Below are 115,343 nucleotides of genomic sequence, written 5' to 3' on the forward strand. Positions count from 1 at the left end.
CTACTATGATGAAATGACAGGCTCGTTACCCGACGCTGCCGCACATAAGACGGCGGCATGATTTCCGGGACGGTTCAGTCATCGACGGCTCCGGAACGGTGCGGGCCTCGAACGGCCAGGGAAGCAAGCTCACCCTGGGCAGCGAGTTCGGTATGCAGATGCGCCTGGGCATCCCGTACCGGATCAGCAATACCGTGGTGGAATTCGAACAAGACCGGCAGATCGCCTGGCGACACTTCAGCGGTCATCGGTGGCGCTACGAGCTGGAACCGGTCGGGTCCGGGACACTGGTCAGCGAAACCTGGGACGCCAGCCGGTTACGGCACAAGTGGGTGCTGCGGCTGATGGGCTTTACCCGGAGCACCGGGCCCAATATGGAACGCACCCTGGAACGGCTGGCCGCGCAGTTCCCCGAGACCACCGAGTAAGGGGCCCTTTGCCCTGAGCAGCTCGTCGATGACGTGGCAAAACACCGTGCAGCGCCACGAGTCACCGTGCCCATCGGCGGTCCGCTGGGGTAACACGGCAATTTGGACCGGATCAACCCGGGCTTCTTCACCATGGTGGCCGCCCTGTTGGCCGTCGCCTCCAAGAAACGCCTGCCGGCTCAACGGCTGGGGCGGCACAAACGCCTACGCCTGGGGCTGCTATTCGGACTGGACCGCGCTCCTCAGCGCCCGCGGGTTCGCCGACGAGCAATCCCGTGGATTGCGAAGGCTCCGGTATTGATCATCGGATTCTTCGGGTGGTGAATGCCGCCTTCAAAGGACAGCTCGTTGAAGGCCTCGCCTGAGGGCTCAACGCCAATGGACTCCAGCACCCGGTCTATTCCGCGATCCATGATCGCGGCGGCATAAGCGAAAGGCCTGGAAATGGACTGGATGGAAAATTCTGTGTCTACGTCCCCGGCCTAGTAGGTGCTTCCCGTGCCGGTGGTGACCGCTAAAGCAAACAGATCAGGATCTGCGTCTGCCAATTCGGGGATGTAGCTTGCAGTTGCCTCTGTGGTGTCTTCGCGAAGAGTGCCAATGACTTCATTGAGATAGTCAGGTATGGGAGTTTTCATGGCTTGGATCCTCATCGGCAGAATTGAACTAGCGGGGATTGGCTCATTTTTGTGCGTTTAGAAACGGGGGTGAACTATTCCTGCGTTTCCAACCTAGCGCCTTGTCTCGGGGATACAGCGGCACGGGTAACAGGTTCACGACTCGAACGCGACGGATGCTGAAGTCATGCCGCCAGCTGTTTACGAGACAAAGGATGACGATATCTAAGATGGGCCGGCTGGGAGTATTTGGCCTAGTGCTTGGCCTGTGAGGATTCTCCTGCGCTTTTGTTCCGATGGTTACCCGGTAGTGTGTGCACACATTCGTGCGCACATAGCCAGGTCGCATTTCTAATGCGACCTTCCCGAACCGCTCGGGGAATTTTGTCCGTGGAGGTTGGTAGGCAGACGGTATCGAGGTATGAAAGTCGCGCAATTGAACTGTGTGGCCCTTTGCTTTGAGTATCAACAACTTGGAAACTGGCAGAAAAATAGCGTCTTCGCTCGCAATGAGCGAAGACGCTAGTCCGGAATCCTATCCAAACATAGACATAATCCCGCGTAGGACGACAGCTACGGGGCTGGCAATCACAACCGCAATAAATATGAGAAGTATCGAGCCGTCTAAAATAGCAGCGAATTTGATGGTCTTCGAGTGCTTTTTCTTAAACTTGCCGATCCTTCGGGCGGGGTCGATGATTTCCGGATATAGCATCCTGGAGTATGAATCGAGCAACCAAAGGAACGGCGTTACATTGCGCATTCCTTTGATTGCTTCAAATCCGTTGCCGGGGGATGACTCTGATGGTGGGGGCAACCCTCCGCCATCGTTATCTACCCCATGACGCTTGACCCTTTTTGTTAAGTCCTTGGCGCCCGATGTGTTTTCCCCTGGTGCTACTTCGCTATCCAATAGTCAGTCAACCTTAGCCTTGAGCCTCAAGCCCTAGGGCGTTTAATCTGTGCGTCATCGCTTCAGTCGAAACCCGGAATCGCCTAGCTAGACCGTAGAGATCCATGTGTTCTGATAGCCATTCCACTTCATCCGATGGCATCAAAAGAGAAGCTGCGAAGTGATTAGCGAAGATCTCTCGGCGGTCACTCCCACTCGAAGCAAGCGTGGCACGATTATCAACGAACCCAACTTCTCTTTGTGTTTCATCGCGAACATCAATCATGTGACCGACCTCGTGGGCGCATGTGAAGCGCCTACGGTGGATATGGTGCTTCTCATTGATCGTGATTTGAGGATCGCCCTGCCCCTCTGCAGGTACATAGATGAATCCTGAGAGATCATCTCCTTGTCCTGTGAGGTCGGCTACGTAAACTTCAGCACCGAGTTTTTCAGCGATAATTGTCGCGTCCACAGGGAGGGGAAGTTCTCCAGTATTTTCATCAAACCACAGGGTATTCAAGATCTGGGCGGCCTCTTGAGAAGCACGTTTTTTCAGTTGGCCTATCGTTTCTGGCATTGGGCACACCTCCTGAAAATGAACATCATGCAGTTATCCACAGGCGTTGTGGATAAAGTTGTTGACAACTACATTTTACCTGTGTATAGCGTCAATAAGTAGACATTACCGTAAACTATTACGCTCATGCCACCTAAGGTTACTCAGGGCTAAACGCGGTATTGGTTTCCGTTCAAGAACCTCTCAATGGAAGACTCGCGAACCTTCCACGTACCGCCCCGATTAGGTGAAGGCATCTTCACACCCACCAGATCCCCGCGGCGCAATAGCCGGCGCACCGTCTCTGCCTGACAGCGTAACCGCTCAGCCGTCTCCGGGATCTTCAACAGGTTGTCCTTGCTCATGCCGTCTCCAATGGTTGTACTCTGATGCGCTTCACTGTAGTAAGCGCAAACGACAAGTTAGATTCAGATCACCGCAACTACGGGAGCGTCTGTGGAGGCTTCAAAGGAAGTACGAAATTAGGAGGAAAGATGTTCGATAACCAACCGCCGCTGCGACTTCTTTGTCAGGTGTGTGGCTCAGAGTTCCCGGTGACTTAGATGATGAAAATTTCTGCTCGTCGGGAACATTACATTTGGGAGTCAAACTCGGAACCGGTTTGCCCTAACAGCCATGAACTTATGGTGCGGGGTTATTCACTGTTTGAGAAGTGAACAGGAGCAGATTCAAATAAGCCGTGGCCACCTCAGTTATAGCTGGCGCAGTCTACCTTTTAGCAAGCTAGGGCGAGAGAGTCCGACGGATACCGTGTGCACTTAGGTCTGCCTTATTGACAGCATTTGAACCTCAGGGACGGACTATCGGGAAGGACAGGTCTTCGAAATCGACGTCCATCCTGATTGCCGGCGCTAATCACGTCAAATTTTGTTCGAGAAAACTATCAAATTAAGTACTATTGCGATGAGTGTATTAAAAAAACACTTGTACTAATAGTACGTTTGAACTAATGAGTCATTTGTAGTAACCTCTGCATAGGTAAAGGTTATTTTTTCTGGCAGGATGCAAATGTTAACAATCTCTGAAGCAGCACAAGTACTAGACCTATCTGTTGACACGCTGCGCCGGTGGGACAAAGGAGGGTTGATTCGTTCAACGCGATCTGCCCAGAATCATAGGTTATTCGACCTTGATGAAATTCGCCGTGTACATGCAAAACGGGAAGCCCGTCACACTTCCGAACCCAACTTCAAAGTCTATAAAGATGAGCAGACTGAATTTACGGTGATTGACTTGTTTGCGGGGGGAGGCGGAACAGCGCTCGGGCTTGACAATGCCGGATTTAAACATGTGCTCCTCAATGAGTTTGACGCGAAAGCTTGCGAGACACTGCGCAGCAATCGTAAAGATTGGAATGTCGTTGAGGGGGATGTCGCCGAGATTGGTTTCTCGGAGTACAACGGAAAAGTTGATCTGGTAGAAGGGGGATTCCCATGCCAGGCATTCTCTTACGCTGGTCGAGGTAAAGGATTTGCTGACACCCGCGGCACCTTGTTCTACCAGTGGGCACGCGCCGTTAGGGAAGTCATGCCTAAAATTGCGATCGCAGAAAATGTAAGAGGTCTGGTTGCCCACGATGAGGGCAGAACCCTCGAGGCGATGGTCAAAGAGATCAAGTCGATTAAAGATGATAAGGGACGCACTTATCGACTTGCTATGAAAGTGTTGAAGGCCCAATATTTCGATGTTTCTCAAAAGAGAGAGAGACTGTTTATGGTGCTTGTGCGCAGCGATATTGAAACAGAGATTCTATTCCCGAAGGAGCGAGATTATATCGTCTCCTTGTGGGAATCTATTGGAGATTGCCCACCATCGGACGGGGCGAGATACGCCGATTGGAAATTTGAAATTATGGACAAAGTTCCGGAAGGCGGGTACTGGCGAGATTTGGATCTCGAGACACAGAAACAGTATCTAAAAGGATCGTTCCATCTAACTGGAGGAAAAACAGGGATGGCACGTCGATTATCGTGGGCCGAACCATCGCTGACGCTTACTTGCAATCCCGCCCAGAAGCAGACTGAACGGTGCCATCCGGAGGAAACTCGTCCATTAAACGTACGAGAGTATGCTCGAATTCAAACGTTCCCGGATGACTGGGAATTTTCAGGTGGAATGAGCGCTGCGTACAAGCAGATCGGGAATGCAGTACCTGTAAATCTAGCCTACCACCTGGGTAGAGCCGTCAAAGCGATGCTTGATCCAACGAATTATTTAGATGATTCATTCGAGGTCGCTGAAGAGATCTAGTCTCTCTTCGTGTGCGGCTGTGATTACAGGCGTTTTCTGTCAGTAATCACAGCCACGTCGCTTGAATTTAATAGATCGAGGAACCGTATAAGTTTCTCCAAAGATCATGCTCCCATTTACTTAAGTCGATTTTGGAGGAAAGTACTACGGGAATTGCTTCAAAGACTTTTCTCAATGCGTCCGGATCCTGGGTCGATCGTTCATAAACCGTTTTTGCATCGATTAATCGAATTTTATCCCATTCCCCGTAGCGATTTACCACCCAAGGTATGTCCGTATTTCTCCCGGGGCGGGGGATGATCTGAATCAGATAAGCCACATAACCCTTAAATTCAGGACGCCCCAGGTATGAAATAAAGTTCTCTCGCAGCTTGCTGGTGCTACTAGAGTTCATAGTATTGTGCTTATTTTTGACTTCAGCAATTACTGGGTAGGATCCGATATTTGTTTGGAACGGTGTGCGATGGATTGCATCGTAGTTTCCCCCTGAAGTTCCAGTGCTTTCCCATCCCGGTAGTAAACCAATAAGCTCTTGATGGTAGTAGCCAACATGATTAGATAATGCCTTCTGCAGTTGACGATCTACCTCAGCCCTTACCCATTCAATCATCGAAAGGTTGGATGCTGCCGCCTCTATAACAGCGGCAAAAGGATCTACTACGTTCTTGTTGATATCAATTTGTTCGCGAGCGCTGGTAACTTTGTTGAAGAATTGATTGGTGATCAACTCGAATCGATCTGGGTCGATTCCCGCGGGGAGATCCATGGCTCTTCCTTTCATTCACTAGTACGGCTGTGGATTAATACTATACGTAGACATAGCGAATAAGCTCCAATCTCAATAAAGTAAGCAGCTTGAACGGCCATATGCGCATAGATGTGCCTACTTAAGAATGAGGCCATCCTGAATTCAACCCAACTTCTGCAGGGTTTTCTCGTAGGTACTCAGATAGTTGATTCACAGTAGATTGTAGTGATGAGGCGGAGCGGTATTTTGATGCAATTTTTCTGAACTTATCAAGAATTGCGGCATAAAATTCGTCGTCTCCAGTGATCCTCAGCCATAAATCTTGACCGACTATGACCGGAAAGTCTTTTGCAATCTCGGCGTAAAAATTATTCAAATCCAAGGGATTGCCGTACGCAACACCGACAATGCAATCGGACATTACGTTAATGTTATATTTATTAGTACGCGCTAGATGTTTGATGCTAATAAATTTGTCTTTTATTACAGGGACGTCGTCTTTGTTGAGTGTAGTTGGACCGGCCTTGAGTTGGCACCATTTGTGGCGCCCGTCGACTTGGTCAACAAACTCAATATCGATTCCCGGAACTATTGATGGTGTAGCTTTCAGTACCTCATGGCAAAAAGTCTGGAAGTGTTGCCCAAAGGACGTTGCGATCGAGGTGCCCATGACACGTGGATAAAGCAGAGTTTTTGCTATGGATTGGGGAGTAATCTCCCCGAACGAAAATTCCGCTAGATAGTGCAATGTGAAATGATTAATATTAAATTCAGAAATTTTCACTAATTTATTCGTGTTTATGACATGATTTTTAGCGATATGCTCATCGAACCAAGTGTCGAGTTTTTCTAAGATAATTCTTCGCTCATTTGCGGTATCAATATTTATTATTGAATTCATGTAAGAGTCCTTCGATTTTTTCTGAGTGTAGTGGAATCTGATTTCAGCTTCCAGGCCACTTTTGTCTAGGATAAGTCATGGAGCGTCATTGTTTCTAATGTCTCAAGACCTCGTGATTCTGTCTCTATGATTCCAAAGATGTACACAGGCTGCCATGCGACCTAGGTGTCATCTCTGTTCTACTGCCTATTCAACTTGTAGCGCGGTGACCCCGAAAGCGAAATAAGACCCGAAGTCCTCTGCGATAATGGATGTTTCCTTGACAGCCGATAATCAATGAACTGCGAGCCGTATTCATGGATGCCGGTGAAAACGACCCCCATCGAATTTTCTTATGCTCGCTGACTACCGTGTCATCAATGCAACCCAAGATTCTGCCGTATGTCAGATGCTCGTTGAGTACTTCACGACCGAAGCAGTTTGCCCGTTTTGCAGATTCATCGCTACCCGGTTCCAAGCCGGATCCGTGCACTGAGTCAAAGTCCTCCCAGAAGGCGGAATTTACCTTCAAATGCTGGTGCACCAACGGCCCACGGCCTGTAAGAACCAGCCTGCCTATGCCGTTCCTTCGCGCAAACCACTGAGCAGCTACTCGTCCGGGTTCGGATCACCATGAAACCGCCCCAAATGCTTGTGAACGCAATGATCTGCGAACTGCGGGCAGCCTCCCGGGTCGCGGCTGCGCACGGTGTTTCGAGTGAAACCGTGATGGCGCGACCGGGCACTACTGGTGAGCTCGTAGGCGAGGTTGACCGGATGTTCATCCGCCGGCTACGCGTCGATGATCACCGGTTTCGCAGGGTCCGCTAAGCACGCGGTAGAAGCGGTAAAGTGGCAAGATTATCGAGGTTCGCCGGCGACGCTGTCATGAACTCTTTGGCGGTCGTGGAGGGTCACCGGCTCTGCATATAAGTATCGAAAAATTTTGACCTGCAACTTGGAGAATCTGTCAATCAAACAGGTTGAGCGTCTGAAATAGATCTTAGAGCCAGACTCAGGAGTCGAAGTGATTTACGGGATCAAAGAACTCGTGCGCGAACTCGTGAAGACTACAGATGCTCAAGAGTTCTAAGCCAGATGGGTGGTACTGGAGTAGTCCATGAAAGCAACGAAAATATTGGAGGCTAAGTCCTGTTCCGTAGATAAACTGCGTGCGTTGTTGGAGTTCGTACGGAGTAGGTTAACTAGCGGGAGCAGTGAGACGGCGAATCTGACGGCGAGGAGTTTGAAACGTGTTGGAGAGGGCAATTGGAATCATGGTTATTTCCGTCCCAGGATATGTAACATACGGCAGTGAATATGACCAAGCTGAACATTCTGCATCACACTTATGTTTCAATAATCATTAAGAACGTCTCAGATAAAAAGACTATATGTCTTCTGCGTGACTTTTGAGCGTTTTTGTCGGCCACAATAATCCTCGGTGGTTAAACGACTGGCGGTAAGTCCCAAGAGGGGCTCTCAATCAATGGATGTTTCACTCCGAGAATTATTGGCGGCTACGCCATCCTGGGATAAATCTTTCAAGTGCTCTAAATCGTGCTTCTGATAAGGTTCCCTGAGACCTCTTCTGGTGCTGGATGTGAAGCCATACGCCTAATTTATGTTCTCGGTCGTCTGAGAAGTTCTTGTACCTTGGCATCTCTTTGTGATTGGTGACGTAATCTGCTGTTTCGTTCAGATTATTCATCCAGTTATGCTGGAGGATCTCCTCCCGTGAAGACCCACACCAGTTCGGTATTGATCCGAGAAGATATGTTTTTCCCGGAGACATAGCACCTCGATAATGAGAAGCGCGTTGAATTGATAGCCAAGAATACAAAGAGATTTCGTGTTGGTTGCCGTTGCGTTCAGGAAGTCTCCCGTTACTTACTACGAATTCATTAAGTTCGTTAAGTCGTATTCTCCACTGAGTTGAAGGGCGATCCGGATGCCGTGACGCGAGTTCCTTATAGTGTGTCTCTTTGAAATCTTCTTGATACTTTTCTCGGACACGCAAGTGTCGATGAACCGTCGAGATTTTCTGGTGGCACAGATCGGAAATTTCACGTGCAGTTAGCCCAGCTAAATACATACGATCCCATTCGGGGTGTCTAGAAATTTCCCATGCAACCATATATGTACTTTAGACATGCCTGCGGTTGCGTGTCTACAAGGACTATTGTGTGAATTGTTCGGCGGCCATGCACTACGAATTCCACCAGCGAATGTGGTTTCTGCTCAATGATCAACTCTCGAAAACAATGACCGGGTCGCATCGAAAAAGCCTCAGTTTAGCACTTTCCCTGTGCTAGCCCTTCGTTTTTGTTTTCCGCACCGAGGGCGAATTATAGCGGTTGTTGCAACACCAGTGGTTTAGTGAATATTTTCATGATGCGATAACACATCTTCCGCGTCAGTGGCCAACATCTAACCTATTAAAGTGTGGGACATAGATGGAAAAGTTAATGAATATTGGTGTGGTATTCGTTGCATACATAAGTGCGACTGGGAGTTTCATCTGATCAAGCCGGGAATATCGGCCGCCATGAATCCGCAATTGCTTTGTTCATGCCTGTTGGCCGAACAGCAGCGGCCGATGAGGTGGATTAGGTTGTTGTCTTTCTTGTCATTGACGGAGCGTCATACCCTACGGGAATTACCATCGATATCAACCGCGGCAGCCACATGTATTGATCTCCAGGGGCGCAGCGTCGATTACTAGGGTGATTTGCAATCGATGCTGTGCAATCATTTAAGGAACATATTTGAAACTAGGTAAATGGCTGTTCCTAGTCGTCGTCAGAATTGCCCTGGCGGCACTCCGCAATATTTGGTTTGGAGCCATCTGCGAAGGATCCCGACAGTCCGCACGTTGCATCGTGTTCAATCCACCCAAAGGAATCCATAACTCCCGCGTCACTATATTCCTCGTGAGGATCAGGACTTACGGTACCGCCGAGGAAGCTGCGAACTAATGTTACTGCATCCCCATGAGTTCTTTGACTGCAGTGGTCGGATGGGCATCGTGTTTGGTTCCGCCGGTAATAGCTGCCGCAAGAATTGCACGGCGCACCAGTTCGCCGGTGAATAGCGCTGGATTGGCAACCTGCGAGAGGGTGTACTCAAACCGAGTAAGGTACGTTTCTGTGAAGAACGCAGACTTGGGTCTTGCCTCGATCTACGTCTCTAATGGATCTTGGCAGGTCTGGTACCCGCTGGCAGGATTGGTACCACTCCTTCGCAACGTGACTCATTCTATGTCTGGCGACGAGCTCGTCTGCCTTGTGACAGACCCGTCCGTTGCGTTGGAGGGCACCAGCCTGACCGCTTGCCCTGGCTTGATAAAAGGTTGACCGCACCAATGTGATGCGTGTCTCGTTAGAGATTTGCCGGACAAGACTTCATAACCAGACTGATGCCATCAATAACGGTATTCATCTGGGAAGAAGGACGTACATCATGACGATAGTGGCAGAACAATTCGCATATGTCATCGGTATAGATACGCACGCACAAACGCATACTTACGCCGTCATCGAGACTTCCACGGGTGCGCGAATCGCTTGCGAAGCGTTTCCCGTTAACAAATCGGGCATCAACCGTGCCATCGCATGGATTCAACGCAACTGCTCTGGAAACGTCTTAGCAGCAATCGAAGGAACCAATTCCTACGGTTCCTCGATCCGGCGTGCTTTGAATGAGCAGAGCATCCTCGTCACAGAGGTAAAACCTCCGCGGAGAAAGGCCCGTAACGGGGTCGGTAAGAGTGATCAGATCGATGCCATATCAGCGGCCATGAGTGTACTTGGGCACGAAATCGATACGCTAGTCAGCCCACGTCAGGATGGCACGAGAGCTGCGATTAGCGTCTTGCTCACGGCGCGACGTCGGGTAATTTTGCAGCGCACTTCGAACCGCAATGCACTGAACGCGTTGCTTCGCCAGATCGATTTGGGAATTGATGCGCGTAAAGCACTCAGTGACCGTGTTATTGGGGAAATAAGTGCCTGGCGTATTCGTGATCTTGACACGATTGACCAACGTGTAGCTCGCGCAGAGGCCGTGGAACTGGCTCAAGCGATCCTCAAAGCCAAGCGTCGTACCCAAGGTATTGATCTGGAACTGGCAGTCCTTGACGAGCAATTGGCGCCTGGCATGCAAGCACAACCAGGTATGGGCCCGGTGACCTTGGCCATTATTTTGGCGAGTTATTCACATGCCGGAAGGTTTCGATCTGAGGCGTCTTTCGCTGCGCTAGCCGGTGTTTCGCCGTTGCAAGCTTCCTCAGGCAACACCGTTCGGCATAGGCTCAATCGAGGAGGAGACCGACAACTGAATATGGCGTTGGACGTCATTGCTAAATCACGGATGCGATTTGACGAACGAACGCAGAAGTATGTGGAACGTCGCACGGCTGAGGGACGTACCTACCGGGAGATCAAGCGCTGCGTTAAGCGGTTTCTCGCTCGTTCCATTTTTAGGCAATTAGAGCAGATCATGTGTTGACAGAAACCATAAAAGGGTCTGTCTGTCCATGACCGCCGTAGATGTATATCTCCGACGATGCGAGCTTCCACCACGTTTAGGATATGAGAAGTCGGCGACCCTGCCGGACATGATGCATTTGAACAATACTTGCTTCGGCCAATGCGTTGTCGGTTCTCTGCCTTTTAGTCATGTTCTTGTAGCAGCACATTTTCGACGAGCTGCTGGTGAACAACTAGCCCAACGATTTCATGGCGGCCCACCACGGCCACCGGAACCGGAAATTCCGGCGCCCGGTGGCCGTCACTGGTTTAGAGCACCACAAGATACACCAGGTGTCACGGGCGTAGCGTGCCGGGCTCCACGCCACCCGTGCTTATTAGATCTTTCAACTCACGAAATATTGGGAACAGCAACCTAGGAAGTCAGGTTGCCAACTCGCCTGCGCGCCACCGCTGGAACAGCTGCCCAATCCCGTCCATCAACGTCATCAACAGTTCCGCTTCCGGAGCCTTGCGCGCAATGAGCAACCGGACCTGCCGTCCACCAGACACTGTTTTCCCGGCCAGGGAAAACAACCGATAGCGCCACCGCTTCATATCCCAAAACCCAGCCCCATGCCCATCAGGCAGCACTGCCAGCTGCAGCTATGCAACAAGATTCATGGCAAACATCGCTACGTAAGCCCACGCTTCGTTCGCAGCATAAGACCAGTACGGTAACTTATCGAGTCCCGTCGACTTCAGGGTTTTGATCCGATTCTCGCACCGGCCACGCGCCCGGTGGCGCGCGTCAAGAAACGAGACGTTGAACCGTGGAGCATTCGTCAAAAACGCGGTTACCCTGTTCCCATCGGTATCGAACAGGTTCGCTTTCGCTCCGGAATGCAACGGTTCTGCTCGCAGGTAGATCCTCGTCCCGGCCGGATAGTTCTCAAGTTTCAGGACTTTGGTCGCGTCGACCACCCACGCGTCGCTACGGGGTTCACCCTGCGCGGTCGTCGCTGGCTCCCAGTATTTCTTCTCATCAATCCACCGGACGAAACGTTCTTTGACCACCGGCAGTGAATAGGAGGTGGAGAACTGCAACCCCAGCGAATCCACGTGCTTCAAGAATTCTCTGGATGCTCCGGCACTGTCTGTGCGAATCAGAATCTTCTCACCAATAATGTTCCCTTGCCCGTCGTAGAAGTCATCAGGTAATTGGGCCAGCGCTTGGGTGAGGACTTCAATATGGGACTTGGCGCAGTTCGGACTCTTGTTTCCCGGACGCAGATGCACCGCGAGAATCTCACCGGTGCCGTATTCTTTGCCGTAATCGACCATCGCGATCATCGGTGAGAACCCGTACCCTCCTTTGTAGGTCCCAGCACTTTTCTCCTTCTCGGAGTGCACGTGAACGAGGGTCGCGTCGAGGTCTATGATCAGCGGGTTGGTGCTAGTGGCGCGTAGCGAAGGGTTCCTGGGTCCGGCGGCGGCCCACAGTTTGGCGCGCAGTGAGCGTTGCATGGTGACGAAACCATGTTTGAACACTTCCGGCTGCTCTTTGACCTGGTTGATGAACCTGCTGACCGTCGAGTCAGAAGCGACTTTGCCGAAGAGTTCTGGTGACTGGCGCAGTTGGTCGACATCAGTGACTTGTTCCCCGCCGCCGGCCAACGACAAGGCAAGAGCTCCGAGGATTTTCCCTGGCCGATGCACTGCCATAGTCGGGACGAATTGAGAGAAACGGTCCTCGCAGAGCCGCCGGAAATCCATTGCGTTCAAGAAGCTGCTGAGCACGCCCAATCCGGCGTGGGAGATGAGTGACTGGTCGGTGAGTTCTGTTGGAAGTGCGGGGAATGCGAGGGTAGACTTGTTCATTGAAAGGTGATCCTTTGAACTGTGGTTTATGAAGCTTAGACACTTCCATTTTCCCAGCTCAGGTCACCTTTTCACTTTTTAAGTCCGTTAATTACGTGGGCCGCCATGAAACCACTGGGCTAGCTCGTCTGCTATTGGAGCGATGCCGGGCAGGAATTGACGGTGCCATCCTAGGAAATGGCGATGACGCGCAGGACAGTGAGCCCAGAGACGACAAGGTATTGTGCTGGGCGTGGTTCCTTGTAAGTGGAGGGCAGGTATCAGCTGACTGATTTTAGGAGTGCAAATGGATTTTTTGGGCATGGATGTCGAGCGGGACGATCGCACACGGCCCGCGCGTCTTCTAATCGACAACGACACCGGCATCGACGATGCCCTCGCGTTGGCCTATCTCTGCGCACTGGATCATGTGCAAATCGAAGCTGTCACCAGCACTCCGGGCAACGTAGATGTTGAGCAGGTTGCCGCGAATAACCGATCACTGCTGAACCTCTGCGGAATGTCGGATGTTCCGGTTCTTATTGGAGCCCGGAGCCCACTGAAAATTCCGCTAGTCACCACACCGGAAACTCATGGTCCCCAAGGCGTCGGCTACGCGACTCTTCCAGATCGTGACGATGACGGTCCGAACAGTCTGCACGCCGTTGATTATTGGATCGAAGCCGCCCGGGCTAACCCTGGTGAGCTCACGGCTCTGCTCAGCGCACCACTCACTAACTTTGCGCTGGCGTTACGCCGTGAACCTAAGCTTCCCTGGTTGCTGCGCAAAGTAGTCATCATGGGAGGCGCCTTTTACTACCAAGGCAACACAACCCCGACCGCGGAGTGGAACACTCACGTGGATCCTCACGCGGCCAAGGAAGTATTTGCTGCCTACACAGTGGCAGCGGAACAAGGGCTGCCTTCTGAGAAGCTTCCTATCGTATGCTCGCTGGACACCACCGAGCGCTTCGAAATACAGCCGGAATTCTTGACCCATTTGGCGGAGGAAGCCGGGTGCTCGGAACCTGAACTGATTCTGGCCACCGATCCAGAAGGAACTCTGAGCAGCGCATCCAATCCGCTGGTACGTTATCTGTCAGATGCTCTGCGGTTCTACTTCGAGTTCCACCGGCATTACGACCAGGGCTACATTGCCCACGTCCATGACTACTTTGCCGCAGGCATAGCTGCCGGAACCCTCGACTATCAAAGCCGACCCGCCACCGTGGATGTGGAAACCGAATCGAAGCTCCTCTTCGGAACCACCGTGGCCGATTTCCGAGGACTGTGGGGTAAACCAGCAAATGCGCACGTAGTCACCTGCAACGATCCGGAGGCTGGCTTTGCCGAACTCGTTACGCGTTTGGGGAGCTTGGCACGGAAATTGAACACCGACTCCTGAACTCAGCTCAGGCTGAGCTAGACTGATCTACCGGGCCGAGGTGACATTAGGCCCAGCACTCGCACGCACCCAGTAGTACTTGGGTGCACAGTCATACTCGTACCGAGGAATGCTTTTTTATGTCACCGAATTTGCTTTTGCCCGAGGAAACCAACTCCCAAGTTCTGCGCCGCAGGTTTTTGGCCGGTGCTGGCACCCTGCTCCTGATCGGCACTTACCTAGTCCTAGTCATTACCCAACCCACGGGCATAGCTGAAGGACTGGGACAGGGCGTTGCACTGGCTACCTTTGCCGCATACCTTGCTGCCGCCGTCATGCTTTTGGTTGCGGTGCTTCCGGACTTGCCGGTATCCACTCTCACACTGATCCCGGTAGCGCTGGCCCTGAACATCATTTTGGGGCAATTCGTTGGTTCCGTGATGGTCCCGCTCTACCTCGACTCGATTGGAACGGTGCTCGTAGGGTTCTTGGCGGGCCGCCGGGCCGGTGCAGCCACCGGTGTGCTCAGCACGCTGATCTGGTCACTGTTCGCCCCCACGGTCTTGCCCTTCGCCGCTGGCGCTGCATTGGTCGGCTTCCTCGCTGGAACCGCCGCTCGTTTCGGTGCGCTGCGCCGCCCGTATCTTGCCCCAGCGGCCGGTGTGGTGGCCGGTGTGCTTGTCGGCGTGGTTTCAGCTCCGGTGGCGGCCTTTGTCTTCGGCGGAACTTCGGGCGTTGGCACCGGCGCAGTGGTAGCGGCTTTCCGCTCCATGGGGGATTCGCTGCTCTCCGCGGTCACCAAGCAGGCCCTGATCTCCGACCCGGGAGACAAGGCAATTGTCTTCCTCGTCGCAGCGCTTCTGGTCTTAGCCTTGCCGAAGCGCTTGAGCGGTTCCTTCGAATTCATCCGCCGCTACAAGGTGCTGGGCAAAAGCGGAAACAAGTAGGCCACCTGTGAAGCGCCGCATCGAAGAACTGCATCCTTTTACCGTGCTTTGCGTAGCTGTGCTCACCGTTGCGGTGGCCACAGCTGCCAGCCGCTGGTGGCTGAGCTGTGCGGTAATAGTGCTTTGTCTGGTTATTGGCGCAGTCGCGGGCAAGGCCCGCAAACTCGCGGCGCTCAGCGGTGCAATCATGCTCCCTACTCTCCTGTCCTTGCTGATGATCCATGGACTGGCTTCGCAGGAAACTTCGGCGGTGATCGCGGCCTGGGGGCCAATCATACTGACGCTTGGGGGAGTGGAAATCGCCACGGCCCTGGCCTTGCGCACCGCCGTGCTGGTGGTGGCTGTTTTGCTCTGCGGTTTGCTGATCGATAAGCACCAGCTGGTGGCAGCCATCGATTTGTCTCTGGCTCCTCCTCAGGCGGGATACCTGCTGGCATCCACGCTGTTTCTTCTTCCGCAGATGATGGAAAAGCAGCATGCCATCGGCCAAGCCCAGGCCCTGCGAAAAGCAGGAACCGGCCGTGGCTTGGCCGGGTGGCTGCAACGCTTGAGGCTGCGCGCTGTGCCGCTGGTGCTTTCTTCGGTGCAAGACGCCCATGACCGTTCGGTTCATCTGGCCGCGCGCGGTTTTCCCGCCCGCGGTGAGCACAGCAGATTGCGCCAGATTCAAGACTCAAAGGTCCAGCGGGGCATCCGCTGGGTTGCCCTGCTGTGTTCGGTGCTGGTGCCGGCAGCGATTCTGGTGCCTCTTGGGGGAGCCTCATGATGGACATGGATCACCGTGCACCTGCCGGAACCACCGCGGCGCTGCACCTCAGGCTGGAAAGCTTCCGCTATTCCGAGGCGCACTCCGAGACCTTGCGCGAGATCGAGATGGAATTCTTCCCGGGGTCCCTGACTGTCATTGCAGGGGATTCGGGATCCGGGAAGTCCACGCTGGGCGGGGTACTAGCTGGCATGCTGCCGCGGCAGGGAGCCGATAGGTGCGAGGGAACGGCCATTCTGGCGGGGCAGCTAATCGTTTATTCACCGGAGCATTCGCCGCGAATCGACGTCGCCGGCTGGGCCAGGCACGTGGGACTGCTGCCTCAGGATGCCGGCCTCTACCTTTCGAGGATTCGCCAGACGGTTGCAGAAGAGCTGGTCTTCGCGCGGGAGAACGAAGGAATGCCCCGCGAAGAGATGGGAGAGCTCATCACCGAGCTATCCACGCGGCTGTCCCTGGAACATCTGCTGGAACGCGACCCCGCCAAGCTTTCAGGAGGCCAGGAACGCCTGGTCGCGCTGGCCGCGTTGTCCGCAGCGAAACCGTCCATCATTGTGCTCGATGAACCGCTGGCCGGATTGGATTCCAAGGCAACTGCAACAGTGACCGCGATGATTTCGCGGTTGCGCGCCGAAGGCACCGCGATTGTGGTGCTGAGCCGAACAACTGAATCATGGGAAGCCGAAGCGGATGCCCTGTGGAACTTGGCGGACGGAACTTTGCGGCCTGCATCTGAAGGCGCTGGAACTGCTGCGTTGCCTTCCAAGCCAAGAGGATCATCCATCGCAGCAGCATCCGCAAAGCCCCTGCTGACCTTTGCTGGCGTGCAACTCGGATACAAGGGTGCCAGCGCCCCGGTCATCTCCAACCTTGAGCTTGAAGTCCGTGCAGGAGAATGCGTGGGGCTGGCCGGCGCCAACGGCACGGGCAAGACCACGCTGCTCAAAGCCGCCGCCGGGTTGATCAAGCCAGCTGCCGGAAAAGTGCAGGTGGCAGCTGATGCTGGGATGCTCCTGCAGAACCCTTCGGACCAGCTCTTCGAACGTACGGTAGCCCGGGAAGTCGCTTTCGGCCTTCCCAAGAAGAGCAGCCAACGCGCCCGTGTGCCGTTGGTGCTTGCACAGCTGGGTCTGGAATCCTATGCCGAGACCCACCCTTATGAGCTGCCGACTTCGGCCCGCCGGCTCGTTGCCTTGGCCACCGTGCTGGTGCGCGAACCACAGCTGCTCCTCCTTGATGAACCAACCGAGGCGCTGGATTCGGCTGGACTTCATTGCCTGCACGAGGCAATCGATTCGGTACTCCAGCGCGGGGGAGCGGTGCTGTTCTCATCCCATGATGAGCGGTTCATGGGGCTCACCGCGCACAGGGTGCACCTGCTGTCGTAGCAATTTTTCTGCCGCGGGACAGGCTCCCGCGTTTAGGCCAAGCCTATTCCCGGTGCTTTCCAGAGTGATCAAGTTTCTGCGCCATGCAAGCCGTACGCTGAATTCGCGCCCTTTTGCCCAGATGGATTGGCGGTACTCGGCTATCCGAGCAGTCATTTCTGGACCTCGCGAGCGGAGTCTTCATTCCGGCCGTGCAAGGAATTGATCCCCGAACCAAGGCAAAAACGCAGCCGTGAGTCAGTTCATCGAGAGAACTGATCCGGCTGCTCCGCTGGCTTCTCCCAGGACCAACATTCTCTCTTGGCCTCACCCGAATTCCTGCCTTCAATCCCACGCGTACGCCAAGTGACGTGGAGGAATTCGAAGCAGTTGGCTGTTGCTGCGAAGCTCGCCGGTCCGCTTGCTTGTCACAATTGCCGATCCATGTGAAATAGAACTCCTTTACCGCTTGACGGTGTGGCCTTCGACACCCTAGTCTGTGATCACTAAATAAACACATAGTTCATCTAGTGAACACTTCGAAGGGATTCAACATGACAAAGGAGATGCGCGTTTTCGCGTTCGACTTCAACGGCCCGGCGCATCTTTCCGCTGGCACCTGGCGCCATCCGAAGGATCGAGGCGGTGAATACAAGTCGCTTGGCTACTGGGTTGAGTACGCGAAACTCCTCGAAGCTGCCTGCTTCGACGGGATTTTCTTCGCCGACAACGACGGCTACCACGAGACCTACAAGGGCTCGGTGAACGATTCCCTGAAGGACGCCGCTCAGATTCCGGCCAATGATCCTTCGTACCTGATTCCGGCCATGGCCGCGGTAACCAAGAACCTGAGCTTCGGCGTCACCTCCTCCACCGCCTACGACGCCCCGTACAAGCTGGCCCGCAAGTTCTCCACGCTGGATCACCTGACCGATGGCCGGGTGGGATGGAACGTAGTCACCTCATACACCAACAGCGCAGCGCGGAACATCGCCGGGCTCGAAGCAGCCGAAGCCCACGACGACCGCTACGCCCGCGCCGAGGAATTCATCACCGTGGCCATGAAGCTCTGGGAGGCTTCGTGGGACGAAGACGCAGTGCTGCGCGATGCCTCGACCTCCACCTACGTGGACCCAAGCCGCGTGCACAATATCGAGCACCAGGGCGAGCACTTCAGCGTTCCGGGCATCCACTTGTGCGAACCCTCGCCGCAGCGCACCCCGGTGATTTTCCAGGCTGGCGGATCCCCGCGCGGCGTGGCCTTGGCGGCCAAGACAGCTGAGGCAGTCTTTCTGAACGCCATGACCAAGGAAGCGCTGAAGAAGCAGGTCGACGGGTTGAAGGCCAAGGCGCTGGAATTCGGACGCAATCCGGAGCATATTGCCACCTTGCAGATGATCACAGTCATCAGCGCAGCCACCGATGCGGAAGCGCAGGCCAAATACGAGGAGTACCTCAAGTTGGTGTCCTACGACGGGGCCATGGCCCGCTACAGCAGCTGGGCCGGAGTGGACCTGTCATCCTTCGACCCCGATGTCCCGCTGAAGGATATCGATACGAACGCCGGGCAGACCATGCTGAACTTCTTCCTGAAGATGGATCCGTCCAAGGACTGGACCACTCGGGACATCGCCGAGTACATCGGCATCGGGGCCACATCTCCGGTGATCGTGGGCGGGCCGCAAACCTGCGCCGAGGAATTGATTTCCTGGATGGACCAGACCGGGGCCAGCGGCTTCAACCTGGCCAACGCCATCAAGTTCGAGGACATCAAGAACTTCGCCGAATTTGTCGTTCCCGAGCTGCAGCGCCGAGGAGCCATGCGCACCTCCTTCGCCGGGTCCACCCTGCGCGAGACGCTCTTCGGAAAAGGCAACGCCCGGCTGCCCCTGGACCACCCAGGTGCAGCACTCAACCAGCAGACCACCGCACAAGCCAGCTAGGAGCTCCCCCATGTCCATCATTGTCACCCCCCAGAACACCGGGATTGATCCGGCCGAGTACCGCAAGGTCTTCGGCGCCCTGCCCACCGGCGTCACCGCCATCACCGGCATGACCGCCGCCGGCAAGCCCATGGGCTTTGTCGTCGGAACCTTCATGTCCCTGTCGCTGGAACCGCCACTGGTCACCTTCTGCGTCGACAAAGGCTCAAGCACCTGGCCCACCCTGCGCTCTCTGGGCCGCTTCACCGCGAACATCCTGTCCACCGAGCAGCTTCCGGTCAGCCGCGCGCTCTCCCGCAAGGGCGTGGACAAGTTTGAGGGCATCGACTACGAGATCGGTGCCAACGGCACCCCGCGCATCAACGGTGCCTCGGCATGGATCGACTGCGAAGTGCTCTCGGAAGTTGTCGCCGGGGACCACTACATGATTGTCGGCGGAGTGGAAACCATGGAAGCCACAGAGCGCGAGGCGCTGCTGTTCCGCGGCGGAAAATTTGGAGAATTCAACCTTTGGCCGGCACCGGCCCCAACTGCAAAGGCTTAGCATCATGGCATCAATCCTGGATCGCATCACCTCCGCCTGGACCGAGGCGTGGAGCAACGGCAACACCGCGGCTTTCGCGGATCTGGTATCCGAAGACTATGTGCGCCACTCCAAGACCGGCGAAGAGCGTATCGACGACCTGTTCCGCCAGATCACCGATTCCCACCGGGCCTTCAGCGATTTCAACATGGAAATCCTGCGGGCCATCGAAGACGACAATCTGGCGGCCATCCACTGGCGCAGCACCGGGGTGCACACCGGAGAATTCATGGGAGTCCCGCCGACCGGGCGCACCGTGACCGTCACCGGAGCGACCTTCATCAGCCACTGCGATGGCAAGGTCACCGAGGAATCGGTGGTCTGGGATCCGCGCGAAATGCTTTCGGCCATGAGCATCTGGCACCTGGGTGACCAGCGGATCAAGAAGTAGCAAGCAGCAACGACGGGGCGGCGGACAAGTCGCCGCCCCGTCGTTCCAAGACATTCCGGCGGCCAGTGCCGCCCGAGGTGAGGATGGAGATCCCTTTGCCAATCAACATTACCCAGACTGCCCAACGCCTGATTTCCGCCAGGGAATCACGCCAGCCACTGGAGAGCCTGATCGATGATTCCGCAGGCCCCACGGTGGCCGATGCCTTCCGCGTGCAGCAGGAGATCATCCGGCTGAATGTCGAAGCGGGAGACAGCATCGCCGGCTTCAAGCTGGGCAATATCGCCAAGGCCATGCAGAGCAAGTTCGGGGTGGACGAACCGGACTACGGCTACCTGCTGGCCAGCCAGTTCTACCCGGAGAACCTGCCGATCAGCGCCGCCGACTTCATCGAGCCATTCATCGAACTGGAACCGGGCTTCGTGCTGAAGAAGGACCTGGGCGGCAAGCATGTCACCGCGGCGGACGTCATGGCCGCCACCGACTTCGTGGTGCCCGCACTGGAAATCATCGACTCGCGGATCAAGGACTGGAAGATCGGCCTGTTCGACACCCTGGCCGATAACGGTTCGGTGGGCGGGGTGATTCTCGGCGGGCAGCCGCGCAAGCTGTCCGAGGTCAATCTCGCCAACCAGCCCGGTTGCATTGAATTCGACGGCCAAGAAGTGGCCCGCGGGAACACCAGCGCCATCCACGGCAATCCGGTATCGGCCATCGCTTGGCTATGCCGGCGCATCGCCGAATACGGCATCACCCTGAAGGCCGGCCAATTCATCCTGCCCGGCAGCTGCCTGGCCGCCGAGAAGATGGTCCCCGGCACGGCGATCACCGGCCGCTTCGAAGGCTGGGGAGAAATCTCCTTCGACTACACGCCGGAACCTAGTTCCGCCACGCATTCCTGAACCGCTACACAGAGCAGAAAAGAGCTTAAAAATGGCCCTGAGCATTGCGCCAACTACCGAAAACACCACCACCGAGCAGCTGGAAGCCTATCTTGCCGCCGCGCAGGACAGCTTCGGCGCCTGGGCCGCAACCAGCCCGGCCCAGCGAGCCGACATCCTGGACGCCGTGGGCAACGCGCTGGATGCCGCCGCGGACCAGCTGGTTCCGGTAGCCATGGCCGAGACCAACCTGCCCGAGCCGCGCCTCCGCGGGGAACTGAAGCGAACCACCTTCCAGCTGCGCTTCTTCGGGGACCTGCTGCGCGATGGCGGATACCTCGACGCGCGCATCGACCACGCCGATGCGCAGTGGCCCATGGGAGCTGCCCGCCCGGATTTGCGGCGCACCCGCATTCCGCTTGGTCCGGTCGTGGTCTTCGCGGCCAGCAACTTCCCCTTCGCCTTCTCGGTGGCCGGCGGCGACAGCGCCTCGGCGCTGGCGGCGGGCAACCCGGTAATCGTCAAGGCGCACCATGGGCACCTGGAACTCTCACGGCTCACCGGCCAGGTGGTCAACGAGGCCTTGGCCGAGGCTGGCGCGCCGGAAGGGCTATTCCAGGTCGTCTTCGGAACCGAAGCCGGGCGCACCGTCCTGCTGGATCCGCGGATCAAGGCCGCAGGATTCACCGGTTCCATCCCCGGGGGCCGGGCCCTGATGGATCTGGCTGTTTCCCGCGATGAACCTATTCCCTTCTACGGGGAGCTGGGCAGCAACAACCCGGTGTTCGTCACCGAGCAGGCTGCCAGCGTGCGCGGCGAGCAGGTCATCACCGAGTTCATCGGCTCCTTCACCACCAGCGCCGGGCAGCTGTGCACCAAGCCCGGAACGCTGTTCATCCCGCGCGGCTCGGGCTTGCGCCCGCTGCTGTCCGAGGCCGCGCTCCCGGCCGGGGCCGGGCTGCTGAACCAGCGCATCCACGAAGGCTACGGGCAGGTGCTGGACCAGCTGTCCGCGCACCCCGGTGTCGAGGTGCTCTCGCAGGGCGGCGAACCGCTGAGCGAGCAGCCTTCGCCTACCTTGCTGATCACCGGCATCGACGAGCTGCTGGCAGATCCGCGGGCCTTGCAGGCCGAGTGCTTCGGACCGACCGCACTGGTCGTGGAATACGACTCCGAGCAGCAGCTGGTGGCTGCGGCGCGCACCTTCGAGGGCCAGCTGACCGCAACCATCCACGGCGAAGAAGGCGACCACGTGCAAGAGCTGGTCGCGGTGCTGGCGAACAAGGCCGGACGCGTGCTGTGGAACCAGTGGCCCACCGGGGTTTCGGTGACCTATGCCCAGCAGCACGGCGGCCCCTACCCGGCCACCACCGCGGTGGGGACCACCTCGGTCGGTGCCGCCGCCATCGAGCGGTTCGTGCGCCCGGTGGCCTACCAGAACTTCCCGCAGCATCTGCTCCCGGCACAGCTGCAGGATGCCAACCCGGACAGCGCTCCGCAGCTGGTCAACGGCCAGCCGCGCGGCCGCTGACCGGAACCGCGAAGTACTACCAGGAGGGAAGGGCCCATGCATGCCATTGAAGGAATCGTCGAGCACGGAGACGCCCGCGGGCGTGAACTCGGCTTCCGCACCGCGAATATCCCCATGCTGCAAGATGACCAGCTCGATGGCGTGTGGGGTGCCGAAGTGCAGCTGCCCGATGGGCGCCAGGTGCCTGCCTGCGTGTCCATCGGCCGGCGCGCCACGTTCTACCGCACCGGCGGGCAGGTGCTGCTCGAAGCGCATCTGCTCGACTTCTCCGGGCACCTCTACGGGCAGCACCTGGTGGTGCGCCTGCTGGAATTCCAGCGCCCGCAAATTGAATATGCGGATGCTGGAACCCTGGTGGAGCAGCTGCATCGGGATGTGGCCGAAACGCGACGCGCGGCACAGCTGCGGGAAAGTGTCCTGGCATGAGCGGGATCGCAATGGCACCCCCGGCTGCGCCGCCGTCCTGGGCGGTGCAGCGGGTGGCGACCGTCATCGAACGCCAGGGTATCTCGGTGCCGATCCGCGATGCCAAGCGCATCGCGCAAAAAGCCGGGGTGAGCAAGAGCCTGGCCCGCCGCTGCATCTACTACATGGACAGCGGGAAATAGCTTCCCTGGACCCCTGGCTCCCTGGCTCCCAGGCGCTGGACGCCATGGCGCTGAGGCACCGCCGGCAAATTCCCGGGCGCCTTCTCCACCCAAGCCGCGCGAACCGCCGCGGGCTCCTCCCGCTGCCTCGCGCGGCTTTCTGGCGCTGCCTCGATGCCCGCGTGCCGCTATGGGCCCGGCCATCAGGGCAGTGCTTCTGCGCAACGGCCATGGCGGCAAAAATCATCTCAGTCTCCATGTCAGCTCCGTACGTGCAGTTGGGCGCCCTGAATTCACAGGCCCGGAGCTGGGGCCGATCATGAAATGTTTTGCATAATGTGTTGTGCATCACCGAAGTGTCGTGTTCACTAGATAACTAGCATGATCATCTGGTGAACGTTATGAAGTTCTTGTTTCGCTATTGCAAGTGAAAATTCCACAGCAGTTCATGCGCAGCGAGAGCATCAGATCTCGAAACCAATTCCCGGCAGGAAAGAGGATACGATGAGCGAATCATCGAGAATGCAGCGCCCCGCGTTGCCCAAGGTATCGCGCAGGCTCCGCGCCGATGACTGCATTGTCGTCGACAAGAAGGAATTGCGCCGCGCGCAGATCGGCGCGGGCATTGGCAATTTCATCGAATGGTATGACATCGGGGTCTACGGCTACCTGGCAGTGACCATGACCGCGGTCTTCACCGAAGGCATGGACCAGAGCATGGGCCTGCTGGTGACGCTGTTCGGCTTCGCCGTGTCCTTCATCGTCCGCCCGCTGGGCGGAATGATCCTGGGCCCTCTGGGGGACAAGATCGGCCGGCGCAAGGTCATGTTCTTCACCATTGCCCTGATGGCCGGAGCCACCACGCTGATTGGCTTGCTTCCCACCGCCGGGCAGGTTGGCCTGTGGGTGATCGTCCCGCTGTACTTGCTCAAGATGCTGCAGGGCTTCTCCACCGGTGGCGAATACTCCGGCGCCGCAACCTACGTGGCCGAGTTCTCCCCGGATGACCGCCGCGGATTCATGACCTCCCTGCTGAACTCCGGGTCGATGCTCGGCTTCGCTGCCGGTGCGGCAGCTGTCGCGGCCACCTCCGCGATCACCACCTCGGTGTGGGGCGAGAACGCAATGCTCGCCGGCGGCTGGCGCATCCCGTTCCTGGTGGCACTGCCGCTGGGCATCGTGGCGATTTCGCTGCGCAGCAAGATCCCGGAATCCCCGACCTTCGAAGCGGCCCGCGAGGCTGCCGAGGCCGGAACGGTCCATCCGATGTTCGTCCGCCACAATCTGCCGAACATCTTCCGCCACTACTGGCCCCAGATTCTCATCGGCTGCGCGCTGATCGCCGCGGATGGCACCTCCTCCTACATGCTCACCAGCTACATGCCCACCTACCTCGAAGCGGAAATCGGGTCGCCGGCGGTGCACACCGCAGTGGCCGCGGTAGTTGTGCTGGTCCTTCAGGCAGTGCTGATCCCCGTGATAGCCAACTGGTCGGACAAGATCGGGCGGCGGCCGATCTACATGATCGCGACCATCGGCAACTTGGTCCTGCTGGTGCCGGCCTTCGCGCTGATGCATGTTGGCACGATGTGGTCGCTGTACCTCTCGCTGTTCATGGTGGCCTTGCCCAGCGCGTTCTTCCTGGCCCTGACCGGCTCTGTCATGTCCGAGCTGTTCCCCACCGCTTCGCGCTACGGCGGAATGGGCGTCACGCACAACCTGTCGATTTCCATTTTCGGCGGAACCACGCCGCTGGTCAGCCAGATCCTGGTGAATACCACCGGCAACCACTTCGCACCGGCCTACTACATCATGTTCTTCTCGGTTATTGCGCTCTGTGCCACCTTCAAGCTGCGCGAGACGGCATCGCGTCCGTTGCTAGGTTCGGTGCCCGTGGTGCGCACGCGCGATGAAGCGCTGGCCCTGGCCAAGGGACAGGATGAAAATGAGCTGCTGGATACCTCCACCATGCTTCTCGCACCGGTGCCAGCGCGCGCTCCGGAAACAAGCAGCTAGCTTCGATATGCCTCGCAGCAACCGCCCGGTGGGCGTTCCCGATGGAGGGAACGCGCACCGGGCGGTTTGCATTGCGGGAACTATCCGCTGGAGCCGGTGCGTGCTGACCCGGCTTGCACCACGGGCCAGGCCTTGCGCGCGAGGTAGAAATCAGAGATATCCACTACTTTGCGCACGCTGCGCCCGGTCAGCAATTCGGCTTGCTTGATCCGGTAGGCCAAGGTCTGCCGGTGGATGCCCAAGAAATTTGCGGTGTGCTGCCACTGCAGGTCGCGGTCAAGCAAGGCGAAAAGGGAATCCCGGTACACTGCCACTTGGTCGCTGGCACCTGCTAGCGGGCCGAGCACCATGCTGACGATTCGCTCGGCTTCCGAGGCGGATCGGGCCAGCAGCGACACCTGCAGCCCGGAGAATTCAACAAGTTCGCCCGGCCGGGGTTCGGGCGGAATCGCCCCCTGCGCTTCTTGCGCTGCGCCTTCGAGGTCCGCGAAGCGCTGCTGCGGCGAGCTTATTCCGAAAGTAGCCTGCAGTTCGCTGGCGATCGTCCGCAGCACCGGAAGATCCTTCTCGCGCACTACGGCGATGGCGTTGTTCTTCCACGACGTGGCCAACGGTGCCAACCCGTGCAAGGACAGGGACATCGCCACGGCATCGAGCAGTTTTCCCGGGGCGCAGGCGACGCGGAATCCGGGCTCGCCAGCGATCCATGCACCGCCATCGATATCCTGTTCGCCCAGCTTGCCGGCCAGGCCCAGTCGCAGGGAGGTTTCGGCAGCGGCGACGGCATTGCCGGCATCCTGGAGCAGCGAATTGGCATCGACCGCCAGGATCTGCTTGAGGTGCACCAGCAGCAGGGCATCGAGTTGCGCGTCGGCCGGGACAAGCAATTGGGTGGGGCGGATGGTGGACAGCGAATGGCGGCGATGCGCATTTTTGGGCAGCATGCCGATCACCGGGCATCCGGTCATCGTGTCCTGGACCGCGATGCCCACCGAGCACAGCTTCTCCACCCAGTCGCCGTTGCGCTTGCCTTTCCGGTTCTGCGATCCGGCTTCCTGGTACATCCGGGAGAGCAGCAGGACCGAGCGGTTCAGCTGGTTGGTGGTCACGGCGGCCACTGTCCGGGCGATCACCACGAAGGGCGTTTGCGGGCCGGTGGACAGCACCGGGAAGGCCAGTTCATCGGCCGCCTGCCGCATTTCGGTCGTGAGCTCGGGCGCGAGTCCATCCTGGCCGATGATCAGCCCCGCAATCCCCGCGGCATCCGCCTGGCGGATGAAATCGGCCTGCTCTTGGGCCTCGGCGGGGATATTCAGGCCCAGGGCCATCAGCAGTTCCTCGCTGCCCAGCCAGCGCCACGGCTCGGCGGATTCGCTGGTCTGCGCCCAGCGCACGATGCGGCCAAGCCCGGACTGGCCGGCAATCACCTTGGTGTCCAGGGCCGGATCGGAAATGAGTTTGGCGATGGTGAGCAATTCCGCCATCTTGCCTCCAGCCTTTTGTGCACAGTGATGAAAACACTATGAATATCATACATCTGCATAAGTGATCTGCAAGACATTGCACCATACAGTGGCTATCAGTACACGACTGGCACACCCAAAGGGAGCGGAACACCATGGACAACACCTACGACTCAGACATCATCATCATCGGCGCGGGCCTGGCCGGACTGACCGCCGCCCGCGAACTGGGCGCAGCTGACTACTCGGTCACCGTGCTCGAAGCGCGCGACCGCATGGGCGGCCGCCTCTACACCGAGGACCGCCTGGGCAAGCACCTGGAGCTGGGCGGAAACTGGCTGCACTGGACCCAGCCGCATGTGTGGGCCGAGGTCACTCGCTACGGCCTGCGCGCGGGCCGCGGCCCGAAGTCCGAGGAGACCTTCTGGTACGCCGACGGCAAGGTGCAACGCGGCGACCTGGCTGGATTCATGGATCTGATCGATGACGGCATGAATGCCCTGGTGGGCGACAGCGGGAAAATCCTTCCGCGCCCGGATTTGGTCTCCGGCGACGAGGAGTTCGCGCAGGCCGACCAACTGACCTTGCAGCAAGCCCTTGACCGCCTGGATCTGAGTGATGATGAGCGGCAGGCCAACGAAGCGGCCTGGGTGGGGCATTGCAATGGGCCGCTGGACCAGGTCGGCTTCAGCGCAGCGATCCGCTGGACCGCGGCCACCTCCGGAGAATGGCGCGTCATGCACGAGGCCAGCGCCGTCTACCGCCTGGAAGATGGCAATGACCAGCTGGTCAAGGCCATTGCAGCCGATGTTCCCGGCGAGATCCGACTGAATGCGCCGGTGGCCTCGATTGCCCACGATGAGCAGGGTGCCACCGTGGTGCTGGAAAGTGGCGAGAGCTTGCGCGCCCGCCGGGTCATTGTCACCGTTCCGCTGAACATCCTGCACGAGCTGGACATCCAGCCTGCCCTGTCGCCGGTCAAGCGCGAGGTGAGCCAGGCCGGAACCGCCTCCCAGGGGCTCAAGCTTTGGATTCGGGTGAAGGGTCCGATCAAGCCGTTCTTCGCGTACTCCACGCAGGAGCATCCGCTCTCGGTAGTGCGCACGGAATTCGTAGGCGAGGAAGATGCGGTGCTGGTTTCCTTCGGCGCCGATGCCTCCCGTTTGGATATCACCAGCATCGAGGAAGTCGAGAAGGCGCTGCACGCGTGGCGCGATGACCTGGAAGTCCTTGAAATTGCCGCCCATGACTGGAACGCCGACCCCTACGCCAAGGAAACCTGGCTCATCCACCGGCCGTTGGCCTACACGACGGGCCAAGCCGAACTGCAGCGAGCCGAGGGGACCGTGCACCTGGCCGGCAGCGATCTGGCCAATCTCTGGGCCGGCTTCTTCGATGGCGCCATCGAGAGCGGGTTGCGGGTATCTCGCGAGGTGCGCGCGGCACTCGAGGGCTAATTGTAGTCTTATCTCGAATTATGGTCAGAGTGTTCACTCTGCGGTCAAACGGCTAGTCTGAATAGAAGACTATTCGAAAGGCTGGTTCCCCTCCATGGGAGAAACAACTGGAAAATCCTCTGGCGGCATGGCGGCAAATCGGTCGGTTTCACGGGCTATTGCGGTGCTGCGCGCGCTGGCCGCCAGGGGGGAACCCCTGACGGTCACGGAGATCGCCAAGCAGATCGGCCTTGCCCGAGCCACGGTCTTCCGCCTCTTGCTGACCTTGGAAGAAGAAGGGTTTGTCGACCGCCACGACACGCACTACACGCTCGGGTGGGATCTGGCTCGGATTGCCCAAGATGTTGATCCCACTCCGGGATTGCTATCCCGGGTCAGCGACGTGGTCGTGGAGATCGCAGACGTGCTCAACGAAACGGTGACACTGAGCGTTCGCCACGGAAAATACGATCTGGATCTCGTGCAGCAAGCTTCTCCGCGTGCCATCGGCATGTCGATGACCGAGCTGCAGGGCCAGCGGTGGCCGTTGCACGCTTCGGCGACTGGAAAGCTGCTCCTTTCCGAATTGGACAAGGAATCGATCCGCGTTGCCACCGGCAACAAACTGGAAAAACTGACCAGTCACACGATTACCACATGGAAAGCCCTGGATGCCGAGCTGGAGGAGATCCGCGAGCGCGGCTGGGCTAGCACCATTGACGAATTGGAAATGGGAATCATTTCCGTGGCCGTGCCGATTCGCGGTGCCGGTGAGGATCTCATAGGCATGCTTGCCTACATGGCACCGCGCCATCGAGTGGATACCGAAAAGCTCGAAGTCCAGAAAATCGAAGGACTGCTCGAAGGTGCGAAGGCGGTGCGCCGGCGCATTGTCTCGATGACCGGAGAATAGGTCCGCGCCAGGCCGAGGTGCAGTAGCTTGCACCGAGTGAACGGCTAAGAGGGTAGTGACCGAAAGCATAGGGTGTTGATTGACGCGTCATCGACACTTGGTGCGATTCGGAGTAGCGTCCTAAGTGAAGGGCCAACGGAAATTCCGTGACCATCTTGGAGCAGAAAGTGAGTTCACCATGGCTCAGTATGATGTAGCAGATCGTTCGGCAGTCGTCACCGGGGCAGGCTCCGGAATCGGCCAGGCTATCGCCATTCTTTTGGCTGCAAACGGAACCAAGGTCGTTGTTCAAGATCTAAACGCAGACGCGGCCGAGGCTACCGTGCAGGAAATCATGGCCAGCGGCGGCGAAGCCGTTGTAGTAGCCGGAGATGCCAGCTCCTCGGAAGTTGTCGCGGAAACCATCAAGGCTGCCAACGCGATGGCCCCATTGAAGATCGGTGTCAACAATGCCGGTATCGGCGGCCGCGCCGCCAAGGTTGGCGAGCTGACCGATGAAGACTGGGACAAGGTCGTGTCGGTAAACCTGAATGCGGTTTTCCGTGGCACTCGCGCCCAAGCGGTCGCCATGAGCGAGAACGGCGGCGGTTCTATCGTGAACATGGCTTCGATCCTCGGCTCGGTAGGCTTCGCCGGGAGCTCCGCCTACGTATCCACGAAGCATGCCGTGGTGGGCTTGAGCAAGACCGCTGCGGTTGAGTACGCCGCCGAAGGTGTGCGAGTCAACAGCGTGGCTCCAGGCTTCATCGACACCCCGCTACTGCAGCAGATGCCTAAGGAAGCCTATGATGCTTTGGTTTCCAAGCACCCAATTAATCGCTTGGGCAAGCCCGAGGAAGTCGCCGAGCTCGTTGCCTTCTTGGCCAGTGATGCGGCGTCCTTCGTTACCGGCAGCTACCACCTAGTCGACGGTGGTTACACCGCAGTTTAGTAGAATTCACGAGATCTAGCGGCTTTGCAATCTGAACTGGATCGCTAGGGCAGGATTGGTTAGATCTGCGCTGCAGGCTGGACCGCAAGGGTGTGGCATCTATATTCCATCGGTGTCATACCCTTTTGTCGTTCTCGATTAGTTAGGTTCCCTGACTGGAACTTGCTTTGGGTTAAAGCTTGAGCATCTAGAAGGCGGGCGGTGGGCAATTATTGAAAAATTACTTGGTAATTTTTACTAGTAAAATTCTGCTAAAAAATGACACCTGCGTGAGTGCGTAAGTTCATCTGTTATTTTCAATTGCGATTCACTTGACACGTTCTGCCTTGAAAACTCAAGGTTCTTCAGCGAGCGAGACTGCTTCCGCGGAGTTGGCGCAGAGCAGCGAGAGTGAATGAAGGGCCAACAGCCCGCAAAACGTCAGCTGCAGGCAATGGAGTAATTCTTGCGCTTGGCTTGCAAGCCTCTCCATAGGCATAGTAGGGTCAAAATTACTCGCGTTTGACCAATGGATCATCACTTTCACAAGGGGATACTTATTATGTCGACGCAAACTGTTTCCGCATGGGGTATGCGTAAATGCTTTTGCTCTTAGCTAGCTACTTCAACTAACCATGCCTGAGGCGTCCTTTTTCTGGATCCTTCGCACGAGCGATTGAATGCCAACTATTCATGAGTTTTCGTAAAGTCATCCGCTTCTAAGCGGACCTCAGCTCCTGTCCTGCTGCTCGAACGATCACCGCCCGCTGCGGCGCGCGAACGACTAGCCTTCATGCTTTTCGAACAAAAGCCTGAATTTTCGACACGGCACCCTCTCCCTAGCCCTTTGCGCTATTTTTCAGGCCCGCGACCATCCGTGATTGCTTGATTCTTAAACATATAATCGGTTGAAGATACTTAAAATAGCATGTCAGCACCTAAGAATAAATTAACGTCATTTTAAGAAAATAACCAGAACCGCTTGCTTTTCAGCTCACTGCCAGCTTGGATGTTTCTTGGGGAAACCTTGGGGTTAGCGACCAATATGCCGAAAATATCAAGGAGTCTGTCTCGATGCGACGCACTGAGCGTGGAAAAAATGCACCAGCGATTAATGCTGGATGGTGGAGACGACCACTTGCGTTAGGTACAGTTTCATCCCTAGCGATCACGTCCTTCGGACTGCCAGCAATGGCAGACATCAACACGTCACCAGATGACGCAACCGAATCTGCGGCCAGCATTATCGACCTAAGCCTTCTCGGCCAGGAACTCGCCGGCGGAGGCCAAACGCGGGCGCTATTCCCAAGCGGACCAGCAACCGACGAAGGCGCACTAAATGCCTCGCTGCTTGGCGGCGAGATGCTGGACCTCGGCGGCCTGCAGCTGCCAATCGACCAGATTATTGACTACGGTGAGCTCGGAGCCTTGCTTTCGCGCTCCACCGCAACCGATGCCAAGAACGGCGAAGCAATCACCGGTATTGCCGGTGCTGATGGTTCGGTAACACTGGACGGCCAAGCCGCGGACTTCGGAAACGCAAAGCTTGACCTGCTCTCGCTCTTCCGTGAGACCGGCGTTGACGGACTCACCGACGAGATCCTGAGCAAAGCCGAGCTGACCGCCGGAGTCGGTGGCGCTTGGGTGCAGGCAGTTGACGGAGAATTCCAGGACCCGGACGGAGTCGGCGGAGCCGGCCAGTACCGAGTTGCGGAAGCGAACCTCGAACTCCAGTCCCCGGTGGTGGAAACCGTAGCGGGAACCCTGTACGAGCAGATCGGCCAGATCGATCAGCTCATGGAGGAGACCGTTGGCGGTCTTGGCGATCTGACCAGCATGATCACCAGCATCACCGACGCCTTGCCAGCGGGCGCAACCCTGGACTACACGATCGAATCGAATATGCAGGATGAGATCTTCGACGAGATTCTTGCTCAGCCGATCACCTCGAAGAATGAAATCCTCACCATCGATTTCTCCACCGGCCAGGTGTACATCGACCTTGACAAGGCTTATTCGGGAGAACGTCCAGAAGGCGTGGACCTGCCCGATGGCATCAACAACCAGAACCCGAACACGGAACTGATCAGCAACGAGATCTACCCGATCATCGCCGAATCGGTGCACGATCTGATGGAAGAAGTAGTCGCCATCGCCGTGAGCGCCATTGAGGGCGCACTGGGCAGTGTCACGCTGAACCTCGAAGCCGGAGTTTCGGCGCTGGGCAATACCGCCACCGCCAACTGGAGCGTCAACCTCATGGGCGACGCGCAGCCAGTGGTCTGCGAATCCGAAGGCTTGGGCGGCGCGGCTTTGTGCGCCACGCTGGAGACCGCAATCAACACCGTGGTGGGACCAATCGTCCAGACCGCGCTGGTGCCAATCCGCGATTACATCCTTTCCGACGGTGGCAAGGCCATCTTCGAAACGCTCTTGACCGACCTGAAGACCGGCGCCATCACGCTGCCGATCCGACAGTTGCTTGAGCCGGTCTTCACCCTGCTGTCCCAGGTTATTTCGGTGCAGCTGAACCGCCAGGACGTCACCACTGCTGTGGGCCCAGACGGTGAAGTCACCGAAAGCCTCGAAGTTTCCGCATTGAGCCTGGGACTGCTGCAGGCAGCGGATGCCGGGCGCCTGAACTTCGGTACCGCCGGCGTGCGCATCGATGCGGTCGAGGATGCCATCACTCCGGCCTTGACCGTTGACCCCACCGCAGTTGATCCAGGGCAGTCCACCAACGTCACCGGCACCGGCTTCACCCCTTCGGGCGACGTGCAGATCCAGCTGACCGACGCAGAGGGCAACCCGGTAGGCGAGGCGATCACCGTTCCGGCCGACGAAGCAGGAAACCTGCCGGAGACCGCACTGCCCGTTCCGGCAGATGCAACTCCAGGGGAATACAACGTGGTGGCCACCGACGTCACCACCGGCACCCCGGTGCAGGGCCCGTTGACCGTCAACGACCCGGGACAGACCCCGGAGCCAGGCAACGGCATCATCGGTGACACCGTGTTTGCCGACGCCAATGCCAACGGTATCCAGGATGCCGGTGAAGCAGGAGTTCCCAACGTCACCGTGAACCTGTTGGATGCCTCGGGCACCGCGGTTCCAAACGAAGACGGAACGCCGCGCAGCACGACCTCCGATGATCAGGGCAAGTACTCCTTCGGAGAACTTCCTGCCGGTGAATACATTGTTGAGTTCGTCGCTCCCGAGGGTTCGGTCTTCGCACCGGCCAACCAGGGTGAAGACGACGCAGTGGATTCGGATGCTGCCGAGAACGGCCGCACCGAGGTTGTTGCACTGACCGCAGAGGCTCCAACCACCGACACGGTGGACGCCGGCCTGGTTTCGGATGACGCCGAAAACCCGGATACCCCAAGCATCACCGTTGACCCAACCGAAGTTCCTGCCGGGGACGAGACCACGGTCACCGGCGAAGGCTTCCAGCCAGATAGCACGGTCACCATTCAGTTGGAGGACGCCGAAGGCAATCCGGTCGGCGACCCGATCGAAGCGCCGGTGGACGCCGAAGGCAACTTCACCAACGCCCTGCCGGTCCCGGAGGATGCGGCACCTGGCGACTACCAGGTCGTAGTGACCGACGCCGACGGCAACGAAACCACCAACCCAATCACCGTCACCGACGCCGACGGCGCGGGCAACAACGGCGAGCTCGGTGACCGCGTCTGGCGCGACCTGGATGCCGATGGCATCCAGGATGCCGGCGAAGCCGGCCTGGCCGGCGTGAGCGTGAACCTATTGGATGCCGCCGGAACCCCGGTGACCGATGCCAATGGTGCACCGGTAACCGCGACCACCGACGGCAACGGCAACTACACTTTCACCGGTCTTGAACTGGGCGAATACAGCGTTGAGTTCGTCGCTCCGGAAGGTGCCTCGTTCTCTCCTGCAGCAGCCGGGGATGACCGCGAACTCGATTCGGACGCAGGTGAGAACGGACGCAGCGCGGTGATCGCACTGACCTCCGTTGCACCGGTGAACCTGAGCGTTGACGCCGGCGTGGTTGACGCTCCGGCGGTAGAGGACGCTACGGTTACCGTCGATCCGACCGAGGTGGCACCGGGCGAGGAAACCCAGGTGACCGGTGACGGATTCGCTCCTGATTCCGAGACCACGGTGCAGCTCACCGATGGCGAAGGAAACCCGGTAGGGGACCCGATCACGGTGACCACCGATGAGAACGGCCACTTCACAACCCCGCTAGCTGTTCCAGAAGATGCAGCTCCGGGTGAATACCAGATTGTTGTCACCGACTCCGAGGGCAACACCGACAGCACCCAGCTGACGGTGGGCGAACCGGATGATGGCGGCGAAACCCCTAACCCAGATGCTAATGGCGAACTCGGTGACCGTGTCTGGCGCGACCTGGATGCCGATGGCATCCAGGATGCCGGCGAAGCCGGCCTGGCCGGCGTGAGCGTGAAGCTGCTCGACGCTTCGGGCAATCCAGTGACCGACACCAACGGTGCCGAAATCACCGCGACCACCGACGACAACGGCTTGTACCGCTTCACGGGACTGGCCTTGGGTGAATACACCGTCGAGTTCGCAGCCCCGCAGGATGCTTCGTTCTCGCCAGCAGGCGTGGGAGAAGACCGCGGACTCGATTCGGACGCCGGAGAGAATGGCCGCACCGCAGTCCTGACCCTCACCAGCGCAGCACCGGTAAATCTGGGTGTTGACGCCGGCGTGGTTGACGCTCCGGCGGTAGAGGACGCGACGGTAACCGTTGATCCAGCCGAGGTGGCTCCGGGCGAGGAAACCCAGGTGACCGGTGACGGGTTCGCTCCGGATTCCGAGACCACGGTGCAGCTCACCGATGGCGAAGGGAACCCGGTAGGGGACCCGATCACGGTGACCACCGATGAGAACGGCCACTTCACGACCCCGGTAGCTGTTCCAGAAGACGCGGCACCGGGCGAATACCAGATTGTTGTCACCGACTCCGAGGGCAACACCGACTCCACCAACCTGGTTGTCGCGAATCCGGATGAGGGCAATGGCTCCAACCCGGGACAGCTTGGCGACCGCGTGTGGCGCGATGCCAACGGCAACGGCCTGCAGGACGAGGGTGAAGTCGGCCTGTCCGGCGTCACCGTCAAGCTGCTGGATGCCGAGGGCAATCCGGTCAATGACATCTCCGGAAACCCGAAGACCACCACCACCGACGAGAACGGCACCTACCGCTTCGCCGGGCTGACCATCCGCCAGTACATTGTCGAGTTCGACGCCCCGGAGGGTGCATCCTTTGCGCCAGCCAGGGAAGGCTCGGACCGCGCCATTGACTCGGATGCCGGAGAGAATGGCCGCACCGAAGTTGTCGCCCTGACCAATGTCGCACCGATCAACAACGGGGTAGACGCTGGTGTGGTCGACGCTCCGGCCGCGGAGGAAGCCACCGTGACCGTTGACCCGGCCGAAGTGCAGCCGGGTGAAGAAACCCAGGTCACCGGCGAGGGCTACGCGCCAAACAGCGAGATTCGCGTGGTGCTCACCGACGCAGAAGGAAACCCGGTGGGGGATCCAATCATCTCCACCACCGATGACAACGGACACTTCAGCGTGGCGCTGATGGTTCCAGCGGATCGGGCACCGGGCCAGTACCAGGTGCAGGCCACCGACGCCGAAGGCAACGAAGACAGCACCACCTTGGTGGTTGTCGAAGGCAACGGCAATGGCGACGGATCCGGCAACGGCTCCATCGGCGACTTCGTCTGGTTCGATGAGAACGCCGACGGACTGCAGTCCGAGGGCGAGCGCGGCCAGGGCGACGTGCGGGTGAACCTGCTCGACGCCGAGGGCAACGCGGTACTTTCCACCGAAGGCAACCCGATCACCACGGTGACCGGCGAGGATGGAATGTACTCCTTCGCAGGATTGAACCAGGGCCAGTACACGGTTGAATTCGTGGCACCGCAGGGCGGAACGTTCTCGCCTTCGGCCGCAGGGGATAACCGCGCAGTTGACTCGGATGCCGGCGACAACGGCCGCAGCGCCGTGGTCACCCTCTCGCAGTCCGCGCCAACCACCACCGAGGTTGACGCAGGCATCACCTTCCAGGATGGCGACTCGGAACTGAACCCGGAGTTCACCGTGAACCCCGACAATGCAGGTCCGGGCGACACCATCACCATCGATGGTGAAGGCTATGCGCCGAACACTCCGATCGTGATCGAACTGCGTGACAAGGATGGCAATGTCATCCACGAGATCGAGGTTGAAAGCGATGAGAACGGCGAGATCCACACGGAACTCGTCATTCCCGAGGACATCGAAGACGGTGAGTACCAGATCGTCACGGTTGACCCAGATGGCAATGAGGAGTCACGGAGCATCACGATCCGCGACACCCCAACCGACACCTGCGCAACCGAGACCGCGCTGAGCATCAACCCGACGCAGGTGAACCCGGGTGAGAACATCACCATCAACGGCACCGGCTACACCGAGGGCGACACCATTACGGTTGAAATCACCGGAGTGGACGGCAAAACCATCGAGCTCTCCCTGGCCGAGGCCAGTGCCAAGGGCATGGTCGTCATCGACGAGAGCTGCGCCTTCGAACTGAAGGTGCAGATTCCGGAGGACGCCGAGGAGGGAACCTACACCGTCAACACGAAGGATGAAAACGGCAAGGTCCTGGACTCCGGCGAATTCCAGGTTGTTGGCAACGACGGCTCCGGGAACGACTCGGATAACGAGGGTTCGGACCAGAATGGTTCGAACGATAGCAAGGACAAGGATGGCCTGGCTAACACCGGTGCCGAAATTGTCTGGTACTCGTTGCTCGGCCTACTGGCCGCCGCTGGTGGTGTAGTCCTGACCATGGCTGCACGTCGCCGCGGCCGGCAGAGCTAAGGAAATAAGCGGCTAAGCCCCGGACCGGCTGCTGGCAGCAGGTCCGGGGCTTAGCCCGCAAATATTTCTGCAAAACCCTCACCCCGCTGGTGAGTGTCCAAAGAGATGGGGAACCCGGATGACCGGGTTCCCCATCTTGGCGCCTCGCCCCGGATAATGAACTGACAATAAACGCCTCGAAGTAAGAAGCCTTTGAAGTATGAGTGAGCTCGTGAATAAAAGCCTCTTGGGAACCGCCGGCTTGCTGGCCGCCGCAGCAATGCTGGTGTCCTGCCAAAGCTCCTCGGCAGCAAATGACCAGGGCACCGCGGTCCGTGCGCAAGCAGATCAAGGCGTCACCTCACGCGTGATCAGCGAGCTGTCCTGTTCGGAGGGGTCCGAAGCCCTTGGCCAAGACATGACCAGCGGCGCGAACTGGTCCATGTGCTTTTCCGTAGACATCAAGCTCGGAATGGTGCTGGAGAACGTCACCTTCACCCCGCCCAACGCCGAGCCGATGGAGATCATCGATTCGATGTCGCTGTCCCAGCTTGAAGTTCCCTACGATGACGGTGGCCGTTCGACATCGGATATCACCAGCGCCGGATTCGGCGGCGGAAATATGCACTCGCTGACCGAGATCGAATGCCCCGGAACGCTGGTCAGCCACGGCATTCCCACCATCGGGGACGGCAGCAAATACGGTGAGATCGAATCGCGCCCGGTGCTTTGCAGCGATACCGTTGACGGCGGTCTCTCCTACCGCTCGGCCGAGGTGGGCCAGTTGCTGGCCAAACGCAAGAACGACTGGCAGCTTTCGACCGTGTCGAAGGTTGGCTGGTACGAGTACCTGAACCAGGTGACCTTCGGCGCCGACGGAAGCATCCGGCCGGCCTTGGGCGCCACCGGCGACCTGTCCCCGGTTGACTACAGCGACGCCGAGCATGGCTCCGCCGTGGGCGAAGGCGAGGAGCACCATGCCTCAAGCCATTCGCACAATGCGGTGTGGAAAATCCATTGGGCCCTAGGCGGCACCGGCGCCCAGCAGGTCGAGCAGTACGACACCAAGGACACCAACGAGTCCGGGGAGCAGTCCCCAATCGTTGAAGGGAACTACACCAAGATCAACGAGCCGGCCACGGCGCAGTGGACCGATGCGCGCTGGTGGAAGGTCTCCGCCCCCGGGATGCTCAATGCCGACGGGCACGTGATGTCCTATGAAATCGACATGGGGAAAACCGACGGTTTCAGCTTTATCGACGACGAGAAAAACCATGGGGCGGACGCCGACACGGATTACGACGTGGCTTTCACCAACGCCGATGACTGCCACATCTATGCCACGTACAACCGAGGCACTTGCGGCCGCGGCGTCTTGGACTTCGTCAAGAATCAGTCCGGGGAGAAACTCCAAGATGTCGTGTCCTGGGTGGCGGTGGGCTACCACCACGTACCGCGAGATGAAGAGCAGTCACCCATGGAGGTGCATTGGCAGGGCTTCACCATGGTTCCCCGTGACCTGACCGCGCAGCGCCTCGACGTTCCGGAAGAACGCAGCGAGCTGAACGGCAGACCCGAGGACTGGCAAGGCCAGCTGCCGCCCGAGGGAAACTAACCGCCAGCGCCGGGAGTGTCCTCGGCCGGCGTCGAGGGGGCTCCCGACGCGCCGCCGCCCGGACTGGGAAGTACTGAAACCAGCGCCTTGGGGTTTCGATATCGGGTCGAAAGCAGATGACTAATTGTCGCCAGGCACTTCAAAGGACCTGGCGATGGTGGGAGACTAACGGTATGCGAGAGTCGTAGTTTCGCGGTGACCGCGAATTCGTGAATGCACGAGAGGCGAGGATCATGTCGGACAAAGAAGTCTTGGATCAGGCAACCCGAGAGGCCAAGCTATCGCAGTTGCCGCACTGGCGATATGTGCTGGGAGTTCTGCGCACTGCCTTCAAATGCCCCTCAGCTGCCGTGGCCTTGGAGTTCTTCGCCGAAATCGGCGCCTTGGCCGAAGCGGCCAACCATCATCCGGATGTTGATTGGCGCTATGACACCTTGTTCGTGTCGCTGGTCTCGCATGATGTCGGGGGAGTATCGCTGCGCGATACGCAGCTGGCCGAAAAGATCTCCGAGCTTGCCGAAAAGCATGGTGCGCCGGCGAATCTGAATCTCATTCGGCCGGTGGAAATTGCCATCGATACCGATGACCGGGAACAGATCTCGGAAATCTGGCGCACCGCGCTGGGCTACAAGGAGCAGCACGACGGCAGCCTCACCGACCCGTACGGGCGTGGACCGGCGATCTGGTTCCAAAGCACCGATACGCCCAATGACAACCGATTCCATGTGGATGTCTCGGTGCCGCATTCCCACCATTGGGACATCATCGACGGGCTCAAGCTGGTCGGCGCCAGGCTGAATCACGACCATGCGCCGAACTTCGTGGTGGCCACGGATCCGCAGGGAAACAGGCTCTGCGTTTGCACCGAGATGGGCCGCTAGGCCGGCCTGCCCCCTCGCCGGTGGACCTCGCCGTCGCGTGGCGGGGCACTGGTTTATTGGACGACTGCGCTATCGAGTTCTGACCGAAGTTGAGCGCGGCTTGAGCGCCGCTAGTTCATCAGGGTTTCGGCGGCAATGCGCATATGCTCGGCAATTTCCGCATTCACCGCAACGCTGTCCCCGGCCTCGATGGTGTCGACCAGCTTGAAGTGTCGGGCGACATCCATGTTGCGCACCCCGCGCTCGAATCCACCGAACATGATGGACATGCGGATGGAACCTTCGAGCTGTTCCCAGGCGTGCAGCAAGGTGTCATTCTCTGAAAGCCGGCACAGGGTGCGGTGGAATTCGAGGTCTGCTTCGATCCGCTCCTCGATTTCGTTGTCTGCCAACCGGTCCATGTTGCCCACCGCGGCGCGCAGCTGTGCGAGGGCATCAGCCAGATCCTCGCGCTGCAGCAGCGTTGTGGCCGCGAGGCTTTCGAGCGAGGCACGGACCGCAAAGATGTCCTGGATTTCCTTGTTGTCCAGGTGGCGAACCGAGAGTCTTCCGCGTTCGCCGGCGGACACCAGGCCCTCTTGCTCGAGCTGGCGCAGCGCCTCCCGCAAGGTGCCTCGGCTGATTTGCATCGAGGCAGACAGTTCGGTCTCCACCAGATGGGTGCCCTGCTGCAACTCGCCGGTGGTGATGGCACGGCGCAAGGCAATCAGGGCCTGCTCGCGCAGGCTCTTCTTGCGAAGCCCTACCAGGGAAGAATCGGCGATGGCCATTGAGTGCCCCTAAAGGTTGGAATCCAACTGTTGATTGTTAACTGTTGATTTTAGCGCCTTGAGGTGGGTGCGGTGGAAACACCGCACCCACCTCAAGGCGAATCAACCTGCTGGACTACTCGGTGAGCTAGTCGAGCTCTGCCAGAACCTTGCTGACAATCGAGTTGATCGACAGCCCGTAGCGGTCATGGAGGGTGGGCAAGGCGCCGGCATCCAGGAACTCATCGGGCAGGCCGATCGGCACAACCTTGGAGGAGACTCCGCCGCGAATCATGGTCGAGGCCAAGGTCTCGAACAACCCGCCGATGACCGAATGGTTTTCCAGCGTCACCACCAGGCGGTCTCCGGCGACCTCCTGCAAGACCGTTTCCGAATCGAAGGGCTTGATGGTGGGGGAGTGCACCACGGCGACATCCACATTGTGCTTGGCTAGCTCCTTCGCCGCGTCCAGGGCGCGCATGGTCATCAGCCCGCTGGAGACAAAGACTACGTCGTTTCCGCCACGCAGGGCCTTGGCCTTGCCCAGCTCGAAGGTGTAGTCGTATTCGTCCAGTACGGTCGGTACCTTGCCGCGAAGCAGGCGCAGATACGTCGGGCCTGCGCAGGCGGCGAGCTGCGGCACCGACTGCTCGATGTCGATCGAGTCGCAGGGGTCCACGATGGTCAGATTTGGCATGCCCCGGAAGATGGCGATGTCTTCGGTAGCTTGGTGGCTTGGTCCGTACCCGGTGGTCAGGCCCGGCAAACCGCCAACAATGTTCACGTTGAGGTTGGGCTCGGCCGCGTCCAGGCAGAGGAAGTCATAGGCGCGGCGGGCGGCGAAGACCGAATAGGTCGAAGCGAAGGGCACCAGTCCCGTTTCGGCGAACCCGGCGGCCGCCCCGAACAGGAGCTGCTCGGCCATGCCCATCTGGAAGAAGCGGTCCGGATGCTGCTGGGCAAAGATATGCATGTCGGTGTACTTGCCCAGATCGGCCGTCAGCCCCACGATGCGGGGGTCGTTTTCGGCAGCCTTGGCCAAGGCATGGCCGAAGGGCGCCGCGGCGGTTTTCTGGCCGGGCTCCGCGAATGAGGCGATCATCGCGGAGGTTTTCAGGCGTGGTTTGGCGGTGGCAGACATTTAGTTGTTGCTCCCTTCGAAGCCTTCGGTCAGTTGCTCGCGGCAGATTTGCCATTCGTTTTCTTCGATGCGCATGAAATGCGCCTTCTCGCGGTCTTCCAGCAGCGGTACCCCACGGCCTACCTTGGTGTCGCAAAGGATCACCGAGGGGCGCCCGGTGCTGGAGGCCTGGGCTGCGATATTGTCGAAGGCCTGCAGCAAGGCCCGTGGGTCGTTGCCGTTGACCCGCTGCGCATACCAGCCGAATGCTTCCCATTTTTCCGTCACCGGCTCGGTGCGCAGCACCCCGGCGGTAGCGCCGTCGGCTTGCAAGGCATTGATGTCCACCATGGCGGTCAGCTGGCCCAGCTGGTGGTGCGCGGCGCCCATGGCGGCTTCCCAAGTGGAACCCTCATCCAGTTCGCCGTCGGAGAGGAAGTTGATGATTCGCTGGTTCTTGTGCTGGTGGCGCAGCCCCAACGCCATGCCCACCGCGATGGACAGGCCGTGGCCCAGCGAACCACCTGAAATTTCCATGCCAGGGGTGTACGTGGACATGCCTGACATCGGAAGCCGGGAATCATCCGATCCGTAGGTTTCCAGCTCTTCTACCGGAACGATGCCGGCCTCGGCCAGTGCGGCGTAGAAGCCAATGGCGTAGTGGCCGGTGGAAAGCAAGAAGCGATCCCGGTCCTCCCACTCGGGCTCCGCGGGGCGGAAAGCCAGCTGGTCGGCATAAACGGAGGCGAACATATCTGCTGCGCCCAATGCCTGCCCCACGTAGCCCTGGCCTTGGACTTCGCCCATATTGAGCGCGTGATGGCGGATGCGGTACGCGGCGTCGCGTACTTTTTTGGTGCGCTGATCGAGATTCAACGTCTTGTCCTTGATGGCTGTGATTGCCACTGTATGTCCTTTCAGAAGTTATTTAGCGTAGGCCCTGGTTGAATGGAGCGATTAGACGCTGCTCGTCTGCGGGTGGGCTGCGACGGCTTCGTTAGCTAGCTGGCGCTCGCGAGGACCCCAGGTTTCCTTGGTGATCAATGCCGCCCAGAGGCCGATGGCCGCGTAGCAGATAAAGAGGGTTGCCGGGCCCATCCAGCCGAACTGGATGAACAGCAGCGTGGTGATGAACGGGGTGAAGCCGGAAACCATGGCTGAAATTTGGTAGGCCAGCGAGGCGCCGGAGGAGCGGGTTTTGGCTTGGAAGAGCTCGGGGAACCAGGCGCCTTGGGCTCCTGCCATCGAGTTTTGGCAAACGGCGTAGGCGATGACGATCGTGGCGATGATCATCAAGAATGAGCCGGTGTTCACCATGAGGAACATCGGGATGCCGAAGAGCGCCGCAAAGCTGCAAGCGAGAATGTAGACGGATCGCCGGCCTACCCGGTCGGTCAGCCTGCCCCAGCTGTAGGTGGCGAAGATGCCGATGGCCGAGGCGATGCTCAAGGCGGTGAGGGTCTCCCAGTTTGCCGCCAAACCGGTGGTGTGCAGGTAGGAGATCATGTAGGTGATGGAGACCGCGTAACCGGCGGTTTCAGCGATGCGCAGCCCAATGCCGCGCAGGATATTGCGCCAATCGGTGCGGATGACTTCCTTGATGGGTGACTTGACGATTTCTCCGGCCTTTTTGACGTCGTCAAAAACCGGGGATTCCGGAACCTTCGAACGAATGACCAGTCCCACGATGACGAGCAGGATGCTGGCCAAGAATGGCACTCGCCAACCCCAGTCGCCGGGCAGTTGCACGCTGACCAGGAATACCAGGTTTGCCAGCAACAGCCCTACCGGGAATCCGGACTGGACGATGCCGGTGAACCTTCCCTTGTGCTTCCACGGGGCGTGTTCGTAGGTCATCAGAATAGCTCCGCCCCATTCGGCTCCGAAGGCCAAGCCTTGGACGATGCGCACGAGGACCAGCAGGGCCGGAGCCAAGACGCCTACCTGCTCGTAGGTCGGCAGCAGCCCGATCATGAAGGTTGCCAAGCCCATGACGATCAGCGAGGTCACAAGCACCGGCTTGCGGCCGATCTTGTCGCCGAGATGGCCACCGATAATGCCGCCCAAGGGCCTGGCCGCGAAGCCGACGCCCAAGGTGGCAAAGGCTGCGAGGGTGCCCGTCAGGGGGTCTGTTCCGGGGAAGAACGTATGGCCGAAGTAGAGGGCCGCCGCGGTCCCGAATCCGATGAAGTCATAGGTTTCAATGGTGGCTCCGACACTGGAACCTACCGCAACGCGCTTGGCGTCCTTGGTGCCGTGGATCGGACCGCGCATGTTTAGAGCTTCGCTGCTCATGAGTGGGTCCCTTCGTGGTTTGTGGGAGGAGGAAAGCATTCACTGTTGACAGTCAACACTATTAGAAGTGTGAGCGCCAGCACAAGTTCTGTCAAGAGCTAATTTAACAGTTGACTGTTAACAGTAAACTTAACTAAGGTGGTGTGCACCACATGCATCGAGGGTGCTCCGGCAAGGCTGCGCCCATCGCTCACTTAGGTTTTCCGAAGCATCGCCAGGAGAAGCCGAAACGAAAGCAGGAAAGCAATGAAGCAAATCCAGCGCACCGCCATTCTGACGGGAGCCACTTCGCCCCGTGGAATCGGCGTCAGCACCGCACGCCACTTTGCCAGCGAAGGCTGGGGAGTCGTGATCCTCGATCTCGACCACGCCGCATCCGAGCAAGTTGCCCAAGATATCGCCGAAGAATTCGGTGTTCCCGCGTTCGGCCACCGGATCGACGTTGCCGATGAAGCATCCGTAACCACCGCGCAGGCCGCCGTGGCAGCCCAGGTAGCTGCGGGAGGTTTGCCGCCCACCGGAGCGGTAGTGAATATTGCCGGAATAACCTCGCCGGTCGATTTCCTCGAGACAACGCTTGAAATTTGGCACAAGGTCATGAACGTCAATGCCACCGGCACCTACCTGGTATCCAAGGCCTTCTTGCCGGAAATGATAGAAAGCGGCTGGGGGCGGATTATCAACATGTCATCGGTTTCGGCCCAACGCGGCGGCGGAGTTTTTGGCAAGGTTCCCTATTCCTCGGCCAAGGCCGCGATTCTCGGCTTCACCAAGGCGCTGGCTCGCGAGATCTCGGCTACTGGAGTGACCGTTAACGCTATTACTCCCGGGGCGGTAGACACCAACATCCGCGTTGGCAGCACCGAGGAGCAAGAGGCCGCAATTGCCGCCGGAATCCCCATCGGACGCACGGCAACCACCGGCGAAATCGCCTCGGTTATCGGTTTCCTCGCCTCGGACGGCGCCTCCTACCTGACCGGCACCACCATTGATATTAACGGCGGAAGCCACATGCACTAGGGATTGCACCGCGTCCGCGATTCCCGGCGGCTGCCGCTTGGCGGTTGGTGGGTGCGCTGCGGATTAGTGATGCCAAACGGGGCGAGTAACGGCGCAGTTTCCAGCGCCGTTACTCGCTCTGCTGCGTTGGACGCCGAGAGAAGATTCGCCACGGAAGCAGGTCTGCGCGCTTCGAAATCGGCGCGTAATCCATCTCACTTGCGCTGTGAAGCAGGAATATAGTTCCCGGCTGGCAGGTTGCACGAAGCAACTACAATCTTCAGGAGTCCTACCTATGGATCTGTTCTCACCGCTTACACTCGGAGATCTCAGCCTTTCCAATCGACTGGTGATGGCGCCGCTGACCCGTTCACGCTCCCGCAAGGACGGCGTGCCCGATGACCAAGTAGTCGAGTACTATCGGCAGCGCGCATCGATGGGCTTGATCGTCAGCGAAGGCGTTTATCCCAGCGTTACCGGCCAGGGATTTGTCCGCCAGCCTGGTCTGGCCACCGCGGAGCAGATCGCCGGCTGGAAGAAGGTCACCGACGCGGTCCATGCCGAGGGCGGACTCATTGTTGCCCAGGTAATGCATGCCGGACGAGTGACGCATCCGGGGACCACCGGGCAGGACCACATTGTCGCGCCCAGCGCCATCGCGGTGGAAGGCGAGTCACGGACCTACACGGGCAAGCACCCCTACCCGGTGCCGCGCGCCCTTGGAACCGTTGAACTGCCGGGAATCATCGAGGAATTTGTGCAGGGTTCGCGCAATGCCATGGCCGCAGGATTTGACGGGGTCGAGCTGCATGGTGCCAACGGGTACTTGCTGCACGAGTTCCTCGCACCGAGCTCAAACACCCGAACCGACAACTATGGGGGGTCCCCGGAGAACCGCGCGCGCTTCGTCATCGAGGTAGTGAAGGCGGTGGCCAACGCGATCGGCGCTGGAAAGACCGGACTGCGGATCTCTCCCGAGCACAACATCCAGGGTGCCACCGAGCTGGATCGAGCCGACGTCACCGCGACGTACACGGCCTTGCTTGAGTCAATCGCCCCGCTTGGCCTGGCCGCCCTGAGCATTCTGCACAAGGAACCATCGGGGGACCTCGTCCAGGGTCTGCGCACCACCTTTGGTGGGCCGGTGCTGCTCAATACCGGGTTCCAAACGATTACCAGCTATGAGGACGCCACCGCGGTGGCCGCTGGCGGCTGGGCGGATGCGGTTGTGGTGGGGCGCCCCGCCATTGCCAACCCCGACCTTGTACGCCGGTGGCGCGAAGAGCTGCCGCTGAACGAACCGGATGCCGCCACCTTCTACACCGAAGGTGCCGAGGGCTACACGGACTACCCGTTCTGGCAGAACTAGACGCCGGCGCAGCCAAAGGTGAATAGAAACAAGCCGCATCTACCCGATACTTATCGGATGAATGCGGCTTGTTCGTTTTAACCGGTATCGGCTAGCCGAACCATGGTTTCTCCGCGGCGGCAAGAGTGCCGTCGTGCTTGGCCATGTTCAGCCACTGATCAACATATTCTTGGAATTTTTCATCGCCCAGCGGCAGCAGATAGGCCTTCTGCGAGAAGTTGAATGGCTTATCCGGATGCACGGCGCAAAGCTGAGGATGTTCATTGGCTACCCAACGCGTTTCCGAGGCATCGGTGGTCATCACGTCGGCACGCCCGGCGATGATTTCATCAAAGATCGTATTGTTGTTCTCAAAACGAATGATCTCGCCTTCCGGGTAATTCGCCTCGGCGAATTTTTCGTTTGTCCCGCCTATGGGAGTGATGGAGCGGACACCGGGCGTGTTGATTTCCTTCACGGTGTCGTATTTTTCAACATTTTCACACAGCGTGATGGGAGTTTTGCCTTCATCCAGGGTGGCTTCGCTGTAGTAGGCCTGCTGGGCGCGTTCCATGGAGATGGAGACACCGCCCACGCCGATATCGCACTTGGAAAGGAAGTCCGGCATCAGGTCCTTCCAAGAGGTCTGGATGAACTCCGCTTCGACATCCAGCGATTCGGCGAGATCCTTGGCCATCGTGATGTCGATTCCCGACCAATCTCCGGTTTCCGGGTCAAGATATGTGAATGGCCGGTAATCGCCGGTGGTGCAAACCTTGAGGATTCCCGATTCGCCGACGCTGGCCAACCGGGTATCACCTGCCGCGGTTGCCGCGTCGTTGCTCTGATCTGGAATAGGGGCGGAGCATCCAGCGGTGAGCAACACCGCGCTGAGCGCGAACACCGGCAGGAGACGAGTCACGGACTGCGGACTAGAAAAAGTTTTGGTCATAGCCCATCAATCTATAAGCCGACCTAGTCAGAGCGCAAGAGTTATGGATAGTTCTTCAGTGGTCGCGCTCCTGCACCTTGGCAGGGAGCCGACCAAGCGGAATAGGTGACGCTGTTTAAACCCCGTTCGAAGCACTGAGCGCGGCCACCAGGTCCTGGCTGTGTTCATGTTCGGCGGAGGCCAAGAAGTCGTCGAGGCTGCGATGCTCAACGAGTTCGCCTTCGTAGAAAACGGCCACGTTATCGCTGACATAGCGGATCACGTCCATGTCATGGGAAATGACCACCAGGCACAACCCCAGCCGATCGCGCAGCTTCAGCAGGAGGTCCAAGATGTGGCGCTGGGCCACGGAATCCAGCGCAGAGGTCGATTCGTCACAGATCAACACCTGCGGGGCGACCAGCAGGGCGCGGGCTATAGCCATGCGCTGCAATTGGCCGCCCGAGCACTGGCCGGGCTTTCGATCCAGCAGCTGCTGAGGAAGCCCAACCTGGGTCATGGCATTCTCAACGATCTTCGTGGCCTCTAGCACTGGCAGTCGGTGCACCGCTGCACTCAGGCTCTTGCGAAGCGTCAGGGCAGGATCAAAGGACGAGAATGGTTCTTGCGCAATGACTTGAACGGCGTTGGGCGTGATGTGTTCATGATGGTTCAGGATCTGACCGCTAGTTGGCTTCTCCAAGCCGGCGAGCAATCTGGCGAAGGTGCTTTTTCCTGAGCCCGAGCGCCCCACCACGCCGAGGATTTCACCGGCATGCAACCGCAGCGTGGTGGGTTCCAGAGCCGCGCGGCCCTTGGCTCGGCGCGTGTAATTCTTGCCGGCCGAACGGGCTTCGAGGACGCACCCGGAACTAATTTCGCGTCGCTGCCGCGGCCCAGCCTGGGTCGCATCAACCAGTTCACGCGTTTTGGCGTGCCGGTCCTTGGAGAAGATCATGGCAGTGGGGCACTGGTCAATGATTTCGCCGTCGCTGACCACCACGATTCGATCTGCAATATGCCGGACGCTGGCGATGTCGTGGGTGATGAGCAAAATGCCCAGTCCGCGTTCTTGCTGCTTGCGGCGCAGCAATTCCAGGACCTCGGATTTCAGGATGGAATCCAAGGAAGAGGTGGGTTCGTCGGCCAGGATGAACTCCGGGTTCCCCGCCAAGGCAATGGCCAGCATGGCGCGCTGGGCCATGCCTCCAGATAGCTGGTCGGGACGCTTGCCGGCGATCTCCGCGGCTGGGGCGAGTCCCACTTCATGGAGCAAGGCTTCGACCTGGGCCTCGTGCTTGCGGGCCTTGCCGGCGCCGTGCGTGGCGAGGGCCTCGAGCAGGTGCGCACGGACGGTGAGGCGGGGGTTCATGACTCGCTTAGGCTGCTGGAACAGCATGCCGATGCGCCGCCCGCGCACGGCATCCATGCCCCTGTCATCAAGCTGGTCAATGCGTTCGCCGCCCAGCAGGATTTCTCCCTCGGCGCGCAGCTGCGCCGGCAGAAGGCCCATGATCGCCTTGGTCAGCAACGTTTTTCCGGAACCCGAGCGTCCGACGACGGCCACTAGTTCGCCGGCACGCACCGAGCAGCTGACCTTGGAAAGCAGCGATTTTTTTCCGGCACTGACCGATAATTCGATGATTTCAAGTTCTTTAGTCATTCAGATCCGCCTTGGCCCCGGCCGCGAGGACATCTTGCCCGTTGAGCGTTTGCGTGATGCGGTTGCCCAGCAGGGTTACGCAAAAACTCACCAAGAATATTGCCGCACCCGGTGCGATCAGACCCCAGGGCGAACGAGTTGCATGTGGTTGCGCGTCGGCAAGCATGGACCCCCAGTCCGACTGCGGCGGCTGGACGCCGATGCCCAAATAGGACAGCGAACCGAGCAAGACCAGCAACAGGCCAAAGCGCAACGCTGCCTGAGCCAGCACCGGGCCGGCAACAAACGGAAACACGTGGTGGCGCAGGATGAACCAGCGCGAGGCACCCACATGCTTGGAGGCTTCCACATGGTGGGTCGAGAGCGACTGCACCGCCAGCGAACGCACCAAACGTGCCGTGGGAGTCCAGGCCACCACTCCCACGGAGAGCACCATGGTGGTGAATCCGGGGCCCATCACCGCGATGATCAGCAGCGCAATCACGATCTCCGGCAGCGCCAGCAGCAGGTCGTTGACCCGCAGGAAGATCTCGTCGAGCCAGCCTCCGCGCAGCGCGCTGAGCAGGCCCAGACAGGTACCCACCAGCAACGAGAACAGCGTGGTAATCAGCGCCACGGCCAGGGAGAAGCGTCCACCGTGAAGCACCCGGCTCAACGTGTCGCGTCCCAACGCATCGGTGCCTAGCAGGTGTGCCCAGCTCGGCGATTCAAGACGTTCGAAGAGGCTTTGCGCATCCGGGTCAAAAGGTGAAATCCACGGCGCCGAGATGGTCGCGAACAAAACGATGAGCAGGACGATCACCGGCGGGTTGAACAATAGCCCGCGAAGAGATTTTTTAGTCATGGCGTACTCCAATGCGCACATTCGGGTCGCTGAGCCGGTGCACCAGATCGATGATCCCCGTGGCCAGCACGGCGCAGGCCACGACGACCACAACCCCGCCCTGGGCAACCGGGATGTCGGCGTCCACGATGGCGTCGAAGATCAGCCGTCCCATTCCCGGGATGGCAAAAATGACTTCCACGATGACCGAACCGCCCAGCAGTCCCGCGAACCACACCCCGACCATGGTCCACAACGGAAGCAGGCCATGGGGGATGACGTGGCGGATCAGCGCCTGGCTTCGGCTCAGGCCGCGGGCCCTGGCGGCCAGCACATGTTCAGAATCCAGCGCCTGCTGCACGCCCGAGCGTACCGCCACGCTGAAAAAGCTGATCGGCCGCAGTGCCAGCACGAACACCGGAAGCACCAATGATGCGGGGGATTCGAATCCGGCCGACGGAAGCAAGGACCAGCACACCGCGAAGAGCAAGACCAGCAGCGGAGCCAGTGCATATTCGGGAATGGCAATCAGCGCGTGGGTCACCGAGGTGATGATCCGGTCCGGCCATTGCCCGGCACGGGTGGCCGCAAGCACACCCAGCACTATGGAGACCAGGATGGCCACCAGCAGGGCGCAGCCGGCCAAAGCCAGGGTGACGCCAATGGCGGGCAGCACCTGGTCGACCACCGGGGTTCCGCTGACAAAAGAGACCCCCATGTCGCCGGTGAAAAACCGGCCAAGCCAGCGACCGAACTGCACCAGCATCGGGTCATGCAGGCCAAATTGCTGGGCATAGGCTTGCACCGCCGCCTCATCCGCGGCTCCGATGTCCATGCGCGCTCTGAGCAGCGCGCGCACCGGATCTCCGGGGGAGACAAAGGGTACGAGAAATACCGCGAAGGACGAAAGCAGGACCGCTGCGCCGAGTCCTACGACTCGGCGCAGCGTCGATGAGAGGGATAGCAACTTACTTGGTCTTCGCCAGATCCTTGGTCAACACGTAGCGGGTGAGCGGGTCCTGGACGTAGCCCTGGACCGACTCGCCGACGGCGTCGATGGACTGTTCGTTGACCAGCCACACATTGGCCGCATCCTCGGCAAGGATGTCTCCCGCCTCGCGGTAGAGCTGGTGGCGCGTGGCCTCGTCGGTTTCGCTGGCCGCCTTGGCAATGAGTGCGTCGTAATCCTCATTGCAGTAATGGCTCAGGTTGTAGCCGCCCTGGCAGGTGTAGTCCGCCTGCAGGAACCCGATGGGGTCTGCAATATCGATCATGCGATTGCGCTGGCTCAGGATCATGTCGTACTTGCCGGCCAGTACATCTGGTTCGGCGGCGCCGTAGGACTTGGTGACCACGTTGGCCTGGAGGCCGATCTGCTTGAACTGCTCCTGGATGATGGCGCCCACCCCGGCGAATTCAGCGCGTTCGGTGATCGCGATAATCTCCAGCGGCTGATCTTGCGCATACCCGGAATCGGCCACCAGCTTCTTGGCTTCGTCCAGATTCAGCTGGGGGACGGCCAAGTCGGGATTGGCCCAGCTTTCGCTTGGCGCGAAGGGGCCGGTGGCGGGCTGCGCGGCACCCTCGTAAATGCTTGCGGCGATGGCGGGCAGGTCTAGCGCCATGGTTGCCGCTTTGCGCAGCTTGACGTCATTGAACGGTGCCCGTGAGTTGTTCAGGTAGAGCGTCGCGGTGCGGGGAGAATCGGTTTTGAGCACGCTCACCGAGTCATCCGATTCCAAGGTGGCCAAGCTGGTGGCCGGAATCGACATGGAGATGTCGGCTTCTCCGGTCTGGACCTGGGTTGCGCGCGTGGCGCCCTCGGTGATGTAGCGGATTTCGCCGCCGGCCAGTTTCGCGGTGCCGCCCCAGTAGTTCTCGTTGCGGTCCAGGGTCAGTGACTGGCCGGCCTTTTCGGAGACCGGGGTGAACGGTCCGGTGCAGTGGCCAAACGGGTCTATGCCCTTGGGCGTATAAGCATCAGGGGAGAGGACACCGGCATTCACGCTTGCCATGCGGTAGGGCAACAGCGGATCGGCAGCTGGCGTGGTGACGCGGACGGTGTCGGCATCGAGAGCGGCGACCTTGCTGATGGTCTTGGGGTTGATGGCGCGTGCCGGCGCGGCGGCTTCGAGCACGTGGCTCAACGATGCGGCCACGGCCTTCGCATCCAACGCGCTGCCGTCCTGGAACTTCACGTCCGGGCGGAGCTCAAAATCCCACTGCGTATCGGAAGACTGCTTCCATGATGCCGCAAGCATCGGCTCGACTTTTTTCTCGGTCTGGTCATACCGGGTCAGGGTTTCCAAGCACCCGGAGATGGACAGCACATAGGCATCATCGCTTTCCAGCGCCCAGTTGGACACCGGCGCGCGGAAATTGGCCACAACTACGCGAGCGTCTTGATCCGCGGCCTGCTCCGGTGCGGCATTCTGCGTGGAGGTACTGCAGGCGGTCAGCGCGAGTGCAACGGCCGCGATTCCGGCGGCTGCGCTCAAACGTCCAAAGTTCATGGAAATCCTTCGGCATTACGTAATGAATAGGCTTCTAAAGCATTAGGGCCTTGGTAAGCGTACCCTAATTAACCGCACCGGAAGCCTGTCCTGAACCCATGGAATCGGCAGGCGGAAATCCGAGCTGTTTGTTTGGAAGCGAGATCGCAACCTGAGTAGTGCAGAGTTGATGGTCGGCGTGGAAATTCTGCGTCGTTTTACCTAATATGTCGTAGTTCACGAATGCTGAGCGGAGGCGCCGACCCGACGCACGAGGCGCGATGCATAGAGGGAGGCCAAGGCCAGCGGAACAAGTAGAACCATCCAAGGCAGGTATCCGGGCAGCAGCTCCTGGCCGGCCCGAGTCAGGAGCCACCCGAGCAGCATATTTCCCAGCAGCACCGCCAACCCGCCGCAACTGGACAGCAAGCCGAAGTAGGAGCCGGTGGCACGTGTGCCGGCAAATTTCGGGACCAGGCTCAGCGCGGTGGGATGCACGCTCATATGACCCAGGGTCAGCAGGGTCACCGCGCACATGATGCGTGCCGCTCCGGGTTCGCCGCCGAAGGCGGAGGCGGGAACGAACGCGAGCACCGCGAATCCGAGTGCGCTGAAGAGATACCCGAAACGCAAGGTTATGAACGGACCTAGACGGGTGGCGAGCCACGCAACGGGCAACTGCAAGGTCAGCGTCAGAATGGATATCCAGGCGAAGACCAACCCCAGCCACTGGGTGGGCAAGCCTATGCGCGCCAGCTCCAGCGGAATGGCCAGGTAGAGCTGGTTATAGGCCAACAGGTCCGATGCGTGCAAACCGCAGAACGCCACAAATCTGCGGTCTTTCAGGCACGCACGCAAACTGCTCTTCGGGATGCTTCGCTGCACCGAATCATTGCCAACGCTCCGTGGGGAAATCCCTGGGGCCTCCCGGCGCAGGTTGGCCCACAAGAACAGGCCAATGACGACGAAGAAGACCGCCCCGAATCCTGCGACCGTCGAGAAGCCCCAACCCCATAGCGCCGCTCCGACCAGCGGTCCGGTGACCGCGCCGATTTCCCCGGTAATGCTCAGCCAGGCAAAGAGCGTGGTGCGTTTGGTTTCGGTCGGCTTTCCGCGTTCTCGGGCTGCTTGGGCCGCGGCCACCAGGACATTGAGCCCGGGAGAAAAAAGCGCTCCGCCAAATCCGGTCAGCAGGGTTCCGAGAATGAACATCCACAGCACCGGGGTGCTGGCCCATAACGAGGCCGCCAGGGTGAAGAATCCTGCCGCGCGAACCGCGCAGCCGATGAGGATCATATTTCGCGCGCCAAAACGGTCCGCCAGGCTGCCGCCGGCGAGGAAGAGTCCCTGCTGGGCGAAGGTGCGAATCCCCAGAATGAGTCCCACCGCGGTGCCGGCCAGCAGGAAATCATTGGTGAGGACCACGGCAAGAAATGGAACCACCGCGTAGAAGCCGATATTAAACAGCGTCTGGGTTCCGAGGAGAACGGGAACTTCGAAGCGAGGGGAGCTAGTTTTCATGGACCTTAGGGAACGCGTTGGGCCGCTTCGATATTCTGGCGATGATCAGATCCTTCGGTTTCTTAGGTTTTCGTCGGCAGTATGGCCACCGGATTGCAATTTTAGCCAGCAATAACCCGATTGTCAGAAAGCCGCCGCCGCTAGCCGTAACGGCGGGGCGGATTGTTGGCTGCTCTCGGGGTCTTGGGCAAGCCAATCGACAGCAGGGCAGAGGCGGATAGCCGCTCGAACTACATGCTCCGCGGATTGCGTGGAGGCCCCAGGAATTCCGCAGCTCTGCGCAGGACCTCGTCCATCGATTTCAGTTCGCATTCCCACAGCGTCAGCGAATCCCATCCAAGCAATGCCAAATCTTGCCGTTTGCGCTTGTCCCGGGCGATGTTGGAATCCAATTTCGGGCTCCAGTATTCAGCATTGGATGAGGGGCGGTGTTGGCCCGCAGGGCAATCGTGACCGTGCCAGAAGCAGCCATTCATGAAAATCACTTTGTTCCGGGCGCTGAAGACGAGATCCGGCGAGCCAGGCAGCTTGCCCCCGCGCAAAAGGATTTCCTGGTGTTCTTTGCGCAGCGCGGCCAACTGCCGGACAGGCAATGCTCCGTGCAACCGGAAACGGTAGCCAGCGGCATGCAGCAGACTTCGCAAGGCGAGTTCCGGGCGGGTGTTCTTGCCGGGGATCCGCGACATGAGCCGCGAGCGCTGCCCAACAGTCATGATGTCCATGGTCCATTGTGCGCACGGATCGGCTCTGCACGCCACGGTTCCACTGCAGACTATCCACGAGAGGCAGCTGGAACTCGAGGTCGGTCTGTTCTGCTGGGGCCGGGGTATGTCATTGAAACCTATTGCAACGGTTTACAAGACCCGGGCGCGCCAGTAGGTTGGGCCTCGAGAACGGCAATTCGTCGACCGTTGGCCCGGGCAGCACTGAAACCACTAAGGGGAAACTCAATGAAAGCAGCACGATACTACGACCAGCGGGACATCCGGATCGAGGACATCGACGAGCCGGAACTGAAGCCGGGCACGGTGGCCATTGACGTGGCCTGGTGCGGTATCTGCGGGACCGACCTGCACGAATACCTTGAAGGGCCGATCTTCATCCCGCCGGCCGGGAAGCCTCACCCGATCTCGGGTGAAAGCGCACCGGTCACCATGGGCCATGAATTCTCCGGAACCGTCACGGCCCTGGGGCCAGGAGTCACCGGACTCGAAATCGGCGAAAACGTGGTGGTAGAGCCCTATATCGTTCATGAAGACGTGGACACCAGCCAGGGACAGCCCTACCAGTTGTCCGAGAATATGAACTTCATCGGCTTGGGCGGCCGCGGTGGCGGACTTTCGGAGAAAATTGTGGTCGAACGCCGCTGGGTGCACCCCATCGGCCGGATCCCGCTTGATGAAGCCGCACTAATAGAGCCGCTGTCGGTTGCCCACCATGCGTTCGTCCGATCGGGGGCCAAAGCCGGGCAGGTTGCCATTGTCGGTGGTGCCGGTCCGATCGGATTGCTGACCGCTGCGGTGCTTAAAGCCAAGGGGCTTCAGGTCTTCGTCTCGGAGCTTTCCGAAGCCCGCAAGGCCAAGGCCCGCGAAACCGGGGTGGCCGATGATGTCTTCGATCCGCGGGACGGGGACGTGGCGCAGAAAGTGCGCGACGCAACCGGAGGTCGCGGCGCCGATGTCGGATTCGAGTGCTCCTCGGTTCCTGCGGTGCTGGACATGCTCCTGGATGCGGTGTCTTCGGGCGGGGTGATCGTCAACGTTTCGATCTGGGGCCATAAGCCACCAGTTGACATGCCCAAGCTGGTGCTGAAAGAGATCGATCTGCGGGGAACCATCGGCTACGCCAGCGATCATCCGGACACCATAGCGCTGGTGCAGGGCGGGAAGCTGGACTTGGCGCCCTTCATTACCGGCCGGATCGGACTTGACGGGCTGGTGTCCGAAGGTTTCGACCAGTTGATTAACAACAATGAAGAGCATGTGAAGATCATCGTGAATCCGCGCGCCTGATCTGGCTGTTGTCGGCGCCGGCAGAGCAACCGACCGGCAGAGCTGGAGGACTGCTCTGCCGGTCGGGCTTGGCATTTGCCGTTCCCTCTGTAGGCGGGGGTCGCCACTGTTCGTGGCTCGCGGGAGGAATTTACTGCTGGACCGCGCCTTCCAGGTCATCCAGTGCCATCTGCGGTGGCTGGCGCCTGAATCCCCTGGTCGTGAAGCCCAAGGTGATCCCGCCGATGACCAGCCAGATCGAGCCGATGGCTACCGCGTGTATATCCAGCTGCAAGAGCAGGAATCCGATCACCAACACGCCGATGGCCGGGCACAGGACATAGAGCAGCGGGTTCAGCTGCCTGCCGGCTTGGCGTTCTCGTGCCCAGTAGACGATCACCGAGGCGTTGACCATGATGAAGGCGATGAATGCCCCGAAATTGATGAATGACGTCGAGGTGGCCACGTCCATGAATATGGCGATCAGGCCCACCGCGGCAATGGCCAGGATCGAGAAGACCGGGGTGCTCCACCGGGCGTTCAGCTTGCCGAAGAAGCCGCGTGGAAGCACCCCGTCACGGCCCATGGCGTAGAGCAGCCGGCTGCCGGCGGCTTGGGCCGCGATGCCCGAGGTGAATTGGGCAATGACCAGGGCGGCGAGGAACACCGCTCCAAAGAGATTGCCGCCGACCTGCTGGGCGATTTCGAAGCCCGCCGCCTCCGAATTCTCGAAGACGCCGCCCGGATGCACCAGCTGCACGGTGTAGGCCACCACCACGAAGATGCCGCCGCCGATCAGCGCGATCAGCATGATCGCCTTGGGTACGGTGCGCCGCGGCTCGACGGTCTCCTCGGTCAACGTGGTCACTGCATCGAATCCGAGGAAGGAATAGGCAGCGATGGCCGCGCCGCCGGCGATGCCAGCGGCGGTGGCATCGATTCCGGTGAACGGGGTGGCGCTGGCCAGTCCGCTAGCCCCGTGTTCGCCGACGACGCTGGACACGGAGAGGGCCACGAAGAAGACGATAACCAGGATCTGGAAGGACATCAGGACCAGATTCACCCGGTCGGCCACCTTGATGCCCACGATGTTCAGGATTGTCGTGGCCACAATGAAGCCCAGGATCCATACCGGCATGGGCACAGCAGGGAACTGCGCCTGCAGGTAGGAACCTCCGATCAACCAGATCACCATGGGCAGGAACAGGTAGTCGAGCATGGTGGCCCAGCCGACCAGGAAACCCACCCGGCCATCGATGGTTTTGCGTACGTAGGTGTAGGCAGAGCCCGCTACGGGGTAGGCGGCTGCCATTCGCCCATAGCTGTTGGCGGTGAAAAGCATCGCCAGCAAGGCAAGGAGGTAGGCGCTGGCGCTGGCGCCGCCGGTTTGCGAGGCGATGACCCCGAAGATGCCCAGGACAATTAGCGGTGTCAGATAGGCCAGGCCGAAGATCACCAGCGAGGGCAACGTCAAAGTGCGTGTGAGGGCAGTGGTGGTGGACATGGAAAACTCCGTTGTTTTCAGTAGGGGAGGTGAGAGGGAAACGATCTAGGAGCGGGGACCCGGTGGCCGCGGGGTCCAACGGGAGGGATCAAGCACGCCGTTGTACATCGGCAGGTTGATGGGCTGATCTCCTTGCCGGAACTGGGACCAGACCCGGTTGGTTCCGGCCGTGCCCTGCTCGCGTACGCGCTGCAGCCTGGTTGGATCGACTCGCACCACGAGCGTGTCTTCGCCCAGCCCGGCTTCGCCTAGCACCATGCCTTCGGGGTCCACCGCGATGCTGCGGCCCCGGCCGGCGGGGTGGGCGCAGTTCACGCTGAGCATGTAGACCTGGTTCACGATGGCGTTGGCTCTGGCCAGCACCAGTTCTTGTTCGCGGTCATCGCTGGTGGTCTTCACGACGTTCACTATGGCCCCGGCGCCCATCCACGCGAGATGGCGGGAATGCTCGGGAAACCACGCGTCGTAGCAGTTGGACAGACCGACCGGTCCAAAGCCGTCCAGCGCGGCCACCACGAATTCGGTGCCCGGCTGATGCGGCTCAAAGGGCCGCCAGGGGAACATCTTGCGGTAGCTGGCCGCCAGGGTTCCGTCCGGGGCGAAGAGCAGCTGGGTGTTGTAGTAGCCGCCGGCAGCGTCGCGTTCCCCGATGCTTCCCGGGCAGAGCCAGATCCGGTGTGCTTCCGCGATCCGGCCGAGGGCCGCGACGAACGGATCATCCAGCGGGACCGCGGCGTTCACCAACGCTGCACTCCGTTCGGCTTCGGGCAGATGCTCGGTGCCGTGCAAGTGCATTTCCGGGTAGGCCAGCAGATCCATCGGTCCGAAGCGATCTAGCGTCGCGGCTACGTCCTCGGCAAAACCGTCTACCGAGCTCGACACGGGCAGCGGAGCGCGTTGGGCCAGGCCGGCAATGATTTCTTGAGGCACCATGAACTTCTTTCGGAGATATATAACTGATCAATATGAGCAGTTATATAAATGTATGTGATGCAATCGATAGACTCAATACATGACGGCAAAAAATAATCCGGGTTCGGCTAATGCCGAGAAACGTGAAGCCGAGCGATTGCTGCATGCGGCACCGGGCTCCGCAGCTGTTACTCGGCTTACGGCGATGGAAACCGTCCGTGCACGAATCCTGCTGTCGGTCGAACATCGACTGCTTGCCCCAGGCGGCAAATTGCCAAGTACCCAGCTGATCGCCGCCGGCCTTGAAGTCAGCGTCATCACGGCTCGTCGCGGGCTGGAAAGCCTGGTGGCAGACGGGGTGCTCGAACGGCGTCCCGGGCGAGGCGGCGGGACCTTCGTGGTGCAAGATCCGCCGCAGCTCAATGATTCCTCGGTCCAAGCATTCCGCGCAGATGAAGGTGCGGTGCTCCGGTTGATCGACCAGCGCAGCCTCATGGAAAGCGCCGTTGCTGCGCAGGCCGCACTACGCGCCACCGAGGAGCAGTGCCAAGAGTTGGAAGAATTGATCAGCCAATCGGCACGTGCTGCAAGCTGGCATGAGCATCACATCCCCGATACCCGTTTCCACCGCCTGCTTGCCGAAATCAGCGACCTTCCCGAGGTACCTGCCTACCTCGCCGCTTACGAAGAACTGCTGAAGTACTTCGTGCCCTATCCGCAGGAGAAGCTGGAAGTTGGCCGAGGCCACCACCGGCAGCTGGTTAACGCTCTGCGGCGCCATGATCCCGTGGAGGCCATGTCGGTGACCCAGGAACATGTGGCGGCACTGAGGGGAGAGATGTTCTTCGGTCTTGGAACTGGTGGAGGGCGCTAGTGACGGCAATAGGCGGTGCGCTGCTTGCCTGTGCTCCGCTGCCTTTTCGCCGGCGAGGAAGTGTCCCTGCTTGTCGAAAGTTCGAATCCCCGGCATAAGTCCCACAGTGGTGCCGGGCGGAAGGAAATCATTGGTGAGGACGACGGCAAGAAATGGAACCACCGCGTAGAAGTCGATGTTGAACGGCCTTTGAGTTCCGAGAAGCACGGGAATTACGAAGCGAGATGAGTTAATTTTCATTGACCTCGGAAACGCGCTGGTCCGCAACGGCAATCCTGAGATGGTGAAATACCGTGCATCGCGATGCTCGCCGGGAAGGGCGGGATACCGGACCTAAATATTAGCCGGAACTTTCTTGCGACCAATGTGCTGCCGAACCGGTAGCATCGCTGGCCCATGCATCCTTTCGGTCGCGTGCTCCAAGTGGCAGACTGTGGGCACAACCTCCGGCCGCCTGGCTGACCAGCCCCGCGGTTGCCTGAAACGACATTAACCCACTGAGACGGGAAGGACGCGTCATGGCAAAACTCAGAGCGCATAATTTGAGCATTTCGCTAGACGGCATGGGCAGCGGGGTGAACCGCAGCCTCGAAGAACCCTTCGGGCATGCAAAGGAGCGACTGCACGAATGGTTCATCCCCACCCAGACCTTCCAATCGCTGGTGGGCAACGAAATGCGCGTACCTCTGGACGAGGCTGCAGCCGAGGACGACGTTTTTGCCCGGAGGGCGTTTGACGGCCTTGGTGCCGAAATCATGGGTGCCGGAAAGTACGGTCCTCCGGGGTGGGAAGAAGACCCCAGCTGGTCCGGCTGGTGGGGAGAAGAACCGCCGTTCCATTCTCCGGTGTTCGTGCTCAGCCACCGGAAGCGTGAATCCCAGACGGTGGGGGAGACGACCTTCCATTTCATCGATGCCTCCCCGCAAGAAGCCCTGGAAGCAGCCGCCGCGGCCGCCGGCGGGCTGGACGTGCGCCTCGGTGGCGGCGTGCTCAGCGTGCGGGAATTCTTGCGCGCCGGACTGGTGGACTATCTGCACGTGGCGCTAGTTCCGATCCTCTTAGGACGCGGTGACAGGCTCTGGGAGGGTCTTGAAGGGATGGAGCGAAACTACTCGATCGCATCCACTTCGACGAGCAGCGGGGTGACGCATCTGGAATTCACCCGGATCGAGTCCTAGCGAACCGAATGTGTAGCTTCGTCACGCGCCGTCTTGCCTTCGGGCGGGGCGGTGCTGGCAGACTGGGGTCAAATGCCATGGGATCGGCACCCCGGAGTATCCGGGCATGGCAGAAAAGCCACCAAGCGAAGGAGCATGAATATGTACGCAGTAACGAATCCTGCCACCGGAGTCGTGGAAGCAACTTACCCCATCGCCTCGGACGCGCAAATCCAGACCGCGATTACCACCGCCCATCAAGCCTATGGGCAATGGTCCGTCTCTGCGTTGGCCGAGCGCGTAGCCCTGCTCGAACGCGTGGCAGATATCTATGAAGCGCGTGCCGAAGAGCTTGCCGGGATCATCACCCGTGAGATGGGCAAGCCGAAGAAGCAGTCGCTCGGCGAGATCAGCATCGTGGTGTCCATCTACCGCTACTACGCCAAGAACGGTCCGAAGTTCTTGGAAGATGAAGAACTGGAAATTGCCTCGGGCGGCAAGGCGCTGGTGCGCAAGGAAGCGGTCGGCGTGCTGCTGGGCATCATGCCGTGGAATTTCCCGTACTACCAGGTGGCGCGCTTCGCGGCGCCCAACCTGATGAACGGCAATACGATCCTGCTCAAGCACGCACCGCAGTGCCCCGAATCCGCGCTGGCCATGGAGCAGATCTTCCGTGAAGCCGCAGCGCCGCACGGCGCCTACCTGAACATCTTCGCCACCAATGAGCAGGCGGCCGACATCATCGCGGACCGCCGCATCCAGGGCGTCTCGCTGACCGGCTCCGAACGCGCGGGCGCGGCGGTGGCAGAGGTCGCCGGACGCAACCTGAAGAAGGTGGTCCTGGAACTAGGCGGTTCTGATCCCTTCCTGGTGCTGCCCGACGTCGATGTGGAACGGACCGCGAAGCTCGGCATGCGGGCCCGCTTCGGCAATACCGGGCAGGCCTGCAACTCGGCCAAGCGGTTCATCGTGGATTCCTCGGTATACGAGGACTTCTCCCGGGCGCTCGCCGAACAGGTGTCCGCCATCAACGTCGGCGATCCAACCCAGGCCGAGACCTTCCTCGGCCCGCTGTCTTCGGCGGCGGCCCGCGAAGGTCTGGCGGAACAGGTGCAGGACGCCATCGACAAGGGCGCCACGGTGCTCGCCGGCGGCAAGCGGATCGAAGGCGTCGGTGCCTACTACGAACCGACCATCCTGGCCGATGTCACCCCTGAAATGCGCGCCTTCTCCGAGGAGCTCTTCGGGCCGGTGGCGGTGCTCTACAAGGTGGGCGGCGAGGAAGAAGCTATCGCGTTGGCCAACAATTCCGACTATGGCTTGGGTGCCTCAGTCCACACCAAGGACCTGGCGCGCGCCGAGCGGATCGCCGCGCGGCTGGAAAGCGGAATGGTGGCCATCAACGAACCTTCGGCCTCGGCGGCCGAATTGCCATTCGGCGGAGTGAAGCGCTCGGGGATCGGCCGGGAGCTGGGCAAGTACGGCATGACCGAGTTCATCAACCACAAGCTGGTGAAGGTCGCCGGGCGCTAACCGGGTCCGCTTCCGCAGTTGGCCTTGAATTCGCCCCATGCCTCAGGGGCTTCAAGCGAACATGCATAGGCGGATGCCCTTATGTTCGGGAGCGAAACGAACTCCACCGCGTCATTGCGGTGGAGTTCGCGGAGCGTGCAACAAGTGGCTACGCCTTGTCGGCGATCACCTGCTTGTCTCCTTCGTCAGAGATCGGATTCCCGAGCAGCGTACTGCGTTCTGCCAGGGGCACCATTTGCAGAGCGCCGGTCTTCAATTCATCGCAGTGCCCGTTCAGTTCCTTGCGGATGACATTGGCCAAGAAGAACAGTCCGAGCACGTTGGGAACGGTCATCAGGAAGAATACCGCGTCCGAGAATCTCACCACGGTCGACAGCGAGACGGCCGAGCCGAGAATGATCGTGCCCAGCCAGACGAGGTTGTAGCTGTTGCGGACGATCGCCGACTTTCCAAAGAGGAAACCAGCGGCCAGCTGCCCGTAGTAGGAGAAACTCAAGATCGTGGAGAAGGCGAAGAGCAGGACGCAGATGGTCAGCACATAGGGGAACAGCCCATGCACCGAACCGAAAGCTGCGGTGGTGAGCGCGATTCCGTCCGCATCCTGATTCAGGTATTGGCCGGTGACGATAATGGCCAGCGCCGTCATGGTGCAGACCACTACGGAATCAATGAAAGGTTCCCAAGCCGCGACGAAACCTTCCTGAGCCGGTCGCGTGTTCTTGGTGGCCGAATGGGCCATGCCGGCGGTGCCGGCTCCTGCGACATTGGAAAACAATGCTCGTTGGATTCCGATGATCGCCACGCCCACGACGCCTCCCTGAACGCCGCCCCCGGTGAATGCACCCTCGAAGATCAGGCCGAAGGCCCCTGGAATAGCGCTGAAATTAGTGAACAGGATGATCAACACGCAAACAATGTAGAGCGCCGCCATGCCTGGCATGATGCGGCCGGTCCACTTGGCAATGGACTTGATACCGCCAAAGATCGCCAGAGCCGTAACGACAGCAACGATGACTCCCAGAATCCAGCTCTTTCCGGCGAAGAAGCTCTCCTCTCCGCCGGTCATCAGCACAACTTGGGCGGTAAGCTGATTGGCTTGGAACAGGTTGCCGCCGCCGAGGGCGCCAATCATGGTGAAGGTCGCGAACATGTAGGCAAGCAGCTTGCCGAGTTTCGCCTTGCCTTGGAGCCGCAGTCCGGTCTGGAGATAGTACATTGGCCCGCCGGAAACCGTTCCGTCTTTATTGATTCGCCGGTACTTCTGACCGAGTGTGGCTTCAGCCATCTTCAGGGACATGCCGAGAAATCCTGCAATGACGATCCACAATGAGGCACCGGGCCCGCCAATGGAGATTGCGACAGCAACACCGGCGATATTGCCTAGGCCTACCGTTCCGGATAGTTCGGTGGCCAGAGCCTGGAAACTGGTCACTTCGCCAGGGTCGTTGTGGCGGTTGAATTTTCCGCGGATAATATTAATCGAGTGTGGCATCTGGCGGAAGGCCCGGAATCCGGTGAAGCAGGTCATGAAAATACCGGCGCCAATGATCCAGACGACAATCAGCGGCAGTTCCGAACCGAAGACCGGGACGGCGAAAAACACCACGCTTTCGAGCCATGAAACAAACGGGCCAAAGAGGCTTTCCAACCGCTGATCGAGCGAAAGCGCGCTGAGTACTGGAATTGAAGTTGAAGATGGCATATTAAGTGCCTCTCACAGTCAGAGTGATTGAGCGTCCGGTCAACTGCAGCGATGCCTACACCATGCGGTTGTCCGTACGCTCCTGAGATGGGTCGATACCGGGTATTTTGTGGGCCTGATGTGTCGGTGGAGCTAGTCGTTCTGTAGTATCGAAGAAAATGAATAGTAAGTCGAGTGACGGTCATCACGTTATTGGTTGTCGATAACAATGACACCCGAAGGGCTTGCATGTGTCAACCCTTTAGGCTCGAAAGCCCGCACATCGCGGTGAAATGGAGTTGCTATGGCTCGCGAAGCGAGTATCGAAGTCGGTCAGTTAGCGGCTCGGGCCACGTTGAAGGAAACTACCGAAGCAATCATCCGTAGGGCTTTGCTGGACGGCACCATGCAACCCGGAGAGATCTACTCGGCCAATGCGCTTGCCGGTCGCTTGGGGATCTCAAATTCGCCGGCCAGGGAAGCCATGATTACGCTGGCGGACAAGGGTCTTTTGGAACCGATTAAGAATCGAGGATATCGCGTTGTCGATATGAGCGATCGGGATCGCCAAGAAGTCTATGACCTGCGAATGCTGATAGAAGTTGAAGCTGTACGGCGCGTTGCGCTGCGCGGAATTAGTGATGAAACCTGTGGTCAGCTCAGAAAATTAGTGGATTCAACGGTACGCGTGGCCGAGAGCGGTGACGTTGTGGAGTATCTCGAGGTGGATCAGGAATTCCATGTTGAGCTCGTGAAAATTCTAGGTAACAGGCGTTGGGTTGGCATCATTGAGAACCTGCGGGATCAGTCGCGGATTAATGGCGCCTATCACCTGCAGGAGCGCGGGCTGCTAACCGAGAGCGCCCAAGAGCACCGGGATATCATTGACGCCGTGACGCAGGGCGATTCGCGCCGCGTGGTGGAGCTGATGACTCGTCATCTGGAGTATGCCCGCCCTTGATTTCGCGGCACTAAGAAGTCCCAAGGCCCAGACGTATTTATTGCGTCTGGGCTTTATCTTTCCCCAACGCTTGACATGTGCGCTGGGTCATAGTGCATAGTTATCGATAACGGATAACCGAAAGTAGTTTTCGACTGCCCACACATTTGAAAGGGGGACGACGTGACGGATTCAATGATCGACATTGAACCGCAATTTGAATCGAGGCTTCCGCAGGCCGCAGAACTAGTCATCATCGGTGGCGGCATCATGGGCGTCAGCACCGCATGGCATCTGGCCAAATCGGGCGTGCGCAACATCGTCCTGCTCGAACTCGGCGAACTCGGTGGGGGATCCTCGGCGAAACCCCTAGGCGGCATTCGCGCAAACTTCTCGGACCCGGGCAACATTCAGCTTGGCCAGCGCTCCTTGGCCGCCTATCGCCGATTCGACTCAGAATTCGGTGCCGGCATCGGCCTGGAACAAGTTGGCTACCTCTTCCTCTGCCGGAATGCCGATTCGCTTCAGGCGCTTGAGGGTGCCACCGCCACCCAGAACGGCATGGGCGTCCCAAGCCGCATGATCTCACCGCAGGAAGCCCAAGGTCTGAACCCCTTTGTCGATGCACGCTCGCTCAACGGAGCGAGTTTCTCCCCGGGAGACGGATTCGCCGAACCCGCATTGGCGGTGGCTGCCTATGCTGCCGCTGCTCGCCAGCTGGGCGTCAAGATCCTCACTCACACCCAGGTGCTGGACATTGAAACCGGGGACCGATCGATCAAGTCGGTGACAACCAATCGTGGAACCGTGAAGACCGGCGCGGTCATCTGCTGCGCCGGAGCATGGAGCCGCAGCATCGGTGAGCTGGCTGGAATCGATCTACCGGTCACTCCGACTAAGCGGATGATCGGTGTGACAAGGCAGCAGCCTGCCGCCCACCCGCGGGTTCCCTTCACCCTGGACCTGGCGACCACAATGTACTTCCATAACTACCGCAACGGATTGCTGGTGGGGATCTCCCATGAGCAGGAGGCGGGATTCGGGCGGGAATTCGACTATTCCTGGCTCGACGAATTCAACGATGCGGCAGCGGTTTGCGCCCCGGGGCTCGAAAACCCGGATCTGGTCGGCGGATGGGCCGGATACTACGAGAACACCCCGGACCACAACGCCCTGATCGGCCAGGCGCGGGGCCTTCCAGGTTTCTTTTATGCGACCGGTTTCTCCGGCCATGGTTTCCTCCAGGGCCCCGCAGTCGGGGAGCTGGTCACCGACCTCTACCACCAAAGGGATTCATTCATGAATCCCGCCCCCTTCGCCGTGGAACGGTTCGAAAGCAGCAGCCAGCTGCGCGAAGTCAACATCATCTAATGGACATGCAGAAAGGCAAGCATCAAATGAGTTTCGTTGAGCAGTGGGAGTTGCGAGCACGCTTCGCTTACGAGCTGTCGGTCATGTACGGAACAGAAGTTCCGGCCTACAACACCCTGGTGGACGTCTCCAACGAGGTGAATCGCGACCATCTGGCAAGCAACGGCGCGCAGGCCGAACGACTCGGCGATATCAAACGCATCACCGCCGAGCGCCACGGTGCCATCCGGGTGGGCTCGCCGGCGGAAATGCGGCAGGTGGCCCGGGTCTTCGGCGCCTTCGGCATGTACCCGGTGGGTTTCTACGATCTGCGTGATGCGGCCAAGGCCTCGGTCCCGGTGGTTTCCACCGCCTTCCGACCGGTGGACCGTGCGGAATTGGCAAAGAACCCCTTCCGCGTTTTCACCTCGATGCTGGCGGCCGACGACCCGCGCTTCTTCAACGAAGCGCTGCGCGCGGAGCTGAAAGAGTTCATCGGCTCGCGCACGCTGTTCCCGGTGCATCTGCTCGAGCTGGCCGATCAGGCCGCCGCCGAAGGCGGACTGCAAGCCGAAGATGCCGTGCAGCTGCTGCAGCTTGCCTGCGCCTCCTTCAAGCTATCGGACGACCCGGTAGAACACAGCTGGTACAAGAAACTCGAAGAAATCAGCGCCGTCGCCTCGGATATCGGCGGGGTGCGCAGCACCCACATCAACCATCTCACCCCGCGGGTACTGGATATCGATGAGTTGTACACGCGCATGGAAGCGCGCGGGATCACGATGATCGATGAAATCCAAGGCCCACCGGCCTGGGCCGGGCCAGACATCCTGCTGCGCCAGACCTCCTTCCGGGCACTGGCCGAGGACCGCATGTTCCGCTATCCGGACGGCAGCGTTGCCCCGGGAGAACTGCGGGTCCGCTTCGGGGAGGTGGAGCAGCGCGGCATCGCACTGACCGAAAAAGGCAGGGACCTCTACGACATCATGGTCGCTGAAACCGACCGCCGGCTGGCGGCGGGCCTCGGAAACGGCGTACGCGTGGACGTTGCCCGCACCGTCTGGGAGGAGCATCTGCCGCGCACCGAACGCGAGTTGGCGCTGGCGGGGTTGGCCTTCTTCACCTATGAACTCAACGCCGAGCGGGCAGCGCAGCTTGGCGCAGCGGCCGTGGCCACGCAGGATATCGAGGAGCTAATCACCGCCGGACTGGTGGAGATCGAGCCCATTGTCTATGAAGACTTCCTGCCGCGTTCGGCTGCCGGGATCTTCCAATCAAACCTCACCGACGAGGGCTCCCGGGACGACGCGCAGGCAGCGGCTAGCTACAACGAGGAAAGCATGAGCCAGATCCTCGGTGCCCCGGTGGCCAATCCATACGAGCTCTACCGCAAGCAGCAAGAGGAATCCCTCGCCGCGCTGCGTACGCGGTTGGCCGAACTCACAACCGTCTAAAAAATCACTACATCCAAGGAGCATAGAAAATGACGCAGACCGTGAATGAAACGACCCTGAAGAGCACCGTTGCCAAGGCGCTGGAAGCCTGCGGCGTGGAGAGTGCCGCATTGAGCGGAAGCGGTGTGGTCACCAGCCCGCTGACCGGTGAAGTGATCGCTAGCATTCCGCAGCACACCGCCAAGGACACAGAAGAGGCCATCACCCGCGCCTCCGAAGCCTTCAAGATCTGGCGCGAGATGCCCGCCCCGCTGCGCGGACAGACCGTCAAGCGCTGGGGCGAACTGCTCACCGAGCACAAGGAAGACCTGGCCGTTCTGGTCCAGGCCGAGGCTGGCAAGATCACCTCCGAGGCGCTGGGCGAGGTGCAGGAAATGATTGATATCTGCGACTTTGCCGTGGGTCAATCCCGCATGCTCTACGGCAAGACCATGCCTTCCGAACGTCCCGGTCACCGCCTGATGGAGACCTGGCACCCGTTGGGCGTGGTAGGTGTCATCTCGGCCTTCAACTTCCCTGTGGCCGTGTATTCCTGGAATACCGCGCTGGCCCTGGTGGCCGGTGACACCGTGGTGTGGAAGCCTTCGGGACTGGTGAGCCTGTCCGCCATGGCCGCCCACACGCTGCTGGCCCGCGCCGTCGCGGACACCGGCGCTCCGGTTGATGTGCACCAGCTGGTGCTCACCGACCGCGCCGGCGGAGCCCCGCTGCTTGAAGACCCGCGCGTCGCGCTGGTCTCGGCCACCGGATCCACTCGCATGGGACGCGAAATCGCCCCGCAGATCGCCGCCCGTTTCGGGCGCATCCTGCTGGAGCTCGGCGGCAACAACGCGGCCATCGTCTCCCCGAGCGCGGATCTGGACCTGGCCCTGCGCGGCATCGTCTTCTCCGCGGCCGGCACCGCCGGGCAGCGCTGCACCACCATGCGCCGCATCATCGTCCACGAATCGGTGGTTGACGAGCTGACCGAGAAGCTTGTTGCCGCCTACGGCACATTGAGCATCGGAGACCCGCGCGCCGAGGCAAATCTGGTGGGCCCGCTGGTCAACAAGGGCAGCTACGAGGCCATGGCGCAAGCGCTATCGGATGCCAAGGCCCAGGGCGGCACCGTGCTCGCCGGCGGCGAACGGGTACTCGCCGAGCAGTACCCGGATGCCTACTATGTGCAGCCTGCGATCGTGCGCATGCCGGCACAGAGCGAGGTGGTGCGCGAGGAGACTTTCGCGCCGATCCTGTATGTGCTGACCTACGCGGACTTCGCCGAGGCCATCGAGTTGCAGAACGGGGTGCCACAGGGACTGTCCTCGGCGATCTTCACCACCGACCAAGGCGAGGCCGAGCGCTTCCTTTCCGCCTCGGGTTCAGACTGCGGCATCGCAAATGTCAACATCGGCACCTCCGGGGCCGAGATCGGCGGAGCCTTCGGCGGCGACAAGGAAACCGGCGGCGGTCGCGAGTCCGGTTCGGATGCCTGGCGCGCCTACATGCGCCAGGCGACCAACACGGTGAACTACTCCGGCGAGCTGCCATTGGCCCAGGGCGTGAAGTTCCTCTAGGCCAGAGATAACTCCAGTTCCCAGCGAGGCGGCGTGCCCGGTGCACGTCCCGGGCACGCCGCCTCGCTTCTTTTGAAACCCAACTTAATTGTTGCCCCGTCGGGGCAATCCTCGCGCGGCCCGTCAGGGCAGAAAGAGCCGGAACAGTGAGCAGCATTTTCGAGCTGATGGACCAGTGGGGTCCGGAGAAAATCGTCGCGGTCAGCGACGCCAAGACCGGTATGAAGGGCGTGCTGGTCATCGACAATACCGCCCGCGGCATCGGCAAGGGCGGCACCCGCATGCAGCCGAGCGTCTCGGTGGATGAAATTGCCCGGCTGGCGCGCGTGATGACCTGGAAGTGGGCCGGCGTGGATCTGTTCTACGGCGGAGCCAAGGCAGGCATCCAGGCGGATCCGAACAGCCCGCATAAGGAGGAGATCCTGCGCTCCTTCGTGCGCAAGCTCTCCAACGAGGTCCCCGAAGAGTACGTCTTCGGCCTGGACATGGGGTTGACCGAAAATGATGCGGCCATCATCAACGACGAGCTGGGCACCCGGATGGGGGCCGTCGGCACCCCGTGGGATCTGGGCGGGGTGCCCTATGACCAGCTGGGCATCACCGGTTTCGGGGTGGCCGAGGTGGTTGATGCGGCCGCGCAGAAACAAGGTTTGCGCGGCGCCCGGGTCGCGATCCAGGGTTTCGGAGCGGTGGGCCACGCTGTGGCCTCCCGGCTGCATGAGCTGGGCTACCCGGTGGTGGCAATCTCCACCTCGCGCGGGGCGATTGCCCACGAGCAGGGCCTGGATATCCCGGCGCTGCTCGAACGCCGCAGCCAGGTGGGCGACGCTTTGGTGGAGGACTTCCCCGAATTGCGCATCGGCCCTGGCGAAGAGCTGTTCACCGGTGCGGAGATCGTGGTGCCGGCTGCGTTGCAGGATGTCATCGATGCCTCTGCGGCGCAGCGGATACAGGCGAAGTTGCTGGTCGAGGGCGCGAATCTGCCCACCGACGCGGCAGCTCAGCAGATCCTCGCTACCCGCGGGATCACCGTGGTTCCGGACTTCATCGCCAACGCCGGGGGCGTGGTCAGCGCGGCCTTCGCCATGGAGGCCAGGCAGTCCCCGTTCCGCGCGAATACCGAGACGATCTTCACCACGGTTTCGGCGAAGCTGCGTGAAAATACGTTGACCGTGCTTGATCAGGCAGTCACGCTGGAGATTACGAGCCATGAGGCAGCGCGCAACCTCGCCCAGGAACGCGTGCGCCGGGCCATGGCCTTGCGCGGTCGCACGCTCGTCCACTAACAGCCAACCCCGCCAACCGGAGAAAGCCGAGCATCCATGAGCCTGACTTCTGCCCAGCGCACCACCCCAGCGGATGGCAAGGACTGGGAGGTCATCATCCGCGAGCTGCGCGCCCAGCTCGGTGACCGGATGGACAATTCCACCCTGGCCCGGGCGCAATACTCCACCGACGCCTCGAACTACCGGGTGGTGCCGCAGGTGGTGGTATTTCCGCGGGATGCCGCGGATGTGAGGCATACGGTGGCCACCGCCCGCATTCATGGAATTCCCGTGACCGCGCGCGGCGGGGGCACCTCATGCGCCGGCAACGCGGTGGGCGAGGGGATTGTGCTGGACTTCTCCCGGCATATGAATCAGGTCCTGGCTATCGACCCGCAGTCACGAACGGCCGTGGTGCAGCCAGGGGTGGTGCTCTCGGAACTGCAACAGCAGCTTGCTCCATTGGGGCTGCGCTTCGGCCCCGATCCCTCCACCGCGACTCGCTGCACGCTGGGCGGGATGATCGGCAACAATGCCTGCGGCCCGCATGGCCTGTCCTACGGACGGACCGCGGACAACGTGGCCAGCCTGCAATGGCTGACCGCCGACGGGCGGGTGATCGAGGCCGGAGCGGGCCGCGAGGCTTTGGCCCCGATCCGTGGCCTGGAAGATTTTGTCATGCGCCATCTTCAGGTGCTGCGCACCGAATTCGGCCGCTTCGAGCGCCAGATTTCGGGCTACTCGCTCGAGCACCTGCTGCCGGAAAACGGGCGCAACCTGGCCGCGGCATTAACCGGAACCGAAGGCAGCTGCGGCATCATCCTGGAGGCCACGCTCAAGCTCGTCGAGCTGGCGCCGGCCCCTGCGTTGGCGATCCTCGGCTACGCGGATATGGCCCAGGCGGCGGATGACGTGCCGGCCTTGCTGCCCTTCAAACCGTTGGCCCTGGAAGGGCTGGATGCAGCCCTGGTCAACGTGATTCGCCGCGCCAAGGGCGAGCATTCGGTCCCTGAACTACCCGCCGGCGGAGGATGGCTCATGGTGGAAGTCGGCGGGGCCGACTCAGCCGCCGCGGTGGCCAGCGCGCGGCGGCTGGTGTCCGCGGCCTCCGCGCTGGACTCGGCGGTGATTCCCGCCGGGGCCGAGGCCCGGCGGCTTTGGCAGATCCGCGCCGACGGCGCCGGACTTGCCGGACGCACCCCCGGTGGCGCCCAGGCCTGGCCTGGCTGGGAGGACTCGGCGGTGCCGCCGGAACATTTGGGTGACTACTTGCGCGAGCTTTTCGCGCTGATGGACAGCGAGAGCTTGGAAGGCCTGGCCTACGGGCATTTTGGTGATGGCTGCGTGCACCTGCGCATCGATTTCCCGCTGGCTGCAGAGCCGGAGGTCTTCAGCCGGTTCATGGATCAGGCCGCGGCGCTGGCCGCCAAATACGGCGGTTCGCTCTCCGGGGAGCACGGGGACGGGCGGGCGCGCGGTTCGCTGCTGCACACCATGTATTCTCCCGCGGCGCTGGAGGCCATGGCGGAATTCAAGGCGCTCTTCGACGAGCACAACAATCTGAATCCCGGTATCGTCGTGGAGCCGGCGCCACTGAGTGCGGACCTGCGCCGCCCACAGGCGCTCACGCTGCTGGCCAGCGATGGTTTCGGCTTCGCCCATGACGGGGGCAATATCACCGACGCACTGCACCGCTGCGTGGGAGTCGGCAAATGCCGGGCGGACAATCGGGATACCGGCGGATTCATGTGCCCGTCCTACCAGGCGACCCGGGACGAGAAGGACTCCACCCGCGGCCGCGCTCGGGTGCTGCAGGAGATGCTCAATGGGGGAGTGGTCACGCTCGGCCATGCCTCCCCGGAGGTCCATGAGGCCCTGGACCTGTGCCTGAGCTGCAAGGCCTGCGCCACCGATTGCCCCACCGGGATCGACATGGCGATGTTCAAATCCGAGACCCTGCACCAGACCTACAAGGGCAAGCTGCGCCCTCTGTCCCACTACACCCTCGGCCGGCTGCCAACCTGGCTGCGGCTGATGTCCCCCTTCGCGGCACTGGTCAACCTGGCCGGAAGGATCTCCCCGCTGCGCCGGCTGATGATGCACCTGATCGGTGCCGACCCGAGGCGCGGCCTGCCAACGCTTCCGCGCGTACCGTTCCGCCGCAGTGCTGCGGCCCGGAATGTCCGGCCGGTGCCCGCCGCGGAGCATCAGGTGCTGCTCTGGGTGGATTCCTTCACGGATGCAATCACCCCGCAGATCGCTAATGATGCGATCCGGGTGCTGCAAGCCGCAGGGGCCGACGTGCAGTTGGCGGCACCCGGGGCGTGTTGCGGGCTGACCCTGATTTCCACAGGTCAGCTTTCGAAGGCGAAGGAACAGCTGCGCTCGACGATCGAGCTTCTGCTGCCGGCCGTGCGCGAGGGGCGTACCGTGGTGGGGCTCGAGCCAAGCTGCACCGCAACATTACGCTCGGATTTGGTCGAGCTGCTGGGTGATGATCCGCAGGCTAGCGAACTGGCTGGTGCCGTGCGCACGGTGGCAGAGTTCCTGTCTTCCACGGATTTTGCGCCTCCGCAGATCTGTGGGGAATTGCTGGTCCAGCCACACTGCCACCAGTATTCGGTGATGGGCTTCGAGGCGGACCGCAACCTGCTGGAGTCGATGGGCTGTGACGTTCAAGAATCTGCTGGATGCTGCGGGCTTGCCGGGAACTTCGGCATGGAGAAGGGGCATTACGAGGTGTCGAAAACCATCGCGGAACAGGGGATCCTGGCCAAGGCAGGAGAAGCATCGAATCGCGAAATTCTCGCAGATGGATTCTCCTGCCGCACCCAGATCTCGGATCTTGCAGGGCTGGATGGAAAGCACCTGGTGCAGCTGATCGCCCGGGGGCTGGACGCCCAAGAGTAAGCGCTGTCCCAATCGCCGCGACGGCCCTTGCGACATGGCGCAGCTGGTGCTGCTTCCCGATGAAACCGCTGAAGACTAGGGGCGGAGCCTCCGATTGTGGTGACTGCCTGAGGCCCCGCCCTAGAAACGTTTAGACCCCCAGCGCCTCGCGAAGCCTGGACACATGACCCTTCGCATCCACGGCGTATTCAATCTGGCTGATCGTGCCGTCCGGGGCAACCACGGCGGTGGAGCGCAGCGTGCCGACAAAGGTCTTTTCTCCGAAGCTCTTCTCGCCGAAGGAGCCGTAGGCCTTGGCCACAAGGTTCTCCGGGTCCGAAAGCAGCGGGAAATTCAGCGACTCGTCGGTGGCGAACTTTGCGATCTCCGCCGGCTCGTCCGGGGAGATGCCCAGAACTGAGTAGCCGGCGCTCTTCAGCGAGTTGAGATTGTCGCGGAAATCGCAGGCCTCGGTGGTGCAGCCTGGGGTCGCTGCCTTGGGGTAGAAGTAGACGATGACGTTCTGGCCTGCGAAGTCGGACAGCGAAACCTCTTCGGACTGTGCATCGCGCAGGGTAAATTCTGGTGCCGGCTGACCCGCAACCAATTTAACTGCTTGTTCTGACATCATTCCTACTTTCGTATAACGATAATTAGTTTTCATTCTACGACTAGTTTGGGTAGATCTCTAGGGCTTTCGGCCCCGGTATCCTGAGGTGCTCAATGATGCTCCTGTACATAGAACTAGTACATCGTGACTGTTCCGTCCGAGAAGTTGAATGACCTCGAAAAGACCAAGCGCGATTGGATCGCGCCGCCGACTTTCGGCAGCTAGCGGTTGGCAGGGCTTGGCTGGGCAACTGGGTTGCCCAGGGTTCAAGAACCTTGGGTCGCCGGGCCGATGCAATCCGGTTTCCGCGCCGTGGGTTCAGCGACTTCGACCTGGATGCAGCAAACTCCCCAGCGAACTTTTGGGTCCGCTGGGGAGTTTGTCAGTTAGGAGGCCGGTGATTCGGTGCCGGCCGGCCTAAACGCGCTAGGCAACCAAGACGTAGAGCAACCAGCACAGGGCGAAGCTCATCACTCCGACGGCGGTGGCGATGACCGTCCAGGTTGACAGGGCGGTCTTCGTTGACAGACCCAGGAAGCGGCTGACCAGCCAGAATCCGGAATCGTTCACGTGGGAGAGGGTGATCGCACCGGCGACGATCGCCACCACGATGCAGGCCAGCGCCAGCGGTGATTGGTCACCGGATGCGGCGACCGCCGGGGCCATGAGTCCCGCCGCCGTGGTTCCAGCGACGGTGGCCGACCCCTGGGCAACGCGCATGATCACGGCGATCAGGAATCCAGCCAGAATCAGCGGCATGCCGACGGCTTGGAGGCTGGATGCCATGGCGCCTCCAATGCCCGTCGCCGTGAGGACGCCGCCGAAGATTCCGCCGGCGCCGGTGATCAGGATGATCGAGCAGACCGGGGCGAGGGAGTCATCGACGACCTTCTCCAGCGCCGAACCGATCGGGCCTTCGTGTGGCCGGACCAACAGCAGGTACATCGCCAGCAAGGCGGAGATCAGCAGGGCAATCGGGGTGTTGCCGAGGAAGACGAGAATCTGCGCCCAGAGGGCGTCCTCCGGGACCACGCCGGTGGCTTGCAGGGTCTTGATGCCGGTATTCATGAAAATCAGCACCAGCGGCAAAAGCAGCAGGCTCAGCACCAGTGCGAAGCGTGGCAGGACCGCCTGGTCCGCTTCCTGCCTGGTCCCGAGCAGTTCGGGTACGGAGATCCGCTGCGTCCGCGCCGCGAGGAGCAAGGAGAGCCGGTAGCCTGCCACGTACCAGGTGGGCAGGCCGACCAGCAGGCCCACCATGAGCACCAGCCCGACGTCGGCGCCGACGATGCCGGCCGCCGCGACCGGTCCCGGGTGCGGTGGCACAAGTGCGTGCATGACGAGGAATGCTCCGGCCGCCGGCAACGCGTACTTCAGCAGGCCGCCGCCGACCCGCCGAGCCACCGTATAGATGATGGGCAGCATGACGATGAATCCGGCGTCCAGGAAGATCGGGAAGCCGAAGAGCAGCGATGCCACCGACAGCGCCAGGGGCGCGCGCTTCTCGCCGAAGAGCCCGATCAGCTTCTCGGAGATGACTTGGGCGCCCCCGGAGGTTTCCACGATCCGTCCCAGCACGGCACCGAAACCGACCAGCATGGCAACGTTTCCCAGTGTTTTGCCGAACGGCCCGACGATGGTTTCCAGCAGGTCCGCGGCACTCACGCCGGCGGCGATGGCCGTGAGCAGGCTGACGATGATCAGCGAGAAGAACGCGTGCAGGCGGACCTTCATGATCAGGAACAGCAGCACGGCGATCGCCAGGACCGCGATCAGCAGCAGGACGGGCACGGGCAGCGTGGCCTCGGGTGCCGCGGCTGCGGCCAACACGAGCGTGGACGGTGATGTCATGGGGTCTCCAGGTGAAGTTGGCGGGCGCGCGCCTCGTCGAGCACGGCGCCGAAGTTGGCCGGGGCATGGGCGAAGCGGCCCAGGAAGAGGCCGTCGGCCTCCGGCAAGCGCGGCAGCAGGCCAGGGCCGGCGCTGCCGCCGTAGATGAGCACCACGGGGGAGCCCGGCACGGTCAGCTGCCCCCGGATGATTTCCAGCACCGAGTTAACGTGGCCGGGGGAGGCCGGCGCGGCGGCGCCGATCGCCCAGATGGGTTCGTAGGCGAGCAGCACGGCGGACGGGTCGATGCTGGATTCCGTCCCCGTGCCCAGGGCCGCGGCGATCTGCCGCAGGCACTGCGCGGCGGCGGCTTGCGCAGCACCGCGCTCCAGCTCGCCGACGCACAGCAGCGGGGTCAGCCCGGCGGCGGTAGCCGCACGCACCTTGGCGGCCACCACACCGTCGTCTTCGCCGAAGCCGGAGCGGCGTTCGGCATGCCCGATCTCCACGATCCGCACCCCGACCTCGGCAAGCATGCCGGCGCTGACCTCGCCGGTCAGGGCGCCGTCCGCCGCTGAGCAGTTCTGCGCGGCCAGCTGGCAACCGGTGCCCTCAAGGATCCGCGCCGCGGATTCCAGCACGGGGAAGGACGGCGCCGCAAAGGGAATCACGGCCCGCCCGCCGAAATCCTGGGCGCCCGGGCTGCGGGCGAGCAGCTCGCGGCGCACCCCCTCCAGCCAGGTGAGCGACTGCCGGTAGCCGAGGTACATTTTTGTGCTCACGCCGATGTAGAGGGAGCGCGGACGATCGATGACGGCCATGGGACGCTACTCGGCGGTGACCGAGGCCAGCGGCGCCGGACCGATTTCCTTGAGCAGCTGGCCCATCTTGACGTAGGCCTCGTTGCGGTAGGCGATGAGGCTTTCGAGCTGATCGGCCGGGACGTCCAGGAATCCCCCGCCCGACTTGGTGCCGAGCTGGCCGGCCTCGATCTTCTCGGTGAGGATCGCCGGGGTGGCGAACCGTTCGGGGAAATCGGTTTGCAAGGACGTGTAGCAGAAGTTGTAGACGTCCAGCCCGGCCATGTCGGCAATTGCGAAGGGACCGAAGAACGGCAAACGGAATCCGAAAGTGGTGCGCACCAGGGTGTCAATGGCCTCGGCGGAGGCGACGCCGTCTTCCACCAGTTGGGTGGCCTCGTGGAAGAGCGCATACTGCAAGCGGTTAAGGACGAACCCGGTAACATCCTTGACCACGGCGGTTTCCTTGCCGGTGGCTTCGACATAGCCGACGGCCGTGTCGATCGCATCCTGGGAAGTGCCTTCGTGGGGAATGATTTCCACGCCGGGAATGAACGGGGAAGGATTGGAGAAGTGCACGCCCAGGAAGCGCTCCGGATTGGCCACTGCGGTCGCCATGTCGCCAATCGAGATGGTCGAGGTGTTTGAACCGATCACCGCGGTTGCCGAGGCGGCCGCGCTGATCCGGCGCAGGGTCTCGTGCTTGATATCCAGAACTTCGGGGACGGCTTCTTCGATGAAGTCGGCACCGGCGACAGCTTCTTCCAGGGAGGCCGCGGCAGAAAGGTTCCGTTTCAGGGTCTCGGTTGCACCTTCTGGGAACAGTCCGCGGGATTCGAAATCAACTGATTCGGCCAACAGGCGTTCCAGATTCTTCTGTGCGATTTCTGCCGAGGTGTCGGCCAAGGCTACGCGTGCACCGGCCAAGGCCAGCACCTGGCCAATGCCGCCGCCCATGTAACCGGAACCGATAATTGCTACTTTGATGTCCATGATGAGTCTTTCGTAGAAGGGGATTCGCTGACCCTATGGTGGGTTCAGTTGGTTTCGGGCTCGTAGGAGCAGATGGCATCGACCTTGGCGGCTGAGCCGCTGGAGGCATCAAACTGGTGGCCGAGCCATTCGGAGGCCAGCTTCTTGGCCAGCTCCAAGCCGATGACCCGTTGCCCGAAGGTCAGCACCTGTGCATTATTGCTGAGCACTGATCGTTCTACGGAATAGGAGTCATGAGCCGTAACGGCGCGGATGCCTGGAACCTTGTTGGCGGCGATGGCCACGCCCAATCCGGTGCCGCAGATCAGCAACGCGCGGTCAGCTTCGCCAGCAGCCACCCGCCTTGCAGCCGCGACCGCAACATGCGGGTATGCCGTTGAGTCATTGGATCCCACCCCGGCATCCACTACGGATTCCACGCGGTCATCCGCTTCCAAAAAGGCCTTCAGTGCTACCTTGTAGTCCACTCCGGCTTCGTCATTGCCGATGATGATCTTCAGTGTCTTTTCCATGTTGTCCTTTTCTGCTGTGCTCGGTTGGGCTAGGCCAAGGTGCTGTTGGCATGCTGCGCGGAGAGACCGGCAACGATCAGCGCAAAGGAATACGCTCCGGGGTCTTGATGGCCAAGAGACTTCTCCGACAGCGGACGGGCACGACCCTTCTTCGGACGCAGGTTCGCGGTTGCCAGAGCCGCTTCCCTGGCGGTGCTGGCGCTGCGTTCCAAGATTTGGCCCAGGGGCTGGCCGGCTTCGATGCCTTCCCGGATGGCTGCCGTGTAGGGGTGCAGGGCATCAACCATGGTCTTATCACCCAGATCCGTTTTGCCCAAGGTGATGACCGCATCGCTAAAGGCCTCGACGGCTTGGGCCAGGTCTGCAGGGCCGTACCGTTCACGGTTGCCCAGAGACTCACCGAAAGCGGTGATTCCCGCGCCCCACAGGGCGCCGGAGGTTCCGCCGGCCTTCTCGCTCCATGCTTCACCGGCGGCCGCCAGGACCTCGCGCACGCTCTGCGCCCCGGCGGCAGTTTGGGCGGCGCCGAGTGCTGCTTCGATGCCGCGGCGCATGCCGATCCCGTGGTCGCCGTCTCCGGCGATGGCATCAAGATCTCCCAGTTCCGCTTCGTGGCGCACGATGATGTCACGGGTAATTTCCAGCAGGCTGGCCGCTTGCTGGCCGAGTTGCGCGGAGGACTCGGTGGCTGCTTCGTGGGTGAGTACCTCAGTGTCGGCCACCGCGAAGGTGCGTCGAGCCGCGGTAGCGACGTTGCCGCGCCGGAATGCAGGTGTATCGGCAGGGGCGCGCCATAGCCGTTCAAGCTCCTCGTCCACCCAGAAGAGGGTCAGCGAGGCACCGGACATGTCCAGGCTGGTGACCAGTTCACCGCATTCGGGCTCAACGACCTGCAATCCGGCGGCGGTCAGCAGGCGTTCTACGTGTCCGAAGAGCACAAAGAGTTCCTCGTATTTCACCGTGCCCAGGCCATTGACAATAGGTACTACCCGGGTCCCGGCAGCGGAAGGACGCTCCTCAAGCAGCTGGGAGACCAGCAATTCCGCCAGCTCTCGGGAGGTAGGCAACTGATGGTCGGAGATTCCTGGTTCACCGTGGATGCCCAGACCCAGCGACATGCTCTGTTCTGGCACGTGGAACAACGGGGCTTCGGCGCCGGGCAGGGTGCAACCATCAAAGGCTACGCCCAGGCTGCGGGTCCGCTCATTGGCTTTCTCGGCCAGTCGGACTGCTTCATCGAGGTCTGCACCTTCTTCCGAGGCAGCCCCGGCGATCTTGAAGACGGTGAGGTCTCCGGCGATTCCGCGGCGTTCATGCCGGCGCTCCACAGGGGCGCTGGCAATATCGTCGGTGACCACCACGGTGCGAGTTTGGATTCCCTCGGCGTTCAATCGGTCTTGAGCCTGGCCGAAATGCAGCACGTCGCCGGCGTAGTTGCCGTAGCTGAGCAGCACCCCGCCTCCGGTGGAGGCGGCCTTGGCTACACGGTAAATCTGACCGGCCGAAGGCGAGGCGAAGAGGTTTCCGCAGGCGGAACCGGCGGCCAGGCCAGGGCCTACCAGCCCGGCGAAGGCCGGGTAGTGTCCCGAACCGCCACCGATGACCACGGCGACCTGGTTCCGCTTCATTTCGCTGGCACGAACCACGCCGCCGTCCACCCGTTCGAGGCGGTTGCGGTGGGCTGCGACCAAACCGTCGATGGCCGCATCGGCGAATCCGGTGGGATCGTCAAAGATTTTTGTCATGTCTTCTGGAACCTGCTTGTGCTTGAAGGGAAACGAGTTAGGAGGTTTGGAGTTGCTGCCGGCCCTGGGCTACGAGCGGGGTGCCGAGCTGGTAGCCGGTGGTTTTGGGCAGGATCTGCTCGCGCAGGTAGCGCTGGTTGGTGGCGCTGACGCTCAGTCCGTCTCCGCCGTAATGCTCGGTGCAGATGATGCCTTGGAAGCCGTTTTCGAGGGCTACCTTGAAGGCTTCGCGGTAGTTGATCACGCCGGTTTCCAGCGGGGTTGGCATGGCTGAGAAATGGCCTCGGGCCAAATTTTCATCGCGCTGGTAGTTCTTTACATGCCAGTAGTTGGCATAGGGCATGGTCTTGGCGATGAGCTCATGGATGTCCTCGATGGGGCGGTGCACCCGAACCAGATTGCCCAAGTCCGGGTTGAGCCCGACGTTGGGAAGATCGATGTCCTGCAGCAGGCGCACGGCCGAGTCTCCGGTGCCGATGTAGGTATCTTCGTACATTTCCAAGGAGATCAAGAGGCCAAGTTCTGCCGCATGGGTGCCGAGTTCGCGGATTCGGGAGACCGCTTTATCCCAGGTTTCACTATCGCCCACCGGATCTTGATGTCCTTCAACGGTCCAGAACCACAGCTGTTCGCGCTGGGCGGGCGTCAGGGCCTGGTGCAATCCGAAGGAGACGACTTCGCAACCCAAATGGGCGGCGGCTTCGAGGGTGCGATGGCTGTAGGCGAGGTTGCCTTCCCAGCTTTTTTCATCGATCACGCTGCGTCGGATGGCCGAAATGGCTGGTGCGCCGACGCCGGCGGCTTGCGCGGTGGCCTTGAGCTCATCGAGGCGTTGCGCACTGAGGTCTCCGGGGCGGACCCAACCATCAAAGAGATCAACGTTGGTGAATCCGGCTTCGCGAACTTCGGTGAAAACGTCCAACCACACCGATGCGTCGGCTTCTTGGACTGTGCCACCAGCGGGCAGTTCGTGGGGGAACTGCAGTAGGGCTGCGGTGATCGGCCAGTCGGCTGCTGTATAGGGCATTCTGCCTCCAATATTTGAATCCTATTTCCTATAGGATCTAGGAAAGTGTGATCCGTGTCAATAGTTCGACCTGAAAGTAGCGCCAATGAATGCCGACGAATATATGATGGTTTGATGGCCTCCGTCTTTTCCCAAACCTCGCTGCCCTCACGCCAGGTTCTGGCCGATCGCGTGTATGAGGAGCTCCTCGCCGCCCTGATTGATGGGCGGTTTGAGGCTGATGCCGCGCTGAGCATCGACGGAATTGCCCGTGATCTAGGTGTCTCGCCGACACCGGTGAGAGAAGCCTTGGCCCGGTTGGAACATACCGGGATGGTGCGCCGTGCTGCGCTCAAGGGCTATCGGGTGGCTCCTTTGATGACGGCAGAGGAACATGGCCAGCTGGTAGCCGTTCGAAAACTTATCGAAGCTGAGAATGCGGAATTGGCCTGCGCCCGGGCTGACGGGGAAATGGTGGAGCAGCTCGCCGACACCATCGAGCGGCTGCGAACCGCGCCGACCGGCGGGTCCTACAGCGAATTCCGGGATTACTGGAAAGCCGATGAGGACTTTCACCGACTCATCGCAGAATTTACCGGCAACCCCTTTTTGCTCACTGCCTTCCAGGCCCTGGGGGGACAGGTGCAGCGCTTCCGGCTCTTCGCCGGACGCGGCGTCACGGATGCTGACTGCGCCATCTCCGAACACACCAAGATCCTTTTGGCCTTCCAGGCAGGGGATGCGCAAGCCGCCCGAGCGGCCATGGAGAAGCATCTCGATGGTGTCGGGCGGCGAGCGGTGGAAGATAGCAGCGAATAGCTATTCGCCGGCGGAACTAGGCCCCGCTGGGTGCCGATTCCTGGAGCGGATTTGAAACCATGGCGCGCACTTGCACCGGCGTATCCATGACTCTTCCTTCGGGCACTTCGCGTACCTCTCCAGCAATCGTGAAGGAACCGGTCAACGGCAATTCCTCGCTGCTGTTGCCAACTTCCACGGCAAAGTTGCCGGGCTCCACAATGCGTTGGTTCTCCAGCCCGGTGAACGAGGTGCGATCCGCATGCACCGTGAAGCTCACGCGCTTGGACTCGCCAGCCTTCAGCGCCACCTTCGCAAAGCCGGTCAGCCAGCGACGGGGCCGAACTACCGAGGCGACCTCATCTCGCAGGTAGAGCTGGATGACCTCCGCTCCCGAACGATCGCCGGTGTTGGTGAGCGTCACCGAGATGTCCACGGTACCGTCATTGGCGATTTCCGCATCCGAAATCTGCAGATCGCGCAGCTCGAAATCGGTATAGGACAGCCCGTGCCCGAAGGGATACAGTGGCCGTGGATCAAGGTTGGAGACACCATCGGAGTACCAACCCAACGGGGGTTGGAGATAGGTGCCCGGCTGTCCGCCAATATGATCGGGAATCTGCACCGGCAGCTTGCCCGAAGGATTGACATCTCCGGTCAGTACCGAAGCGAGAGCCGGTCCGCCTTCCTCACCTGGCATGAATGCCTGCACAATTCCGGCCGCCCGCTGCGCGAAGGCACCGAGGGAGTACGGGCGTCCGGTCACCAAGACCAAAATGGTCGGAGTGCCGGTAGCCAGAACGGCTTCCACCAGGTCAGCCTGCCGGCCCGGCAACGAAAGATCCACCACATCGCAACCCTCGCCGGAGGTGCCACGGCCAAAGAGGCCCGCGAGGTCACCCACGGTCACAATGGCCACCTGGGCCGCGCGAGCCGCCGCTACCGCGGCGGCAATGCCGCTGTCATCCATATCGGTGAAATCGACACCGCGCTCGTAGCTGATCTCGGCTCCGGCCAGCGCCGGAGCCGAGATCAGCGAGTCAAGGATCGTAGGCAATTCGATGCCATGCACGTCTTCGCCGAAGAAGCGCGAGAGCACATGGTTGGTGAAGGAGTAGCATCCCAGATGGGCTCGCGGTTGGGTGGCCGAAGGGCCCACCACGGCGATGGATTCCGGGGCCGATGGCCCACCAAGCGGCAGCAGCCCGGTGTTCTTAAGCAGGATGATGGATTCTTCGGCCATCTTGCGTGCATGGGCGCGGTTGGCTGCCGAGTCGAAATCAACCTGATCGCCTTCCCAGTCCGCTTCCGGCGACCAATCCGCATTGAGCAGCCCGAGCTCGGCTTTTTGCACCAGCACGCGGCGCACCGCGGTGTCCAGTATTTCGGCGTTGAGTCGGCCGTCGGCCACGGCTTGGGCCAGATTGCGGAAGGCATTGGTTTCGGGAAGTTCCACGTCCATGCCGGCGGCCAGCGAGAGGATGCCCGCTTCAACCTGGTCCTTGGCAATCCGGTGCATGGTTTCCAGGAAGCTGATGGCCCAATAGTCCGAGACCACGGTGCCGGTAAAGCCCCAGCGTTCACGCAGCACTTCGGTGAGCAGCCGGTGGCTAGCCGCAGGGGTTTCGCCATCGATATCGGAATAGGAGTTCATCACCGATTTCACGCCGGCTTCGCGCACCGCACGCTCGAAGGGAGGAAGGATGACATCCTCGAATTCACGATGCCCAATGGTCACCGGGGCGTGGTTGCGTCCGGCACGGGAGGCGGAGTATCCGGCGAAGTGCTTCAACGTGGCGTGGACACCGGAGTTCTGGATGCCGCGCACATAGGCGGTGGACAGCTCAGAGACCAGGTGTGGATCTTCGCCCAGTGTTTCTTCTACCCGGCCCCAGCGGTAATCGCGCACCACATCAAGCACCGGGGACAGCCCGAGGTGCACTCCGGCCTTCTTCATATCCGCGCCGATGCGCGTGGCCATCTCATTGACCAATTGCGGATCCCAGGTGGCACCCCACGCAATCGAGGCGGGGTAACAGGTGGCACCCAAGGTGGTGAAGCCGGTCAGGCATTCTTCATGAGCCAATGCCGGAATGCCAAAGCGGTTTGCCGCCACGACCTTGCGCTGCAGCTCGGCCAGACGTGCCCGGCCCGCGGCCGGATCACGCGGGGCTGAACCGAAAGCGCGGGTGATCTGCCCCAATCCATCGACAATCTCGGTGTCGAAACTGGCTTGGTCCTTGGAGAAGGTGTTCTCCATTGGGGCCACATTGCCTTCACCATTGCTATTGCGCTCTGCGGGGCGGATCCAGGAGGAACCGAGCTGGGAGACCTTTTCTTCGATTGTCATCTCGGCCATCAATGCCTCGACGCGGGTGGAAATAGGCTGGCCGGTGTCACGCCAGATCGAATTCTCGTAGTTCACAAGGTTCCTTTACAGAAGTTTTTTTGGGGGTTACTTGCTGAAGCCAGCAGTCAGGCCCGCCACCAGCTGGCGGCGGCCGACAATATAGGCAGCGAGGAGAGGGACGCAGGAGAGGACCACTGCGGCAAGCACCGCTGGGATGTCTACCGCGAATTCGCCCTGGTAGGTCCACAGGGACAGTGGCAACACGCGCACTTCCGAGCTCTGGGTCAGGACCAGCGGGAAGAGGAAGCCATTCCACACCTGCAATGCGTTGTAGATACCTACGGCCATGATGGCCGGCTTGGACAAGGGCAGTACCAGCAACCGGAACATCTGCCAGTGGCTGGCACCGTCCAGCGTCATTGCCTCGTAGAGCGAGGAAGGCACATCGCGCAGGAAGTTGGTCAGGATCAAGACGCTGATCGGAATGGCGAAGGCGATGCTCGGCAGGATCAATGCCAGCAACGAGTCATACAGACCCATTTTCACGATCATGTAATAGACCGGGATGATGGTCGCCTGGATGGGGATCGCAATGCCCAACAGGAACAGCCGGTGGCTGAATTTCGCGAAAGCGCCGCGGTTGCGCACAATCACGTAGCTGGCCAGCAGCGAAATGATCAGCACCACGCCCACTGACACGACGGTGACCAGCGCAGAGTTGAAGAAATACAGTGCGAAGTCGTTTTCCAGGACCCTGCCGTACGCTTCGAAGGTGAGATTCTGGGGCCACGCCAGCGGGTTGGACCCGAAGTACTCTTGGCGCGGCTTCAGGCTGGTGACCACGATGTAGTAGATCGGCACCACGGTGACCAGCAACCAGAAGGTCGCCGCGAGGCCGCCGGGAACGTTCGGCGCGTACCCGGTTTTGATTTGCGATTTCATTAGGCGCCCTCCTGCTGGCTTTCCATCTGGTCGGTGCCGCTGAATCTGTTCAGCAACAGTGAGACCGCCAAGCCCACCACCACCAGGATCACCGCGATGGCGCTGGCCGCACCCATTTGGTAGCTGCGGAAACCGGTGAGGTACATATCCAGCGGCAGGATGCGCGTGGCGTTGCCCGGGCCGCCGTTGGTCATGACGAACACCAAATCGAAGTAGGTCAGGGACCCGACAATCATCAGGGTGGAGCTGGTGATGACCGTGTACTTGATCTGTGGGAGCGTGACCGAGAAGAAGGTGCGCACACGTCCGGCCCCGTCGAGCATGGCCGCCTCATTCATGGAGGTGGGAATCTGCTTAACGGCTGCTTGGTACAGCAACGAGTGGAAAGGAACGAAACACCACGAGATCACGAAAATCAGTACGTAGAAGACCAGGTCGGTGCTGCCGAGCCAGTCCTGGCTCAGCAGCGCAATGTTGAAGGCCTTGGACAACCCGAAATTCGGGTCTAGCAGTGCCTTGAAGGCGATGCCCACGGCGGCTGCAGAGAACAGCAGCGGAAGGAAGTAGAGCACCGAGTACACGGCACGGTACTTCTGCTCGCCGGCCATGAACACACCAACCAGAATGGAGATCGGTGCCTGGGTGAGGTAGCACAGCACGGTCATGGCAAAGGTGAGCCACATGGCGTTCAGGGTGACCGGGTTGGTGAAGGTTTGCTGCCAGTTGGACAGGCCTGCGAAGGACGGGGTGCCAAGCCCATCCCAGTGCATGAATGAGAGTACGGCCACGCCCAACAGCGGAACCAGGGCAAAGATGGCAAAGAAGATGAGCGCGGGCGCCAGCAGCCATGTGCTCGGGCCGATGTTGGTGCCGAGCCGTCGGCGCGAACGTACGGGTGCGGTATGGGATTTCATCAGCATGGGGGCTACTTAATGGTTGCGTTCATTGCTTCTACAAACTGCTCCGGGGTGATGGAACCCTGGAAAATCTGCGACAGGTTGGTCAGCAGGACCTGGGCCTGGTCGGGGGCCAGAGCCTGGTCCCAGGAGAGCTGGAAGTTGGGTGCGCTTTGTACCGACTGGTAGGCGTAGCCCAGGAAGCCTGCGTCCTCACTGGCGGCAATGGCCTCTTCGGCGCCGTCGACCGAAGGCACCAGGCCCAGGCCGATGAAGCTCTTAACCGATTGTTCGTTCAGCGTGTAGTCGTTGAGGTATTCGAAAGCCGCCTGCTGGGCTTCTTCGGAGGCATCGGCCGAAACCGACCAGAAGTTGGCTGGGTTGCCCACGATATTTGATGGATCGCCCTTGCCGCCATCGATGGTTGGGAATGGTGCGAAGCCCAGATTCTCTTCCTCATACCACTGCGGGGCATCGGCCTTGAATCCGGCGTAGAGCCAGGAACCCTGCAGCAGCATGGCGGCCTTGTCGGTGTGGACCAGAGCGGCGTCGGCGTTCGCGTCGGCGACCACCGAGCCGTAGGAGTCGCCGAAGCCGCCGGCCTCGACCAGCTCCTGGATCTTGGTCAATGCCTCGGTGACCGCCGGGTGGCTCCAGGCATTGGGTTCATTGTTTTGGATGGCCTGGAAGACCTCCGGGCCGCCGATGCGGTCGGTCAGGTAGGCGATCCACATCAGGTAGGGCCACTGGCTCTGTCCGGCGACAGCGAAGGGGATGATGCCCTCGGCCTTGAATGCCTTGACCACGTCGAGGGTTTCCTGCCAGGTGGCGGGGGCCTCGACGCCTACCTGTTCGAAGAGCTTCTTGTTGGTGTAGAGCACCACTGGCTGGGTGCTGTTATTTGGGACGGCGTACTGCACGCCGTCAACTTCACCGGTCTTCTCGATGGCCTCGATGGCACGTTCTTCCAGCGCATCGACCTTGCCGGTCAGATCCACCACATTGCCGTTGGCCACATAGTCAGCCAGGGTGCCACCGGACCAATTGAAAATCAGGGTCGGGGCGTTGCCGGCACCGACGGCGGTGCGGACCTTTTCCTTATAGGCATCGTTGGCGAAGAAATCGGCGGCGATGGGCTGTTCCTGATTCCTTTCATTCCACTGAGCGAAGGAATCCTTGAATGCGTTCTGCTGGGTGCCGGTCAGTGCCCAAGCGGAGAATTCGCCGTTGGCTTCTCCGCCCGGCTGTGCGCCCCCGCAGGCGGCCAAGGCCAGCGGGGCAATCATGGCAGCAGAAACCAGCAGCCGTCGAGGGGTGCTGAATTTCCGCGAGGAAGAGGAGGGCAAGTTCTTGGCGTTGCGCATTGCGGGATTCCTTTGCTTGGCAGGGGAGAGACAACGTTCAACCGACACGTATGAACGAAAGTTTCGGAAAGTTAGCGACGGTGGAGAAAGGTTATAGTGTGGCCTAGGTCTCGTCAAGGGGAATTGGCCGAAACGTCGGGTTCCCAAATTTTCGGCCGGGATAGGTGGGGAGGGTGCGTGGAATTCTCATTTTCGTTCATTTGTTCCGTAGACTCATGGCGAAAGTTTCGTAGATTTTCTTGACAGATTTGCGATATATTATGTCGTGCATCACAGATGATGTCAGTCGGGTGCTGAGCGTTCGGCGGAACGCATGATTAGGAGGTGGCTCTGTGGGTATTCGCCTTCAGGACGTTGCTGCAGCCGCAGGTGTGTCAATGTCTACGGCTTCAAAGGCACTTAATGATCGCGGGGACGTCAGTGAATCCGTGCGTCGAAAAATTGCGGCAATTGCCGAAGATCTGGAATATGCGCCCCGCCCTCGTTCGAAAGCGAACAATGGAAGCAAGCGAGTGGTTATCGTGTTCGATCACTTCGACAGCCCTTATGCGGCAACGGTGCTGAATGGGGCGATCCGCGCTGCGAAGCGTGCTGGGGTGGACCTGGTGAATACCTGTATCGAGGGGGAGGCTCGGGGGCACGATGTGCTGTCGATGGCTTGGCTTCGCGAGCAGGTGAAGAGCGGTGTGGCCGGGTTGATTCTTGTTACGACCTTCCTGGAGGACAGCAAGGTCCGCTGGTGCCGGGGTCATGAACTGCCGGTGATCGTCATTGACCCCTCCGCCCCCAACGCGGAGCATATGGTCTCCATCGGAGCCACCAACTGGCAAGGTGGAAAGCAGGCAACCGAGCATCTGCTTGCTCTGGGCCACCGAAGAATCGGATTCGCTAGCGGCCCTCGTCATTCCGTGCCGGCAGGCGAGCGACTGCAAGGCTTCCGCACCGCAATGCAAGAAGCCGCCGTTCCTGTTGATGAATCCCTTATTGCCGGCGGTAGCTTCAGGCCTGAATCTGGACGTGCCGCAGCGTTGAAAATGCTGCATGCAAAGAACCCTCCGACTGCGATCTTTGCGGTTTCGGATGATGTGGCACTGGGTGTGCTGCGTGCGGCGGAGGAACTGGGCGTTGGAATTCCCCAGAAGCTCAGTGTGGTTGGCTTTGACGATGTAGCTGCTGCGTTGTGGATGTCTCCGCCGTTGACCACGGTGCGCCAGCCATTGGATTCGATGGGGCAAATTGCCGTGGAGCGGCTGCTGGCGTTAGTCGATGATCCGGGCAGGTTTGCCCACCCTTTTCAGCTGGAGACCAAGCTCGTTGTTCGCGAGTCAACAACCTCTTTGAAATAGCGGCGCAAGGTATCGAGCGGGGGTTTTAATGGGTGTTGTTCGACCGCGTTGATTCAGCGAGCTCGCCGGGCAGGCCGAGGGCCTCATTCGGGCGCATTCCGCTGTTAGGTGCACACGCTACGATCAACGCCACCATGCGCAGATATTCACCGGGAATTCGGAAAAATTTAATGATTGGCAAAAATCAATCGCAAGGATGATATTCACTGTCGGTAGCACGGGTTAGACTGACAATCGCGCTCGAAACACCCTGCCTTTAATCCGAAGGTGCAGGATGTTTTCGGTGCAGATGGAGTAAGGACAATACCTCATGCTTCTGAAGATCATCCTCAGACACAGCAAACCCTACGCCGGTTGGATAACCGCCGTAGTCATCTTGCAGCTGGCCACCACGATAGCCACGCTGTACCTACCAAGCCTGAACGCCAAGATCATCGACACCGGTGTGGTCAACGCCGACGTCGACTACATCTGGCGAACCGGTGGAATCATGCTCGTAGTCGCCTTCATACAGGTTGCCACGGCGATCGGCGCCGTGTACTTCGGGGCCAAGACCTCGATGAGCGTTGGCCGGGACATCCGTCAGTCGGTCTTTGAGAAGGTCTCCACCTTCTCCGCTCAAGACGTGAACAAATTCGGTGCCGCCACGCTGATCACGCGCGGCACCAACGACGTGCAGCAAGTTCAGATGCTCACCTTGATGGCGTTGAACTTCATGATCACCGCACCGATCATGTCCATCGGTGGCGTGGTCATGGCCATTCGCGAGGATCCGGGGTTGTCCTGGCTCGTCTGGGTTGCAGTTCCCCTGGTGCTAGTTGTTGTAGGCATCCTGGTGATCAAGCTGATGCCGCTGTTCCGCGATATGCAGAAGCGCATCGACGGGATCAACGGCGTGCTGCGCGAGCAGATCACCGGCATCCGCGTGGTGCGTGCCTTCGTGCGCGAGCAGCACGAAACCGAACGCTATGCCGATGCCAACCAGAAGCTGACCATCCTCGGGGTTAAGGTCGGCAATCTCTTTGTGCTGATGTTCCCCGCCATTTCGATGATCCTGCACCTGTCCACCGCGGCCGTGCTGTGGTTCGGCGGGCATCGCGTGGACAACGGCCAGGTCGAGGTCGGTGCGCTGACCGCATTCCTGCAGTACCTGCTGCAGATCCTGATGGCGGTCATGATGGGTACCTTCATGGCCATGATGGTCCCGCGTGCGATGGTTTCGGCCGATCGCATCGGCGAGGTGCTCGACAGCGATCCGAGCATGGTCGACGCGGCGAACAATGGCGTCGCACTGCCCACCCCGGGCACCGTTGAATTCCGCAACGTCAGCTTCGGTTACCCCGGCGCGGACGCCCCGGTGCTCTCCGACGTTTCCTTCCTCGCCAAGCCCGGTGAGACTACCGCGATCATCGGGTCCACCGGCTCGGGCAAGACCACCTTGCTGAACCTGATCCCGCGGCTCTACGACGCCACCGAGGGAGAGGTGCTCATCGGCGGCATTCCGGTGCGCGAACTAGGCCGCGAGCTGCTCTCGGAGAATATTTCGGCAGTTCCGCAGCGCCCCTACCTGTTCTCCGGAACCGTGGCAAGCAACCTGCGCTTCGGCGCGCAGCAAGCCACCGAGGAAGAACTCTGGGAAGCGCTGCGCATCGCCCAGGCAGATGATTTTGTCGCCGCCCGCGATGAGAAGCTCGACTCGAGGATCTCCCAGGGCGGCACCAACGTCTCCGGCGGCCAGCGCCAGCGCTTGTGCATCGCCCGCGCGTTGGCCGCGAAACCCAATACCTACCTCTTCGACGATTCGTTCTCCGCCTTGGATGTGAGCACCGACGCCAAGCTGCGTGCGGCATTGGACGAGCCGACCAAGGACGCCGCGGTAATCATCGTTGCCCAGCGCGTGTCAACCATTACCGGGGCAGACCAGATCCTGGTGCTGGAGCATGGGGCGATCGTTGCCCGAGGCACTCACGAAGAACTTCTTCAGTCCTCGGAAACCTACCAAGAAATTGTTTCATCCCAGCTCAGTGCGGAGGAGGTGGCCTAAATGGCAGCGAAGAAAAAAGGCGGCGAGAAGCTCGCCGAAGTCGATGCGGACCTCGCCGAGGTAGACGAGTTCGAGGTGGCCGCGGCCTCCGGAGGCTGGGAGGAAACCCCGGTGCGCAAGGCCGAGCACTTCTGGCCTTCGGCCAAGCGGCTCATCGGCCTGATGGGCCCCTACAAGGTGGGCATGAGCGTGGTCTTCGCGCTGATCACCGTGTATGTGGTGCTCTCGGTGATTGCACCGCGGATCCTGGGCCGCGCCATGGACGTGATCTTCGCCGGGCTGATCGGCAAGGACATGCAACTGCCCGCGGGAACCACCGCCGAGCAGGTCATTCAGGGGATGCGCGATGCCGGGCAGGACTCCCAGGCGGACATGCTCTCCCGGGTGGAATTTGTCCCCGGGCAGGGCATCGATTTCGCCCAGCTCTCGCAGTACATCCTGATCGTGCTGGCCATGTACTTCGTGGCCTCGATCTTCTCCTGGGTCTCGGGCTGGCTGCTGAACAAGCTGGTCATGAAGGTCGTCTACAACCTGCGCAAGGACGTGGAAGACAAGATCAACAGGCTTCCGCTGAACTACTTCGACAGCCGCCAGCGCGGGGACATCCTCTCCCGCGTGACCAACGACGTGGACAACATCCAGAATGCCTTGCAGCAGGCGCTGAGCCAGCTGGTCCAGGCGCTGATGACCGTCATCGGCATCGTGATCATGATGTTCGTGGTCTCCTGGCAGCTGGCGCTCATTGCCCTGGTGGCGCTGCCGCTGTCCGGGGTGGGCGCAGGCATTATCGGCTCCAAGGCGCAGAAGCTGTTCACCGCGCAGTGGAAGAACACCGGTGCGCTCAACGGGCAGATCGAAGAGTCCTTCTCCGGCCATGAGCTGATGAAGGTCTTCGGCCGCGAGGACGACATGGTGGAGCGCTTCACCACGCGCAACGAAGAGTTGTACAAGGCGAGCTTCGGCGCGCAGTTCGTCTCCGGCATGATCATGCCGGTGATGAACTTCGTGTCCTACCTGTCCTACGTGGGCATCGCGGTAGTCGGCGGGTTGCGCGTGGCTTCCGGGTCGATGTCCCTGGGCGATGCCACCGCATTCATCCAGTACTCGCGAGAGTTCACCCAGCCGCTGGGCCAGATTGCCGGCGTCGCGAATATGCTGCAGTCCGGCGTCGCCTCGGCCGAGCGCACCTTCGAACTGCTGGACGCCGACGAGCAGGATCCAGAAGATGCCCAGCGCCAGCTTCCGGAACGCACCGACGGGCACGTCTCCTTCGAAAATGTGAGCTTCTCCTACAATCCGGAGCAGCCGCTGATCGAGGACCTGTCCTTCGACGCGGACCCGGGGCACACCGTGGCCATCGTCGGTCCTACCGGCGCGGGCAAGACCACGCTGGTGAACCTGGTGATGCGGTTCTACGAGCTGAACTCGGGCCGGATCATGCTGGACAACGTCAACGTCACCCAGCTGTCCCGCGCGGATCTTCGCTCGAAGGTCGGCATGGTGCTGCAGGACGCGTGGCTGTTCGGCGGATCCATTATGGAAAATATCCGTTATGGCCGGCTGGACGCCACGGATGAGGAAGTCATCGAGGCCGCGAAGGCGACCTTCGTGGACCGCTTCGTGCGCGCCCTGCCGGACGGCTACGACACGCTCATCGACGAAGAGGGCACCAACGTGTCCGCCGGTGAGAAGCAGCTGATCACCATCGCCCGCGCGTTCGTGGCGAACCCCTCATTGTTGATCCTGGACGAGGCTACTTCGTCGGTGGATACGCGCACGGAGGTGCTGGTGCAGCGCGCCATGGCGGCGCTGCGCAGCGACCGAACCAGCTTCGTGATTGCCCACCGCCTGTCCACCATCCGTGACGCGGACACCATCTTGGTGATGGAAGCGGGCCAGATTGTGGAGCAGGGCAACCATGAGGAGCTGCTGGCTACCCAGGGCGCCTACTACAACCTGTACCAGTCGCAGTTTGCCGGGCCGGCCGAGGATGTGGATGCGAATCCGGATACCGCCGCGGTTCCGGTCACCGGTGGCATACCTGTTGCGGGCGCCGTGACGCCGGAAGCTACCGGCAAGGACGAGAAAAACTAGATCGTCGCACGGAGCAGGTGGCCCATTTCCTCGAAGGAATTCTTCGGAGAAATGGGCCACTTTTCTTAAGGGAAAATCCGCTAACAGGGCCTGATGGTCGGGGCTTGCGTGTGGGTCTGGCGTCCCATCGTTGGGTGTGCCGCGCGTTGGGCCGTCTCACAACGCAGCGCGCCCCCGGCCTGCAGCGGCTCGCCGCTGGTACTGATGCCCCAGCCGCAGCCCAGCGCCGTGAGCAGGGTTGCGACTGAGTCATCGGCAAAGGAGCTTACCTGCTATCGCTTACTGCTTCGCCGGTATCCAGGCAGCGCCGGTTGCCAGCTCGAAACCCATATCCGTTCGGGCTGCTCGCCATCCCTTGCCGCACCGAAGCAAGCCGAACTGCTCAGTGGCCAAGCCGAACGCTTGTGTGCCGAATCGATTCGGGAATTAGGACCAAAGCTGGCCAACGATAAAACTCTGGATGCGGTGATCGTGGCAGCCCAAGGCAATAAGCGCCAGTGGGTTTCCCCGCCCGGCGACGAGTTCGCGGATCAAAAGACCGAAGGGTTTACCGCCCTCTGGAGTTCATGGACCGACAAGGGCAAGATAGTTGCGGTTTTGCAGGAAGTTCCTCGACTTGGCAACAAGAATGTGCCCACATGCGTGGCCGCGAATCCCAATGACCCGCAGTCTTGCTCCGTTGCTCGCGTCCAGGGGGGCTATCCATTCGGCACAACCTGAAGAAGGCATTGGACAGCGAAACCGTTCCGGAAGGTATCGTTCATGCTGACCTGACGAACGGTATCTGCACCGCGGAGCGTTGCTTTGCGGTCATTGGCTCTTTGCTTACCTACTTCGACCAGTCGAATCTGACTCAAGATTTTGCTCGTTCGCTCGCTCCCGAGCTCGGCAAAGAACTAGCCAAGGATCCGCTCATCGCCGCAGCCAAGTAGGTTCTCGTTCATTTGGCTAGGCCAGTAAAGGAAGAATCAACGAGTTGAAAACGCTTCTCGCGTAAATTCCGAAAGCTAGCGGACTTGCTGCGGTGCTCAGCGATTACCGAGACGCAGCTGCACAGGTCATAGGCTAAACCGCCGGAATTCTAGGCGTGGCAGGATTCAGCAGACAACACCGGGCTGAGACCGGCGGATTCATGTCAGCTTGGTTGGTTCCTCACCGGTAAAGACCGAAAGCTGCGTATCTGCTCCGCGAATTCGGATTTCTGTCCGAGCTTTGCTTCGAGTGAAAGCTCGCGCTGCGGCCCTTCGACTTCCCGGCGTGCTCCAGGGCTTTGGAGAGAATGAGTTCATTAAGTGGCGTTTGGGTTTGTAGCTTTGCCATCCAGCCACAATGTATTACTGGCATCTGCGTGTACTCCGCCGCTAGCAACATGCTTGTCGCTGATTTGTGTACCTTTGGTGATCACATGAACCATGGCCATGGCATGGCCGCGCCCCAATCCATGTTCTTCCTTGAGCCACTGGATAATCGGAGTCGCTTTGGTGGCGGAACCGAATCCACGATCTGTTGCCTGTGCTAACAGCTGCCGTGGGGTGAGCCCTGTCTTGGTTTCAATCGTATCGAGGTAGGCCTGAAATGACATGTGGTTGCCTTCGCAGTGAAGAGGAACGTGGGTTATCAACCTATACCGAGGAAATATGGACGACAAGGGCTAAGCCAACAGTTCGCAGTCGTTCCTCAGAACATTGTGCGCGCTTTTTGATCGGTTCATAGCATTTCCTCTTGGCATCGTCCTCCGCAACTGTTGCGCCCAGGCCAAGGGGCCGCGCCACCGTATCAACGAATTCTGCTGGTGCACCAGAACGATTCGTAGATTTTTTGCCAATTGTTTCTATAATTTGTGCAGACCAACGCATAGACTGTGGCTATCTGGCGGCAATTCCTCCTAGAAAGAGACAAACATGTCACAGTCATCATCACCCACCATGGGCTCGCGGTTGACCGCAGAGTTCCTGGGCACTTTCGTTCTGGTCTTCGGCGGATGCGGTTCGGCGATCTTCGCCGCCCAGGTCCTCGACGGCGACACCATCAATATGGGGATCGGTTTCCTCGGTGTAGCCCTTGCCTTTGGTCTGACCGTGCTGGTCATGGTCTACGCCGTAGGCCATATCTCCGGTGGGCACTTCAACCCAGCGGTCACCCTGGGCGCTGCACTGGCCAAGCGGGTGGAGTGGAAGGCGGTTCCTGCATACATGATCACCCAGGTCATCGCCGCTTCGGTGGCCGGCGCCGTGCTCTTGGCCATTGCCTCCGGAAAAGACGGATTCAACGCCGCCGAGTCGGGGTTTGCCTCAAACGGCTATGCCGACCGCTCGCCGGACGGCTACTCGCTGGTCTCCGCGCTGGTTGCCGAAATCGTGCTGACCGCGATCTTCCTGTACGTGATTCTCGGATCAACCGACCGGCGTGCGCCGGCAGGTTTCGCCGGGGTTTCCATCGGCCTGTCGCTGACCCTGATTCACCTGATCTCCATCCCGATCACCAATACCTCGGTCAACCCGGCTCGGTCCTTGGGTGTTGCCTGGTTTGCCGGGCCGGAAGCGCTGGGCCAGGTTTGGCTGTTCATCGTGGCCCCGCTGATCGGCGCGGCCATTGCCGGGGTGAGCTACTCGAAGATCTTCTCCGATCTGGTGACCGCCGAGGCAGCGAAGTAACTCCTCGAATTACGCCGGCCGGCCACACCAAAGTTTGGTGTGGCCGGCCGGTGGCGTTTGCGGGTTGATTGAGTCGCTTTTCATAGGAATCAACGGCGAACCCAGGCCGTGAATGCAAGGGGCGATGCGCTCACTGGATAGGCTAGGAACATGCAGCAGCCCCCGCCCTACCCACAGCAGTATTTCCTGCCACGCCGCAAGCAACGGGTATTCGACCCCGGAGCGATGACCCGCGGTGACTGGTGGACGGTGGGTTCCTACATCGTGTTCTTCGTCTTCGGCGGAGCGGCACTCATTGGGCTGATCCCGGGCTACTTCACGGCCTTCGAAACCGAAGAGCAAGCCCTCTTCGGAATCAACCTGATTCTCTACACCAGCTTCTTCATCCTGGCGATGGTCCAGTGCGGAGCGCACTTCTTCGACTCCTTCAAAACCATGAAATACTACCCGTGGGCCAAATGGCTGATGCTTCCCGGTGGTTGGCTGCTGACGATCATCTTCTCCGCCATCGTGACAACGATCTTTGGCGGACCGCAGATCAGCGAAAATCAGGAAGCCCTGCAGGGCATGACCACCGCCGTCCCGCTCCCGGTGATGTTCGTAGTCACCGCGGTTTTCGGACCCTTTGTCGAAGAGTACCTCTTCCGCCACCTGCTGATCGGCAAGCTTTCGCGCAAGCTCAATATCTGGGTTTGCGCGCTCATTTCCACCCTGGTTTTCGCCGGAATCCACTTCCTCAATGGAGGCGGAATCTCCTCGATCGTCCAGGTTCTGCCCTACCTGATGCTCGGCATTCTGATGTCCCTGGCCTACATCCTTTCGGGCAAGTCGCTGGCCTACGCCTACCTGCTGCATTTCATCAACAACGCCATGGCCCTGCTCATGCTGTACTTGGTCTACCCGCTGCTTCCGACCGGCGTCTAGGTTGAGTTTTACCGGGCACGAACCGCATTCGGTTCCCTACCGCGGCATGCTGCTGGCCCTGTTCGCCAGCGGCGTTGCCACCTTCTCCCAGCTCTACTCGGTGCAGGGCCTGCTGCCGAGCATCGCCGAGGAGCTGAACATCAGTTCATCCCAGGCGGCCTTGACGGTCTCCGCGGCCACCCTTGGCCTGGCGCTCGCCGTCACTCCGTGGGCCATCATCTCCGACCGCATTGGCAGGAGGCGGGTCATCGCGATTGCGTTGCTCGCCTCGGTGGTCCTCGGCCTAACCAGCTCCACGATGAGCGGTTTCGAACCGCTGCTCGTGGTCCGCTTCCTCGAAGGCATTGCGCTGGCCGGTGTTCCGGGCAGCGCCCTGGCCTACCTTGCCGACGAGCTGACCCCACGCGCGGTTGCCCTGGCCAGCGGTACCTACATTTCCGGCACCACCCTTGGCGGGTTGGCCGGACGCTTGGTGGCCAGCTGGGTGGGGGAACCTGCCGGGTGGCGCTGGGGTGTCGCGGCGGTCAGCCTCATGGCGGCCGTGGGCACGCTGTTCTTTCTGCTCAAGGCCCCTGCAGCGCTCGGATTCATCCCGACCGAGCAACGCGGGCTGCGCCCCATCCTCGGCAAATTCAAGCGGGCGCTCGGCGGACGCATGCCGCTGCTGTACCTGCAGGGCTTCTTGCTGATGGGCGGCTTTGTCGCCGTCTATAACTACCTGGCCTTCCGGTTGGAGGCACCGCCATTCATGGTGCCGGTGTCGCTGGCCTCCCTGGTCTTCATCGCCTACCTGTCCGGGACCTGGTCTGCGGTGGCCAGTGGCCGACTGGTCGCCAAAATAGGCCGGCGCGGGGCGCTGTTGCTGAGCATTGTGCTGAGCATGGCTGGACTGCTGCTGACCCTGCCCGGAAACCTGGTGGTGATCATCGTGGGGATGGTGATCTTCACCGCTGGTTTCTTTGCCGCGCATGCGGTGGCCAGCGGTTGGGTGCCGTTGCTTGCGCCCGCCACCCGGGCCCAAGCCGCGAGCCTCTACAACCTCTTCTACTATGTGGGTTCTTCGCTGCTCGGCTGGCTGATCGGCGTTCCCTTCATGCACTACGGCTGGGCCACGTTGGTGCTGTGCGTGGTGCTGTTGCAGATTCTGGCCGTCATCTTCGCCTTGGCGCTGAAACACAAAAAGTAATCCGGAGTATCAAACTTCCGTTTATCGCGTTAACTCTACCGTTCACCGCTTGGGGTTACCATGATTTTGTGAGCTGTGGAATGCGCGCCTGTGATGGGCCGGACAATGGCTAACGATCCTTACTTCGTTCCATCAACACGGAAGTGCAACATGAGCAGAAATACCGCCGACTCATCGGCATCGCCAACCACCCTGGCGAAGACCTTAGGCAACTGGGACGCGCTGGCCCTGGGCTTTGGCGCCATGATTGGTTTCGGCTGGGTAGTGCTCACCGGAGGCTGGCTTGATAACGCCGGCACCATGGGCGCCATCTGCGCGATGCTCGCCGGTGGCGCCATCATGGCCATCGTGGGCCTGACCTACGCCGAACTCACCGCGGCTATGCCCAAGGCCGGTGGAGAGCACAACTTCATCCTCCGCGCCTTAGGCGCGCGCACCTCGTTCATTGGCTCGTGGGGGATCATCGGCGGTTACGTGACCATCGTGGCCTTCGAAGCGGTCGCCTTCCCGCGGACCGTGGAATACATTTTCCCCGGCATGAGCCAGATCCCGCTGTGGACCGTGGCGGGGTTCGAAGTGAACCTCACCTGGGCGCTGGTAGGTGTGGCCGCCGGCGTGCTCGTCACCTGGATCAATATCCGTGGCGTGAAGCAGGCCGGCATTGTGCAGACCTTCATCGTGCTCTTCCTGCTGGCCATCGGCGTGCTGATGATCTTCGGTTCGGCCACCAACGGTTCGGCGGAGAATATGGAGCCGTTCTTCACCCCGGGCATGAGCGGCTTCTTCGCGGTGCTGGTGGCCGTGCCGTTCCTGTTCATCGGCTTCGACGTGATCCCGCAGTCGGCCGAAGAGGTGAAGATCCCGGCCAAGCAGATCGGCAAGCTGGTGGTGATCTCGGTGGTGCTGGCGACTTTGTGGTATGTGATGGTCGTGTTGACCACCGCCTCGGCCATGCCTGCGGATCAGCTGGCCGGCGCGGACATTGCCACCGCAGATGCCTTCGGCGCGCTATTCAATTCGGAGATCATGGCCAAGGTGCTGATCGCTGGTGGCCTTGCCGGAATCCTGACCTCGTGGAACTCATTGCTCCTGGGCGCCTCGCGGCTGGTCTACTCGATGGCGCGCGGCGGCATGCTTCCGGCCTGGTTCGGCGAGCTGCACCCGAAGTACCAGACCCCGGCCAATGCGCTGATGTTCATCGGCGGGATCTCCTTGCTCGCTCCGTTCTTCGGGGCCGAGATGCTCGGCTGGCTGGTGGATTCCGGCGCCCCGAGCATCATCGTCGCCTACTTCCTGGTCTCGGTGACCTTCCTGATCCTGCGCCGCCGCGAGCCGAAGATGGATCGCCCGCTGCGCGTGGCGGGCAAGGGGCGCGGTGGCGAAATCATCGGCTACGCCTCGGTGCTGTTGACCGCGGCCTTGTTCATGCTCTACATGCCGGGCATGCCCGCCTCGCTGAGCTGGGAACCGTGGGTGATCTTCGGTGCCTGGTGGGTGCTGGGCGCGGTGTTCTTCGTCAAGGTTCCGGGCGGCATCAAGCCGGGCCCGCAGGCCGAAGAGGAGATCCTGGCACGAGTTGCGGCGCGCAGGCGCTAGAAATCACCACAATGCCAATGGCCCAGGGCGCACCCAGCGGGGTGCGCCCTGGGCCATTTCTCTGCAGTCTCCGGCTTTGCCCGCAAAGTCTGGGGTCTCGGACAGTTGGTGAGCTGCGGGTCACATTTTCGAAGCTGAATCGGGTGTTATTGATACTTGACCCGAGGCAGCCGCGTGCTTCCCTCCAGCCAACGAGAAACAGGTCTGCCATGGCATCCGAATCAGTGACTACGCAACCCGCGCGGTTCTCCCACGTCACCAAGTTCATCGTCTTCAGCCTCATCGGCATCGCCATGTTTTTTGTGCCGATTACGCTCAACGGCACAAGTACGATTCCCCTTGACCATCTGGTGACCTTCATCCGCAATTCGCTGGGGCCCGCGGTGCCGTTCTACATCCTGGCGCTGCTGCTGGCGGGAACCATCCTGCCGTTCAGCAACGGCGGGTGGAAGGCCTCGAAGCTGCGCATGGTTTTTGCCTTCGCCAACGTGGTGGGGCTCGCGGTGGGCGCGGTGCTGATCTTCGGCGGGGGACCGGGGTGGCTGACCGAGGAGAGCATGGGCCCGTTCCTGCTCAATAAGCTGGTCATCCCCGTGGGGCTTATCGTTCCCATCGGCGCGATCTTCTTGGCGCTGCTGGTGGGCTACGGGCTGATGGAATTCCTCGGGATCTTCTGCCAGCCGGTGATGCGCCCGCTGTGGCGCACCCCGGGACGCTCCGCGGTGGACGCGGTCGCCTCCTTCGTGGGCAGCTACTCGCTGGGATTGCTGATTACCGACCGGATGTACCGTGGCGGACGCTATACCGGGCGCGAGGCGGCCATTATCGCCACCGGCTTCTCCACGGTCTCCGCTAGCTTCATGATCATCGTGGCCAAGGCGCTGGACCTGATGGAGCATTGGAGCCTGTACTTCTGGCTCGCGCTGGCGGTCACCTTCACCGTCACCGCGATCACCGTGCGCATTCCGCCGCTGAGCAGAATCAAGGATGAGACCTATCTGGGCGTCGAGCACCTTGCGGAGCAGAAGATCTCCGGGCGGCGCGCGGCCACCGCGTGGAAGGAAGCGCTCGCCGCGGTGGGCCGCGCCCCGAGCTTCGGCAAGAATATGCGGGACAACATCTGGGACGGGCTGAAGATGGCCATGGCCATCCTGCCCTCGATTCTCTCCGTCGGGCTCGCCGGGCTGCTGCTGGCCCGCTACACCCCGATTTTCGACTGGCTGGGCTACCTGTTCGTGCCGTTCGCCTGGGTGGTCGGCCTGGAGGATCCGCTGCTGGTCGGCAAGGCCTCGGCGACGGGCATCGCGGAGATGTTCCTGCCCGCCACGCTGGCGGCCGGGCATGAGTCCATCGAGCTGCGCATGGTGGTCGCGATCGTCTGCGTCTCGGCGATCATCTTCTTCTCCGCGCTGGTTCCCTGCCTGCTGGCCACCAGCATTCCGCTGCGCCTGCGCGACATGGTCATCATCTGGTTCATCCGCGTCGCGCTGACCATCCTGATCGCGACCCCGCTGGTGCGCCTGCTGCTGTAGCTCAGGTCATCGAATCGTTGCTGCCGCTGGCCCAGGCCGCGTAGCGTGCGGCCGAGAACGCCACGATCTCCCCGGCCCGCGCGGGCACGACGCTGGCGAAGTTGTTGTAGAGCCGCTCGAATTCCAAGGCGGCCAGCTGGGTGGCGATGCGGAGCACCACCGGACCGGAGAGCGGGATCCGATTGGGGTAGCTGCGCAGGAAGGTGACATTCCCATCCGCCACCGGGAAGACCCCGTCCCCGGCCAGCAGCACCCCCTGGCCTGCGGCGCCCGTCGCCCAGAGGGCCACGGTGCTCCCGGGGAAGTGCCCGCCGATCTGCTCGAGCCGGATCCCGGGAATCGGTTCGAAGGGTTCGGACCAGATCTTCACGTTCGGGCTCGCGCGTTGGACCCAGTTCTGGTCGGGGGCCGCGATATAGATGGGCGCGTTCTCGAAAGCGCTGCTGTAAGCGGTCTGCACGCCATACATGTGCGGGTGGCTGGCCACGATTCCCTGTACGCCGCCGCGCTCGCCGATCGCTTCGAAGGTCCGTTGGTCGAGCAACCCCGGCACCTCGAAGAGCAGGTTTCCGTTTCTGGTTTGCACGAGCAGGGCGCTTTGCCCGATGCCGATTTCCGGAGAACTAAACGAGGTCAGCCCGGGTTCCAGCTCTTCGATTTGGACCTGGTGCCCGGTCTCCAGAAGCTCGGCGCGGTGCGTCCAGCGTTGCATGCCATCCGGTACATACTGGCGTTCGTCGACGCAGATGGGACAGAACTCCGGTGGCTCGGCCGCCGGCTCGAATTCAACGGCGCAGGCGGCGCACTGCCAATCGATCAGTTGCATAGTTCTACTTCCGGTCCGGGGGCGAAGCAATGTCCCAGCCTAACCCGGTTATCCGCTGCTGCACAGGGTCAAAATAAAACCCAACCGATCACGGCGCTAAAAATCACCAGCATCCACGGCGGGGTTTTCCACCAGTGCAAAGCCACGAATCCGGCCGTCGCGAGGACCAATGTGGGCACGGTGGAAGCACCTTGCAGGAACACCGGGGAGTAGAGCGCCGCGGCCAGAAGCCCCACCACCGCGGCATTGACCCCGGACAAGGCCCGTCGGGCCGTGCTCGACCGGCGCAGGCGCTGCCAGAACGGGAGCGCGGCCGCGACCAGCAGGGCCGAGGGCAGGAAGATCGCAAGCAATGCGATACCCGCTCCGAGTACCCCGCTCGGTCCTGTTTGAAAGACCGTACCCAGATACGCGGCGAAGGTGAAAAGCGGTCCCGGCACGGCTTGGGCTGCTGCGTAGCCGGCGAGGAATGCATCATGCTCCACCAGCCCGGCGCCCACCGTTTGAGTTTCGAGCATGGGCAGCACCACGTGGCCACCGCCGAAGACCAGCGCGCCGGTGCTGAAGAAGATCTCGATCAGGCGCAGCACCCCGTGATCGAAGACCGCGGCGGCCGCCGGCAAGCCGATCAACAGCAGGGCAAAGACGGCTAGGCAGATCACCGCGCTGCGCCGCGAGTGCCGGGCGAAGCTAAAATCGCTCTGCTCCGAATCTTCGGCCCCATGGCGCAGCCAGAGCAGGCCGATTAGCCCCGCGGCGAGGATCACCGCGACCTGGATGAAAGGGGAAGGGAACAGCAGCACTACGCCCATCGCCGCCACCGCCAGCGTTGCGCGCGGCGCATCCGGAGCCAGCGTCTTTGCCATCCCCAACACGGCGTGCGCCACCACCGCAACGGTCGCCGCCTTGAGCCCGGTGATCCACCCGTCCCCGATCAGCGAATCCAGGCTATTGGCCGCCAGCGCGAAGAGCACCAGCAAGATCGCCGAGGGCAGGGTAAAGGCGGCCCACGCGGCGAGCAGTCCCCAGGTGCCCGAGCGTTGCAAGCCCAGAGCCATGCCAACCTGGCTCGAGGCAGGCCCAGGCAAAAACTGGCAGAGCGCCACAACATCCGCGTAGGCGCTTTCGCTCAACCATTTTCTTTTGACCACAAACTCTTCACGAAAGAAGCCCAGATGCGCGGTGGGGCCGCCGAAGGAGGTGAGCCCCAGCTTGAGGAAGGCGGCGAAGACCTCGCCGACCGGCGCCGCCGGGGGCGGGCCGGCGGGAGTCGCACCGGAGGAAGAAGTCATAGCAGAAGTATTTCATCTCCGGAATGCGACCGCTTCGTCGCGCCGCAAAGCGCAGGTAAACGAGGGGTGAACCCTTTGGGTGCCGGCGGAGGAATCGCCGTTAGTGCCGCTCAGTTCGTAGAGTAGGACTCGTGAACGCAGAAAAGCCCCCGACAACTTCCCCCGCGCTAGCCAAGCAGATCCTCGTGCTGGCCATTCCCGCCTTGGGGGCGTTGATCGCCGAGCCACTATTCCTGATGGCGGATTCGGCCATCGTGGGGCACCTCGGTGTTTCGGAGCTGGCTGGCGCGGCCCTGGGGACCACCGTGCTGCATACCGCGGTCGGCCTGATGATCTTCCTCGCCTACGCCACCACCCCGGCGGTGGCTCGCGCTCTCGGCGCAGGGCAGCCGGCGCGCGCCATGGCGGCCGGACGCGACGGCATGTGGTTTGCGGTGGTTTTGGGCATCGTGTTGTCGGTGGCAGGCTTCATCTTTGCCGAGCCGCTGGTGCGGCTAATGGGTGGTGAAGGACAGACCCTCGAATTTGCGGTGGACTACATCCTGTATTCAATGCCCGGTCTCACCGCCATGCTGCTGGTCCTCGCGGCAACCGGCGTGCTGCGCGGAATGCAGGACACCAAAACACCGCTGGTGGTAGCCACCGCGGGTTTCGGGCTGAATATCGTGCTGAACTTTGGTTTGGTCTACGGGCTGCAGATGTCCGTGGCCGGTGCCGCCTTGGGGACCTCGATCGCGCAGTGGCTGATGGCGCTGGTGTATTTGTGGATGCTCGTGCCACGCATCCGGGCCGCTGAAATCCATCTGCGTCCTAGCTGGGCGGGATTCATTTCCACCGGCCAGGTTGGTTCATGGCTGATGCTGCGAAATCTGACCATGCGTGTGGCATTGCTGTTGACGGTGGTGGTGGCAACCAACGCAGGAGAGCTGACGCTGGCGGCCCACCAGCTGGTCTTCACCATCTTTTCCTTCCTTGCCTTTGCGCTGGACGCCTTGGCCATTGCGGCCCAAGCGCTCATTGGCAAAGAACTCGGCGCAGGAGACGCATCCCAGGTTCGCCAGCTCACCGGGATCATGAGCCGGTGGGGGATCTATTTCGGAATATTCACCGGGCTATTGCTGCTCGCCACCTCGTGGGTGTTCCCGATGATGTTCACCCCGGATACCGAGGTCCACCGGCTGACCACCCTGGGATTGTGGATCTTGGCACTCTCCCAGCCGCTCTGCGGATTGGTCTTTGTCCTAGATGGCGTGTTGATCGGTGCCGGGGATGCGAAGTATCTGGGCATTGCTGGAACCATCAACCTGCTCGCCTATCTGCCCATGTTGTGGGCGGTGCAGCACTTTGCGATTGACCCGCAATCGGCGATCCTGTGGATCTGGGTGGTCTTCGCCATCGGCTACATGCTGGCGCGTGCCATCACCCTGGGGCTGCGCGCCCGAGGTGACGCGTGGATGCGCCTAGGGCAGTGAGAGCCGGACTAGCCGGCTAGTCCCATAGCGAGTCTGGGTCTTGACGTTGTCCGAGCATGGCCCGGTGAATGGACTGCAGATGCGTGCGCATCGCGTTCTCCGCAGCTTCAGTATCCGCTGCGCTAATGGCCGCCAAAATGGCTCGATGCTCGGCGAGCTCAGCGGACTGGGACATATAGGGCTGCATGGCCGGCAAGACGTAGTGTGCCCTGGCGGTCTCGGCGAAACACTTGGTCAGCGTAGCGGTGATCCGCGAATTGCGATTGGCCGCCGAGAGATCCTCGTGGAAGCGGCGGGCGGCGAGCATTGAGGCAATGGGGTCTGCCTCGGCCTGGCGCTCCTGCTCGGCGAGGTGCCCGCGCAGCACGGCGAGCGTTTGCGCCGAATGGAAGCGGGCGACATTCCGCGCCGCCCGCGGTTCGAGCAAGATCCGCAGTTCCAGGACTTCATGGATATCCTCCATGCCGATCGCCCGCACCAGGTAGCCCTTTTTCGGCAAAAGCTGCAGCAGGCCTTCGCTGGTCAGCTGGCGCAGAGATTCACGGACGGGAGTTTTGGACACCTGGAACTCCTTGGCCAACGCCGGTTCGATCACCATGGTGCCCGGGGCGAGCAGGCCGGTAGCGATCCGTTCGCGCAGCTCCAGCGTGAGCCGCTCGGACAATGAACTAGCCATGGATCCTCATTTCTCTGCTTAGCCCTGTGGAAGCGCGCGTAACTTTTGGCGCGAGACTTTCCCGGAATCAAGGAACAGTCTAGTCTTGGCTGAAATATATTTCAGGTATCTTACGTTGGTTTACCGCGAGCCAACAAGGATTTTTCGCTTCCAGGCGGAGGAGAACGAACCGATGGAAAAGACAATAACAGTGGGTTCCGACCCGCTCCGCGTGCAGCGCCGCCGGGCCATTTCGGCCTCCCTGATCGGAACCGCCATCGAGTGGTACGACTATGCGCTCTATGGGGCGGCGGCCAGCGTGGTGATCGGCCCGCTGTTCTTCGCCGGAGCCGGAAGCTCGGCGGCCTCCATCGCCGCCTTCGCGACCTTCGCCGTGGGATTCGTGGCCCGCCCGGTGGGCGGAGCGGTCATTGGGCATCTCGGGGATAGATTCGGGCGCCGTCCGGCAATGCTGCTCTCGGTCGTACTGATGGGCATCGCCACGGTCGGCATCGGTTTGCTGCCCACCGCGCAGACCTGGGGCGCCTGGTCCATCGGCTTGCTTGTGCTCTTCCGCCTGATTCAGGGCTTCGGCGCCGGTGCGGAACTCACCGGAGCGATGACCCTCGTGGCCGAATATGTCGAGCCGAAAAAACGCGGCATGTACACCTCGCTGATTCTCTCCACCCCGCCGCTGGGCATTGCATTGGCGACCATCTGCTTCTTTTCGGTTTCCCTGCTCGGGGACGAAGTGCTGCTTAGCTGGGCTTGGCGCATTCCGTTCCTCGTTTCTGCCTTGCTCTTCCTGGTGGCCCTCTACATCCGCAACAAGTTGGAAGAAACTCCCGAGTACACGCAGGCCATGGGCAAAGCCCAGCAGATGGCAGGGGCAAAAAAGCTGCCGCTGCGCGAGGTCTTCGAATCCCACTGGCGCCAGGTATTGCTGGGATTCTTCGCAATTACCGGGCATAACGCCACGAACTACATCTTGGCGGTCTTCTCCATCAGCTTGATGGTTGGCTCCGGCATGGCGCGCAGCCAGGCGCTGCTTGCGGTGACGCTCGGCTCGCTAGTCTCGGTAGTGCTCACGCCGGTGGGCGGCTGGCTGGCCGACAGGTTCGGCTCGGCGCGCATCCTCGCGGCCGGAAACATCGCCGGGCTGCTGCTGGCCTTCCCGATCTTCTGGATGCTGGCCACCGACCAATTCATCTTCGGCTTCTTGGCCATCGCCTTGGGCTACGGACTGGTCATTCCCTGCACCTCCGGTGCACAGGGAGCCTTCCTGACCGAACTATTCCCGGTATCGGTGCGCTTCAGCGGCATCGCGATTGCCCGCGAAATGAATGGCGCCATCGTGGCGGGACTCTCGCCGCTGATCGCCGCCGCGCTTTTGGAGCTCGGCAACGGCTCGGTTAGCCTGCCGGCAGGATTCCTCGCATTGTGCTGCCTGAGCTCGGCTATTGCCATCTACCTCGGTGCCCACGCGAAGCACCGAATCCGCTACTAAAAACCGCTATTCAATTGACACGAAAGCAAAGGACAACTCTTGGGTAATCTCAAGCGTCAATTCCCAGACGTCGGCGAACTAGTCAACCTGATGAAGTTCAAATTGCCATCCACCGATCGCCGTGCCGCGCGTCTGGCCCAGGCTGCAGATCTATGGGACCTGCGCCGCATTGCCAAACGGCGCACCCCCACCGCAGCCTTCGACTACGTGGACGGCGCCGCCGGAAATGAAATTACCGCAACCCGCGCCCGCGAGGTCTTCGACTCGGTCGAACTGCTGCCGCGCATCCTGCACGGAACCGCAGAAGCGGACCTGTCCACGCAGATCGCAGGTGCTCCATCCGCTCTTCCCTTCGGTATCGCGCCCACCGGGTTCACTCGGTTCATGCAGTCCGAAGGAGAAATCGGCGGCTCCCGCGCCGCCGCACGGGCGGGCATCCCCTTCAGCCTCTCCACCATGGGCACCCGCTCCATCGAGGAGGTCGCCCAAGCTGCACCCGAGGGGCGCAGGTGGTTCCAGCTGTACTTGTGGAAGGACCGCGAAAAGTCCGCGGCCCTGGTTAGCCGGGCCCAGGCGGCGGGTTTTGACACCCTTCTGGTCACCGTGGACACTCCCGTGGCGGGCCAACGCCACCGTGATACCCGCAACGGCATGAAGATTCCGCCGGAGCTGACCTTGAAGACGGTCCTCGACGCGTCTTACCGTCCGGAGTGGTGGTTCAACTTCCTGACCACCGATTCGCTGAAATTCGCTTCCCTCTCGGAATCGTCCGCGGACCTGCCCAGCATCATCAACTCCATGTTCGACCCTTCGCTGGACTTCGAAGATCTCAAATGGATCCGCGAATTGTGGAAGGGGAAACTCTTCGTCAAGGGCGTGCTCACCGCGGAAGATGCGGCGAAGGCCAAGGACGCAGGCGCCGACGGGTTGGTGGTTTCAAATCACGGGGGACGTCAGTTGGACCGGGCGCCGATCGCCTTCGAAGCGTTGAGCGAAGTCCGTGCCGAGGTTGGGGAGGAACTGGAGATCATCATGGACTCGGGCATCATGTCCGGTTCGGATATCGTCGCGGCGCTATGCGCCGGGGCGGACTTCGTATTGATAGGCCGCGCGTATCTCTACGGGCTGATGGCCGGCGGGGAGGAAGGCGTGAGCCGTGCCATCGAATTGCTGGCCAAGGAAGTAGAAGTCGCCATGCAGTTGATGGGCGCGGCAACGATTGGCGAGCTCAACGAGAGCCTGATTCGCCGTCGCGGCTAGCTCGCGGGCGCACCGGTAAATGTGACTTAGCTTGGACTCGGCTGATTCTTTGTTCTATCGCCGGTAGAATGGGGTTGTGCCTGCACCAAAAACCACCCCAGCCCAAGCCCAAGACGTCTTCCGCCCGGTATTCCTGCGCGGACTCGGCGCCCTGGTCTACTCGCTCATCTCGATATTCTGGATCAACGCGGATCAGACCGTGCTGTCTTACGCGACCGGTGCGCTGCTGGTGGTGACAGGTGTCTTCATGTGGCAGTACGTCACCGTGCCGAGCGCTCCGGAGAAGTCCCGAGGGGCCTACGCGCTAGGTGCCGGACTCATGCTGCTGGCAGGCATTGCCAGCCTGTTCGCCACCACACCCATGTGGGTCGCATATCTCGCAGCCTTCGCGTTCTTCGTCACCGGTGTGGTTGAGCTCTACGTCTTTGTGAAAATGCGCGCGCAGTTCCCGCCATTCCGTAACCAGCTGATCACCGCCGCGGTATCGATGATCCTGGCCATTGCCCTGCTCTTCGGCACGTCGCTGGATGCTCACGGCATGTTCGGCCTGATCGGCGGCGGCACCATAATTTTCGCGGTCTTTGAACTGATCGCCGCGTTCGGCCATCGCCATGACGCCAAGGCGGCGGCATCGACCGAAATCGAAAACAACTAATACTTTTAGGTCAACAGGAAAAGTAGAAACGGAGTTCCTGGTGGGAAACAACTCGCAGAAGAAGCAACCGTGGAGCCATTCAATTAAAGGCCCGCTGAGCTTCTCGCTGTTGCTGGCTGTCGTTGCTGGAGTGGTCGGCATGATCTCCTCGACCGGAGGCTCGCAGAACCCGATTCGTTTTGATATCGGACTGGTCTGCTTTGGGGTGGCCTTTGTCGCCAGTTTGCTGATCATCTCGGTGCTCACCATGGCAGGCAAGGAAAACGATTCTGAGCTGGGCAAGGGCACGGGTGTGAACCGTTCCTCGGCCGACCCGAACAAAAAGTTCGAAGACTAAAACATCGCGTCGACAACGCGCTGGGCCCGCCGTCAAGGCGGACCCAGCGCGTTGTCGTTAGCTTGGCGGTCAGCGCACCGCACCGAACAAGAACGCCATTTTCAAGGATTGACACGTGAACAACACGAAGCAGACGTCGAGAAGTAGCCGCACCCCACTGGGCGAGCAGCTGATTCGACGTAAATCAATCCACTCCATGACCACCGAGGCCGCAACTAACGCCGGTCTCGGACAGCTCAAGCGCAGCTTCGGGGTGCTGCAGCTGACCATGATTTCCGTCGGAGCCACGCTGGGAACCGGCATCTTGGTGATCCTTGGCGATTCGGTACCCGTTGCCGGTCCGGCCATCTGGATCGCGTTCGTGCTCGCCGGCGTGACAGCGCTGCTTTCGGCGGTGTCCTACGCTGAAATGGCCGGCATGGTCCCGGTGTCCGGTTCCAGCTATTCCTATTCCTACGCCACTATGGGCGAAGGGGTGGCATGGATCTGCGGTTGGTGCCTGATCCTTGAATACGCGGTATCCGCGGCCGCCGTGGCCGTAGGAGCTGGTTCCTATGTGAACCAAACGCTTGAAATCTTCGGCATGCAGCTGCCCGCGTCGCTGGCCAGCGGTCCGGTAGACGGCGGCGTCATCAACCTGCCTGCACTGATTACGGTGATCCTAGCGACCCTGCTCTTGGCACGGGGTGCCCGTGAATCGGCCCTGGCCAACACCGCCATGGTGATAGTCAAGATCGCGATCCTGGTGTTCTTCTCCATCGTCGCGTTCACCGCCTTCGACGCGGGGAACTTCGCTCCGCTGCTGCCTATGGGGGCAGCCGGTGTGAGCGCTGCCGCCTCGATGGTGTTCTTCTCCTACATCGGCTTTGACGCCGCATCCACCGCCGGTGAAGAAGCAAAGAACCCGCAACGCGATATGCCACGCTCAATCATCATCTCCATGATTCTGGTGACCACCGTGTACGTATTGGTGGCGGTGGCCGCGGTAGGCGCACGCAACTGGCAGTGGTTTGAAGGCGCCCAAGCGGCACTGGTGATGATCGTATCCGAGGTGACCGGGCAGCGCTGGCTGGTGCTGCTCTTCGCTCTGGCCTCGGTGGTCGCGATCATCTCGGTGGTGCTAACCACCCTGTACGGGCAGACCCGCATCCTGCTGACCATGGGGCGCGACGGACTGGTGCCGAAGGCCTTTGCCAAGGTTTCCCCTAGGACCCACACCCCGGTGATCGGTACGCTCATCGTCGGCAGCGCGGTGGCACTTACCGCCTCGCTGATCCCGTTGGGTGAACTGGCCGAAGCCACCAGCATCGGAACCCTCTTCGCGTTCGCGCTGGTGGGAGTCGCGGTCATCTTCCTGCGGCGGACCCAACCGGACGCGCCACGAACCTTCAAGGTGCCGTTCTACCCGGTGACCCCCATCCTCGGAATCGCCGCGTGCTTGTTCCTGATGTTCAACCTCGGCACGAACACCTGGGCGGTCTTTGGTATTTGGATGATTGTCGGTTTTATCGTGTACCTCAGCTACGGCCGCAAGCATTCGCGCTTGGGGGCGCTGCACACCGATTCATATCGCGAGACACTAAAGTCGAAATAATTCTGCGGCGAGTTAGGCTGTGAGTTGAACCAGACTCTAGCCCTCACCGACCAGGAGCAACCATGCAGCAAGAAGCGATCAGCACCGCGGATCTCTACGACGAATTCGAAGAGCAGATCCAGTCGATTTCACTGCAGTTCCAGTCGTTCGGCGCCCGCGAAAGCTTCTCGGGCCCTGCAAAAACGATCAAATGCTTTGAAGACAATGTGCTGATCAAATCCACGTTGAATACCCCTGGTGAAGGCCAGGTGCTGGTAGTAGACGGCGGCGGGTCGCTGCGCTTCGCACTTATGGGAGACATGATCGCCCAAGCGGCGGTGGATAACGGCTGGGCCGGGGTTATCATCAACGGTGCGGTGCGGGACCGCGTTGAACTGGCAAAGATGGACCTTGGCATCAAGGCGTTGGGGAGCAACCCGCGCAAAACCGTGAAACGCGGTGGCGGTTTCAGCGATCTGAGCCTTGAAATTGACGCGGTCACCATCCGCCCCGGCGCCATGGTGTACGCCGACGCGGATGGTGTGCTGGTCGAGCGCTAGGCACCCACCCTATTCCGAGAGGTGTTTTCCGCCTCCAGTATTTCCTTGGCCCCACTCTTCAACGAACTCAGCGGTGCTCAACTCCTCTAGATCCTTGCGAATCTGAACGATCAAGCGTTCGGCTTCTTCAAGGTTGGAGGTTTGCATGCGCAGCAGAATTGCATCGTTTTTCAAGGAATGAACGACTACCTCGGCTCCGCGTGCTTCAAATTCTGCGTCGCCGAGCGTTGCGGAGGCGATAGCTGCGGCCCACCGGCCGGCTGCCTTCAGCGGGGAATCCGCGCTGGCTTCAAGGCGTGCCTCATATTCTTCGGATGCGTGTGCTTCACCGGTCATGATCTGGCCTTTCGACTGCGAGGACAGGATGCTCCTGTTATCCAATCATCTTAGGGTCGAAGCGATGGATAACGCGACTTATTTAGGCGTCAGTCTTTCGCTTTTCGTGCCCGGTAGGCGCGAACATGCTCGCGGTTGGCACAGTTGCCGGTGTCGCAATACAATTTCGAGCGGTTACGCGACAGGTCAAGCAGGGCCGCGCCGCAGTCGGTGGAGGCGCAGATGCGCAAACGTTTGCGCCCGCCGGAGCGGATCACCTCGGCCAAGGCCATGGCTGCATCCACCGCCATGCGGTCGTAGAGCGGGGCTCTGGTGGTGGTCGCGTGCAGGTGGTAACCCCATTTTTCGTTCTTGATTAGCTGCGGCTGGGCGTTGACGTTGCGCAGTATTTGATTAACTTTGAACACCGCGTCATCCTCATCGGTGGTCCAGATGCCTTTGAGCTGGGCACGCAGCTGGCGGATGGAACGCAGCTCGGACTGGTCTTGGGCATGGGGGCCGCTGAAGTTCTCGGTGCGCAGGAACTGATCCAAATCCGGCACCGTGGAAAGCAAGTCGACGAACGAAACCTCGGTGTTCAACAAGTTCACGATAGTGTGCAGCGACGCTTCAATATCTGGCGCAAAGGTCATAAATCATTCCCGGGATGTTCGTGGATTGACGCGAGTTCAAGCGGATCCGTATTGTCATGATCATATAATCTTTTGCTCCTGAATCACCTGCGTGTTCCTGTACCGCATGTCGCTTGGGAGCATTCGTAGCAAAGGCCTACCAGCTCATGTCACAGCCCCAAAAGTCACCAAATTCTCCGCCGTCAACGCTGAGCTCAGTCCGCACTCACGGACAGCTGGCGGGAATTTGGATTGCGTTGGCTTCTTCGGCCGCTTTCGGCCTGTCCGGCTCATTCGCCAAGGGGCTGTTCGAGGCCGGTTGGACCCCGGCAGCCGCGGTGGCGGTGCGCATGGCCGGCGCCGCTTTGGTGCTCGCAATTCCTGCGCTTCTGGCGATGCGCGGACGCTGGACCTTGCTGCGCACCAACTGGGTTTCGATCCTGCTGTTCGGGTTCTTCGGGGTCGGCGCCTGCCAGCTGTGCTATTTCCTGGCGGTTGAACGCCTCGATGTGGGTGTGGCACTGCTCCTTGAATACTTGGCGCCGGTGCTGATTGTGCTGGTGCTCTGGATGCGTCATAAGAAGCGCCTTTCGGTCGCGACGATCGGCGGCACCTTGCTCGCTCTCGCCGGTTTGGTTGCGGTGCTGGACCTGAACGGAGCCTCTGCCTTGGACCCGATTGGAATTTTGTGGGGGCTCGGGGCTGCGGTCGGCTTGACCGTGTATTTCTTTGTCAGCGCCCGCGTTGACGGTGCGTTGCCGCCGATTATCCTGTCGGCCGGGGGCATGCTCGTCGGTGCGCTCTCGCTGGCACTGGTGGGCTTGTTCGGGATCCTGCCGATGCGTGCCGAATTTGGCAGTGGTTCCTTCGCCGGGATGCAGGTTCCGTGGTGGGTTGCCCTGCTGGGATTGATCTTGATAGCCACGGTGTTCTCGTACACCACCGGAGTGATGGCCGCCCGTGCTCTGGGCTCCAAGGTAGCCTCCTTCATTTCCTTGACCGAGGTGCTCTTCGCGGTGCTCTGGGCCTGGCTCTTGCTCTCCGAGCTGCCCGGATCGATCCAGCTTTTCGGCGGACTGCTGATCGTGCTGGGAGTGGTGCTGGTGCGTATCGACGAGTTGCGCTCCGCGCGAATCCGCCGCTAAGCTCCAGCGGCGCAGCGCGGAATCACGGCAAAATTTCTTTCTCGCAAACCTCTTGAGTCGCCTGTGGCCACTCCGTACAGTATGAGATGTGAATCACGTTCGTTTAAATGTGAGTCTCTAACTTTCGGCTTATCGGTTTGGGAGAAGCATGTCTGCACCACGGCGTACCACCTTGTTCGTGAACGGCACCATCTGGCGGGGTGAAGGCACCGAACCTGCCACCTCGCTGCTCGTCGAGGACGGGGTGATCGCCGCCGTTGGAAATGACCTCGGCGGCCCTGACGCGGGCACGGTCGTTGACCTGCAAGGTGGCTTCTTGATGCCGGGCTTCGGCGAAGGCCATGCTCATCCGATCTTTGGCGGTCTGGAAGACGCCGGCCCGGCAATTACCGGTGAGCACTCCATTGAAGCAATAGTTCGTCGAGTCCGCGACTACGCCGCGGCTCATCCTCAGAAGCAATGGATCCTCGGCGCCTCCTACGATGGCTCGCTCGCCGAAGGCGGACTCTTCCGCGCCGAATGGCTGGATGAAGCTGTCGCGGATCGACCGGTAGTTCTCCGCGCTTGGGACTATCACACCGTCTGGTGCAATTCGAAGGCCCTGGAACTTGCCGGCGTCGACGCGTCCACCGCCGAACCTGAGCTCGGTGAAATCCCGCGAAACCCCGACGGGACGCCGGTCGGAATCCTGCGTGAGTGGGGCGCGGTAGACCTGCTCATGAGCGTCAACCCCGGTTATGACTTCGAAGACCGTGTCGAGGCCTTGGGCCGAGCCAGCGAAAAGTACGCCAGGCTCGGCGTGACCTGGGTGCAGGACGCCTGGGTGGAACCTGCGGATGTCGAGGTCTACTTCGAAGCAGCCCGCCGCGGACTGCTGCGCAACAGATACAATTTGGCGCTGCTTGCCGACCCGCGCGATTTCCCCGACTCGCTGCCGGCGCTGCTGCAAGCCCGGGAGTCGGTCGCAGCGTTCAACCACCGGCTGCTGAGCGCGCAGAGCGTCAAGTTCTTCGCCGACGGGGTGGTGGAAAACGAAACCGGCGCACTGCTGGAACCCTACTGCGGCTCGCTGCACAATCACGGGCTCTCGGTTTGGGAACCGGAACCGCTGGCCGAGGCCGTAGCCGCTGTGGTGGAGCAGGGCTTCCAGCCACACATCCACGCGATCGGTGACGCCGCGGTGCGCATGGCCCTGGACGCTATCGAAGGTGCGGTGAAGCTGACCGGTCGCCAGCACGTCCGCCCGGCCATAGCGCATGTGCAGTTGGCCAAGGAGAGCGACCTGGAACGCTTCGCCCAGCTGGGCGTTATCGCGGTCATGCAGCCTTTGTGGGCGCAACTGGACCCGCTGATGAATGTGCTGACGGTGCCACGGCTAGGCGCAGAGCGCAGCGTCAACCAGTACCGGATGCGTACGCTGCATGATTCCGGAGCAAAACTCGCTTTCGGCTCGGATTGGCCATGTTCTTCGGCCAACCCACTGGAGGGGATTTCCATCGCGATCAGCCGGATGACCGAAGAACAGCATCCGGTCGGTGGATGGATGCCAGAGGAAATCTTGGATATTGAAGCGGCGCTTGGCGCCTATACCGCGGGGGTGGCCTATCAGGCGGCTGCCGACCGGCTGGAAATGCCATGGGGTGTTCTCGAGGTGGGATGCAGCGCGGATATGGTCTGGTTGGAACGCGATCCACGCCTGCTGGACGCCGTCGAGCTGCGCGGGTTGCCGGTGCTTGGCACCTGGCTTGCGGGGGAAGAAATGTATCGTCAATGCAGCGCCGCCAGCGGGCGGGTGTAGCCTCATGCGCTCCACTTCTTCGCAAGTCGGCAACGAAGCAGGGCAGGGCCCCGGGGAGCTGAAACGAGTCCTGCGGCTGCCGCAGCTGGTGCTTTTCGGTCTGGTCTACATGGTTCCGCTGACCGTATTCACCACCTATGGCATCGTCACCCAAATTACCGGCGGCCGGTTGCCGCTGGCATATCTAATCACGCTGGCCGCCATGCTGTTCACCGCGCGCTCCTATGGCTTGATGTCCCGCGCCTTCCCGGTGGCCGGTTCGGCCTATACCTACACGCAGCGTACCTTTGGCGCGGGAGTTGGATTCGTCAGCGGATGGGCGCTGCTTCTGGATTACCTGTTTTTGCCGATGATCAATTATCTGGTGATCGGCATCTACCTGCATGAGGCGATCCCGGGGATACCCGCAACGGTTTTTGTCGTGGCCGCCATTGCGTTGGTTACGGTCCTCAACGTGATCGGAGTGGTCTCCATTGCACGGACCAACATAGTGATTATCGCCGTGCAAGCAATCTTTATCGTGGTGTTCCTAGCTCTTGGGTTTTCCGTGGCGTTCGGTGCCGGCGAAGTGGACATGCTGGCGCCATTCGCCGGCGACGGTTCGGCCCCCGGTTTCGCTCCGGTCATGGCGGGCGCCGCAATCCTCTGCCTGTCCTTCCTCGGCTTTGATGCCATCTCAACCTTTGCGGAGGAGACCCGCAATCCGCGCAAGACGCTGCCGACGGCCATCATGATCACCACCTTGCTATGCGGTGCGCTGTTCATAGTGGTTGCTTTCACCGGCCATGTGGCGATGCCAAGCAACGATTTCGGCAACGTCGATTCGGCGGCCGTGGATGTCATGCTGCATGTGGGAGGCAGTGTGCTCGCGGTGTTCTTCACCGCTGCCTATGTGGCTGGCGCAACCGGTTCGGCGCTGGTATCCCAAGGTTCGGTGGCGCGCATCCTCTATGCGATGGGTCGGGACGGGGTCCTTCCGCGCAAGTTCTTCGGGAAGCTCAGCGCCAGATTCAGTACCCCGGTGCCGGCGATCATGCTGGTTTCCGTCATTTCGCTGTCTTCCGCGTTGATCTCGTTGGAAGTTCTGGCCGAAATGGTGAGCTTCGGGGCGCTAGTCGCCTTCTCCATGGTGAACCTCGCGGTCATTGGACATTACTTCGTTGGGGAAGGGCAACGTCGGGGCATCGAATTCTTCCACCACCTGCTGGTCCCGGCCTTGGGGTTTGCGCTGACCATCTGGTTGTGGACGAGCCTGACCGGCCGCACCTTGTTGATCGGGGTGCTCTGGCTCCTGATCGGGTTGGTTTATCTGGCGGTGCTCACCCGTGGATTTACCCGTCCGGTGCCGAAACTAGATCTCACCGAATGACTCCAAGGCTCAGGCTTCGCACGCAAAGACAAGGTCGTTGCACGCGATGACAAGAACCTGGCAGGACCGCGACGCAGACTGGAAGAAAGTAGCGCTCGCGAGTGATCCTGATCACCGAAAATCGGTGCTACGTCTCAATTAGGAGAGCTCATGAACAGTAAATCCGTCATCGTGGTTGGAGCAGGTTCTGCAGGATCCGTAGTCGCTCGTCGGTTGGTGGACGCCGGCGCCAAGGTGACGCTGTTTGAAGCCGGGGGAGAAGACACCAACCCTGCGATTCATGACCTGTCCCGCTTGGGCGAACTGTGGCACAGCCCAGACGACTGGGATTACCACACGGCTCCCATGCAAGGCGCAGCAAATAAACCAATGCACCTACCGCGCGGGAAGGTGCTGGGCGGATCCCACGCACTCAACGCGACCATCTGGGTGCGCTGCGCGCCGCAGGACTTTGACGGTTGGGCCGAAGAATGCGG

The 115,343-nt window shown here is 60.6% G+C and carries 94 protein-coding genes and 2 pseudogenes (1 of these 96 running past the window's edge); 56 read left to right on the forward strand and 40 right to left on the reverse strand.

The window, feature by feature from the left end; all coding sequences use genetic code 11:
- Positions 1–98: 98 nt before the first annotated feature.
- Positions 99–428, forward strand: coding sequence for a polyketide cyclase / dehydrase and lipid transport (locus CQ015_RS06270; protein ID WP_181150364.1), 330 nt, complete (start codon positions 99–101; stop codon positions 426–428).
- Positions 429–670: 242 nt separating this feature from the next.
- Here CQ015_RS06270 and CQ015_RS19285 read toward each other — a convergent pair whose 3' ends face one another.
- The 5 genes from CQ015_RS19285 to CQ015_RS19575 form a co-directional block, all read right to left on the reverse strand.
- The gene (locus CQ015_RS19285) at positions 671–883 is read right to left on the reverse strand and encodes a glutaminase (protein ID WP_308727278.1); all 213 of its coding nucleotides are present in this window, start codon (positions 881–883) and stop codon (positions 671–673) included.
- Positions 884–910: 27 nt separating this feature from the next.
- Entirely contained in the window at positions 911–1,066 is a 156-nt protein-coding gene (locus CQ015_RS19290) for a hypothetical protein (protein WP_258137933.1), read from the reverse strand.
- Positions 1,067–1,580: 514 nt separating this feature from the next.
- On the reverse strand, positions 1,581–1,958 hold the full coding sequence (locus tag CQ015_RS18720) for a hypothetical protein (RefSeq protein ID WP_146114025.1): 378 nt from the start codon (positions 1,956–1,958) through the stop codon (positions 1,581–1,583).
- Between the two features lie 13 nt (positions 1,959–1,971).
- Entirely contained in the window at positions 1,972–2,517 is a 546-nt protein-coding gene (locus tag CQ015_RS06290) for an ImmA/IrrE family metallo-endopeptidase (protein ID WP_105649602.1), read from the reverse strand.
- Positions 2,518–2,666: 149 nt separating this feature from the next.
- A complete protein-coding gene (locus CQ015_RS19575; protein ID WP_105649603.1) occupies positions 2,667–2,861 on the reverse strand; it encodes a helix-turn-helix domain-containing protein in 195 nt (64 codons plus the stop codon).
- Between the two features lie 664 nt (positions 2,862–3,525).
- On the opposite strand from CQ015_RS19575, the gene dcm reads away from it, so the two are divergent.
- On the forward strand, positions 3,526–4,767 hold the full coding sequence (gene dcm, locus CQ015_RS06300) for a DNA (cytosine-5-)-methyltransferase (RefSeq protein WP_219844291.1): 1,242 nt from the start codon (positions 3,526–3,528) through the stop codon (positions 4,765–4,767).
- Positions 4,768–4,834: 67 nt separating this feature from the next.
- Here dcm and CQ015_RS06305 read toward each other — a convergent pair whose 3' ends face one another.
- Both CQ015_RS06305 and CQ015_RS06310 read right to left on the reverse strand, forming a co-directional pair.
- Positions 4,835–5,533: an Eco47II family restriction endonuclease gene (locus tag CQ015_RS06305; protein WP_181150365.1), complete on the reverse strand. Its 699-nt coding sequence runs from the start codon at positions 5,531–5,533 to the stop codon at positions 4,835–4,837.
- A 121-nt stretch (positions 5,534–5,654) separates the two neighbouring features.
- Positions 5,655–6,416 (reverse strand): PmeII family type II restriction endonuclease, encoded by a 762-nt coding sequence (locus tag CQ015_RS06310; protein ID WP_105649606.1) that lies wholly within the window; start codon positions 6,414–6,416, stop codon positions 5,655–5,657.
- 296 nt (positions 6,417–6,712) lie between these two features.
- Here CQ015_RS06310 and CQ015_RS06315 point away from each other — a divergent pair.
- Positions 6,713–7,713, forward strand: a pseudogene (locus CQ015_RS06315) (transposase).
- A 2,144-nt stretch (positions 7,714–9,857) separates the two neighbouring features.
- A complete protein-coding gene (locus CQ015_RS06320; RefSeq protein ID WP_105649607.1) occupies positions 9,858–10,904 on the forward strand; it encodes an IS110 family transposase in 1,047 nt (348 codons plus the stop codon).
- Positions 10,905–11,308: 404 nt separating this feature from the next.
- On the opposite strand, the pseudogene CQ015_RS06325 reads toward CQ015_RS06320, so the two are convergent.
- Positions 11,309–12,745: pseudogene (locus CQ015_RS06325) on the reverse strand (IS1380 family transposase).
- Positions 12,746–13,031: 286 nt separating this feature from the next.
- Between CQ015_RS06325 and CQ015_RS06330 the strand changes: the two are divergent.
- The 12 genes from CQ015_RS06330 (at position 13,032) to CQ015_RS06380 (ending at position 25,120) form a co-directional block, all read left to right on the forward strand.
- Complete coding sequence (locus CQ015_RS06330) at positions 13,032–14,129, forward strand: nucleoside hydrolase (protein ID WP_258137938.1); 1,098 nt, start codon at positions 13,032–13,034, stop codon at positions 14,127–14,129.
- Positions 14,130–14,248: 119 nt separating this feature from the next.
- Positions 14,249–15,055: a glycosyl transferase family 9 gene (locus CQ015_RS06335; RefSeq protein ID WP_105649608.1), complete on the forward strand. Its 807-nt coding sequence runs from the start codon at positions 14,249–14,251 to the stop codon at positions 15,053–15,055.
- Between the two features lie 7 nt (positions 15,056–15,062).
- Positions 15,063–15,821: an energy-coupling factor transporter transmembrane protein EcfT gene (locus CQ015_RS06340; RefSeq protein WP_258137940.1), complete on the forward strand. Its 759-nt coding sequence runs from the start codon at positions 15,063–15,065 to the stop codon at positions 15,819–15,821.
- Entirely contained in the window at positions 15,818–17,209 is a 1,392-nt protein-coding gene (locus CQ015_RS06345) for an ATP-binding cassette domain-containing protein (protein ID WP_105649609.1), read from the forward strand. The genes CQ015_RS06340 and CQ015_RS06345 overlap by 4 nt, the downstream gene beginning before the upstream one ends.
- Before the next feature lie 533 nt (positions 17,210–17,742).
- Entirely contained in the window at positions 17,743–19,131 is a 1,389-nt protein-coding gene (locus tag CQ015_RS06350) for an LLM class flavin-dependent oxidoreductase (protein WP_105649762.1), read from the forward strand.
- Between the two features lie 10 nt (positions 19,132–19,141).
- Complete coding sequence (locus tag CQ015_RS19120) at positions 19,142–19,675, forward strand: flavin reductase family protein (RefSeq protein WP_219844292.1); 534 nt, start codon at positions 19,142–19,144, stop codon at positions 19,673–19,675.
- A gap of 4 nt (positions 19,676–19,679) precedes the next feature.
- On the forward strand, positions 19,680–20,105 hold the full coding sequence (locus CQ015_RS19125; RefSeq protein ID WP_219844293.1) for an ester cyclase: 426 nt from the start codon (positions 19,680–19,682) through the stop codon (positions 20,103–20,105).
- A 95-nt stretch (positions 20,106–20,200) separates the two neighbouring features.
- Positions 20,201–21,007 carry a 2-keto-4-pentenoate hydratase gene (locus tag CQ015_RS06360; protein ID WP_105649610.1) on the forward strand — a complete coding sequence of 269 codons (807 nt, stop codon included), beginning with the start codon at positions 20,201–20,203 and terminating at the stop codon, positions 21,005–21,007.
- Positions 21,008–21,038: 31 nt separating this feature from the next.
- Complete coding sequence (locus tag CQ015_RS06365; RefSeq protein WP_105649611.1) at positions 21,039–22,517, forward strand: aldehyde dehydrogenase (NADP(+)); 1,479 nt, start codon at positions 21,039–21,041, stop codon at positions 22,515–22,517.
- Positions 22,518–22,553: 36 nt separating this feature from the next.
- Complete coding sequence (locus CQ015_RS06370; RefSeq protein ID WP_105649612.1) at positions 22,554–22,943, forward strand: riboflavin kinase; 390 nt, start codon at positions 22,554–22,556, stop codon at positions 22,941–22,943.
- Positions 22,940–23,125 carry a hypothetical protein gene (locus CQ015_RS06375; RefSeq protein WP_105649613.1) on the forward strand — a complete coding sequence of 62 codons (186 nt, stop codon included), beginning with the start codon at positions 22,940–22,942 and terminating at the stop codon, positions 23,123–23,125. Before CQ015_RS06370 ends, CQ015_RS06375 begins: the two co-directional genes overlap by 4 nt.
- Before the next feature lie 483 nt (positions 23,126–23,608).
- The gene (locus tag CQ015_RS06380) at positions 23,609–25,120 is read left to right on the forward strand and encodes an MFS transporter (protein WP_258137947.1); all 1,512 of its coding nucleotides are present in this window, start codon (positions 23,609–23,611) and stop codon (positions 25,118–25,120) included.
- Between the two features lie 80 nt (positions 25,121–25,200).
- On the opposite strand, the gene CQ015_RS06385 is transcribed toward CQ015_RS06380, so the two are convergent.
- A complete protein-coding gene (locus CQ015_RS06385; protein ID WP_105649615.1) occupies positions 25,201–26,604 on the reverse strand; it encodes a PucR family transcriptional regulator ligand-binding domain-containing protein in 1,404 nt (467 codons plus the stop codon).
- Between the two features lie 83 nt (positions 26,605–26,687).
- Here CQ015_RS06385 and CQ015_RS06390 point away from each other — a divergent pair, with 83 nt between their 5' ends.
- From CQ015_RS06390 to CQ015_RS06415, 6 genes are all read left to right on the forward strand, one after another.
- Positions 26,688–28,040 (forward strand): NAD(P)/FAD-dependent oxidoreductase, encoded by a 1,353-nt coding sequence (locus CQ015_RS06390; RefSeq protein WP_258138038.1) that lies wholly within the window; start codon positions 26,688–26,690, stop codon positions 28,038–28,040.
- 94 nt (positions 28,041–28,134) lie between these two features.
- Positions 28,135–28,932: an IclR family transcriptional regulator gene (locus tag CQ015_RS06395; RefSeq protein ID WP_105649617.1), complete on the forward strand. Its 798-nt coding sequence runs from the start codon at positions 28,135–28,137 to the stop codon at positions 28,930–28,932.
- 178 nt (positions 28,933–29,110) lie between these two features.
- Positions 29,111–29,863 (forward strand): SDR family NAD(P)-dependent oxidoreductase, encoded by a 753-nt coding sequence (locus CQ015_RS06400; protein ID WP_105649618.1) that lies wholly within the window; start codon positions 29,111–29,113, stop codon positions 29,861–29,863.
- 1,170 nt (positions 29,864–31,033) lie between these two features.
- Positions 31,034–36,727, forward strand: coding sequence for an SdrD B-like domain-containing protein (locus tag CQ015_RS06405; RefSeq protein ID WP_105649619.1), 5,694 nt, complete (start codon positions 31,034–31,036; stop codon positions 36,725–36,727).
- Positions 36,728–36,926: 199 nt separating this feature from the next.
- Positions 36,927–38,321 carry a copper amine oxidase gene (locus tag CQ015_RS06410; protein ID WP_105649620.1) on the forward strand — a complete coding sequence of 465 codons (1,395 nt, stop codon included), beginning with the start codon at positions 36,927–36,929 and terminating at the stop codon, positions 38,319–38,321.
- A gap of 233 nt (positions 38,322–38,554) precedes the next feature.
- Positions 38,555–39,202: a 4a-hydroxytetrahydrobiopterin dehydratase gene (locus CQ015_RS06415; protein WP_105649621.1), complete on the forward strand. Its 648-nt coding sequence runs from the start codon at positions 38,555–38,557 to the stop codon at positions 39,200–39,202.
- A gap of 110 nt (positions 39,203–39,312) precedes the next feature.
- Here the strand turns inward: CQ015_RS06415 and CQ015_RS06420 are convergent, their stop codons facing one another.
- The 4 genes from CQ015_RS06420 to CQ015_RS06435 form a co-directional block, all read right to left on the reverse strand.
- Complete coding sequence (locus tag CQ015_RS06420) at positions 39,313–39,972, reverse strand: GntR family transcriptional regulator (protein ID WP_105649622.1); 660 nt, start codon at positions 39,970–39,972, stop codon at positions 39,313–39,315.
- A 127-nt stretch (positions 39,973–40,099) separates the two neighbouring features.
- Positions 40,100–41,092 (reverse strand): transketolase family protein, encoded by a 993-nt coding sequence (locus CQ015_RS06425; protein WP_105649623.1) that lies wholly within the window; start codon positions 41,090–41,092, stop codon positions 40,100–40,102.
- Positions 41,093–41,971 carry a transketolase gene (locus tag CQ015_RS06430; protein WP_374954789.1) on the reverse strand — a complete coding sequence of 293 codons (879 nt, stop codon included), beginning with the start codon at positions 41,969–41,971 and terminating at the stop codon, positions 41,093–41,095.
- Between the two features lie 57 nt (positions 41,972–42,028).
- Positions 42,029–43,366, reverse strand: a complete 1,338-nt coding sequence (locus CQ015_RS06435) for an MFS transporter (protein WP_105552653.1) — start codon at positions 43,364–43,366, stop codon at positions 42,029–42,031.
- Between the two features lie 246 nt (positions 43,367–43,612).
- Here CQ015_RS06435 and CQ015_RS06440 point away from each other — a divergent pair, with 246 nt between their 5' ends.
- Positions 43,613–44,386 carry an SDR family NAD(P)-dependent oxidoreductase gene (locus CQ015_RS06440; protein WP_105552654.1) on the forward strand — a complete coding sequence of 258 codons (774 nt, stop codon included), beginning with the start codon at positions 43,613–43,615 and terminating at the stop codon, positions 44,384–44,386.
- Between the two features lie 274 nt (positions 44,387–44,660).
- A complete protein-coding gene (locus CQ015_RS06445) occupies positions 44,661–45,734 on the forward strand; it encodes an alkene reductase (protein ID WP_105649624.1) in 1,074 nt (357 codons plus the stop codon).
- 91 nt (positions 45,735–45,825) lie between these two features.
- Here the strand turns inward: CQ015_RS06445 and CQ015_RS06450 are convergent, their stop codons facing one another.
- The 7 genes from CQ015_RS06450 to CQ015_RS06480 form a co-directional block, all read right to left on the reverse strand.
- Positions 45,826–46,635, reverse strand: coding sequence for a transporter substrate-binding domain-containing protein (locus tag CQ015_RS06450; protein WP_258137953.1), 810 nt, complete (start codon positions 46,633–46,635; stop codon positions 45,826–45,828).
- A gap of 145 nt (positions 46,636–46,780) precedes the next feature.
- On the reverse strand, positions 46,781–48,307 hold the full coding sequence (locus CQ015_RS06455) for an ABC transporter ATP-binding protein (RefSeq protein WP_105649626.1): 1,527 nt from the start codon (positions 48,305–48,307) through the stop codon (positions 46,781–46,783).
- Positions 48,300–49,151: an ABC transporter permease gene (locus CQ015_RS06460; RefSeq protein WP_105649627.1), complete on the reverse strand. Its 852-nt coding sequence runs from the start codon at positions 49,149–49,151 to the stop codon at positions 48,300–48,302. Before CQ015_RS06460 ends, CQ015_RS06455 begins: the two co-directional genes overlap by 8 nt.
- Positions 49,144–50,097 (reverse strand): ABC transporter permease, encoded by a 954-nt coding sequence (locus tag CQ015_RS06465; protein ID WP_105649628.1) that lies wholly within the window; start codon positions 50,095–50,097, stop codon positions 49,144–49,146. Before CQ015_RS06465 ends, CQ015_RS06460 begins: the two co-directional genes overlap by 8 nt.
- Position 50,098: 1 nt before the next feature.
- Entirely contained in the window at positions 50,099–51,643 is a 1,545-nt protein-coding gene (locus CQ015_RS06470; protein ID WP_105649629.1) for an ABC transporter substrate-binding protein, read from the reverse strand.
- 216 nt (positions 51,644–51,859) lie between these two features.
- Positions 51,860–53,143 carry an MFS transporter gene (locus CQ015_RS06475; RefSeq protein ID WP_105649630.1) on the reverse strand — a complete coding sequence of 428 codons (1,284 nt, stop codon included), beginning with the start codon at positions 53,141–53,143 and terminating at the stop codon, positions 51,860–51,862.
- Between the two features lie 230 nt (positions 53,144–53,373).
- Entirely contained in the window at positions 53,374–53,856 is a 483-nt protein-coding gene (locus CQ015_RS06480) for a very short patch repair endonuclease (RefSeq protein ID WP_258141573.1), read from the reverse strand.
- Positions 53,857–54,093: 237 nt separating this feature from the next.
- On the opposite strand from CQ015_RS06480, the gene CQ015_RS06485 reads away from it, so the two are divergent.
- The gene (locus CQ015_RS06485; RefSeq protein ID WP_096286121.1) at positions 54,094–55,155 is read left to right on the forward strand and encodes a 2,3-butanediol dehydrogenase; all 1,062 of its coding nucleotides are present in this window, start codon (positions 54,094–54,096) and stop codon (positions 55,153–55,155) included.
- Between the two features lie 130 nt (positions 55,156–55,285).
- On the opposite strand, the gene CQ015_RS06490 is transcribed toward CQ015_RS06485, so the two are convergent.
- Both CQ015_RS06490 and CQ015_RS06495 read right to left on the reverse strand, forming a co-directional pair.
- Positions 55,286–56,638 (reverse strand): APC family permease, encoded by a 1,353-nt coding sequence (locus CQ015_RS06490; RefSeq protein WP_105649631.1) that lies wholly within the window; start codon positions 56,636–56,638, stop codon positions 55,286–55,288.
- 45 nt (positions 56,639–56,683) lie between these two features.
- Complete coding sequence (locus CQ015_RS06495) at positions 56,684–57,571, reverse strand: carbon-nitrogen hydrolase family protein (protein WP_105569490.1); 888 nt, start codon at positions 57,569–57,571, stop codon at positions 56,684–56,686.
- 79 nt (positions 57,572–57,650) lie between these two features.
- On the opposite strand from CQ015_RS06495, the gene CQ015_RS06500 reads away from it, so the two are divergent.
- From CQ015_RS06500 to CQ015_RS06510, 3 genes are all read left to right on the forward strand, one after another.
- Positions 57,651–58,424 carry a FadR/GntR family transcriptional regulator gene (locus CQ015_RS06500; RefSeq protein ID WP_096286127.1) on the forward strand — a complete coding sequence of 258 codons (774 nt, stop codon included), beginning with the start codon at positions 57,651–57,653 and terminating at the stop codon, positions 58,422–58,424.
- A 518-nt stretch (positions 58,425–58,942) separates the two neighbouring features.
- On the forward strand, positions 58,943–59,602 hold the full coding sequence (locus tag CQ015_RS06505) for a dihydrofolate reductase family protein (protein WP_105649632.1): 660 nt from the start codon (positions 58,943–58,945) through the stop codon (positions 59,600–59,602).
- 141 nt (positions 59,603–59,743) lie between these two features.
- Positions 59,744–61,114, forward strand: coding sequence for an NAD-dependent succinate-semialdehyde dehydrogenase (locus CQ015_RS06510; RefSeq protein ID WP_219844294.1), 1,371 nt, complete (start codon positions 59,744–59,746; stop codon positions 61,112–61,114).
- 148 nt (positions 61,115–61,262) lie between these two features.
- Here CQ015_RS06510 and CQ015_RS06515 read toward each other — a convergent pair whose 3' ends face one another.
- Positions 61,263–62,816, reverse strand: a complete 1,554-nt coding sequence (locus CQ015_RS06515; protein WP_105649634.1) for a sodium:alanine symporter family protein — start codon at positions 62,814–62,816, stop codon at positions 61,263–61,265.
- 283 nt (positions 62,817–63,099) lie between these two features.
- Here CQ015_RS06515 and CQ015_RS06520 point away from each other — a divergent pair, with 283 nt between their 5' ends.
- The 6 genes from CQ015_RS06520 to CQ015_RS06545 all read left to right on the forward strand — a co-directional run bounded on the left by CQ015_RS06520 (position 63,100) and on the right by CQ015_RS06545 (position 72,270).
- Positions 63,100–63,756: a GntR family transcriptional regulator gene (locus CQ015_RS06520; protein ID WP_105649635.1), complete on the forward strand. Its 657-nt coding sequence runs from the start codon at positions 63,100–63,102 to the stop codon at positions 63,754–63,756.
- 162 nt (positions 63,757–63,918) lie between these two features.
- A complete protein-coding gene (locus tag CQ015_RS06525; protein ID WP_219844295.1) occupies positions 63,919–65,106 on the forward strand; it encodes an FAD-binding oxidoreductase in 1,188 nt (395 codons plus the stop codon).
- Entirely contained in the window at positions 65,106–66,539 is a 1,434-nt protein-coding gene (locus CQ015_RS06530; RefSeq protein WP_258137960.1) for a VOC family protein, read from the forward strand. The genes CQ015_RS06525 and CQ015_RS06530 overlap by 1 nt, the downstream gene beginning before the upstream one ends.
- Positions 66,540–66,568: 29 nt before the next feature.
- Positions 66,569–68,095 carry an aldehyde dehydrogenase family protein gene (locus CQ015_RS06535; protein WP_105649637.1) on the forward strand — a complete coding sequence of 509 codons (1,527 nt, stop codon included), beginning with the start codon at positions 66,569–66,571 and terminating at the stop codon, positions 68,093–68,095.
- Between the two features lie 146 nt (positions 68,096–68,241).
- Entirely contained in the window at positions 68,242–69,381 is a 1,140-nt protein-coding gene (locus CQ015_RS06540; protein ID WP_258137962.1) for a Glu/Leu/Phe/Val dehydrogenase, read from the forward strand.
- A gap of 36 nt (positions 69,382–69,417) precedes the next feature.
- Entirely contained in the window at positions 69,418–72,270 is a 2,853-nt protein-coding gene (locus tag CQ015_RS06545) for an FAD-binding and (Fe-S)-binding domain-containing protein (protein WP_105649638.1), read from the forward strand.
- A 130-nt stretch (positions 72,271–72,400) separates the two neighbouring features.
- On the opposite strand, the gene bcp is transcribed toward CQ015_RS06545, so the two are convergent.
- The 7 genes from bcp to CQ015_RS06580 form a co-directional block, all read right to left on the reverse strand.
- Entirely contained in the window at positions 72,401–72,880 is a 480-nt protein-coding gene (gene bcp, locus CQ015_RS06550; protein WP_374955682.1) for a thioredoxin-dependent thiol peroxidase, read from the reverse strand.
- Between the two features lie 405 nt (positions 72,881–73,285).
- Positions 73,286–74,710 (reverse strand): GntP family permease, encoded by a 1,425-nt coding sequence (locus CQ015_RS06555; protein WP_105569493.1) that lies wholly within the window; start codon positions 74,708–74,710, stop codon positions 73,286–73,288.
- On the reverse strand, positions 74,707–75,510 hold the full coding sequence (locus CQ015_RS06560; protein ID WP_105649640.1) for a triose-phosphate isomerase family protein: 804 nt from the start codon (positions 75,508–75,510) through the stop codon (positions 74,707–74,709). The genes CQ015_RS06555 and CQ015_RS06560 overlap by 4 nt, the downstream gene beginning before the upstream one ends.
- A 6-nt stretch (positions 75,511–75,516) precedes the next feature.
- Positions 75,517–76,482: a 3-hydroxyacyl-CoA dehydrogenase family protein gene (locus CQ015_RS06565; RefSeq protein WP_105649641.1), complete on the reverse strand. Its 966-nt coding sequence runs from the start codon at positions 76,480–76,482 to the stop codon at positions 75,517–75,519.
- Between the two features lie 44 nt (positions 76,483–76,526).
- The gene (locus tag CQ015_RS06570) at positions 76,527–76,994 is read right to left on the reverse strand and encodes a ribose-5-phosphate isomerase (RefSeq protein ID WP_105649642.1); all 468 of its coding nucleotides are present in this window, start codon (positions 76,992–76,994) and stop codon (positions 76,527–76,529) included.
- A gap of 29 nt (positions 76,995–77,023) precedes the next feature.
- A complete protein-coding gene (dhaL, locus tag CQ015_RS06575) occupies positions 77,024–78,739 on the reverse strand; it encodes a dihydroxyacetone kinase subunit DhaL (RefSeq protein WP_105649643.1) in 1,716 nt (571 codons plus the stop codon).
- A gap of 37 nt (positions 78,740–78,776) precedes the next feature.
- Positions 78,777–79,766 (reverse strand): sugar phosphate isomerase/epimerase, encoded by a 990-nt coding sequence (locus CQ015_RS06580; protein WP_105552670.1) that lies wholly within the window; start codon positions 79,764–79,766, stop codon positions 78,777–78,779.
- 114 nt (positions 79,767–79,880) lie between these two features.
- Here CQ015_RS06580 and CQ015_RS06585 point away from each other — a divergent pair, with 114 nt between their 5' ends.
- A complete protein-coding gene (locus CQ015_RS06585; protein ID WP_105649644.1) occupies positions 79,881–80,564 on the forward strand; it encodes a GntR family transcriptional regulator in 684 nt (227 codons plus the stop codon).
- A gap of 16 nt (positions 80,565–80,580) precedes the next feature.
- Here CQ015_RS06585 and CQ015_RS06590 read toward each other — a convergent pair whose 3' ends face one another.
- The 4 genes from CQ015_RS06590 to CQ015_RS06605 are packed head-to-tail and all read right to left on the reverse strand — an operon-like array spanning position 80,581 to position 86,095.
- Complete coding sequence (locus CQ015_RS06590; protein ID WP_308727277.1) at positions 80,581–82,968, reverse strand: glycoside hydrolase family 3 N-terminal domain-containing protein; 2,388 nt, start codon at positions 82,966–82,968, stop codon at positions 80,581–80,583.
- 30 nt (positions 82,969–82,998) lie between these two features.
- A complete protein-coding gene (locus CQ015_RS06595; RefSeq protein ID WP_105569499.1) occupies positions 82,999–83,835 on the reverse strand; it encodes a carbohydrate ABC transporter permease in 837 nt (278 codons plus the stop codon).
- Positions 83,835–84,755: a carbohydrate ABC transporter permease gene (locus CQ015_RS06600; RefSeq protein ID WP_219843913.1), complete on the reverse strand. Its 921-nt coding sequence runs from the start codon at positions 84,753–84,755 to the stop codon at positions 83,835–83,837. Before CQ015_RS06600 ends, CQ015_RS06595 begins: the two co-directional genes overlap by 1 nt.
- 5 nt (positions 84,756–84,760) lie before the next feature.
- Positions 84,761–86,095 carry an ABC transporter substrate-binding protein gene (locus CQ015_RS06605; protein ID WP_105649645.1) on the reverse strand — a complete coding sequence of 445 codons (1,335 nt, stop codon included), beginning with the start codon at positions 86,093–86,095 and terminating at the stop codon, positions 84,761–84,763.
- Between the two features lie 332 nt (positions 86,096–86,427).
- On the opposite strand from CQ015_RS06605, the gene CQ015_RS06610 reads away from it, so the two are divergent.
- From CQ015_RS06610 to CQ015_RS06630, 5 genes are all read left to right on the forward strand, one after another.
- Positions 86,428–87,441, forward strand: coding sequence for a LacI family DNA-binding transcriptional regulator (locus tag CQ015_RS06610; RefSeq protein WP_258137968.1), 1,014 nt, complete (start codon positions 86,428–86,430; stop codon positions 87,439–87,441).
- Between the two features lie 310 nt (positions 87,442–87,751).
- Positions 87,752–89,485: an ABC transporter ATP-binding protein gene (locus tag CQ015_RS06615; protein WP_105649647.1), complete on the forward strand. Its 1,734-nt coding sequence runs from the start codon at positions 87,752–87,754 to the stop codon at positions 89,483–89,485.
- Positions 89,486–91,579, forward strand: coding sequence for an ABC transporter ATP-binding protein (locus tag CQ015_RS06620; RefSeq protein ID WP_105649648.1), 2,094 nt, complete (start codon positions 89,486–89,488; stop codon positions 91,577–91,579).
- A gap of 228 nt (positions 91,580–91,807) precedes the next feature.
- Positions 91,808–92,299 carry a hypothetical protein gene (locus CQ015_RS06625; protein ID WP_146114027.1) on the forward strand — a complete coding sequence of 164 codons (492 nt, stop codon included), beginning with the start codon at positions 91,808–91,810 and terminating at the stop codon, positions 92,297–92,299.
- Positions 92,300–92,307: 8 nt separating this feature from the next.
- The gene (locus tag CQ015_RS06630) at positions 92,308–92,511 is read left to right on the forward strand and encodes a hypothetical protein (protein ID WP_105552678.1); all 204 of its coding nucleotides are present in this window, start codon (positions 92,308–92,310) and stop codon (positions 92,509–92,511) included.
- A gap of 356 nt (positions 92,512–92,867) precedes the next feature.
- Here the strand turns inward: CQ015_RS06630 and CQ015_RS06635 are convergent, their stop codons facing one another.
- The gene (locus CQ015_RS06635) at positions 92,868–93,161 is read right to left on the reverse strand and encodes a DUF4287 domain-containing protein (RefSeq protein WP_105552679.1); all 294 of its coding nucleotides are present in this window, start codon (positions 93,159–93,161) and stop codon (positions 92,868–92,870) included.
- 319 nt (positions 93,162–93,480) lie between these two features.
- On the opposite strand from CQ015_RS06635, the gene aqpZ reads away from it, so the two are divergent.
- From aqpZ to CQ015_RS06660, 5 genes are all read left to right on the forward strand, one after another.
- Positions 93,481–94,233: an aquaporin Z gene (gene aqpZ, locus CQ015_RS06640; protein WP_105552680.1), complete on the forward strand. Its 753-nt coding sequence runs from the start codon at positions 93,481–93,483 to the stop codon at positions 94,231–94,233.
- Positions 94,234–94,383: 150 nt separating this feature from the next.
- The gene (locus CQ015_RS06645; protein ID WP_096286147.1) at positions 94,384–95,157 is read left to right on the forward strand and encodes a CPBP family intramembrane glutamic endopeptidase; all 774 of its coding nucleotides are present in this window, start codon (positions 94,384–94,386) and stop codon (positions 95,155–95,157) included.
- Position 95,158: 1 nt separating this feature from the next.
- Positions 95,159–96,343 (forward strand): MFS transporter, encoded by a 1,185-nt coding sequence (locus CQ015_RS06650; RefSeq protein ID WP_105649650.1) that lies wholly within the window; start codon positions 95,159–95,161, stop codon positions 96,341–96,343.
- Positions 96,344–96,493: 150 nt separating this feature from the next.
- Entirely contained in the window at positions 96,494–97,939 is a 1,446-nt protein-coding gene (locus CQ015_RS06655; protein WP_105649651.1) for an APC family permease, read from the forward strand.
- Positions 97,940–98,148: 209 nt separating this feature from the next.
- Positions 98,149–99,471, forward strand: a complete 1,323-nt coding sequence (locus CQ015_RS06660; protein WP_105569506.1) for a YjiH family protein — start codon at positions 98,149–98,151, stop codon at positions 99,469–99,471.
- A 1-nt stretch (position 99,472) separates the two neighbouring features.
- On the opposite strand, the gene CQ015_RS06665 is transcribed toward CQ015_RS06660, so the two are convergent.
- Entirely contained in the window at positions 99,473–100,297 is an 825-nt protein-coding gene (locus CQ015_RS06665) for a hydrolase (RefSeq protein WP_105649652.1), read from the reverse strand.
- A 68-nt stretch (positions 100,298–100,365) separates the two neighbouring features.
- Complete coding sequence (chrA, locus tag CQ015_RS06670; RefSeq protein WP_105649653.1) at positions 100,366–101,589, reverse strand: chromate efflux transporter; 1,224 nt, start codon at positions 101,587–101,589, stop codon at positions 100,366–100,368.
- Between the two features lie 131 nt (positions 101,590–101,720).
- Between chrA and CQ015_RS06675 the strand changes: the two genes are divergently transcribed.
- Positions 101,721–103,061 carry an MATE family efflux transporter gene (locus tag CQ015_RS06675; RefSeq protein ID WP_105649654.1) on the forward strand — a complete coding sequence of 447 codons (1,341 nt, stop codon included), beginning with the start codon at positions 101,721–101,723 and terminating at the stop codon, positions 103,059–103,061.
- 16 nt (positions 103,062–103,077) lie between these two features.
- Here the strand turns inward: CQ015_RS06675 and CQ015_RS06680 are convergent, their stop codons facing one another.
- Entirely contained in the window at positions 103,078–103,737 is a 660-nt protein-coding gene (locus CQ015_RS06680) for a GntR family transcriptional regulator (protein ID WP_105649655.1), read from the reverse strand.
- A 172-nt stretch (positions 103,738–103,909) separates the two neighbouring features.
- On the opposite strand from CQ015_RS06680, the gene CQ015_RS06685 reads away from it, so the two are divergent.
- From CQ015_RS06685 to rraA, 6 genes are all read left to right on the forward strand, one after another.
- Positions 103,910–105,223, forward strand: coding sequence for an MFS transporter (locus tag CQ015_RS06685; RefSeq protein ID WP_105649656.1), 1,314 nt, complete (start codon positions 103,910–103,912; stop codon positions 105,221–105,223).
- 39 nt (positions 105,224–105,262) lie between these two features.
- The gene (locus CQ015_RS06690) at positions 105,263–106,483 is read left to right on the forward strand and encodes an alpha-hydroxy acid oxidase (protein WP_105649657.1); all 1,221 of its coding nucleotides are present in this window, start codon (positions 105,263–105,265) and stop codon (positions 106,481–106,483) included.
- 76 nt (positions 106,484–106,559) lie between these two features.
- Positions 106,560–107,138, forward strand: a complete 579-nt coding sequence (locus CQ015_RS06695) for a DUF308 domain-containing protein (RefSeq protein WP_105552692.1) — start codon at positions 106,560–106,562, stop codon at positions 107,136–107,138.
- Between the two features lie 40 nt (positions 107,139–107,178).
- Positions 107,179–107,475: a hypothetical protein gene (locus CQ015_RS06700; RefSeq protein ID WP_258133488.1), complete on the forward strand. Its 297-nt coding sequence runs from the start codon at positions 107,179–107,181 to the stop codon at positions 107,473–107,475.
- Between the two features lie 196 nt (positions 107,476–107,671).
- Positions 107,672–109,069: an amino acid permease gene (locus CQ015_RS06705; protein WP_105569516.1), complete on the forward strand. Its 1,398-nt coding sequence runs from the start codon at positions 107,672–107,674 to the stop codon at positions 109,067–109,069.
- Between the two features lie 62 nt (positions 109,070–109,131).
- Positions 109,132–109,608, forward strand: coding sequence for a ribonuclease E activity regulator RraA (gene rraA, locus CQ015_RS06710; protein ID WP_105552694.1), 477 nt, complete (start codon positions 109,132–109,134; stop codon positions 109,606–109,608).
- Positions 109,609–109,617: 9 nt separating this feature from the next.
- Here the strand turns inward: rraA and CQ015_RS06715 are convergent, their stop codons facing one another.
- Positions 109,618–109,944, reverse strand: a complete 327-nt coding sequence (locus CQ015_RS06715) for a hypothetical protein (protein WP_105552695.1) — start codon at positions 109,942–109,944, stop codon at positions 109,618–109,620.
- 89 nt (positions 109,945–110,033) lie between these two features.
- Entirely contained in the window at positions 110,034–110,576 is a 543-nt protein-coding gene (locus CQ015_RS06720) for a CGNR zinc finger domain-containing protein (RefSeq protein WP_105552696.1), read from the reverse strand.
- 146 nt (positions 110,577–110,722) lie between these two features.
- Between CQ015_RS06720 and CQ015_RS06725 the strand changes: the two genes are divergently transcribed.
- The 4 genes from CQ015_RS06725 to CQ015_RS06740 form a co-directional block, all read left to right on the forward strand.
- Entirely contained in the window at positions 110,723–111,700 is a 978-nt protein-coding gene (locus tag CQ015_RS06725; protein WP_105649766.1) for a DMT family transporter, read from the forward strand.
- A 148-nt stretch (positions 111,701–111,848) separates the two neighbouring features.
- Entirely contained in the window at positions 111,849–113,498 is a 1,650-nt protein-coding gene (locus CQ015_RS06730) for an amidohydrolase (protein WP_105649658.1), read from the forward strand.
- A gap of 4 nt (positions 113,499–113,502) precedes the next feature.
- Positions 113,503–114,867, forward strand: coding sequence for an APC family permease (locus CQ015_RS06735; RefSeq protein ID WP_105649659.1), 1,365 nt, complete (start codon positions 113,503–113,505; stop codon positions 114,865–114,867).
- A gap of 150 nt (positions 114,868–115,017) precedes the next feature.
- Positions 115,018–115,343, forward strand: the 5' portion of a protein-coding gene (locus CQ015_RS06740) for a GMC family oxidoreductase (RefSeq protein WP_105649660.1). 1,198 nt of this gene lie beyond the right edge of the window; 326 of the gene's 1,524 nt are visible here — the first part of the coding sequence; the start codon lies at positions 115,018–115,020; its stop codon lies beyond the right edge, outside the window.

Origin of the sequence: Arthrobacter sp. MYb221, from assembly GCF_002979835.1 — a bacterium.
Lineage (GTDB): Bacteria > Actinomycetota > Actinomycetes > Actinomycetales > Micrococcaceae > Glutamicibacter.

What these genes read in the sequence shown, in the direction of transcription:
- CQ015_RS06705 (WP_105569516.1), top strand. Translation starts at nt 107,672, where the DNA reads ATGACCACCGAGGCCGCAACTAACGCCGGTCTCGGACAGCTCAAGCGC.
- CQ015_RS06370 (WP_105649612.1), top strand. Translation starts at nt 22,554, where the DNA reads ATGCATGCCATTGAAGGAATCGTCGAGCACGGAGACGCCCGCGGGCGT.
- dcm (WP_219844291.1), top strand. Translation starts at nt 3,526, where the DNA reads ATGTTAACAATCTCTGAAGCAGCACAAGTACTAGACCTATCTGTTGAC.
- CQ015_RS19290 (WP_258137933.1), bottom strand. Translation starts at nt 1,066, where the DNA reads ATGAAAACTCCCATACCTGACTATCTCAATGAAGTCATTGGCACTCTT.
- rraA (WP_105552694.1), top strand. Translation starts at nt 109,132, where the DNA reads ATGCAGCAAGAAGCGATCAGCACCGCGGATCTCTACGACGAATTCGAA.
- CQ015_RS06660 (WP_105569506.1), top strand. Translation starts at nt 98,149, where the DNA reads ATGGCATCCGAATCAGTGACTACGCAACCCGCGCGGTTCTCCCACGTC.
- CQ015_RS06680 (WP_105649655.1), bottom strand. Translation starts at nt 103,737, where the DNA reads ATGGCTAGTTCATTGTCCGAGCGGCTCACGCTGGAGCTGCGCGAACGG.
- CQ015_RS19125 (WP_219844293.1), top strand. Translation starts at nt 19,680, where the DNA reads ATGGCATCAATCCTGGATCGCATCACCTCCGCCTGGACCGAGGCGTGG.
- CQ015_RS06510 (WP_219844294.1), top strand. Translation starts at nt 59,744, where the DNA reads ATGTACGCAGTAACGAATCCTGCCACCGGAGTCGTGGAAGCAACTTAC.
- CQ015_RS06635 (WP_105552679.1), bottom strand. Translation starts at nt 93,161, where the DNA reads ATGTCATTTCAGGCCTACCTCGATACGATTGAAACCAAGACAGGGCTC.
- CQ015_RS06385 (WP_105649615.1), bottom strand. Translation starts at nt 26,604, where the DNA reads ATGGCGGAATTGCTCACCATCGCCAAACTCATTTCCGATCCGGCCCTG.
- CQ015_RS06460 (WP_105649627.1), bottom strand. Translation starts at nt 49,151, where the DNA reads ATGACTAAAAAATCTCTTCGCGGGCTATTGTTCAACCCGCCGGTGATC.
- CQ015_RS06545 (WP_105649638.1), top strand. Translation starts at nt 69,418, where the DNA reads ATGAGCCTGACTTCTGCCCAGCGCACCACCCCAGCGGATGGCAAGGAC.
- CQ015_RS06405 (WP_105649619.1), top strand. Translation starts at nt 31,034, where the DNA reads ATGGCAGACATCAACACGTCACCAGATGACGCAACCGAATCTGCGGCC.
- aqpZ (WP_105552680.1), top strand. Translation starts at nt 93,481, where the DNA reads ATGTCACAGTCATCATCACCCACCATGGGCTCGCGGTTGACCGCAGAG.
- CQ015_RS06520 (WP_105649635.1), top strand. Translation starts at nt 63,100, where the DNA reads ATGGCTCGCGAAGCGAGTATCGAAGTCGGTCAGTTAGCGGCTCGGGCC.
- CQ015_RS06530 (WP_258137960.1), top strand. Translation starts at nt 65,106, where the DNA reads ATGGACATGCAGAAAGGCAAGCATCAAATGAGTTTCGTTGAGCAGTGG.
- CQ015_RS06730 (WP_105649658.1), top strand. Translation starts at nt 111,849, where the DNA reads ATGTCTGCACCACGGCGTACCACCTTGTTCGTGAACGGCACCATCTGG.
- dhaL (WP_105649643.1), bottom strand. Translation starts at nt 78,739, where the DNA reads ATGACAAAAATCTTTGACGATCCCACCGGATTCGCCGATGCGGCCATC.
- CQ015_RS06570 (WP_105649642.1), bottom strand. Translation starts at nt 76,994, where the DNA reads ATGGAAAAGACACTGAAGATCATCATCGGCAATGACGAAGCCGGAGTG.
- CQ015_RS06585 (WP_105649644.1), top strand. Translation starts at nt 79,881, where the DNA reads ATGGCCTCCGTCTTTTCCCAAACCTCGCTGCCCTCACGCCAGGTTCTG.
- CQ015_RS06535 (WP_105649637.1), top strand. Translation starts at nt 66,569, where the DNA reads ATGACGCAGACCGTGAATGAAACGACCCTGAAGAGCACCGTTGCCAAG.
- CQ015_RS06420 (WP_105649622.1), bottom strand. Translation starts at nt 39,972, where the DNA reads ATGGCCATCGCCGATTCTTCCCTGGTAGGGCTTCGCAAGAAGAGCCTG.
- CQ015_RS06320 (WP_105649607.1), top strand. Translation starts at nt 9,858, where the DNA reads ATGACGATAGTGGCAGAACAATTCGCATATGTCATCGGTATAGATACG.
- CQ015_RS06555 (WP_105569493.1), bottom strand. Translation starts at nt 74,710, where the DNA reads ATGACATCACCGTCCACGCTCGTGTTGGCCGCAGCCGCGGCACCCGAG.
- CQ015_RS06410 (WP_105649620.1), top strand. Translation starts at nt 36,927, where the DNA reads ATGAGTGAGCTCGTGAATAAAAGCCTCTTGGGAACCGCCGGCTTGCTG.
- CQ015_RS06475 (WP_105649630.1), bottom strand. Translation starts at nt 53,143, where the DNA reads ATGAAAACTAGCTCCCCTCGCTTCGAAGTTCCCGTTCTCCTCGGAACC.
- CQ015_RS06305 (WP_181150365.1), bottom strand. Translation starts at nt 5,533, where the DNA reads ATGGATCTCCCCGCGGGAATCGACCCAGATCGATTCGAGTTGATCACC.
- CQ015_RS06665 (WP_105649652.1), bottom strand. Translation starts at nt 100,297, where the DNA reads ATGCAACTGATCGATTGGCAGTGCGCCGCCTGCGCCGTTGAATTCGAG.
- CQ015_RS06490 (WP_105649631.1), bottom strand. Translation starts at nt 56,638, where the DNA reads ATGTCCACCACCACTGCCCTCACACGCACTTTGACGTTGCCCTCGCTG.
- CQ015_RS06615 (WP_105649647.1), top strand. Translation starts at nt 87,752, where the DNA reads ATGCTTCTGAAGATCATCCTCAGACACAGCAAACCCTACGCCGGTTGG.
- CQ015_RS06505 (WP_105649632.1), top strand. Translation starts at nt 58,943, where the DNA reads ATGGCAAAACTCAGAGCGCATAATTTGAGCATTTCGCTAGACGGCATG.
- CQ015_RS06435 (WP_105552653.1), bottom strand. Translation starts at nt 43,366, where the DNA reads ATGAGCAGCGAAGCTCTAAACATGCGCGGTCCGATCCACGGCACCAAG.
- CQ015_RS06620 (WP_105649648.1), top strand. Translation starts at nt 89,486, where the DNA reads ATGGCAGCGAAGAAAAAAGGCGGCGAGAAGCTCGCCGAAGTCGATGCG.
- CQ015_RS06345 (WP_105649609.1), top strand. Translation starts at nt 15,818, where the DNA reads ATGATGGACATGGATCACCGTGCACCTGCCGGAACCACCGCGGCGCTG.
- CQ015_RS06600 (WP_219843913.1), bottom strand. Translation starts at nt 84,755, where the DNA reads ATGCTGATGAAATCCCATACCGCACCCGTACGTTCGCGCCGACGGCTC.
- CQ015_RS06565 (WP_105649641.1), bottom strand. Translation starts at nt 76,482, where the DNA reads ATGGACATCAAAGTAGCAATTATCGGTTCCGGTTACATGGGCGGCGGC.
- CQ015_RS06725 (WP_105649766.1), top strand. Translation starts at nt 110,723, where the DNA reads ATGTCACAGCCCCAAAAGTCACCAAATTCTCCGCCGTCAACGCTGAGC.
- CQ015_RS06605 (WP_105649645.1), bottom strand. Translation starts at nt 86,095, where the DNA reads ATGCGCAACGCCAAGAACTTGCCCTCCTCTTCCTCGCGGAAATTCAGC.
- CQ015_RS06655 (WP_105649651.1), top strand. Translation starts at nt 96,494, where the DNA reads ATGAGCAGAAATACCGCCGACTCATCGGCATCGCCAACCACCCTGGCG.
- CQ015_RS19575 (WP_105649603.1), bottom strand. Translation starts at nt 2,861, where the DNA reads ATGAGCAAGGACAACCTGTTGAAGATCCCGGAGACGGCTGAGCGGTTA.
- CQ015_RS06480 (WP_258141573.1), bottom strand. Translation starts at nt 53,856, where the DNA reads ATGACTGTTGGGCAGCGCTCGCGGCTCATGTCGCGGATCCCCGGCAAG.
- CQ015_RS06645 (WP_096286147.1), top strand. Translation starts at nt 94,384, where the DNA reads ATGCAGCAGCCCCCGCCCTACCCACAGCAGTATTTCCTGCCACGCCGC.
- CQ015_RS06290 (WP_105649602.1), bottom strand. Translation starts at nt 2,517, where the DNA reads ATGCCAGAAACGATAGGCCAACTGAAAAAACGTGCTTCTCAAGAGGCC.
- CQ015_RS06350 (WP_105649762.1), top strand. Translation starts at nt 17,743, where the DNA reads ATGACAAAGGAGATGCGCGTTTTCGCGTTCGACTTCAACGGCCCGGCG.
- CQ015_RS06400 (WP_105649618.1), top strand. Translation starts at nt 29,111, where the DNA reads ATGGCTCAGTATGATGTAGCAGATCGTTCGGCAGTCGTCACCGGGGCA.
- CQ015_RS06500 (WP_096286127.1), top strand. Translation starts at nt 57,651, where the DNA reads ATGACGGCAAAAAATAATCCGGGTTCGGCTAATGCCGAGAAACGTGAA.
- CQ015_RS06395 (WP_105649617.1), top strand. Translation starts at nt 28,135, where the DNA reads ATGGGAGAAACAACTGGAAAATCCTCTGGCGGCATGGCGGCAAATCGG.
- CQ015_RS06335 (WP_105649608.1), top strand. Translation starts at nt 14,249, where the DNA reads ATGTCACCGAATTTGCTTTTGCCCGAGGAAACCAACTCCCAAGTTCTG.
- CQ015_RS06425 (WP_105649623.1), bottom strand. Translation starts at nt 41,092, where the DNA reads ATGTCTGCCACCGCCAAACCACGCCTGAAAACCTCCGCGATGATCGCC.
- CQ015_RS06495 (WP_105569490.1), bottom strand. Translation starts at nt 57,571, where the DNA reads ATGGTGCCTCAAGAAATCATTGCCGGCCTGGCCCAACGCGCTCCGCTG.
- CQ015_RS06685 (WP_105649656.1), top strand. Translation starts at nt 103,910, where the DNA reads ATGGAAAAGACAATAACAGTGGGTTCCGACCCGCTCCGCGTGCAGCGC.
- CQ015_RS06715 (WP_105552695.1), bottom strand. Translation starts at nt 109,944, where the DNA reads ATGACCGGTGAAGCACACGCATCCGAAGAATATGAGGCACGCCTTGAA.
- CQ015_RS06310 (WP_105649606.1), bottom strand. Translation starts at nt 6,416, where the DNA reads ATGAATTCAATAATAAATATTGATACCGCAAATGAGCGAAGAATTATC.
- CQ015_RS06330 (WP_258137938.1), top strand. Translation starts at nt 13,032, where the DNA reads ATGGATTTTTTGGGCATGGATGTCGAGCGGGACGATCGCACACGGCCC.
- CQ015_RS06455 (WP_105649626.1), bottom strand. Translation starts at nt 48,307, where the DNA reads ATGACTAAAGAACTTGAAATCATCGAATTATCGGTCAGTGCCGGAAAA.
- CQ015_RS06515 (WP_105649634.1), bottom strand. Translation starts at nt 62,816, where the DNA reads ATGCCATCTTCAACTTCAATTCCAGTACTCAGCGCGCTTTCGCTCGAT.
- CQ015_RS06445 (WP_105649624.1), top strand. Translation starts at nt 44,661, where the DNA reads ATGGATCTGTTCTCACCGCTTACACTCGGAGATCTCAGCCTTTCCAAT.
- CQ015_RS06720 (WP_105552696.1), bottom strand. Translation starts at nt 110,576, where the DNA reads ATGACCTTTGCGCCAGATATTGAAGCGTCGCTGCACACTATCGTGAAC.
- CQ015_RS06380 (WP_258137947.1), top strand. Translation starts at nt 23,609, where the DNA reads ATGAGCGAATCATCGAGAATGCAGCGCCCCGCGTTGCCCAAGGTATCG.
- CQ015_RS06560 (WP_105649640.1), bottom strand. Translation starts at nt 75,510, where the DNA reads ATGGCCGTCATCGATCGTCCGCGCTCCCTCTACATCGGCGTGAGCACA.
- CQ015_RS06365 (WP_105649611.1), top strand. Translation starts at nt 21,039, where the DNA reads ATGGCCCTGAGCATTGCGCCAACTACCGAAAACACCACCACCGAGCAG.
- CQ015_RS06580 (WP_105552670.1), bottom strand. Translation starts at nt 79,766, where the DNA reads ATGCCCTATACAGCAGCCGACTGGCCGATCACCGCAGCCCTACTGCAG.
- chrA (WP_105649653.1), bottom strand. Translation starts at nt 101,589, where the DNA reads ATGACTTCTTCCTCCGGTGCGACTCCCGCCGGCCCGCCCCCGGCGGCG.
- CQ015_RS06375 (WP_105649613.1), top strand. Translation starts at nt 22,940, where the DNA reads ATGAGCGGGATCGCAATGGCACCCCCGGCTGCGCCGCCGTCCTGGGCG.
- CQ015_RS19120 (WP_219844292.1), top strand. Translation starts at nt 19,142, where the DNA reads ATGTCCATCATTGTCACCCCCCAGAACACCGGGATTGATCCGGCCGAG.
- CQ015_RS06485 (WP_096286121.1), top strand. Translation starts at nt 54,094, where the DNA reads ATGAAAGCAGCACGATACTACGACCAGCGGGACATCCGGATCGAGGAC.
- CQ015_RS06595 (WP_105569499.1), bottom strand. Translation starts at nt 83,835, where the DNA reads ATGAAATCGCAAATCAAAACCGGGTACGCGCCGAACGTTCCCGGCGGC.
- bcp (WP_374955682.1), bottom strand. Translation starts at nt 72,880, where the DNA reads ATGATGTCAGAACAAGCAGTTAAATTGGTTGCGGGTCAGCCGGCACCA.
- CQ015_RS06735 (WP_105649659.1), top strand. Translation starts at nt 113,503, where the DNA reads ATGCGCTCCACTTCTTCGCAAGTCGGCAACGAAGCAGGGCAGGGCCCC.
- CQ015_RS06440 (WP_105552654.1), top strand. Translation starts at nt 43,613, where the DNA reads ATGAAGCAAATCCAGCGCACCGCCATTCTGACGGGAGCCACTTCGCCC.
- CQ015_RS06470 (WP_105649629.1), bottom strand. Translation starts at nt 51,643, where the DNA reads ATGAACTTTGGACGTTTGAGCGCAGCCGCCGGAATCGCGGCCGTTGCA.
- CQ015_RS06415 (WP_105649621.1), top strand. Translation starts at nt 38,555, where the DNA reads ATGTCGGACAAAGAAGTCTTGGATCAGGCAACCCGAGAGGCCAAGCTA.